At 37.2% G+C, this 115343-nt stretch carries 125 protein-coding genes, 2 pseudogenes and 1 riboswitch (1 of these 128 running past the window's edge); of the genes and pseudogenes, 110 read left to right on the top strand and 17 right to left on the bottom strand.

The window, feature by feature from the left end; all coding sequences use genetic code 11:
- Window positions 1-22 carry the 5' end (the start) of a hypothetical protein gene (locus M3627_RS12785; protein WP_251556006.1) on the bottom strand. 143 nt of this gene lie to the left of the window's left edge, so 22 of the gene's 165 nt are visible here — the first part of the coding sequence; it begins with the start codon at window positions 20-22; its stop codon lies off the left edge, out of view.
- A 70-nt stretch (window positions 23-92) separates the two neighbouring features.
- On the opposite strand from M3627_RS12785, the gene M3627_RS12780 reads away from it, so the two are divergent.
- The 4 genes from M3627_RS12780 (at window position 93) to M3627_RS12765 (ending at window position 2496) form a co-directional block, all read left to right on the top strand.
- Complete coding sequence (locus tag M3627_RS12780; RefSeq protein WP_251556004.1) at window positions 93-569, top strand: ArpU family phage packaging/lysis transcriptional regulator; 477 nt, start codon at window positions 93-95, stop codon at window positions 567-569.
- 562 nt (window positions 570-1131) lie between these two features.
- Window positions 1132-1425: a hypothetical protein gene (locus tag M3627_RS12775; protein WP_251556002.1), complete on the top strand. Its 294-nt coding sequence runs from the start codon at window positions 1132-1134 to the stop codon at window positions 1423-1425.
- A complete protein-coding gene (locus M3627_RS12770) occupies window positions 1422-1691 on the top strand; it encodes a phage holin (protein ID WP_251556000.1) in 270 nt (89 codons plus the stop codon). The genes M3627_RS12775 and M3627_RS12770 overlap by 4 nt, the downstream gene beginning before the upstream one ends.
- A 115-nt stretch (window positions 1692-1806) precedes the next feature.
- Complete coding sequence (locus M3627_RS12765) at window positions 1807-2496, top strand: N-acetylmuramoyl-L-alanine amidase family protein (protein ID WP_169360795.1); 690 nt, start codon at window positions 1807-1809, stop codon at window positions 2494-2496.
- Window positions 2497-2550: 54 nt separating this feature from the next.
- Here the strand turns inward: M3627_RS12765 and M3627_RS12760 are convergent, their stop codons facing one another.
- Entirely contained in the window at window positions 2551-3234 is a 684-nt protein-coding gene (locus M3627_RS12760; protein WP_251555997.1) for an Rv1352/Rv1906c domain-containing protein, read from the bottom strand.
- Window positions 3235-3560: 326 nt separating this feature from the next.
- Here M3627_RS12760 and M3627_RS12755 point away from each other — a divergent pair, with 326 nt between their 5' ends.
- A complete protein-coding gene (locus tag M3627_RS12755; RefSeq protein ID WP_251555996.1) occupies window positions 3561-3797 on the top strand; it encodes a hypothetical protein in 237 nt (78 codons plus the stop codon).
- Between the two features lie 84 nt (window positions 3798-3881).
- Here the strand turns inward: M3627_RS12755 and M3627_RS12750 are convergent, their stop codons facing one another.
- The 4 genes from M3627_RS12750 to lexA all read right to left on the bottom strand — a co-directional run bounded on the left by M3627_RS12750 (window position 3882) and on the right by lexA (window position 7079).
- Complete coding sequence (locus M3627_RS12750) at window positions 3882-4478, bottom strand: hypothetical protein (RefSeq protein ID WP_251555993.1); 597 nt, start codon at window positions 4476-4478, stop codon at window positions 3882-3884.
- A 516-nt stretch (window positions 4479-4994) separates the two neighbouring features.
- Window positions 4995-5582, bottom strand: coding sequence for a hypothetical protein (locus tag M3627_RS12745; protein WP_169360799.1), 588 nt, complete (start codon window positions 5580-5582; stop codon window positions 4995-4997).
- A gap of 174 nt (window positions 5583-5756) precedes the next feature.
- A complete protein-coding gene (locus M3627_RS12740; protein WP_251555990.1) occupies window positions 5757-6206 on the bottom strand; it encodes a DinB family protein in 450 nt (149 codons plus the stop codon).
- A 252-nt stretch (window positions 6207-6458) separates the two neighbouring features.
- Entirely contained in the window at window positions 6459-7079 is a 621-nt protein-coding gene (lexA, locus tag M3627_RS12735; protein ID WP_169360801.1) for a transcriptional repressor LexA, read from the bottom strand.
- Between the two features lie 173 nt (window positions 7080-7252).
- On the opposite strand from lexA, the gene yneA reads away from it, so the two are divergent.
- From yneA to M3627_RS12705, 6 genes are all read left to right on the top strand, one after another.
- Window positions 7253-7564: a cell division suppressor protein YneA gene (gene yneA, locus M3627_RS12730; protein WP_251555985.1), complete on the top strand. Its 312-nt coding sequence runs from the start codon at window positions 7253-7255 to the stop codon at window positions 7562-7564.
- Window positions 7561-8208, top strand: a complete 648-nt coding sequence (locus tag M3627_RS12725) for a YneB family resolvase-like protein (protein WP_169360803.1) — start codon at window positions 7561-7563, stop codon at window positions 8206-8208. The genes yneA and M3627_RS12725 overlap by 4 nt, the downstream gene beginning before the upstream one ends.
- 65 nt (window positions 8209-8273) lie before the next feature.
- A complete protein-coding gene (locus M3627_RS12720; protein ID WP_169360804.1) occupies window positions 8274-8507 on the top strand; it encodes a DUF896 domain-containing protein in 234 nt (77 codons plus the stop codon).
- Between the two features lie 86 nt (window positions 8508-8593).
- Window positions 8594-10594: a transketolase gene (tkt, locus tag M3627_RS12715; protein ID WP_169360805.1), complete on the top strand. Its 2001-nt coding sequence runs from the start codon at window positions 8594-8596 to the stop codon at window positions 10592-10594.
- Between the two features lie 149 nt (window positions 10595-10743).
- The gene (locus M3627_RS12710) at window positions 10744-10965 is read left to right on the top strand and encodes a YneF family protein (protein ID WP_144537029.1); all 222 of its coding nucleotides are present in this window, start codon (window positions 10744-10746) and stop codon (window positions 10963-10965) included.
- A 204-nt stretch (window positions 10966-11169) separates the two neighbouring features.
- On the top strand, window positions 11170-11703 hold the full coding sequence (locus M3627_RS12705) for a hypothetical protein (RefSeq protein ID WP_169360806.1): 534 nt from the start codon (window positions 11170-11172) through the stop codon (window positions 11701-11703).
- Window positions 11704-11849: 146 nt separating this feature from the next.
- Here M3627_RS12705 and M3627_RS21065 read toward each other — a convergent pair whose 3' ends face one another.
- The 3 genes from M3627_RS21065 to M3627_RS12695 all read right to left on the bottom strand — a co-directional run bounded on the left by M3627_RS21065 (window position 11850) and on the right by M3627_RS12695 (window position 14061).
- Window positions 11850-11969 (bottom strand): NUDIX hydrolase N-terminal domain-containing protein, encoded by a 120-nt coding sequence (locus M3627_RS21065; RefSeq protein ID WP_169360807.1) that lies wholly within the window; start codon window positions 11967-11969, stop codon window positions 11850-11852.
- Between the two features lie 226 nt (window positions 11970-12195).
- Window positions 12196-13155: an alpha/beta hydrolase gene (locus M3627_RS12700; protein WP_169360808.1), complete on the bottom strand. Its 960-nt coding sequence runs from the start codon at window positions 13153-13155 to the stop codon at window positions 12196-12198.
- 9 nt (window positions 13156-13164) lie between these two features.
- Window positions 13165-14061: a hydroxymethylglutaryl-CoA lyase gene (locus tag M3627_RS12695; RefSeq protein WP_251555982.1), complete on the bottom strand. Its 897-nt coding sequence runs from the start codon at window positions 14059-14061 to the stop codon at window positions 13165-13167.
- Between the two features lie 110 nt (window positions 14062-14171).
- On the opposite strand from M3627_RS12695, the gene M3627_RS12690 reads away from it, so the two are divergent.
- The 15 genes from M3627_RS12690 (at window position 14172) to M3627_RS12620 (ending at window position 30607) form a co-directional block, all read left to right on the top strand.
- The gene (locus M3627_RS12690) at window positions 14172-15356 is read left to right on the top strand and encodes an acetyl-CoA C-acetyltransferase (RefSeq protein WP_353056466.1); all 1185 of its coding nucleotides are present in this window, start codon (window positions 14172-14174) and stop codon (window positions 15354-15356) included.
- 15 nt (window positions 15357-15371) lie between these two features.
- Window positions 15372-15635 (top strand): YqkE family protein, encoded by a 264-nt coding sequence (locus tag M3627_RS12685; protein WP_169360811.1) that lies wholly within the window; start codon window positions 15372-15374, stop codon window positions 15633-15635.
- Between the two features lie 187 nt (window positions 15636-15822).
- A complete protein-coding gene (locus M3627_RS12680) occupies window positions 15823-16029 on the top strand; it encodes a helix-turn-helix transcriptional regulator (RefSeq protein ID WP_251555979.1) in 207 nt (68 codons plus the stop codon).
- A complete protein-coding gene (locus M3627_RS12675) occupies window positions 16026-16508 on the top strand; it encodes a hypothetical protein (RefSeq protein ID WP_169360813.1) in 483 nt (160 codons plus the stop codon). The genes M3627_RS12680 and M3627_RS12675 overlap by 4 nt, the downstream gene beginning before the upstream one ends.
- A 465-nt stretch (window positions 16509-16973) precedes the next feature.
- Window positions 16974-18644 carry a polysaccharide deacetylase family protein gene (locus M3627_RS12670; RefSeq protein WP_251555978.1) on the top strand — a complete coding sequence of 557 codons (1671 nt, stop codon included), beginning with the start codon at window positions 16974-16976 and terminating at the stop codon, window positions 18642-18644.
- 18 nt (window positions 18645-18662) lie between these two features.
- The gene (locus tag M3627_RS12665) at window positions 18663-19898 is read left to right on the top strand and encodes a DegT/DnrJ/EryC1/StrS family aminotransferase (RefSeq protein WP_251555977.1); all 1236 of its coding nucleotides are present in this window, start codon (window positions 18663-18665) and stop codon (window positions 19896-19898) included.
- A 12-nt stretch (window positions 19899-19910) separates the two neighbouring features.
- Complete coding sequence (locus M3627_RS12660; protein ID WP_251555975.1) at window positions 19911-21710, top strand: hypothetical protein; 1800 nt, start codon at window positions 19911-19913, stop codon at window positions 21708-21710.
- 12 nt (window positions 21711-21722) lie between these two features.
- Complete coding sequence (locus M3627_RS12655; protein ID WP_251555973.1) at window positions 21723-22784, top strand: alpha/beta hydrolase; 1062 nt, start codon at window positions 21723-21725, stop codon at window positions 22782-22784.
- 76 nt (window positions 22785-22860) lie between these two features.
- Window positions 22861-24267 (top strand): extracellular solute-binding protein, encoded by a 1407-nt coding sequence (locus M3627_RS12650; protein ID WP_251555970.1) that lies wholly within the window; start codon window positions 22861-22863, stop codon window positions 24265-24267.
- A 201-nt stretch (window positions 24268-24468) separates the two neighbouring features.
- On the top strand, window positions 24469-25110 hold the full coding sequence (locus M3627_RS12645) for a YesL family protein (protein ID WP_169360819.1): 642 nt from the start codon (window positions 24469-24471) through the stop codon (window positions 25108-25110).
- 205 nt (window positions 25111-25315) lie between these two features.
- Window positions 25316-26212 carry an ABC transporter permease gene (locus M3627_RS12640; RefSeq protein ID WP_169360831.1) on the top strand — a complete coding sequence of 299 codons (897 nt, stop codon included), beginning with the start codon at window positions 25316-25318 and terminating at the stop codon, window positions 26210-26212.
- A 72-nt stretch (window positions 26213-26284) separates the two neighbouring features.
- A complete protein-coding gene (locus M3627_RS12635; RefSeq protein WP_169360820.1) occupies window positions 26285-27157 on the top strand; it encodes a carbohydrate ABC transporter permease in 873 nt (290 codons plus the stop codon).
- Between the two features lie 65 nt (window positions 27158-27222).
- Complete coding sequence (locus tag M3627_RS12630) at window positions 27223-28848, top strand: extracellular solute-binding protein (protein ID WP_251555969.1); 1626 nt, start codon at window positions 27223-27225, stop codon at window positions 28846-28848.
- Between the two features lie 581 nt (window positions 28849-29429).
- On the top strand, window positions 29430-29987 hold the full coding sequence (locus M3627_RS12625; RefSeq protein ID WP_169360821.1) for a hypothetical protein: 558 nt from the start codon (window positions 29430-29432) through the stop codon (window positions 29985-29987).
- 74 nt (window positions 29988-30061) lie between these two features.
- Window positions 30062-30607, top strand: a complete 546-nt coding sequence (locus M3627_RS12620) for an ATP-binding protein (protein WP_446740150.1) — start codon at window positions 30062-30064, stop codon at window positions 30605-30607.
- Window positions 30608-30770: 163 nt separating this feature from the next.
- Here M3627_RS12620 and M3627_RS12615 read toward each other — a convergent pair whose 3' ends face one another.
- Window positions 30771-31667 carry an aldo/keto reductase gene (locus M3627_RS12615; protein ID WP_169360823.1) on the bottom strand — a complete coding sequence of 299 codons (897 nt, stop codon included), beginning with the start codon at window positions 31665-31667 and terminating at the stop codon, window positions 30771-30773.
- A gap of 68 nt (window positions 31668-31735) precedes the next feature.
- On the opposite strand from M3627_RS12615, the gene M3627_RS12610 reads away from it, so the two are divergent.
- The 13 genes from M3627_RS12610 (at window position 31736) to M3627_RS12550 (ending at window position 43247) form a co-directional block, all read left to right on the top strand.
- Window positions 31736-32278 carry an NUDIX hydrolase gene (locus M3627_RS12610; protein WP_169360824.1) on the top strand — a complete coding sequence of 181 codons (543 nt, stop codon included), beginning with the start codon at window positions 31736-31738 and terminating at the stop codon, window positions 32276-32278.
- Between the two features lie 55 nt (window positions 32279-32333).
- Entirely contained in the window at window positions 32334-32801 is a 468-nt protein-coding gene (locus M3627_RS12605) for a hypothetical protein (RefSeq protein ID WP_169360825.1), read from the top strand.
- Window positions 32802-32886: 85 nt separating this feature from the next.
- Window positions 32887-33327, top strand: coding sequence for a ferric iron uptake transcriptional regulator (gene fur / locus M3627_RS12600; RefSeq protein WP_169360826.1), 441 nt, complete (start codon window positions 32887-32889; stop codon window positions 33325-33327).
- A 68-nt stretch (window positions 33328-33395) separates the two neighbouring features.
- Window positions 33396-34295, top strand: a complete 900-nt coding sequence (gene xerD / locus M3627_RS12595) for a site-specific tyrosine recombinase XerD (RefSeq protein WP_169360827.1) — start codon at window positions 33396-33398, stop codon at window positions 34293-34295.
- A gap of 72 nt (window positions 34296-34367) precedes the next feature.
- The gene (gene deoB, locus M3627_RS12590; RefSeq protein WP_251555962.1) at window positions 34368-35546 is read left to right on the top strand and encodes a phosphopentomutase; all 1179 of its coding nucleotides are present in this window, start codon (window positions 34368-34370) and stop codon (window positions 35544-35546) included.
- Between the two features lie 15 nt (window positions 35547-35561).
- Window positions 35562-36866, top strand: a complete 1305-nt coding sequence (locus M3627_RS12585; RefSeq protein WP_251555958.1) for a pyrimidine-nucleoside phosphorylase — start codon at window positions 35562-35564, stop codon at window positions 36864-36866.
- Between the two features lie 293 nt (window positions 36867-37159).
- Entirely contained in the window at window positions 37160-37459 is a 300-nt protein-coding gene (locus M3627_RS12580; RefSeq protein WP_353056467.1) for a VOC family protein, read from the top strand.
- An 849-nt stretch (window positions 37460-38308) separates the two neighbouring features.
- Window positions 38309-38665 (top strand): STAS domain-containing protein, encoded by a 357-nt coding sequence (locus M3627_RS12575; RefSeq protein WP_169361316.1) that lies wholly within the window; start codon window positions 38309-38311, stop codon window positions 38663-38665.
- Window positions 38655-39101, top strand: coding sequence for an anti-sigma F factor (gene spoIIAB, locus M3627_RS12570; RefSeq protein WP_169361315.1), 447 nt, complete (start codon window positions 38655-38657; stop codon window positions 39099-39101). Before M3627_RS12575 ends, spoIIAB begins: the two co-directional genes overlap by 11 nt.
- Window positions 39101-39886 carry a SigF/SigG family RNA polymerase sporulation sigma factor gene (locus M3627_RS12565; protein ID WP_169361314.1) on the top strand — a complete coding sequence of 262 codons (786 nt, stop codon included), beginning with the start codon at window positions 39101-39103 and terminating at the stop codon, window positions 39884-39886. The genes spoIIAB and M3627_RS12565 overlap by 1 nt, the downstream gene beginning before the upstream one ends.
- 2 nt (window positions 39887-39888) lie before the next feature.
- Complete coding sequence (locus M3627_RS12560; protein ID WP_251556024.1) at window positions 39889-41334, top strand: spore germination protein; 1446 nt, start codon at window positions 39889-39891, stop codon at window positions 41332-41334.
- A gap of 66 nt (window positions 41335-41400) precedes the next feature.
- Complete coding sequence (gene lysA / locus M3627_RS12555; RefSeq protein ID WP_251555955.1) at window positions 41401-42723, top strand: diaminopimelate decarboxylase; 1323 nt, start codon at window positions 41401-41403, stop codon at window positions 42721-42723.
- A gap of 164 nt (window positions 42724-42887) precedes the next feature.
- Window positions 42888-43247 carry a GNAT family N-acetyltransferase gene (locus tag M3627_RS12550; protein WP_251555954.1) on the top strand — a complete coding sequence of 120 codons (360 nt, stop codon included), beginning with the start codon at window positions 42888-42890 and terminating at the stop codon, window positions 43245-43247.
- Window positions 43248-43249: 2 nt separating this feature from the next.
- Here the strand turns inward: M3627_RS12550 and M3627_RS12545 are convergent, their stop codons facing one another.
- Entirely contained in the window at window positions 43250-43753 is a 504-nt protein-coding gene (locus M3627_RS12545) for a DUF309 domain-containing protein (protein WP_251555953.1), read from the bottom strand.
- A gap of 54 nt (window positions 43754-43807) precedes the next feature.
- Between M3627_RS12545 and M3627_RS12540 the strand changes: the two genes are divergently transcribed.
- The 12 genes and pseudogenes from M3627_RS12540 to M3627_RS12485 all read left to right on the top strand — a co-directional run bounded on the left by M3627_RS12540 (window position 43808) and on the right by M3627_RS12485 (window position 56724).
- Window positions 43808-44578 carry a segregation/condensation protein A gene (locus M3627_RS12540; RefSeq protein ID WP_251555952.1) on the top strand — a complete coding sequence of 257 codons (771 nt, stop codon included), beginning with the start codon at window positions 43808-43810 and terminating at the stop codon, window positions 44576-44578.
- On the top strand, window positions 44559-45137 hold the full coding sequence (gene scpB, locus M3627_RS12535; protein WP_169361309.1) for an SMC-Scp complex subunit ScpB: 579 nt from the start codon (window positions 44559-44561) through the stop codon (window positions 45135-45137). Before M3627_RS12540 ends, scpB begins: the two co-directional genes overlap by 20 nt.
- A 53-nt stretch (window positions 45138-45190) precedes the next feature.
- Window positions 45191-46153 carry a D-alanyl-D-alanine carboxypeptidase family protein gene (locus M3627_RS12530; protein WP_169361308.1) on the top strand — a complete coding sequence of 321 codons (963 nt, stop codon included), beginning with the start codon at window positions 45191-45193 and terminating at the stop codon, window positions 46151-46153.
- A gap of 99 nt (window positions 46154-46252) precedes the next feature.
- Window positions 46253-46987, top strand: a complete 735-nt coding sequence (locus M3627_RS12525; protein ID WP_169361307.1) for a pseudouridine synthase — start codon at window positions 46253-46255, stop codon at window positions 46985-46987.
- A 98-nt stretch (window positions 46988-47085) separates the two neighbouring features.
- Complete coding sequence (resA, locus tag M3627_RS12520) at window positions 47086-47622, top strand: thiol-disulfide oxidoreductase ResA (protein WP_169361306.1); 537 nt, start codon at window positions 47086-47088, stop codon at window positions 47620-47622.
- Between the two features lie 13 nt (window positions 47623-47635).
- On the top strand, window positions 47636-49297 hold the full coding sequence (gene resB / locus M3627_RS12515; RefSeq protein ID WP_251555949.1) for a cytochrome c biogenesis protein ResB: 1662 nt from the start codon (window positions 47636-47638) through the stop codon (window positions 49295-49297).
- A gap of 1 nt (window position 49298) precedes the next feature.
- On the top strand, window positions 49299-50483 hold the full coding sequence (ccsB, locus tag M3627_RS12510) for a c-type cytochrome biogenesis protein CcsB (protein ID WP_169361304.1): 1185 nt from the start codon (window positions 49299-49301) through the stop codon (window positions 50481-50483).
- 115 nt (window positions 50484-50598) lie between these two features.
- Window positions 50599-51315, top strand: coding sequence for a response regulator transcription factor (locus M3627_RS12505; RefSeq protein ID WP_169361303.1), 717 nt, complete (start codon window positions 50599-50601; stop codon window positions 51313-51315).
- The gene (locus M3627_RS12500; protein WP_169361302.1) at window positions 51308-53086 is read left to right on the top strand and encodes an ATP-binding protein; all 1779 of its coding nucleotides are present in this window, start codon (window positions 51308-51310) and stop codon (window positions 53084-53086) included. Before M3627_RS12505 ends, M3627_RS12500 begins: the two co-directional genes overlap by 8 nt.
- 49 nt (window positions 53087-53135) lie before the next feature.
- A pseudogene (sigX, locus tag M3627_RS12495) lies at window positions 53136-53678 on the top strand (RNA polymerase sigma factor SigX); the annotation flags it as partial.
- Entirely contained in the window at window positions 53671-54927 is a 1257-nt protein-coding gene (locus M3627_RS12490; protein WP_251555947.1) for a hypothetical protein, read from the top strand. The pseudogene sigX and the gene M3627_RS12490, both read left to right, overlap by 8 nt.
- Window positions 54928-55839: 912 nt before the next feature.
- Window positions 55840-55974, top strand: a riboswitch (FMN riboswitch).
- A 156-nt stretch (window positions 55975-56130) separates the two neighbouring features.
- Window positions 56131-56724: an ECF transporter S component gene (locus M3627_RS12485; protein ID WP_251555945.1), complete on the top strand. Its 594-nt coding sequence runs from the start codon at window positions 56131-56133 to the stop codon at window positions 56722-56724.
- Between the two features lie 94 nt (window positions 56725-56818).
- Here M3627_RS12485 and M3627_RS12480 read toward each other — a convergent pair whose 3' ends face one another.
- Window positions 56819-57067, bottom strand: coding sequence for a ferredoxin (locus M3627_RS12480; protein WP_169359599.1), 249 nt, complete (start codon window positions 57065-57067; stop codon window positions 56819-56821).
- A 171-nt stretch (window positions 57068-57238) separates the two neighbouring features.
- Here M3627_RS12480 and M3627_RS12475 point away from each other — a divergent pair, with 171 nt between their 5' ends.
- From M3627_RS12475 to M3627_RS12450, 6 genes are all read left to right on the top strand, one after another.
- The gene (locus tag M3627_RS12475; RefSeq protein ID WP_251555941.1) at window positions 57239-58207 is read left to right on the top strand and encodes a YpbB family protein; all 969 of its coding nucleotides are present in this window, start codon (window positions 57239-57241) and stop codon (window positions 58205-58207) included.
- 2 nt (window positions 58208-58209) lie between these two features.
- Window positions 58210-59616, top strand: a complete 1407-nt coding sequence (locus tag M3627_RS12470) for a RecQ family ATP-dependent DNA helicase (protein ID WP_251555937.1) — start codon at window positions 58210-58212, stop codon at window positions 59614-59616.
- A gap of 76 nt (window positions 59617-59692) precedes the next feature.
- Window positions 59693-60319 (top strand): LysM peptidoglycan-binding domain-containing protein, encoded by a 627-nt coding sequence (locus tag M3627_RS12465; RefSeq protein ID WP_169359596.1) that lies wholly within the window; start codon window positions 59693-59695, stop codon window positions 60317-60319.
- A 73-nt stretch (window positions 60320-60392) separates the two neighbouring features.
- On the top strand, window positions 60393-61025 hold the full coding sequence (locus tag M3627_RS12460; RefSeq protein ID WP_169359595.1) for a CBS domain-containing protein: 633 nt from the start codon (window positions 60393-60395) through the stop codon (window positions 61023-61025).
- A gap of 199 nt (window positions 61026-61224) precedes the next feature.
- Complete coding sequence (locus tag M3627_RS12455; RefSeq protein WP_251555933.1) at window positions 61225-61992, top strand: metallophosphoesterase; 768 nt, start codon at window positions 61225-61227, stop codon at window positions 61990-61992.
- A gap of 28 nt (window positions 61993-62020) precedes the next feature.
- Complete coding sequence (locus tag M3627_RS12450) at window positions 62021-62995, top strand: YpdA family putative bacillithiol disulfide reductase (RefSeq protein WP_251555930.1); 975 nt, start codon at window positions 62021-62023, stop codon at window positions 62993-62995.
- Window positions 62996-63198: 203 nt separating this feature from the next.
- Here the strand turns inward: M3627_RS12450 and M3627_RS12445 are convergent, their stop codons facing one another.
- The gene (locus M3627_RS12445; protein WP_251555927.1) at window positions 63199-64170 is read right to left on the bottom strand and encodes an asparaginase; all 972 of its coding nucleotides are present in this window, start codon (window positions 64168-64170) and stop codon (window positions 63199-63201) included.
- Window positions 64171-64249: 79 nt separating this feature from the next.
- Here M3627_RS12445 and prsW point away from each other — a divergent pair, with 79 nt between their 5' ends.
- From prsW to ndk, 19 genes are all read left to right on the top strand, one after another.
- Complete coding sequence (gene prsW / locus M3627_RS12440) at window positions 64250-64945, top strand: glutamic-type intramembrane protease PrsW (protein WP_169359591.1); 696 nt, start codon at window positions 64250-64252, stop codon at window positions 64943-64945.
- A gap of 482 nt (window positions 64946-65427) precedes the next feature.
- Entirely contained in the window at window positions 65428-66162 is a 735-nt protein-coding gene (sleB, locus tag M3627_RS12435) for a spore cortex-lytic enzyme (RefSeq protein WP_240949706.1), read from the top strand.
- 9 nt (window positions 66163-66171) lie between these two features.
- A complete protein-coding gene (locus M3627_RS12430) occupies window positions 66172-67455 on the top strand; it encodes a PepSY1/2 domain-containing protein (protein WP_169359589.1) in 1284 nt (427 codons plus the stop codon).
- A gap of 71 nt (window positions 67456-67526) precedes the next feature.
- Complete coding sequence (locus tag M3627_RS12425) at window positions 67527-68174, top strand: flagellar brake protein (protein WP_169359588.1); 648 nt, start codon at window positions 67527-67529, stop codon at window positions 68172-68174.
- A 74-nt stretch (window positions 68175-68248) separates the two neighbouring features.
- Window positions 68249-68923 carry a (d)CMP kinase gene (cmk, locus tag M3627_RS12420; protein WP_205964054.1) on the top strand — a complete coding sequence of 225 codons (675 nt, stop codon included), beginning with the start codon at window positions 68249-68251 and terminating at the stop codon, window positions 68921-68923.
- On the top strand, window positions 68924-69511 hold the full coding sequence (locus M3627_RS12415; RefSeq protein WP_169359587.1) for a lysophospholipid acyltransferase family protein: 588 nt from the start codon (window positions 68924-68926) through the stop codon (window positions 69509-69511).
- Window positions 69512-69785: 274 nt separating this feature from the next.
- On the top strand, window positions 69786-70928 hold the full coding sequence (gene rpsA, locus M3627_RS12410) for a 30S ribosomal protein S1 (protein ID WP_169359586.1): 1143 nt from the start codon (window positions 69786-69788) through the stop codon (window positions 70926-70928).
- A 120-nt stretch (window positions 70929-71048) separates the two neighbouring features.
- Window positions 71049-72359, top strand: coding sequence for a ribosome biogenesis GTPase Der (der, locus tag M3627_RS12405; protein ID WP_169359585.1), 1311 nt, complete (start codon window positions 71049-71051; stop codon window positions 72357-72359).
- A gap of 20 nt (window positions 72360-72379) precedes the next feature.
- A complete protein-coding gene (locus M3627_RS12400; protein WP_169359584.1) occupies window positions 72380-73399 on the top strand; it encodes an NAD(P)H-dependent glycerol-3-phosphate dehydrogenase in 1020 nt (339 codons plus the stop codon).
- A gap of 101 nt (window positions 73400-73500) precedes the next feature.
- The gene (locus M3627_RS12395) at window positions 73501-73689 is read left to right on the top strand and encodes a DUF2768 family protein (RefSeq protein WP_169359605.1); all 189 of its coding nucleotides are present in this window, start codon (window positions 73501-73503) and stop codon (window positions 73687-73689) included.
- A 13-nt stretch (window positions 73690-73702) separates the two neighbouring features.
- Window positions 73703-74410, top strand: a complete 708-nt coding sequence (locus tag M3627_RS12390) for a hypothetical protein (RefSeq protein ID WP_169359583.1) — start codon at window positions 73703-73705, stop codon at window positions 74408-74410.
- An 80-nt stretch (window positions 74411-74490) separates the two neighbouring features.
- On the top strand, window positions 74491-75969 hold the full coding sequence (spoIVA, locus tag M3627_RS12385; RefSeq protein WP_169359582.1) for a stage IV sporulation protein A: 1479 nt from the start codon (window positions 74491-74493) through the stop codon (window positions 75967-75969).
- A 174-nt stretch (window positions 75970-76143) separates the two neighbouring features.
- Window positions 76144-76416, top strand: a complete 273-nt coding sequence (locus M3627_RS12380; RefSeq protein ID WP_169359581.1) for an HU family DNA-binding protein — start codon at window positions 76144-76146, stop codon at window positions 76414-76416.
- Between the two features lie 173 nt (window positions 76417-76589).
- Window positions 76590-77159, top strand: a complete 570-nt coding sequence (folE, locus tag M3627_RS12375; protein WP_169359580.1) for a GTP cyclohydrolase I FolE — start codon at window positions 76590-76592, stop codon at window positions 77157-77159.
- A 67-nt stretch (window positions 77160-77226) separates the two neighbouring features.
- The gene (gene mtrB / locus M3627_RS12370; protein ID WP_169359579.1) at window positions 77227-77448 is read left to right on the top strand and encodes a trp RNA-binding attenuation protein MtrB; all 222 of its coding nucleotides are present in this window, start codon (window positions 77227-77229) and stop codon (window positions 77446-77448) included.
- Between the two features lie 88 nt (window positions 77449-77536).
- On the top strand, window positions 77537-78286 hold the full coding sequence (locus tag M3627_RS12365; protein ID WP_169359578.1) for a heptaprenyl diphosphate synthase component 1: 750 nt from the start codon (window positions 77537-77539) through the stop codon (window positions 78284-78286).
- A 15-nt stretch (window positions 78287-78301) separates the two neighbouring features.
- On the top strand, window positions 78302-79006 hold the full coding sequence (locus M3627_RS12360; RefSeq protein ID WP_169359577.1) for a demethylmenaquinone methyltransferase: 705 nt from the start codon (window positions 78302-78304) through the stop codon (window positions 79004-79006).
- A 29-nt stretch (window positions 79007-79035) separates the two neighbouring features.
- Complete coding sequence (gene hepT / locus M3627_RS12355) at window positions 79036-80001, top strand: heptaprenyl diphosphate synthase component II (RefSeq protein WP_285841705.1); 966 nt, start codon at window positions 79036-79038, stop codon at window positions 79999-80001.
- Between the two features lie 80 nt (window positions 80002-80081).
- On the top strand, window positions 80082-80528 hold the full coding sequence (gene ndk / locus M3627_RS12350; protein ID WP_169359576.1) for a nucleoside-diphosphate kinase: 447 nt from the start codon (window positions 80082-80084) through the stop codon (window positions 80526-80528).
- A gap of 256 nt (window positions 80529-80784) precedes the next feature.
- Here the strand turns inward: ndk and M3627_RS12345 are convergent, their stop codons facing one another.
- Window positions 80785-81033: a hypothetical protein gene (locus M3627_RS12345; protein WP_251555925.1), complete on the bottom strand. Its 249-nt coding sequence runs from the start codon at window positions 81031-81033 to the stop codon at window positions 80785-80787.
- Window positions 81034-81495: 462 nt separating this feature from the next.
- Here M3627_RS12345 and M3627_RS12340 point away from each other — a divergent pair, with 462 nt between their 5' ends.
- The 16 genes from M3627_RS12340 (at window position 81496) to M3627_RS20840 (ending at window position 94803) form a co-directional block, all read left to right on the top strand.
- Window positions 81496-82266: a CheR family methyltransferase gene (locus M3627_RS12340; protein ID WP_251555924.1), complete on the top strand. Its 771-nt coding sequence runs from the start codon at window positions 81496-81498 to the stop codon at window positions 82264-82266.
- 147 nt (window positions 82267-82413) lie between these two features.
- Window positions 82414-83595 carry a chorismate synthase gene (gene aroC, locus M3627_RS12335; RefSeq protein ID WP_169359573.1) on the top strand — a complete coding sequence of 394 codons (1182 nt, stop codon included), beginning with the start codon at window positions 82414-82416 and terminating at the stop codon, window positions 83593-83595.
- A gap of 3 nt (window positions 83596-83598) precedes the next feature.
- The gene (gene aroB, locus M3627_RS12330; protein WP_251555922.1) at window positions 83599-84687 is read left to right on the top strand and encodes a 3-dehydroquinate synthase; all 1089 of its coding nucleotides are present in this window, start codon (window positions 83599-83601) and stop codon (window positions 84685-84687) included.
- Window positions 84688-85056, top strand: coding sequence for a chorismate mutase (gene aroH, locus M3627_RS12325; RefSeq protein WP_169359571.1), 369 nt, complete (start codon window positions 84688-84690; stop codon window positions 85054-85056).
- Window positions 85057-85075: 19 nt separating this feature from the next.
- A complete protein-coding gene (gene hisC, locus M3627_RS12320) occupies window positions 85076-86176 on the top strand; it encodes a histidinol-phosphate transaminase (protein ID WP_169359570.1) in 1101 nt (366 codons plus the stop codon).
- The gene (locus M3627_RS12315; protein ID WP_169359569.1) at window positions 86177-87274 is read left to right on the top strand and encodes a prephenate dehydrogenase; all 1098 of its coding nucleotides are present in this window, start codon (window positions 86177-86179) and stop codon (window positions 87272-87274) included.
- Window positions 87275-87287: 13 nt separating this feature from the next.
- Window positions 87288-88577: a 3-phosphoshikimate 1-carboxyvinyltransferase gene (gene aroA / locus M3627_RS12310; protein WP_251555921.1), complete on the top strand. Its 1290-nt coding sequence runs from the start codon at window positions 87288-87290 to the stop codon at window positions 88575-88577.
- Between the two features lie 98 nt (window positions 88578-88675).
- Window positions 88676-89920, top strand: coding sequence for a tetratricopeptide repeat protein (locus M3627_RS12305; RefSeq protein WP_251555917.1), 1245 nt, complete (start codon window positions 88676-88678; stop codon window positions 89918-89920).
- A 20-nt stretch (window positions 89921-89940) separates the two neighbouring features.
- Window positions 89941-90492, top strand: coding sequence for a ReoY family proteolytic degradation factor (locus tag M3627_RS12300; RefSeq protein ID WP_169359567.1), 552 nt, complete (start codon window positions 89941-89943; stop codon window positions 90490-90492).
- Window positions 90493-90502: 10 nt separating this feature from the next.
- A complete protein-coding gene (locus M3627_RS12295) occupies window positions 90503-90949 on the top strand; it encodes a DUF2487 family protein (RefSeq protein ID WP_169359566.1) in 447 nt (148 codons plus the stop codon).
- A gap of 157 nt (window positions 90950-91106) precedes the next feature.
- On the top strand, window positions 91107-91610 hold the full coding sequence (locus M3627_RS12290; RefSeq protein WP_251555915.1) for a QcrA and Rieske domain-containing protein: 504 nt from the start codon (window positions 91107-91109) through the stop codon (window positions 91608-91610).
- A 20-nt stretch (window positions 91611-91630) separates the two neighbouring features.
- On the top strand, window positions 91631-92305 hold the full coding sequence (gene qcrB / locus M3627_RS12285; RefSeq protein WP_144536871.1) for a menaquinol-cytochrome c reductase cytochrome b subunit: 675 nt from the start codon (window positions 91631-91633) through the stop codon (window positions 92303-92305).
- Window positions 92306-92346: 41 nt separating this feature from the next.
- Window positions 92347-93126, top strand: a complete 780-nt coding sequence (locus tag M3627_RS12280) for a menaquinol-cytochrome c reductase cytochrome b/c subunit (RefSeq protein ID WP_251555914.1) — start codon at window positions 92347-92349, stop codon at window positions 93124-93126.
- Between the two features lie 135 nt (window positions 93127-93261).
- On the top strand, window positions 93262-93846 hold the full coding sequence (gene lhaT, locus M3627_RS12275) for a lipoprotein heptaprenylglyceryl N-acetyltransferase LhaT (RefSeq protein WP_483315289.1): 585 nt from the start codon (window positions 93262-93264) through the stop codon (window positions 93844-93846).
- A 62-nt stretch (window positions 93847-93908) separates the two neighbouring features.
- Window positions 93909-94583, top strand: a complete 675-nt coding sequence (locus M3627_RS12270; protein ID WP_251556021.1) for a zinc metallopeptidase — start codon at window positions 93909-93911, stop codon at window positions 94581-94583.
- A 91-nt stretch (window positions 94584-94674) separates the two neighbouring features.
- Window positions 94675-94803 (top strand): hypothetical protein, encoded by a 129-nt coding sequence (locus tag M3627_RS20840; RefSeq protein WP_285841704.1) that lies wholly within the window; start codon window positions 94675-94677, stop codon window positions 94801-94803.
- 563 nt (window positions 94804-95366) lie between these two features.
- Here the strand turns inward: M3627_RS20840 and M3627_RS12265 are convergent.
- A complete protein-coding gene (locus M3627_RS12265; RefSeq protein ID WP_169359562.1) occupies window positions 95367-96236 on the bottom strand; it encodes a YitT family protein in 870 nt (289 codons plus the stop codon).
- 102 nt (window positions 96237-96338) lie between these two features.
- Between M3627_RS12265 and M3627_RS12260 the strand changes: the two genes are divergently transcribed.
- The 17 genes and pseudogenes from M3627_RS12260 to M3627_RS12180 form a co-directional block, all read left to right on the top strand.
- Entirely contained in the window at window positions 96339-96671 is a 333-nt protein-coding gene (locus M3627_RS12260; RefSeq protein ID WP_251555909.1) for a nucleotide pyrophosphohydrolase, read from the top strand.
- Window positions 96672-96673: 2 nt separating this feature from the next.
- Window positions 96674-97450 carry a 4-hydroxy-tetrahydrodipicolinate reductase gene (gene dapB, locus M3627_RS12255; protein WP_251555905.1) on the top strand — a complete coding sequence of 259 codons (777 nt, stop codon included), beginning with the start codon at window positions 96674-96676 and terminating at the stop codon, window positions 97448-97450.
- Window positions 97451-97462: 12 nt separating this feature from the next.
- On the top strand, window positions 97463-97870 hold the full coding sequence (gene mgsA / locus M3627_RS12250; RefSeq protein WP_169359559.1) for a methylglyoxal synthase: 408 nt from the start codon (window positions 97463-97465) through the stop codon (window positions 97868-97870).
- A gap of 18 nt (window positions 97871-97888) precedes the next feature.
- On the top strand, window positions 97889-99019 hold the full coding sequence (bshA, locus tag M3627_RS12245) for an N-acetyl-alpha-D-glucosaminyl L-malate synthase BshA (RefSeq protein WP_251555902.1): 1131 nt from the start codon (window positions 97889-97891) through the stop codon (window positions 99017-99019).
- Window positions 99020-100201: a CCA tRNA nucleotidyltransferase gene (locus M3627_RS12240; RefSeq protein WP_251555897.1), complete on the top strand. Its 1182-nt coding sequence runs from the start codon at window positions 99020-99022 to the stop codon at window positions 100199-100201. It abuts the gene before it with no gap.
- A complete protein-coding gene (locus M3627_RS12235; RefSeq protein WP_251555894.1) occupies window positions 100185-101171 on the top strand; it encodes a biotin--[acetyl-CoA-carboxylase] ligase in 987 nt (328 codons plus the stop codon). The genes M3627_RS12240 and M3627_RS12235 overlap by 17 nt, the downstream gene beginning before the upstream one ends.
- Before the next feature lie 263 nt (window positions 101172-101434).
- Window positions 101435-102295 (top strand): 3-methyl-2-oxobutanoate hydroxymethyltransferase, encoded by an 861-nt coding sequence (gene panB / locus M3627_RS12230; RefSeq protein ID WP_251555886.1) that lies wholly within the window; start codon window positions 101435-101437, stop codon window positions 102293-102295.
- A complete protein-coding gene (panC, locus tag M3627_RS12225; protein ID WP_169359554.1) occupies window positions 102273-103121 on the top strand; it encodes a pantoate--beta-alanine ligase in 849 nt (282 codons plus the stop codon). The genes panB and panC overlap by 23 nt, the downstream gene beginning before the upstream one ends.
- Window positions 103122-103123: 2 nt before the next feature.
- Entirely contained in the window at window positions 103124-103507 is a 384-nt protein-coding gene (gene panD, locus M3627_RS12220) for an aspartate 1-decarboxylase (RefSeq protein ID WP_169359553.1), read from the top strand.
- A 323-nt stretch (window positions 103508-103830) separates the two neighbouring features.
- A complete protein-coding gene (gene dinG / locus M3627_RS12215; RefSeq protein WP_251555885.1) occupies window positions 103831-106584 on the top strand; it encodes an ATP-dependent DNA helicase DinG in 2754 nt (917 codons plus the stop codon).
- Between the two features lie 28 nt (window positions 106585-106612).
- Window positions 106613-106783: a YpmA family protein gene (locus M3627_RS12210; RefSeq protein WP_144536843.1), complete on the top strand. Its 171-nt coding sequence runs from the start codon at window positions 106613-106615 to the stop codon at window positions 106781-106783.
- Between the two features lie 2 nt (window positions 106784-106785).
- The gene (locus tag M3627_RS12205; RefSeq protein WP_251555882.1) at window positions 106786-107274 is read left to right on the top strand and encodes a cell wall elongation regulator TseB-like domain-containing protein; all 489 of its coding nucleotides are present in this window, start codon (window positions 106786-106788) and stop codon (window positions 107272-107274) included.
- Window positions 107275-107302: 28 nt separating this feature from the next.
- Window positions 107303-108598 (top strand): asparagine--tRNA ligase, encoded by a 1296-nt coding sequence (gene asnS / locus M3627_RS12200; RefSeq protein WP_169359550.1) that lies wholly within the window; start codon window positions 107303-107305, stop codon window positions 108596-108598.
- 73 nt (window positions 108599-108671) lie between these two features.
- Window positions 108672-109382: a DnaD domain-containing protein gene (locus M3627_RS12195; RefSeq protein ID WP_251555881.1), complete on the top strand. Its 711-nt coding sequence runs from the start codon at window positions 108672-108674 to the stop codon at window positions 109380-109382.
- A 10-nt stretch (window positions 109383-109392) separates the two neighbouring features.
- Window positions 109393-110049 (top strand): endonuclease III, encoded by a 657-nt coding sequence (gene nth, locus M3627_RS12190; protein ID WP_169359601.1) that lies wholly within the window; start codon window positions 109393-109395, stop codon window positions 110047-110049.
- The gene (locus M3627_RS12185; protein WP_251555877.1) at window positions 110036-110344 is read left to right on the top strand and encodes a YpoC family protein; all 309 of its coding nucleotides are present in this window, start codon (window positions 110036-110038) and stop codon (window positions 110342-110344) included. Before nth ends, M3627_RS12185 begins: the two co-directional genes overlap by 14 nt.
- A gap of 417 nt (window positions 110345-110761) precedes the next feature.
- Window positions 110762-110964, top strand: a pseudogene (locus M3627_RS12180) (IS5/IS1182 family transposase); the annotation flags it as partial.
- Between the two features lie 281 nt (window positions 110965-111245).
- Here the strand turns inward: M3627_RS12180 and M3627_RS12175 are convergent.
- Window positions 111246-113897 carry a PBP1A family penicillin-binding protein gene (locus M3627_RS12175; protein ID WP_251555875.1) on the bottom strand — a complete coding sequence of 884 codons (2652 nt, stop codon included), beginning with the start codon at window positions 113895-113897 and terminating at the stop codon, window positions 111246-111248.
- 21 nt (window positions 113898-113918) lie between these two features.
- Window positions 113919-114518, bottom strand: a complete 600-nt coding sequence (gene recU, locus M3627_RS12170; protein ID WP_251555874.1) for a Holliday junction resolvase RecU — start codon at window positions 114516-114518, stop codon at window positions 113919-113921.
- Between the two features lie 317 nt (window positions 114519-114835).
- Between recU and M3627_RS12165 the strand changes: the two genes are divergently transcribed.
- Window positions 114836-115343, top strand: a 508-nt coding sequence (locus tag M3627_RS12165) for a transposase (RefSeq protein WP_483315288.1), incomplete at its 3' end; no start/stop codon positions are given.

Here is a 115343-nt window from a genome sequence, read left to right as displayed (position 1 = left end):
TTGCGCTTTTCTTGATTAGCATGATTTCTTTTTTTAGACGAGTCCAGCAGAAAAATGATAATGATTTTACTATTTTAAAGGAGGTATTTAATATGAACTCACTAATAGATTCTAAAAAGACCAAAAAGGCAGTAGAACGTTCTATTGCAGAATTCAGGATGTATTTGCTTCAATCTTCTCTTGATAAAATGCCTACTATCACAACTCAATATTCTCTCGTCCCTCCCTCAGGGGGTTTTAATGGATCATCCACAGAAAAATCTGCTTTGAAAAATGTTGATTATGCAAGAAAAAGAGAAAAAGTGATGGAGAAAATAATAAGTGCGGTTAATAGATTATCCTATAAAGAAAGATCAATTATCACGATGAAATATTTTGGTAAGGAAGAGGTGTATGATTATGAAGTTTACACCGAACTGCATCTGTCTCATCGTCAGTATTACCGTATTAAAGCATCTGCCTTTCAGAATCTTGCAATAGCTATGGACATAGTTGTCTGGAAAGAAAAGAGGGAGAGTTTAAATAATGAGTTGCGTCTTTTAAGCAGTGAAATAGAATGGCACTTTTAAGGCACACTATTTTGTTTGAAGTATGATTTAATATAACCTATAGAATGTTTGATACTTTGGGGGGATGATAGATTTTTAGAAATAATTATCTTGTTGAATTTTGACTAAAAATTTAGCTTTTATCATGACCGTAACCAGTACAAAGGTACAATTCAAATGTGATCAGAGTAAGCTATTCTTTTCTTTTTATGTAAGATAATTTTATAAATGGATTCTATGAATGAAGCTTGCGTTCCCCATTTATTGATTGGAGCGACAGACGGCGACTCCTGTGGGATGAGTGAGACAGTTAAAACATCACATCCGCGCGCGTAAGCGACGGGTGATGGCTTAACGCTCACCCCCCGGGAAAGCGTCCGGCTGGCGCGGAAATCAATTCTGCTTTCTGATATAGAAATTTTTTTGAAATCCTTCCACAAAAGATGGCACATTGATGGCACAAATTTTCGATATTAATATGTTTTAATATAAACTAGGAAGAGATAAAAAAAATAACGGAGAAACAAAAAGGACGTTCCTATTTTGGGAACGTTCTTTTTCTTTCCCCAAAAGGAGTGAGGGAATGGAATTATTTATCGGGATGGGATGTACAGTATTAGGTTTTTTTGTAGGATTGCTCACTTATAGCCGCAACAGAGACAAGGATGTGAAGGCGGAGGCAGCTAGAACTGCGGTAATTGAAACAAAGCTCGATACGATCAGCAGGGGAGTGGAGGTAATTCAAAGAGAAATAAAGGCGCTGGAAAAGCAACGGGAGATTTTATCGGAAAGATTAACTCGAATGGAAGAAGGTACTAAACTAGCGAACAAACGGATTGAAGAATTGTCCCTCATACAGGAGGTGGCAAATGTATGAACATTAACTGGAAGGTTCGTTTGCAAAATAAGATTTGGGTCATGGGCTTCCTTTCCCAATTGTTTATTTTAACAGAACTTTTGCTTATAGCTTTCAAACATCTAAAGATTACAGAATATACTTTATCTCATGAACTAGAGACGTGGGTGCTAGCGGTTGTAAATGTAGTGTTTGGTCTGTTTTCTATGATTGGGTTGGTACAAGATCCTACGACACAGCATTTATCTGATAGTAAAAGAGCATTAACATATAGAAAACCAAATTGAGCTGCCCTCTATGGGTGGCTCTTTTTATTGAAAGGGGTGATTCCATTGGTGTAGTAAAAGGTAAGAAAAAATGTCTTTGATAAAAAAACAAAAAAATTAGAAGAGGTGATTGATTATGGTAAAAATTTTTATTGATCCAGGTCATGGAGGAACAGATCCAGGAGCAGTGGGGAATGGCTTACAGGAGAAAAATTTAACGCTGCAAATTGCGACACGTGTAAAAAATATCCTTTTGGCAGAATACAACAATGTAAGTATTTTGATGAGTCGGACGGGAGACTCATTTTTGTCTTTACAGGAGCGCACGAACCAAGCAAATGCTTGGGGAGCAGATTATTTCGTTTCAATTCATATTAATGCTGGAGGTGGGACAGGCTATGAGGATTATATATATCCAGGTAGCGGCTCTCCTACTACTACGTATCAAACGAATATTCACTCTGAAATATTGAAGCTTGTTAATTTTTCGGATAGAGGAAAGAAAACAGCTAATTTCCATGTCCTACGTGAATCGAATATGCCTTCGATTCTTACAGAAAACGGGTTTATTGATAATGCCAACGATGCAGCTAAGCTCAAGACTTCCTCTTTCATTGAATCTTTAGCTAGAGGTCATGTAAATGGTATCGTAAAGTCCTTTGGGCTTCCTAAAAAGGCTACAGCTGTTTATCACACGGTTGTAAGCGGAGACACTGTCTATGGACTTAGCCAAAGATACGGTAGTACAGTTCTGCAGATAAAAGATTGGAATGGTCTTGACTCCAATTATACGATTTATGTTGGTCAAGTATTAAGAGTAAAATAAAAAGGATGCATCAAATAGAAAAAGCGTGGGTATTTACTCCACGCTTTTCTTCATCTACTTTGTATTTATGATGACTCCTTGCAGCTTCAAATACTGACCATCTGAAACAGTTAGATAAGTATCAGCTTGTACATTTTCATTCGTTACGATATCTTCCAGCTGATGAGAGCTGCTCTTAGATACTTCGTAATAACCTAATTCAGCATCAGTACCTAATGTGATTTTATATTCTCCGGCAGGGAGATCTTTTCCAATCTTATACATACCATCCGTGTAGACACCATCTTCTGGAATAACTGAAGGTGCCTGGTCCACCGCATACATTTCTCCATCCTGGAATTTAAAATATTCTCCATCTTTAAGAGTCACATAGGAATTTGCACCCTTACTTAAGTTATCGTTAAAAATAATACTTTCCAATGCTCCGGAGCTATCTTTAGAGCTCTCGATATACGTGTAGCCTTTTGCAAACACTATATATTCTCCAGCTGGAATATCGGTCCCAACCTTGTAAGTCCCCGATTTAATCTTCCCGTCATCATTCTTTTTGGTTTCCACTTTTTCCTCTGTAGGTTTGTCAGAGGTAGTAGTATCATCCGTTTTGTTTGTAGTTTGATCAGTTGCGGTATCATTTGTAGCGTCTTCATCTCCGCCACCTGTAGTTAATACAATGATTATAATAATGACAATTACCCAGAACCACCATTTTTTATAAAAAGGCTTTTTTGACTTTCCCATATATTTCTCCACCAATCATAAGAAAAGATTTGTTTAAACATTAAGAGGTTGCCCAATAATGTTATTTTTTATGAGTTATGACAGAGATTTAATTACTAAAAAAGGAAAGATAAAGGAGTTCATTGTTAGAAAGGAGAATAGTGTATGAAGACGTGGCGAGAATAAAATTATTTTGGTGATTTTCTAACAGGGGATATATGAAGTGTCTACTTCTATAGATTAGGGGGAGAAAGATACATTCCACAAAAAATATTATGCGTAAATAAATATCGTAGCAGGTGGTGTAAAAGGTTCATCAGGAATGGTACAAGTGAAGAGGTGTATTGATGTTTAAAAAAATAAGAGTAACCTTGTTGGTATGTGCAATTGTTTTTGGTGTTTTAGATTTACTAACCGAACTGAATTTATTACCGTTTATGGCGTTGTTCATAGGTGCAAATTGTTTTCTATTAGGGTTAAACGATTTAAAAAAAGAGAACAAAGCATTTATGGGTTATACATTTATGATGATCTCTTTGATACTAGTTTTAATGGCTATAATCAGTTTATTTAAACCTTATTAAAATAAGTTTGTACTATATTAAAAAATGAGCTTGGCAAAATGTTTACCAGCCCATTTTTTATGTTCTTTCTTTGTTATAGCTATATTAATCTATTCCATATTCCTTGATGAGTGTCTCCATTTTTCTGCCGAACTCACGATCCAATTTTCGTACTTCATTTAAAATTTCATTTGCTTTTGTGATTTTATCGGGATCGTTGGCATCCATACCGGCTGCAACCTCACTAAATGCAATGTGCTGCTTGCTAATGGCATCTATTAGTAACTCATGGGTAGCTGCAATATCATCATTAGGGGGAATGATTGCTTCTATGTTTTCTAGTACAAACATATTTTGGGGCAGTATTTCTTCATAAATGGCAGTAGCAAATGTATAGCTATCGATTTCACCATTTGATGCACCCATTCTAAGTTCATCCCACTGTACCGCTAAGTCAGATACCTGCATATAAGCGTCTCGTACATCATCGACATAATACTGTATCAATTCCTTGTCAGCTGTCACAACTTCTGTTTTCTCTTCTTCCTTCGTAACTTCTTTTTCTACTTTAGTTTCAGGCTCTTCTTCCTTTTTGACGACTTCCACCGATTCTTTCTCGGGCTTTGCTTCCTTTGAAGATGGAGAACAGGCAGTCACTCCTAGAATAAGGGAAAGTAACCCTATCATGAACCATTTCTTCATTTTATTAACCCCTTCCTGTAATTGGAAAGTACTATATTTTTAGTACACGGATCTTTCATACATCTATTAAACGGGCTAACAAATGCGATGCCAGGGAAGGACATACTGCGACCTTCCTAAGCTGATTTCTTTTTATTTTCGATGAATAAAAAATCACTTACTTAATATATTCAGATGAAAAAATGAAGTCACTGCTATTTGGTTAATGATCGCTTGTAAAATAGCTTTTGTGCGTTGGTAATAGGATGTTTTAAGGGGATATAAAAATATATAGATGAGTATTTTCTTAAATAGCAAAATCCTGATTAAACGCTAACATTTACAAATAAGTGATTGTAGCGGCAGGTCACGACATCAGGATGATGGCTTAACCTGAACAACTGAAAGCGTCTGTCAGAAATATATTCACTAAGATGTTATGAAAAAGGGAAGGAGGTTCTTTGGAAACAAAAAAAGATGGACATGAATATATCATGCCATCTTAATGTCTTTTGGTGTATGTGATTTTTTTACGAATCAATCTATATTATATTCAAGTAGTAAATTCTCCATCTCTCTTCCAAATTCGCGATCAAGTTTTCTTACCTCACTCAAAATTTCGTTCGCCTTGGTCATTTTATTGGAATCGTATGTGTCCATAGCAGTAGCAACCTCACTAAATGCTATATGCTGTTTATTGATTGCGTCTATGAAAAGTTCATGGGTACGAGCAATTTCATCATTCGGAGGGACTATTGCTTCAATTACTTCAATAATAGCCATGTTTTGGGGTAACAAATCTGTTCTAATTACTTCAGCGAATTCTGGAGGAGTTACCTCTCCTGTGGAGGAGCCTATTCTTAAAGCATCCCACTGAGCTCCTAAATTAGTAGTCTCCATATAAATTTCCCTAACTTCCGTGACATACGTTTCAACGGCTTCTCGATCTTTAAAATTTTCAGGTACTTTAGTAGATACCATTTCTGCCTCTGTTTTACTAGCTTTAAGTTCTATTGGTCGTTTTTCCTTGTCAGCTATTGGGGGAGTAACCTCTTCATTTGAATTACAGGCAACTAAGTAAATAGTGCACGAAAGTAAAAATAATAATTTTAGTCCTTTCCTCATATTTTCTCTCCTTTTCTTATTTGGGTTATAACACACATGGATGGAAGGTTTTTCTTGAACTATAAAACTTTACCCTTCACCTTAAGAAGAAAAACCAAAAAAGGAGAAAATTGTATAAAATAAATGAAAAATAGAGTATTTAATATTTTTCATTAGAAATGTATGTAATAGTTGTTAGAATAATGGTTTTTCAAATTGGTTCAGATGGGCAATCACAGCTAGTTGACCAATATGGTAGGCCTCATGACCATACACATGCTGAAATACCCAACGAATTGTCGGAACTGATGGAGGGATCCACCCATCTGAAAATGATGGCACGTCTATAAGTTGCTCAAATTGTAAAACATCCAAAGAGTTAAGAATAAAATCAGTTTCCATTCTGATTTCCTCGTAAGCTGTTAAGATTTCTCGAGGTGGTGAATAAGCATCAACAGTAACTTTAGGTTTCTTTTTAAAAGCTATTTCATTGATCCAGAAATCCTCACTTGTGGCTATATGAGATACTACCCAGGCTACATTATTAGAGTAATTAGGGTGAACTTTCACCCAATTTTCTTCAGACAAATTTTTAAGGTAAGGTATTAAGGTTTTTCGAAAATCGTTACGATAAGGAAATTGCAATTTGAATCTTCCTTTCCACGGTTAGTAGATTATGATTCTCTTTTGTTAAGTTCTTTCATAAAAAGACGAGGGGGAAGTGTAGACTTAAGGTGTAAAAGCAAGATAAGAAATTATTAGTAAAAACAAAACCCCCTCACATATAAATGTGAAGGGGTTTTTCGATGATCTAAACAGAAATGTCCACTTTCTAGTTTAGATATGATATCGGCTCTACGTAATCATACTATGATACGGAAATAAGTCAAGAGATTATTAGTGGATATGTCGGTAAACTCCAACTACTTTTCCTAAAATCGAAACTTGGTTCACAATAATAGGGTCCATAGTCGAGTTTTCTGGTTGTAATCTAAAATATGTTTTTTCTTTAAAGAACCGTTTCACAGTAGCTTCGTCGTCCTCAGTCATTGCAACTACAATATCCCCATTATTAGCAGATTGTTGTTGTTTAACCACAACATAATCTCCATTCAAGATTCCAGCTTCAATCATACTGTCACCCATAATTTCTAACATGAATAGATGGTCGTCCGATGTACCAAACGTTTCAGGTAAAGGAAAGAATTCTTCAACATTTTCAATAGCTGTTATAGGCATACCGGCAGTAACTTTACCAACCAAAGGTACATGCACAACACCCTGTCTTTCCACAGAAACTTCCAAACCGTCCAATATTTCAATAGCGCGTGGTTTTGTAGGATCTCTCCGAATTAACCCTTTACTCTCTAATCTTGCTAAGTGACCATGCACTGTAGAGCTTGAGGCAAGTCCAACAGCCTCGCCAATTTCACGTACGGAAGGTGGATAGCCTTTTTTACGAACCTCTTCTTTTATAAAAGCTAAAATATCTTCCTGTCTTTTCGACGCTTTCTTCAATGAGTTCACCTCTTTTAGTAATAAATTACCTACTATATTAATACTTGTTAATAGTATAACAGTGTCCTATACAATATGCAAACATAGGTTCTAAAATATGTTGACAAAAACAAATGTTCGCATTAGTATTAAATTATAGATACGAACAAACATTCTTATTTGGAGGTTTTAACATGAATTGGGTAAAAAACAATTATTTTTTAGCGTTATTTTTAGGACTTAATCTAATTTTCATAACAACTATGGCTATTACACATACAATCTCGGCAGAAAAAGATTACGAAATTCATATAGAACAAGGAGATTCCCTTTGGGGACTTGCTAGTAAATATGGAATAAAAGATTCAAAAGAAGACTGGATAAGTAAAGTTATCGAAATGAATAATTTATATGATACCTCTATTAAACCAGGAGATGTTATAATAATTCCAAAGGTAAGTGAGAACTATCACTTAAATTATGGAACAGAGGTAGCAGGAGAATGAAATCAGTTATTTATTGTCGGGTAAGTACAGACAAGTCTACTCAAGAAACTTCACTAGAGAGACAAGAAGAAGAGTTAGTAGATTTTGCAACAAAACAAGGTTATGAGGTTTCTCAAGTATTCTTAGACCAGCATAGTGGGTACGATGTGGAGAGAGATGGCCTACTAGAAATGCTTAATTATGTGAAGGAAAATGATATTAAAGCTGTATTTGTCCAAGATGAAACTAGAATCGGCAGAGGAAATGGGAGAATGGCAGTCCTTCATATGCTGCAGAAAACGAATACTACAGTATTTACATTGCAAGATAAAGGGATATTAAACCTTAATGAAATGGATTCTATGCTTTTAGAAATTCTTGCCCTAGTTGAGGAGTATCAACGCAAAATTCACAACGCCAAAATTAAACGTGGGATGAAACGAGCAATCTCGCAAGGTTATAAGCCAGAAAAAAATTTAAAAACTCGAGGGAATCCTGAAGGAAGAGATCGTATAGATATACCAGTTGATGAAATAGTCCGGTTAAGAAATGCAGGACTAACTTATGAGGAAATTACATCCACTCTCAAAGGGTTAGGATTTCATATAAGTAAAGCTACCGTACATAGAAGATATATTGAATATAAAGAAGCACACGAAGAGTAAAGACTTGCACTTCGTGTGTTTTTTTCATACCTTTATATAAGAGATAGCTGAAAGGATGAAATTAAATGTTAAGTAAAGAAAAATTAGCACGTATAAACGAGCTGTCAAAGAAATCTAAGTCTAGTGGATTATCTATTGAAGAGGCAAAAGAACAAAGTGCACTACGCAAAGAATATTTGGAAACGTTTAGAGCGACGATGAGAGATACAATTGAACATGTGAAAGTTATTGACCCTTCTGGAAATGATGTAACGCCAGAAAAGGTTCAGCAAGCAAAAAAGGGTAAATTTCTGAATTAACTAATCATTTTAGAAACCTTGATAATACAGAGATTGTTGTCTACACTAATAATATAGAAAAAAATTTGTTCGAGAGGATGTCATTCATGTCATTACAATCAGATTTATTAGCAATTACGACTATACGTACTCTTTCTATCGATGCAATCGATAAAGCAAACTCTGGTCACCCTGGTCTTCCAATGGGGGCTGCACCAATGGCTTATACGTTATGGACAAAACATTTACGCCACAACCCGAGCAACCCTAATTGGTTTAACCGCGACCGCTTTGTTTTATCTGCTGGTCATGGCTCTATGCTGTTATACAGCTTGCTACATCTTGGTGGATATGATCTTCCAATGGAAGAGATTAAAAACTTCAGACAGTGGAACTCTAAAACTCCCGGACATCCAGAATTCCGCCACACTGCTGGGGTAGAAGCAACTACTGGTCCATTAGGACAAGGAATTGGTATGGCTGTAGGTATGGCAATGGCCGAGGCTCATTTAGCTGCCACTTATAATAAAGAAGGACACTCTGTTGTTGATCACTATACGTACGCGTTATGTGGCGATGGGGATTTAATGGAAGGTGTAGCTGCTGAAGCTATTTCACTAGCAGGCCACTTGAAGTTAGATAAATTAATCGTATTGTATGATAGTAATGATATTTCATTAGATGGAGATTTACATAAATCTTTCTCTGAAAATATAGCTAAGCGTTTTGAATCTTATGGATGGAATCATATATACGTAGAAGATGGAAATGACATCGAAGCTATTTCTGCTGCTATCGATAAAGCTAAATCACAAAATGATAAACCAACAATCATCGAAGTTAAAACAGTAATTGGTTTTGGTTCTCCAAACCGATCTGGTAAAGCAGATGCACATGGTATGCCACTTGGAAAAGAAGAATCTCTTTTAGCTAAAGCAGAATATAAATGGTTATTCGAGGAAGATTTCTATGTTCCAGAGGAAGTATACGAGACTTTCAAGGAAGCTGCAGAACGTCAAGGCGTTCAAGAAGAAGCATCTTGGAATGATAAATTTGCAGCATATGAAAAAGAATTCCCAGAATTAGCAGCAACTTTAAATCAAGCGATTAAAGGAGAAATGCCTGCAAACTTTGCAGATGCTCTTAAATCATATGAAGAAGGTTCTTCACAGGCAAGTCGTGCTGCTTCAGGAGAAGCAATTAACGCAATTGCTCAGAATCTACCTTCTTTCTTTGGAGGAAGTGCTGACTTAGCTGGTTCTAACAAAACTACTATTAAAAATGCTGGCGATTTCTCTGCTGAAAACTATGCAGGCAAAAACATCTGGTTTGGAGTACGTGAATTTGCAATGGGAGCTGCACTTAACGGTATGGCATTACATGGTGGTCTTCATGTATTTGGCGGTACATTCTTCGTATTTAGTGATTATGTTCGACCAGCAATTCGTCTATCTGCCTTAATGGGATTACCAGTTACTTATGTATTTACACATGACAGTATTGCAGTAGGAGAAGATGGTCCAACTCATGAGCCAGTTGAGCACTTAGCATCACTAAGAGCGATGCCAGGTCTATCAGTTATACGACCAGCTGATTCGAACGAAACTGCTGAAGCATGGAAGCTAGCTGTTTCTTCTAAAGATCAACCGACTGTATTAGTTCTATCACGTCAAAATCTACCAACACTAAAAGGTTCTGTGGAACAAGCAAGTGAGGGAGTTGCAAAAGGTGCTTATGTCGTTTCTCCAGCAGAAAATGCAGAAGGTATCTTACTTGCAACAGGTTCAGAGGTTGGACTAGCAGTAGAAGCTCAAAAAGCTTTAGCGGCAGAAGGAATTCAAGTTTCTGTAGTTTCTATGCCTTCATGGGATAGATTTGAAAAACAAGATGCGGCATATAAAAATGCAGTACTACCTTCTAATTTAACAAAACGTCTTGCGATTGAGATGGGATCTTCTCTTGGTTGGCATCGTTATGTTGGATTCGAAGGGGACGTAATTGCAATCGATACATTCGGTGCAAGTGCTCCTGGTGAAATCGTTATGAAAGAATACGGATTTAATGTAGAAAATGTTGTTTCTAAAATGAAAAACTTACTACAAAAATAATATTCTTATGTGCAATTCGAATACTTGGTCTTAAAAGTATTCGAATTGCTATTTTTTAAAAGAAATTATATAGAATGCCTAGCCAATTTATAGTATAATTTCAATTGGTGTCTTGTACACGTAGAGAAGTTGGTAAAGGAGGAAAAACATTGGATACTTGGATATGGGTTGTTATAGTAATTGTTGCTTTAATCGGTGGTGTTGTAATTGGATTTTTTGCAGCACGTCAATATATGATGAAATATTTGAAAGAAAATCCACCAATCAACGAACAAATGCTACGTATGATGATGGCACAGATGGGTCGTAAACCATCCGAAAAACAAGTGAAACAAATGATGAACCAAATGAATAAAATGCAAAATAAATAATAAAGACACTTAGCAAAGTGCTTTCTGACTATAGACAACTCATTTATATTTGAGTTGTCTATAGTCTTTTTTTATGAACAATCGGGCCAAATTATAGAATATTGTAGTTGAAACTTAATATTGCTTAAATCGTAATAAGTATTAGAGTGAGGGATATAAAAAATGTATAACTATGAATAAGCCACTGAGAAAGGTGAGATACAAATGAAACAATATCAATTCACTGATGTGTTATACATGAAAAAAAAGAATGTTATTCAAGTGGAAAACAGGGAGAAAGAAAGTGTTGGAACCATTGAAGAAGCAGATATTTTAAGATGTGAAAAGGGAAGTGTAGTGTCATTTACTGCTCACAAGGGATCCGAAGTTAAGATCGGGATTAAAAAACGAAATATCAAAAACTTTCTAGTTGCTACATACATCATTGAAACAGAAGAGAAGACCTATTTTTTGAAAGATAAGCAAGGGAATAGCCTACTCTACTTTTGTGTTATAGGAAATATTGATGAACAAGACATACGAATTGAGGAAAATTGGAGCAACGAGATAGAAGTGAAAATAAATCAAATTCATATCGCTACTATTAAACCAAATGAATTCACGCTTAAAACAACTATACTCACTGAGGACCACATTTGCGAATCATCTTTACTTTTTGCTGTTATTATTTTGATGTACTTTATGTATAAAATTTATATGAATGAATCCGAATCCTTTGAAAATATATTTTTTGATTAATACGGGTACATCTAGGTACTCAAGTATAATCTTAAACTCTTAATATAGAAGCATTCAATTGGGTTCATTGTAGTAAAGGTGTTACTCTGCGTATCGAGTAATGTCGAACGTTATTTACAAATCCAATAATGCTTTTCTTAATTTCGCTAATTCAAAGTACTCTGCATCATTTCATACCTTTCAATATCATACGGATTATGTGTATATTCTATCCCGAACTGAGCTGTCGAGCGAACATGTTCTAATAACTTTAATTTATTTTCCATATATAATCCTCGTCTTATTAATGCAAAATCCCCAATTGATATAACTCCTTTTATTACATTGTTAAAATAGAATATTTTTCTTATACTATCTAAAAACCAAATGGAAATGATTTCAAAGCTTCTAGCGGACGTTTTCCATGAAATGAGCGTTAAGATCCAGCTACATTAAAAGAAGATGACCCAAGTATTAAAGGTCATCTTCTTTATCTGTTAGAAATATTTAGAATCAGTTATTCGTAAAAGTTTGTATCGGATTCTCTTCTCCTAGCAGGTCATATTGCTTTAAGAAATCTGAGACGATTTCCTCATATTCCTTGCTGTTCTCATTAAACGATTTAGCATGAGCCCCAATATCAAATAGCTTTAACATCTTTGGACCTCTTTTCTTTTCATATAAGTCCTCAGTCATTTTCGGTAGTATAAAATCGTCCTCCAGGCTATGAATAAATAGGACAGGCTTTTCAATTTTGTCTACTACATCAATGGGGGATACCAAATTCAGGGTGTACCCATCTCGAAACTTTAAGAAAAAATTTGCAAATCGGATTGCTAAGCTTGAACGAAGAGGGGTTGTTTGAGTCATAATGTGATACACTTGCTCTTCAAAGTTGGAAAATGCACAATCGGAGATATAGAAATCTGCATCATCCACAATGGAACCAGCATAGAGAAGGGTGGTGGCTGCGCCCATGGATTCTCCATGTATACCAATAACTGCATTTTCACCTGCCCTTTCTCTAACGGCTTCCACAATAGCCTGTAAATCCATTTTTTCATAGTAACCGAAGCTTGTCGTTTTTCCACCAGAATCCCCATGTCTACGGTGGTCATATACAACACTATTAAATCCCAGTCGTTCAAACATCCTAACAAATCTAAGTGAATTGATCTTGTTCTCTGTAACGCCATGACAAATAATAACGTAGTTACTCGTTTCTAATGGCTCGATGAAAATCGCTTTAAGTGAGTATCCGTTTTTCGAGGGGATCCATCGCTCTAATTTATTTACTGCTGTATACCAAGCTTCATCAAATCGTTTGGATGTAAGCTCCCGGTTATAAATAAAATCATCTTCTTTTTTCTTCATATACATAAGTTTGTTTGTAAGAAAAAAGCCGAATATAGTAGCAACAGCAGAAATAATACTTGTAAAAATACTCGTCCAAACAATTACTCTTTTTCTCAAGGTCAACACCTACTTGCTTTTAAATAGTTTATACATACCTGTTTCAATTGGTCTGGACACATAAGGAGAAATTATGTCGACAGCGTTTAATAATTCATCTATGTCGATATTGGTGGTAATATCCATTTTATGTAGCATATTCACGACATCCTCAGTTGCTACATTGCCTGTTGCACCCGGCGCAAAAGGACAACCTCCTAAACCACCAGCCGAAGTATCAAATCGAGATACACCTGCTTGTAACGCTGCAAATATATTGGCAATACCCATTTTGCGAGTATCATGAAAATGGGCAGTAATTAATGTATGAGGAAACTCATTTATTAACGTATGGAAAAGTGCGTAGCTTTCTTTTGGATTCGCCATTCCAATAGTGTCCGCCACGCTAAGCTCTTGTACACCCCATGACACAAATTCCTTACATAGTTCAGTTACTTTTTCCGGATCGACTGCACCCTCAAAAGGACAATAAAAAGCAGTGGAAATACATGCACGGACAAAATATCCGTCTTCTATTAATTTTTCTACAAGAGGCTTTAATTCATTCATACTTTCTCTAGTAGTTTTGTTAATATTTTTTTTATTAAAGCTATCTGAAACGCCTACAAAAACAGCGACACTTTTAGCTCCATTTTCCAATGCTAGGTCTATTCCTTTTTTGTTTGGTGTTAGTACAAATTGTCTACCCACTTTTTTCACATTTGTAACAATTTCTTTTGCATCAGTCATTTGTGGTACCCATTTAGGTGACACAAAGGAGCTTAGTTCCATTTCCTCTACACCGGCTTTTTGAAGTTGCTCGATAAATAACAGCTTTACGTCAGTTGGTACTACATTTTTTTCATTTTGTAGACCATCCCGTGGACCTACCTCGATAATTGTCACTTTTTTTGGTAAACTATACATATTCATCCCTCCCTCTTTTATTGTAAAGAAAGGTTGGTTGAACAAGCAAATTTTAAAATTTTTGTTTCATAGTTTTATTGAAAATAGGGGATATGAAGGAGGAAATTCACGTGACAAATGAAGTTGTAATTGTAAGTGCAGTTAGAACTGCTATTGGTTCTTTTCAAGGTGCACTAAAGGATGTTCCGGCAACAAAGCTTGGAGCAATTGTAATTGATAAGGCTTTAGAAAAAGCTGGAGTTTCTAAGGAATCAGTGGATGAAGTAATCATGGGGAATGTGCTTCAGGCTGGTCTTGGACAAAACCCTGCTAGACAGGCTTCTATACAAGCAGGTTTACCACAATCCGTTTCGGCTTTAACTATAAATAAAGTATGTGGTTCAGGTCTTAAAGCAATACATTTGGCAACACAAGCGATTATTGCTGGAGATGCAGATATAGTTGTTGCTGGTGGTATGGAGAATATGAGTCAAGCTCCATATCTATTAAAAAATGCTAGAGAAGGGTTCCGAATGGGCGATCAAAAAGTAGTAGACAGTATGGTTTCTGATGGTTTATGGTGTGCTTTTAACGATTACCATATGGGAATAACGGCAGAAAATCTTTGTGACCGCTATGACATTTCACGTGAGGAGCAGGACAAATTTTCTGCTCGGTCTCAAGCAAGAGCAGCAGAAGCTGTAGAGACTGGCAAGTTTAAGGATGAAATAGTTCCTGTTGAGATTCCTCAAAGAAAAGGCGAGCCTGTTATCTTTGATAAGGATGAATATCCGAAAAAAGGGTCAACAGAGGAAAAGCTAGCTGGTTTGCGTCCTGCTTTTAAAAAGGACGGTTCAGTTACGGCTGGAAATGCTTCGGGTATTAACGACGGCGCAGCAGCTGTTGTCGTAATGTCCAAACAAAAGGCTGAAGAACTAGGCTTAAAACCATTAGCTACAATTCTTGCTAATGCATCTGCTGGAGTAGATCCAAGCGTGATGGGAATTGGACCTGTGGAAGCAGTGAAAAAAGTGTTGAATAAATCAAAACTATCCTTAAGTGATATCGAGCTAATTGAAGCAAATGAAGCTTTTGCTGCTCAATCTATAGCAGTAGATAGAGAGCTTGCCTTCAATCATGATATACTAAATGTAAATGGTGGAGCAATTGCTTTAGGTCATCCAATCGGTGCGAGTGGTGCTCGAATTTTCGTTACTTTACTTCATGAAATGGAGAAAAGAGATGCTAAAACGGGGCTTGCGACACTTTGCATAGGTGGAGGACAAGGAGTAGCCACTATTGTGAAACGCTCATAAAGTAGGTGAATAATATTGGCTAAGAAGAAACAAAAAAGACAGCAACAGCCTAACTTTAAATCTTCAGCTGTAAAAGAAGATGGGAATTCTCTTTCAGATCAGCTTTCTATGGATGTGCTTGCTAAGTTAAAAGAAACTAAGAAGCAATTAGTAACAGCTGAGCAAGAGAAGGAAGAAGAAAGACAGGCACAGCTTGCTTTTGAAAAGAAACAAAAAGAAAAAAACAAATCCTTCGAAGAATTGCTCGATGAGTATGGCTTTGGTGGTTCTAAGTTCTAAAAAAAATGAATGGCCCCTAGAATTTTGCAGACAGCAAAATTTTAGGGGCCATTTTTGAATCATAATGAGTGAAAATTTATAACGATACTGACCCTTATATTTATCTCCACTTTAATGTAAGAAATACTTTACTTTATGTCTGGTTTACTTTACATTAAAGGTAATTAAAAAACAGTGGAGGGAATAAATGGAGATAAAGAATCGTTTAAAAGAACTGAGAGCAAGGTCTAATCTTACACAAAAGGACTTATCAGAAAAAGTAGGTGTAACGCGTCAGACTATTGTCTCGCTTGAGAAAGGAACCTATGTGCCATCGCTGTTACTCGCGATGAATATAGCGGAAGTGTTTCAGGAGCCAATTGAAAAAATCTTTTTCAAGGGGGATGACAAATGAAGATTGTTCTATTTGAAAGTATCAGCAAAATCATTATTATAGGGGTGCTTGCATTTGCAATGGGATTTGCTTATGAAAACATCTGGTTGATGGATGAATTTGATAGAGGGTTGTCAAACGGTGAAGTTATAAACGTGGATGTAAAATTTAGTTGGTGGCCATTTATCCTCAGTATTTTATTAATGATACTTCAATCAATTCTGTCTCTAAGATTGAAGTCAAAAAAACGGGCAGACATACTTTTGAAGTTTGGAGAATTTCAAGATGGAGATGAACGGGAGCTGAGCATCACCAATAAAGCATCCAGAGCTTCTCATGTTGCTTTTACATTGAGTGCAATTACTGCAATGTTGATTATGGTTCTTTCTACAAATTACATTTATTTACATCCTGCATTTCCTATCTATTTATTTGCAGGAACAATAGCAACTTCAAGCATTGCTTATGCTATAGCATGGTGCGTTGAATATTATAAGTGAATGAGGTTGAGAGAAAGATAAATTAAAGAACCGTGAAATCTGTAGCTTGATTTCACGGTTTATTTGTTTAAGAAGCCAGCTGATTCTTGTAAGACAATCTTTTTGTTCGTAGAGAAGGTTGCGACTCCTAGCGCGTGGGAGAGACTACAGGCTAAGGCCACGTGCCCCCAGGAAAGCGTCCACCGTAGTGGAGAACTACTGGGTTCGAATTTCTTCTCTATTATGAACTTTCAATTAAGCAAAAAATACAGCATTAAAATCTATTAAGCTTGGAGATATATTTCTAAGCTCTTTTTTCTGTTCCTTTTTAAAACCATCTGTAGCTAACATCATCCTAAGACTTTAAAAGTTTATAAAATTTTCAAATAACTAATTGATAAAAATACCCAGTTATACTATGATTATCATAACAATATAATAGACAGGTAATATACATGTCTTTTTTTATAGAGGAGTGACCGTTAAATGAGGATGGCAAAAGTGGGGATTCTTTTAGATAGAGAGGAAACCGAAAAACAGTGGAAGAAAGGGGAAAATGTATTTGACCGCTATTTGGAAGAGATTCTTGATCATGTAAGACTGCCTTATAAAAAAATAGATTCAATCGAGGAGCTTGACTCCTTTGATTTACTGATTGTGGCTTGTTGCCCTAATACAGAAGCTGCTCAAACAAAAATTTTAGATTATGTAGAAAATGGAGGTACAGTAATTTCATATGGCGATCTTCATTGTCTAAAAGAAAGGTTAGGCTTCAGTTCCCATTCTATTCCTGCTATAGGCTATGCAGAGCTTTCTTCTTTTCTTAACCAGTCAACGTCTCTTCGTTATTTACACGCGGATCCATGGGTCTATTTTGGAGATCAGTTAGAGATCCAACAATTTGGAGCGTTACTAGAGGGCAATGGAGATGCCCTGCTTCAAATTAAGTATGGAAAAGGGACCATTGAGCGATGGGCCGTCTCTATTCCCCAAACAATTGTAGGCTTACAGCAAGGTACTGCTCCTATAACAGAAGACGGAGTTCCTGCTCCCGACGGAAGTGCTAACTTGGATGAGGAGATATTAAAGGCGGACGACGGCTTTATGCTCGATTGGGACCTAGACCGAACGGTTACTGAAACAGGTATGCCTTATTTTCCCCATCCGTATGCTGATTTGTGGAGAGAAGCGTTAATAGAGCATTTAGTAAAGTGTGCTCTCGATAAAAATCTTACGCTTCCTTTCATTGATTATTGGCCAGCAGGAGTAGAACATGTTGCTTTAATCTCTCATGATAGTGACTTGAACGTGGACGAATCAGCACAAATAACGTTAGATACCCTAAAGGAAGAAGGCGTGCAATCGACTTGGTGTATGATTGTGCCTGGATATAATCCTTCTATTTACAATCAAATCAAAGCAGATGGGCATGAGCTAGCTCTACACTATAATGCATTAGAATCAGATAATGGAATTTGGTCAGAAAATGCTTTTCATGCCCAACTTACTTGGTTACAACAGACAGTAGGAATTGAACAAGTAACATCCAATAAAAATCACTATACGAGGTTTGAAGGCTGGGGAGAATTTTTTACTTGGTGTGAGAAATATGGAATACAGGCGGATCAATCGAGAGGTCCTAGTAAGAGAGGAAACATCGGCTTCTTATTCGGCACGTGTCAGCCTTATTTCCCTATCGCCTGGGCCGATGAAAAAAATCGAATGTATAATGTGCTAGAAATTGGTTTTCTGACCCAAGACTTGAACCATAATACGTTAGCGGATGCGACGGTTATCGAACCATTTTTGGAAGGGGTCAAAAGAGTGAATGGAGTTGCTCATTTCCTATTTCATCAAATACACATCTATCAGCAACCGCCAGTACGCGAAGCGATTATTCAACTAATCCGTATGGCAAGGCAGCAAGGCTTCTCGTTTTGGACTAGTAAGCAAATTAATGATTGGGAGAGAGCGAGACGCCAGGTTAAAATTATAGATGTATCTGAAGAGAATGGTGTGGTACTTAATGAAAATTCGATTGACGATAAGCTCGTTATTCTAATGCCTGTTACAGAAGAAGGTGCACAAACGGTCAAACGTTTTGGGCTGAACTGTAAGATGGTTTCTGTTACGAATCACCTTTTAAAGGAAGCGTAAAGTTGGAGGGTCTAAAAAATGATAAACAATACTTTAGCGATTTTAGGTGGGCAAAAGGTTAAAACGACTCCATTCGGAACTGGGAAACGCTTTGGTGCAGAGGAAGCAACGGAGCTACTAGGGGCACTAGAGCAAAATACACTCTTTTATCATTTCGGTAGCAAGGTTAAGAAGTTTTTAGCAGATTTTAATGATTTATATAATGTGAAGTATAGTGTGGCTACCTCATCAGGAACTGCTGCGCTGCATGTTGCTCTAGGAGCAGCGGGTGTTACAGTCGGTGACGAGGTCATAACTAGCCCAATTACAGACCAGGGTACTGTAATAGGTATCTTATATCAGAACGCCATTCCTATATTTGCCGATTTAGAGCCAAATAGCTATAACATGACTGCTGAAGCCATTGAAAAGGTAATCTCACCTAAAACAAAGGCGATTATTGTTGTTCATCTTGCTGGAAACCCATGCGACATGGATTCCATAATGGAACTGGCTAGAAAATACAATGTAAAAGTGATAGAGGATTGTGCCCAAAGCTATCTCACTACTTACAAAGGGCACTTAACTGGCACAATTGGTGATTATGGATGCTTTAGTACAAACGACTTTAAGCATATATCAACAGGCGATGGCGGGATTGTTACTGTAAATTCTGGGGATGAGGAAGATTACTTTACCACTCATGCATTTGCAGATAAAAACTATAAAAGACATGACAAGGAAGTTGTAAAAGATATTCTCTATCTGGCACCTAACTATCGCATGACAGAACTTCAAGGTGCTGTTGGTATTGCTCAGTTAAAAAAACTGGAATGGATATGCACGCGAAGAAATGAGCTTGGAGAACGATTGAGTAGTGGATTACAGAACGCTAAGGGTATACGGCCAATGAAAATAACAGCTGGCGGATGGTGCAGCTACTGGTTTTATATGCTAACGCTCGATTTAGATGTGTTAAGCTGCACCCGTGAAGAGTTCTCAGATGCACTTACAGCAGAGGGTATTCCTAATTCACCAGGGTACATTTCACAAGTGTTATATGCACAAAGCCTATTCCAACAAAAACAGGCATACTTAAATAGCGAATATCCATTTAGTCTAGGCGAATATAGTTATGAAGCTGGTAGCTGTCCAAATGCAGAAGAAATTTTGAAGACAGCGATAAGGTTAGATATAAATGAGTTTTTTAGTGATCATGATATAGAGGATATGATTACTGCTTTAAATAAGGTAGCTGCCCATTATTGCGTCTAAAGGAGAGCCTGTATGTATAACAAACTTATAGATCATGGAACTCCGGTTGTCGCGGAGGAGGAGCGAACAGCTGCTATATGTACGAAGGAAGAAGAGAGTAGATTTGTAATTGCAGCCAAGGGATTTGTGTTAATAGTCGATTTAGAAAAGGGAACAAGCAAGCAAGTTTTCTTTCCACTAGCAAATAAGGAATACCCTTTTGCCTCTTTTAGTAGTGGAGGCTTATTTTATACGGGGGCAGGTAAGATGCTGCTCGTGTTAGACCCTTTCAAAGAGTGCTTTGTGGATTATCAAGTAATAGAGAACGGTGAGGAAATAGTCGGTTTTAGCTTTGCAGAGGACAGTGAGGGAATGATTTATTTCACTACATACCCTCACTGTCACTTGCTTTCCTATGATAGCAAATCGCAGCATGTTGCAGATTACGGCTCTATGCATGCCGAGGAAAAATATCCAGGAACAGTAGCTCTTGATACGCACGGATGGGCTTATATGGGAATTGGAACTGAGAAAAGAGATATAATAGCCTACCATTTAATAACTGGCCAGAAAAAGAGTTTGCTTTCCTCTCATCAAAGGCAGAAGGGAGCAGGCTATTTATATCTTGGAACCGATGGTACTGTCTATGGACACATAGAGGCATCCGACTTGAAGAATGTGTTAACGGCCTCTCAGTGGCTAAAGTTTTCTCAGGGAGAATGTAATCCAGCAGCGGACGTTGCACCTTCTAGTTTTGTAGGAACAGGATTTCAAAAAGTCCACATTCCAGATGAATCAAATTATCAGATTGAGCACTACAGCTTATCTGAAGGGCTTGTTCAAATTAGTCATAAGGATAGTGGGATACAGAAAACGATTCATTTAATATACCATTCGGAGGGAGCGGAGCTTTCAAGTCTTTTTCTCGCTCCAGACGGATATATCTATGGTACGTCCATGCACCCTCTACAATTTTTTCGGTATGTTCCAACCAAAAACTCTCTTCAAAATTTTGGAGCACTAGAAAAGGGAGGGGGAGGAAATATTTGTGCCTATGCTTCCCATGAAAATCTGTTAGTGGGAGTGGCATACGCAGGTGGAAAGCTATATGTTCACGATTTAGATCAGCAATCTTCTATTCCTCGTTTAGTTTTAGAAGAGGATCAGATTCATCGACCTCGCTGTGCCCTTGCCTTGAGTGGAACGAAAGAAGTCATATGGGGTGGGTTTCCGGGCTATGGACTAGTTGGTGGTGCCTTGGCAATTTATAATATGGATACAGAAAAGCAGGTCGTAATACGCAATGAAGATATATTACCCTTTCACAGTACTATTTGTCTTAGTGAGCTCAGTAACGGAGATATTATAGGGGGCACAAGTGTAGAGGCACCTGGGGGAGCAGTATCAAAAGAACAGGATGCACGCTTATATGTGCTTGATCGAACAACCATGCAACTAAAATGCAGTTTCGTACCCTTTAAAGGGACACGAGAAATTATTGCTATTTATACAGATATGTATAATCGGGTGCATGGTGTTACTGGGCTAGGAATGTACTTTATATGGGATACTGAAATGAATACTATTCTTTCCGGAAAAGATCTATCCAGTTATGGGGAACCGATTCGTTCAGGCTTTGTTTATGACGAGCCTAATCACACGCTTTACTGTCTTATGTCAGACGCACTTATTGCGATTGATGTTAAGAAACCATGCCCCGAACCAATACTTAAAAAAGGGTTAGTAGCTAAAGCGAGCAGTGGTACTGTTCTATTTAATGGAAGAGTTTACTATGGCAGTGGTAGTCATTTGTATAGTGTAAGTATAGAATGATGGGGTGAAGAAATGTATGCATTGTCCACTTTACATCAACAGGGTGCGCCTTCTCTCTTACGATTAATTGAACGTAAAAGAGATTGGGAGAACAAAAGAGATGCAATCGAAAAAATTTGGCTACAATGTATTGGTGGGCTCCCACCTTTAGTACAAATAAATTTTGATATAATCTCTTGGGAGTCGTATGAGGACTACTATTTATTTAAGATAAAGTACGACACTGTTTTCGACGATACTGTTCCAGCAAACCTGCTAATACCGAAAGCAAGTAACAGCAAAAAAGTTTCTACTAAAGACGACGCCATAGGGGTTTTGAACTCTAGTCACAAACATTATCCCTCCGTTATTGCGCTTCATCCAACGAGCGACAACGGGAAGGATGATGTAAGTACAACAGAGGGACGGCAAAACAGACAATATGGACTTGAGCTTGCTAAGAGAGGCTATGTAGTACTTGCCCCGGATACGATAACAGCTGGAGAACGGGTGCGACAGGACGAAAAGCCTTTTCAGACAGCAAGCTTTGACGCCGCACATCCGAACTGGTCTGCAGTAGCCAAAATGATTGTGGATCATCAGCAAGGAATTAGTCTATTAGAGAGTTTAAGTTGTGTAGATAGCGATAAAATTGGAGTTATTGGACACTCGTTAGGAGGATACAATGGCTACTTTTTAGCTGGAGTGGATCGAAGGATAAAAGCAGTCGTCTGTAGTTGTGGATTTTCCACATTTGCAGGAGATCCGGAGTTACATCGTTGGGGAAAACGAGATTGGTTTAGTCATATCCCCCAGTTAAGTAACTACATAAATGATGATAAGGTTCCTTTTGAATTTACTGAAATAGCTGCATTAGTGGCACCTACACCTTTTTTTCTATGGATGGGGCAAAATGATTCTATTTTCCCGCATTGGAAACCAGCTGCTGAAGGACTTTTTGAACTAAATTCATTGTATAAGTGGATGGATTGTACAGAAAAAATCCAAACGTTAATAGGGAACTCGGGTCATGACTTCCCCTATGAAATTAGACAAGCAGCTTACTTATTTTTAGATAAATGGTTAATGAAATAAAACTACCAACCTTGCACATGTTATGATTGATTCATATCTTTATATAGCGCCAATTTTGGCAGGGGAGTTGTAAGCATTGATAAAACGACAAAGTGACTTTGAAAGTCGTTATAACAAGTTTATCCATGAGGTAAAACAAGAGATTATTACAGGGAAGATTAAACCTGGGGAATTTATATTGCCAGAAAATACATTAAGTAAAGAATATGCGCTTAGTCGAGTTTCCATAAGAAAAGCGTTAGCAGAGCTAGTGGAAGAAGGGCTTATAGAAAAAATAGCAGGAAAGGGAAACCGGGTAACCTTACCTGATGACACACAAAAGCAAACTTTAACGCTCGGTTGGTTTTCTAACTCCTATGAGATTGAGATTATTAATCTAATCATTCAGAGATTTGAACAATTGAATCCTTATATTAAGATAAATCTTGAAATTTTACCAAATGATCAGTACGTTTATAACCTTATGCAGTCATTTAAACACGGTTCTGGCCCGGACGTTTTTATAGTTTCAGACTATCATTATAGACAGCTGATGGAGAAGGATCACTTAGATCTTATAGAACCCTATTTACCAGCGCATATAGATCCGATGAAGGATAGTTATCACCAAGTTTTTCAAATGTTTTCAACGGAAAACAAAATGCATGTAACTCCGTTTGTTTTCTCGCCAGTAATGATTTGCTACAACAAACGGATATTTGAAAAAGCAGGCGTTCTAAACGATTTTCATATAAAAGATTGGAATGATCTGTTAGAGGTCTCCCGAAAAACAACAAATGATCTAAATGAGGATAATTTAGTGAATGAGTATGGTTTTTGTTTTTCGTCCTCGACTAACAGATGGCCAGTTTTTCTATTACAAAATAAAGGAAGCTTTAAGGATTCCACAGGAACTAAGCCGGTGATGAACAGTAAGGAAAATATAGAAGCGTTAGAGTTTTGTGTTGATTTAATGTACAAACATCAGGTATCCCCTATTTTTTCACATGGTAGCAACGACCTCGCTGAGAACCTGTTTATGCGAGAAGGGGCAGCGATGATCTTAACTACCTATTATTTTATGAATGAATTCAGAGACCATAAGATACAATGGGATGTAATTCCACCGCCTAAAAATAAAGATGCAGGCACACTTTTACTTGGAGGGGCACTTGGTGTCCATGTAGATAGTCCAAATAAGCCAGCCGCACATGCACTGATCGATTTTATGGTTAGTGAAGAGGCGCAAATATTGATAAAGAAAAATGGATGTACGATTCCAATGTTGCGAAAGGTTGCAGAAGACAATACACTCCTCCAGCCGGATATTCATCCAGAGCATTACAATGCCTTTATTGAAACGATGCCAGACGCTAAAACGATCAAGGATTTACACCTAACGATTGAAGAATTTGAGTTAATTGAACGAGAAATGCATTTTTTATGGGCAAATATGGAGAAACCAGAGGAAACATGCCAAAGAATACAACAGCTTTTAGAATAAGATTAAGTAATCATTTATTGGTACCAGAGGTGGAATTGAAACTTTCGAGCCACTAGCCTAAAAATATGAATTCTATTATATAAAAAGTATGATTCATAAAATGAATTCATAAAGTAATAAGAAATAAATAAGAGATTGTTGAAGATTTTAGATGGAGAAGATTGAATCTTTAAAAGGTTAGATAAACAAGAGGTGAATGGTATGGAGCTGACAGGCTGGAGAGGAACGCTATATCGATATATGGACTGGGGAATGCGGCTTGCCTATATAAACATCCTTTGGTTAGGCGGAATCATCTTAGGTCTAGGCGTTGTAGGTTTTTTCCCAGCTACAGTTGCTATGCTATCGGTTATACGCAAATGGAGCTATGGTGAAGAGGATATAAAAACCTTTCGTTACTTCAATGATATATATAGAAAAGAATTATTAAAATCTAATATCTATGGTTATATTTGGCTGATTATAGGCGTTATTCTTTTCGTAGATTTGCAGTTTTTTCGTAGCCTGCCAAATATAGCAGCCTTAATAGCATCATTTTTCTTCTTTATATTAGGTGTAATTTATTTGATCGCTTTATTGTATGCTTTTCCACTTTATGTCGGTTATCAGATGAAGCTTTCCCAGTATTTTAAGGATTGTATTTATATCGTTTTGGCCCATCCTTTGTTTGCGGTGTTCATGGTTTTAGGTTTTTATTTCCCCTATTATTTAGTCATGAAAATTCCTGGACTCATACCTTTTTATAGCGGAAGTTTAATAGGCGTTACTTTAATATTTCTATCCAATAAACTGTTTAAAATTATTGAATCAAAACAGCAAGAGCCCATTGAATATAAGAAATAAATAATTTTAGAAAAATATTGAATAAATGTAAAAATTAAACTAAAATTGGTAATATAAATACAGGTATTATACAGGTAAATAAATTGGCAAAAAGCTTCAAGGAAAGGGGAAATAAGTTATTGTTACTCAAAATAAAGACGCTGAGACAGTTGTTCCGACATTAGCTCACGTCAAGGAAAAACCAAAGCCCCCAAATAAAAATTCTATTAAGCAAAAACTGTGGCGGGATCGGTATCTATTGCTACTTCTTTTGCCAGGTGCCCTTTACTTTTTAATCTATCGATATATTCCGATGATTGGATTATTGTTAGCATTTAAAGATTATAGTCCATTCCAAGGATTTCTTAAGAGCCCTTGGGTTGGATTAAAACATTTTCAATCCATTTTTGAAGACTCGGAGGTTATACAAGTAATTTGGAATACACTTCAGATTTCCATGTTACAAATTATTTTTGCATTTCCTATTTCCATTATTTTAGCACTTATGCTGAATGAGTTAAGAAACCAAATGTATAAACGATTTCTGCAGTCTGTTGTATATATGCCTCATTTTCTTTCTTGGGTTGTGGTAGTTGGAATAACTGTTATCTTTCTACGAAGTGAAGGTTTAATAAATAACTTTCTTGGATCTTTTCTAGATATGAATCCTATACCTTTTCTAACGGATCCGGCACTGTTTAAACCGATTGTTGTATTGCAGGTCATCTGGAAGGAGTCTGGATGGGGTACTATATTGTTTCTAGCTGCCTTATCCGGCATCAGCCCTCATCTATATGAGGCAGCTGTCATGGATGGTGCGAGTCGCATGAGACAAATTTGGCATATAACATTGCCTGCATTAAAAAGTACGATTGTTATTTTATTAATCCTTCGTTTAGGAAACGTGATGGATAGTGGTTTTGAACAAATCTTTCTAATGCTAAATCCTTTTAATATGGAATCGGGTAATGTTCTCGATACGTATGTTTATTTTAAAGGAATACAGCAGGCGAATTTTAGTTTTGCAACCGCTGTTGGTCTATTTAAAGGAATAATTGGCTTGATTTTAGTGGTTCTTGCAAATAGGCTTGCTAAACGATTTGGTGAGGAAGGTCTATATTGACCATATGAAAGATTGAAAGATTCAAGATGACATGTCTTTATGGGAGACTCTCGTCTGGAAGGGGGTATGTTCATGTTTAGGTCTTCAGGGGAAAAAGTAATGGATTTTTTCAATGGTACAGTTCTCTTGATTATAGCAGCAGCCATGCTTTTTCCTTTTCTATATATTTTCTCGGTTTCGTTTTCTAGTGTTAGTGATGTATTAAATAGTGATTTCTTGTTATGGCCAAAGGAATGGGTGACTGATGCTTATACGTATATATTAGGCTCTGATCAATTTATTCGTTCGTTGTTCGTAACGGTCTATATTACTGTCGTTGGAACATTAGTAAATCTATTTTTTACTACGACGATGGCTTACTCGCTAACTAGAAATATTTTAGGGCAACGAACAATTCTTTTTCTAGTATTGTTTACGATGCTATTTTCAGCAGGGATGATCCCTACCTATATTATTGTAAAGGAAACGGGATTATTAAATTCCTTATGGGCTCTTATAATTCCTGTGGCGATTAGTCCATTTAATCTGATCATTATTACACAGTTTTTTAAAGGAATTCCAGAGGAACTGACAGAGGCGGCATTAATAGACGGTGCAAACGATATCCAAATATTTACTCGCATTATTTTACCTTTGTCGAAGCCAGCCTTGGCAGCATTCGGTTTATTTTACGCAGTAGGTCATTGGAACAGTTATTTCTCAGGGGTTCTATATTTAAATGATCCTGCAAAATGGCCGATTCAAGTAATTTTAAGGCAAATTGTAATAGTCAATGAGCCTAATGCGGCACTAGGGGGGCATGCAGCAATGCTGGAAAATCTTCCACCTCCTGAAACCGTTCAGATGGCTGCTATATTGTTAGCTACTTTACCGATTTTAATCGTCTATCCATTCTTACAAAAACACTTTGCTAAAGGAGTGATGCTTGGATCTGTTAAGGGGTGACTTTCTATCGCAATGGACATCGAGAATTTATTTACACCAGACAAAATAGTAATGGAGGGGTTAATGTGAGAAGTAAGCAGTGGTTTTATGGTTTTCTAATTCTTATCATTGGTCTAATTTTAGTAGCTTGTACCGATGAAAATGCCCAAACTGAACCAGCGAAAGAGCCGGAAAAAGAGACAAATAGTGCAGAACCAAACAAAGAGGAACCAGCAGTAGATCCGTTTGATCATACAGAAAAGTACACGATTACGGGAATGACATTTCGTTTCGGTGATCCACCACCACTGAAAAGCCCGGGTCTTGATATGATAAATGAACGCTTTAACGTGGACTATAAGCCGGAAATTATTCCTCAGGGGGACTATATTGAAAAGTCGTCTGCTATAGTTGCTTCTGGATCTATGCCAGACCTAATCGGATTTCCAGGAACAGACACTCGTTTTTATCAATGGGCAGAGCAGGGAGCATTCCTGCCTTTAGATGATTATCTTAAGCATTATGACACACTAGGGAAAATCCCAGAATACGTTTACAACTCTTTTAAAGTGAACGGGAAGATCTATGGTATTCCACGTTACTCTCAACCGTACCCTGTAACACCAGTTATTCGTAAGGATTGGTTAGATAAGCTTGGTTTAGAAGTTCCTACTTCTTATGAAGAACTGGAGAAGGTAGCGATAGCTTTTACGAAGGAAGATCCAGATGGTAATGGAAAAGATGATACTTACGGCGTTGCAATTGGGGAAAATATTAACCCGAATTTTAATATGGGAACTTACTGGGACTTTAACGCTTGGTATCACCAAGATAAAGAAGGAAATTACATCCCAGGAATTATTTCTGACGGTAGAAAAGACTTGATCCAATTTTTTGCTAACCTTTATAAAGAAGGAGCGATGACGAAGGATTTTGCAGTTCTTGATTGGGCTAGCACGAACACGGAGTTTTACTCTGGAAAAGCTGGAATCTTTGTTGGGGGAGTTTCAGGTATGTCTGAGGCCTATTTCGAAGGTCTTTTAGCAGCAAATCCAGATGCACATTTAATAGCAATACCTCCTTTTGAGGCTCCAGATAAATCCAAGGGCTTCACGATTGGATCTGGTTATTCAGGTATTTTAGCTTTAAATGCTAACATGGCTGGAGACGAAGGTAAGATTTTCCGTGCTTTAGAAATGGTTGACTTTGGTAAAACATATTACCCAAGGGATACAAAAAATCCGGATAACGCTGATTTTGATTTCTATTTAGGTGGAGAAGGAAAAGGGTATAACATGGAAAATGGGCAGGCAGTTCAATTGCCAAACTTCTCATCTGATGGACTTTCACCTTCGACTTACTTCTTAGACAATCGTGAGCAAGTACCAGAAGATGCAAATATCACATATGCAGATGATTACAAGATGCCAGAAATGAAGGAAATGGTTCAATCTCTTCAGGAAATGTTTGAATCTAACAAGCTTTATGTAGATCCTTCATACGGAGTAATGTCTCCAACAAATCAGGAGAAAGGCACTGATTTAACACAGTTCATCATGAACGAGCAAGCAAAAATGATTGCTGGCCAAAGACCAATCTCTGAATGGGATAGCTTGGTTGAGGAATACATGAAACGTGGAGGAGAACAAATTATTAAGGAAACAAACGAAGGAATTAAGGCAAAGGGCTACACAGAAAGAGAATGGAAATAATATAAAAAGAGAGCAGCTCCAAAAGTCATTTGAAGACTTTGGTGCTGCTTTTTTATTTTTGAGAAAGCTATGTAAAAGGGTATGGTTGATTAATGTTGCAAGGAATCTTTAAGTCAGAAAGTAGAATTGATTTTTCACACCAGCCGGACGCTTTTTCGCGGAGTGAGCGATAATCCATCACCCATCGCTTACGTGTGTGGCTGTGATGGCTTATGTGTCTCACTCATCCCTGCTTATGTCGCCGTCTGGTGCTCCAATCAATAAATGGAAACGGCTTTAATTCATCGATAAAGTGCTTATAAATTTACTTGCATAAACAAAATTTATGTTCTTAATAGTCATTTGAATGCACTTCTGTAATGTTTACAATCACTTTAAAAAAAGAAGTTTTAATCAAAATTAACCAATAACTTTAACAAAGCTTTAGAAATAAACAAATATTGACTTCGTTTAAGAAATTTAACTTTCTAATGCAGAACTCTCATTTATTTATTGAATATTTTGAAACTAAAATTTTAGATATACGTAAATTTATGACGAGAAAGTTATTATACTTTCATATAGCAAAGGGGGAATGATTAATGAAGAAAAAATTACTTTTGGTTTTTATAGTGTTACTGCTACAGACAGGCTGCTCATATACTTTTAGCATAAATAGTACGGAGGACTTTATAGAAAGCGTTCCACATCCAAATTCAACTGAGATATTGGATAAACTGCAAAAGGAAGATTATGAAGTTGTGTTTTATGAAGATGAAACAGGATTCCGTACTGGATATAAAAAGTCGGTTGATGAATATTGGACACATACTGGAAACGGTGAGATAGATCCTGGTGACGGTATGGACTGGGTAATGTTTAATAATCCAAAAGTACCTTTAACATTGTTTGGAGGAATTATCACAAATGATCAAATTACAACCGTGCTTGTGAAGCAAAAAACAATAGAGAAGGGAGCTACAATTGTTGAGATTTCTGAAGGATTAAGATGTTGGTTTGTTACCTTTGATGCTTTAGAAGAAGCAGATGCTGGGGAACCCGACCCATTGAAAATCGAAGCATTTGATAGTAATGGAAATGTTTTATGGAAAGAGGGTGTTTATGAAGGTGGGCATTTTAGTGGGAAAATAACTAATTAAATTCTACTTTCTCATCCAATTACTTATAGAACTAATTAAAGAGCCGTTATACGATGTTATGGGGGACAAAACTAGTGAAAATACATATATTTGGTGCTTCTGGATCTGGAACAACTACCTTAGCGAAAGCATTATCCGATGAAATTTGCTGGACCCATTTGGACACAGATGATTATTTTTGGTTAACAAAATATACAGAGATAAGAGAACTGGAAGAAAGAAAAGACCTCCTGGAAAGAGATTTAAACTCACATGGAAATTCAATCTTATCTGGAGCAGTATGTGGTTGGGGAGAAGATTTAAAAACTTATTTTGATGTGGTCATTTTTTTATGGATACCACCGAATATTAGATTAGAAAGACTTGAAAAAAGAGAGTTTCAAAGATACGGAAATGATATTTTAGCAGGTGGACCCAAGCACGAACAATACAAGGAGTTTATGGAGTGGGCTGGGCTATATGATCATGCAGGAATGGAAGTGAGAAGTAAAGCTTTACATGAAGAATGGTTGACGACATTGACATGTCCAGTTTTGCGGATAGAAGGAGATTATACTGTCCAAGAACGTGTAGATATGACAAAGAGCTTTTTGCAGCAAAAATATGGATTACTACAATAACCTTCTAGATTACTACAATGACCGAATGGATTACTACAATCAGAAGATACTTTACGACAATCAGTGAACATTTTACGACAATCAACCAATTATTTACGATAATCCTCCTTTTCATAAGAAAAGCTCCTTGATTTGAACAAATTCAAGGAGTCTATTGCTATTTTTATATTCGATGCTCTGTATAAGTAGATATTTTAGTTATTTCAGAAGCTTTTGCTAGTAATTCATCAGGTATCTTAGCTTGATACGCTTCAATTGTCTCCATTAATTGTTCAGATGAGCTTGCTCCAACGATTGCAGCACCACTTTGCAGGACATAGTGAAGAGCTATGCTAGTTAGTGATGCATCTAAAGACTTTAGTTCCCCTATCGTGTCTAGTAGCTCCTTGTTTGTATAAGAGAGGTAGTCGCCCGCTTTTTTAGCACGAATAAGCCCTTCATCTTCGGTCAGCATACCTTTTGCAAGCGAGCCTCTACTAAGCAGGGTAGTCCTGTTTTGTTCCAGTAAGTGTAACCACTCCTCTGGTCTTCTATCTAGCAAGCTATATTGCATCATAACCGATACTGCATTGCTTTTTTGTAGGAAGCGGTTAATAACATTCGGTCTGATAGAAGAGATGCCGTATTCTCTAATTAGGCCTTCCTTTTTTAAAGATTCCATCGTATCGATCACTTCATCCACATTGTCATCCATTGTCCCGCCGTGTAGCTGGTACACATCAATATAATCTGTTTGAAGGCGTTTTAGGGATTCATGTATCGCCGTTTGAATCCATTCTTTTGAGGCATCCCAATGCCAGCCATCACCATTTTCGTTTAGTCGATTACCGACCTTAGAGGCAATAACTATGTCCTGACGATGAGGTTTAAGAAGAGTACCTAGAATCTTTTCGTTTTCTCCACGGTCATACAAATCTGCCGTGTCATAATACGTAATACCATGTTCCATAGCCGTTTGAATAATCTTTTCGGCTTCTGTAATGTTTGTGGGTAGTGACATACAACCAAGTCCGATTTCTGAAATAGAGATTTCACTTTTTCCTAATTGTCTTTTTTCCAAGATTATCACTTCCTTTCCTACATGGTACAATGAGAATTAGATAGATTCAAATGAGAGGAAGAAAATTAATGAAAAAATTTGAAGAAAAAACAGTTACAACTGATTTAAAATATACTGGTCGAATTATTACATTACAGGTAGATGATGTTCTTTTACCGAATGGGAAGCAAGGTAAAAGAGAGATTGTGAAGCACCCGGGAGCAGTTGCAGTAATAGCTGTAACTGACGATAAAAAAATAATTTTAGTAGAACAGTATAGAAAAGCACTGGAACGCTCTATTATTGAAATACCGGCTGGTAAAATTGAGCCAAATGAGGCCCCAGAGCTTACAGCAATGCGAGAGCTTGAAGAGGAGACAGGCTATACTTGTAGTAATCTGAAGTATATACAATCTTTTGCAACCTCACCTGGATTTGCTGATGAGATTATACACCTTTACTTGGCTGAAAATATTGTGAAAATGGAGAATCCAGCTGATTTAGACGAGGATGAGTTCGTTGAATTATTGCATGTCAGTCTTGAAGATATGGAACAAATGGTAATCTCTCAACAGATCTTTGATGCAAAAACAGCTTTCGCGTATATTTGGTTAAAAGATTATTTAAAATAAGCATGTTTGAACCTAGTACAAGCATAAGATGAAAATAGATAGGGGGGATTCCAAGTTGAACCAGTCTTATACTATTTTCGTATCTTTTTGTGTACTAGTAGTTAGTTTTATAGGAGGATTAATACTTTTTGAACGTAGCTCACCAGAACAGCAGCAGTGGATTATCAACCTTTTGGATGCACGAGTCTTATTGGAAGGGCCACCTAGTTTCCTAGAGACGATTTTTCCTCACTTGATGATTGCGGTCGTTTTTTTCTTGTTTTATCAGCATCGCTACTTACAAAGATTCATCTTAGTCATTTGTGCATTCAAAATTACCTTTTATGGATTCTGTTCCAGTTTTTTGCTGCAAACTCAAGAAAGTACTTTTCCGTATGTATTTTGGTGGTTCCCATTTCAACTCGTCTACTGTATCCTATTACTTGCATTGGCAAGAAGAGTAAATCTCTTTACACTTGGCTTCTATATAATTACTATTATAATAGAGTTTATTCTTTTACCATTTATCGTATTTAATAATTAGTATTTATTAATAATTATTATTATGTGAATCTCTTGTAATGAGAAAACACTTCTTGTTATAATAGTGGTAGTTAAGGAGGCGTCATATGGAGAGCCGTATTGATCGTATTAAAAAACAATTATCTGGTGCGGGCTATAAACTGACGCCACAGCGTGAAGCGACAGTTCGAGTATTGCTTGAAAATGAAGAAGATCATTTGAGTGCGGAGGATGTTTTTCTACTAGTTAGAGAAAAATCACCTGATATAGGACTAGCGACTGTTTATCGAACATTAGAGTTATTAAATGAATTGAATGTAGTAGATAAAATTCAATTTGGAGATGGCGTATCACGCTATGACTTAAGACAAGAAGGCGCTGCACATTTTCATCATCATCTTGTATGTATCGAATGCGGAGCTGTGGATGAAATTCAAGAGGACTTGCTAGAGGATGTAGAGGCAATCGTGGAAAAAAGATGGAATTTTATTATAAAAGATCATCGTTTAACGTTCCATGGGATCTGCCATCGTTGCCAAGATAAATAACCAAAAAGGATAGCTAAAATATGCTATCCTTTTTTTAATTGCATAATTATTTAATAGGAGGTTTTTTGATGAAAGAGGGTCTGCTTCATTTAGAAGATTATTTGCATTTCCTCCGCATAGAACGACAGCTAGCAGAGAATACATTAGTTTCCTATAAAAATGATTTAACGGAATATTTAAAGTCTATATTTACCATACAGCAATTAAGTAGTTTATCAGTCGTTGAACGGCATCATATCATTTTACATTTAAGAGATTTAAAGGAACAAGGCAAATCAGCTCGAACAGTTTCTCGACATATTTCGTCTATCCGTTCCTTTCATCAGTTTTTGTTGCGGGATAAAGTGACAACAACCGACCCTACTATTCATTTAGAGCTTCCTCAACTAGAGCAGAAGCTACCGAACTTTTTGTCAGTTGAGGAGTTGAACACCCTTTTAGCGAGCATTGATGTGTCCAAGCCCCAGGGAGTGAGAGACCTCGCAATGTTTGAACTTATGTATGCAAGTGGTATGCGTATAAGTGAGTGTCTAAATTTAAATTTAGAGGATTTACATTTGTCGATGGGATTTGTCCGTGTGTTTGGTAAGGGAGGGAAGGAACGTATTATTCCACTTGGTGGAGCAGCATTGCGTGCCTGTAGCAATTATATCGAACATGCACGACCTGCACTACTCAAAAAAGAACGTACAGATGCTATTTTTATCAATCAAAGAGGGAAACGTTTAACAAGACAGGGAATATGGAAATTACTAAACAAGCATGTCCTTGCTGCTGGCATTAAAAAAGAAATTACACCACATATTTTACGGCATTCTTTTGCCACTCACTTGATTGAGAATGGGGCAGATCTAAGAGCTGTTCAGGAAATGTTAGGACATGCTGACATCTCTACGACACAGATTTACACCCACGTAAGTAAAAAGCGATTAAAAGAAGTTTACAAACAATACCATCCTCGTGCATAATGTCAGAGGTCTGACATTTATTTTCGGAGATTTTTTGGTACACTAATAAAGAACAAGTAGGAGGTAGAAATTATGGGAAAATTTAAACGTATACATGTCATTGTGATGGACTCTGTCGGAATTGGTGAAGCACCAGATGCTGCAGCCTTCGGTGACGTTGGCTCACATACACTTGGACACATTGCAGAAAAAATGAATGGATTGAAAATGCCAGAAATGCAAAAGCTAGGGCTAGGAAATATTGAAGCTATTAAAGGTATTGCTCCAGCAGATCAACCAACAGCTTATTACGGGAAGATGCAAGAAGCTTCTGTCGGTAAAGATACGATGACTGGCCACTGGGAGATTATGGGGTTAAATATCGACAAACCATTTAAAGTATATCCAAACGGATTTCCTGAAGAGCTTATCACTGCTTTAGAGGAGAAAACAGGGCGTAAGGTAATTGGTAACAAGCCAGCGAGTGGTACAGAGATTTTAGACGAGCTAGGGGAAGAGCATATGAAAACGGGAGCAATAATCGTTTATACTTCCGCTGATCCAGTTCTTCAAATTGCTGCACACGAAGAAGTGGTTCCATTAGAAGAATTATACCGAATTTGTGAAATCGCAAGAGAATTGACGTTGTCTCCTGAATTTTTAGTTGGTCGTATCATTGCACGTCCATTTATTGGAGAGCCAGGAAGCTTTGTTCGTACTTCAAATCGTCATGACTATGCTCTAAAACCGTTCGCTCGTACAGCAATGAATGAATTGCAAGATGCTGGTTTAGAAGTAATGGCGATTGGTAAAATTAATGACATTTTTAATGGGGAAGGTATTACTTCCACAGTTAGAACAAAAGATAACATGGATGGTATGGACAAATTTATCGAAACGTTGGATAAAGACTTTACAGGTATTAGTTTCTTAAACCTAGTAGACTTCGATGCTTTATATGGTCACCGCAGAGATCCAATTGGCTACGGTAAGGCTCTAGAAGAGTTCGATGCTCGCTTGAAGGAAGCGCTTCCTAAGCTAACAAGTGATGATTTATTAATCATTACAGCTGATCACGGAAACGACCCTACAATGCCAGGAACAGACCATACGCGTGAATTTGTTCCATTAACTGTTTATTCACCTAGATTTACAGAAATTAAAGAATTGCCTTTACGTATGACATTTGCAGATATAGGAGCAACAATTGCAGATAATTTTGATGTAAAGCCAACTGCATTTGGTGAAAGCTTCCTATCTTTATTAAAATAAAGGACGTGTATGAAAATGAGAATGAATGACATTATTGAAAAGAAAAGAGATGGCCATGCTCTAACAAAAGAGGAAATTAGTTTCTTTATTGATGGCTATACAAACGGTTCTATTCCTGATTATCAAGCTAGTGCATTACTAATGGCAATCTACTTCAAAGATATGAATGATGAGGAACGTGCCAACCTAACGATGGCTATGGTTAACTCAGGAGAACAAATTGACCTATCAGCGATCGAGGGTGTAAAAGTTGATAAGCATTCTACTGGTGGGGTAGGCGACACAACTACTTTAGTTTTAGGACCTCTAGTAGCTGCTTGTGGCGTTCCAGTAGCAAAAATGAGTGGACGCGGTTTAGGTCACACTGGTGGAACAATAGACAAGCTAGAAGCAATTGAAGGCTTCCACGTAGAATTATCTTCTGAGCAATTTGTAAAACAAGTAAATGAAATAAAAGTGGCTGTAATCGGTCAAAGCGGTAACTTGACTCCAGCAGATAAAAAACTGTATGCACTTAGAGATGTAACGTCAACAGTTAATAGCATTCCGCTTATTGCAAGCTCTATAATGAGTAAAAAAATTGCAGCAGGTGCTGGTGCAATTGTGCTTGACGTTAAAACTGGTGGTGGAGCATTCATGAAAACGGCTGAAGATGCTCGTAACCTAGCAAAAGCTATGGTGCAAATCGGTAATAGTGTTGGACGTCAAACAATGGCAATTATTTCTGACATGAGTCAACCACTAGGCCGAGCAATCGGAAACGCTCTAGAGGTACAGGAAGCGATTGATACGCTTAAAGGAAATGGCCCAGAGGATTTAACGGAACTGTGCTTAACTTTAGGTAGTCAAATGGTTGTCGTTGGAGAAAAAGCAGAGACGTTAGAAGAAGCTCGAGCAATGCTGAAAAAGGTAATCGACGATGGATCTGCTTTAGAAATCTTTAAGCAATTCATCAAATGGCAAGGCGGAAATGAAAATGTAGTCGATAACACTGATTTGCTACCTAAGGCTGCTTTTGTTACAGAATTAACTGCTAAGGAAGCAGGCTACGTAACTTATATGGAAGCGGATGAAATTGGTACTGCAGCTATGTTACTAGGAGCTGGCAGAGCAACGAAAGAGTCAGAAATCGATTTAGCAGTAGGAATTATCCTTAACAAAAAGGTAGGAGATCGTGTAGAAAAAGGCGAATCACTAGCTACCATCCATGCTAACTCTGAAGATATCCAAGATGTTGTCAATAAATTGCACAAAAACATCCAAATTGAAGCAGCACAAAAAGATGCACCGCCTTTAATTTATGAAGTAATCACAGAATAACAGTAAAATCTTTCTCGAAATTGATAAGACCCTGATAACTTTACTAACATAAGGTTTTCAGGGTCTTATTTGTCTAATATTACAATCCTTCGTGATTCATCGGTTGAACTACAGGAAATTGAAACTTTGATGTGCTCAGTTTCTACACTCAATAAAAAACATCATCACGATGTTTTTACTTTTCTTATTTCATTTAGGCGGTCTTCCAAGAAGGGATTAATACCCCTTTTGTTGAACCTATTTACTAAATGGACAGCTTAGTGGAAAAGGAACGAAAATAGAATGGGGGGGTAATTATAGCAAAGCGATGGGGATTTACATATATATTTTGTAACGACTTGGAGAAAATGAAGTGGTTTTACTCAGACATACTTCAGTTAATACTCATATGGGATGATAAAGGTTCCATAGGTTTTAAAATTGGTGAACACCAATTAAGTATTGATTACAATGAAGAATTTAACCCACCATCAAGCAAGTTTTCCATTCAACCAGGATGGAAAGGTGGAACAGAACCAAGGATAGGTTGGTCGTTAGAATGTGATAAAGATAATTATAAAAAAATTGTAAATTCTGTATTAAAAATGATATAACAAAATATTACAATAAGCCCATATGGAAGGGATATTGGAGTTTTCCTATTTTAGACCCTATGAATAATACAATAGAAATTACATGTACTGAAAAGATTATGAACTAAAAATTACGACATGAATTTTTTAACATAGCCATTTTCTTCTAGAGGATAATTTATGTGTTTACCTTGAATGGTCAAAAGTTAATTGTAAGTCACTCACCTTGAGCTCATTTAACCCTGAGCTTATTTTAGGAAGAAGAGAAATTTATTCATTCATTTATATTTTTTAGAATCACTTTCATAAATTAGTGATTTACCATTCCCATACAACATATTCTCCTGTTGATTGAAGCGGCAGGCGGCGACTCCAGCGGGAGGAGGGAGACAGATAAGACATCACAACCGCGCGCGTAAGCGACGGGTGATGGCTTATCGCTCCCCCCCGCGGAAAGCGTCCGAGATATGAGCGAAAATCAATTCTACTTTCCTCTTTAAAATGCAGACGATTTACATTTTTCTTTTTATTATTTCTGTTTTTCCTCGCTCCCCCCGCGAAAAAGCGTCCGACTAGAGCGGAAATCAATTCTACTTTATATGTTAATTGCTTAATATGTCCTTATTCAGTCCTGATATTTCTTTAAAAATAGCATAATAAAATTGATTCATATAAGCAGCAATCTAAGATTTAAAAATATCTTAAATTGCTGTCTTTTTATTGTTTAAAAAATGTTTAATTTACCCATACTTGATGTGTATAGACCTTTTGTCGAAAATCTTCTAAATTGCGATGATTTCTTCTACTTTTGTCAGTTGCAAAGGATTATAGAATTCTATGTGGAATTGCGTTTTATGAGGAGGCGATTTTATGAAACACGATGTTGAAAAAGTAGGAGACGAAATTGTTATTATTCGATTGAAAGGTGAGCTAGACCATCATAGCACGACAGAAATAAGAAATGAGATAGTACCAATGATTAAGAATGGCTCTATTAAGGTTCTTGTTTGGAATTTAAAAGATTTAAATTTCATGGATAGCTCAGGTATTGGACTCATTCTAGGTAGAATGCGAGAGTTAGCTCCAATTGATGGTCAAACCATCATCGTTAATCCATCACCAACTATGCGCAAAATTTTTCAGTTTGCAGGTTTAAGCCCATACATTTACAGCGAATCAGAAATTGAAATAATTTCAAAGTTAGGGGGAATAGTTTATGGACAATGAAATCACATTATCTTTTATTGCCAAAAGTGAGAATGAAGCATTAGCAAGAATGGTGATGTCCAGTTTTATATCTGCGATCGACCCAACAATTGAGGAGCTGTCAGAGTTTAAGACAGTTATCTCGGAAGCAGTAACTAATGCTATTGTGCACGGTTATGAAGAGGATGGCGTAGGAAAAATCGAAATACATGCACAACGTAGTGGAAGAGAGATAGTCGTTTCTATTGTAGATTATGGTCGTGGCATAAAAGATGTCACCCAGGCAAGAGAACCTTTATATACAACCAAGCCTGAGCAGGAACGTTCTGGTATGGGCTTTACTATAATGGAAAGCTTCAGTGATGATGTGGATATATACTCCATTCCTGATAGGGGGACAACCGTAACCATCACAAAGAAATTTGTACCAATTCAAGAATCAGTTAGGACCGTCTAATGATGAACAATAAGCCAACAATTTTACTGACCCAGGAGAAGATGAGAGAGCTAATAGCCCTGTCACAAGAGGGTGATAAGTTCGCCAGACAACAAATGATAGAAGGAAATACAAGATTGGTTTGGTCTATTGTTCAGCGTTTTGCTTCTAGGGGGGCGGACCTAGAGGACTTATTTCAAATTGGATGTATTGGTCTTATGAAATCGGTTGATAAATTTGACTTGTCCTATGAAGTGAAGTTTTCAACGTATGCTGTTCCTATGATTATTGGAGAAATTCAGAGATTTCTTCGAGATGATGGAATGGTCAAAATTAGTCGTTCCATTAGGGAGTTGAACTTTAAAATTCGTCACGCAACGGATGACTTTCTTAAAACGCATGAGCGGCAGCCAACCATTTTGGAGCTAGCAAGTATTTTAGAAGTTTCTAGAGAGGATATTGTCATGGCGACCGACGCTCTTAGAGATCCAGCTTCCTTGCAGGAGCAACTCTATGAAAATGACAGTGGAGATGCTTTGACTTTGATGGACCAAATGAAAGATGAACGTTCAGAAAAGTCATTCGATCATATCCCACTAAGAGAACTAGTAGAAAAATTAGAAAAACGAGAACAGATGATTATTTATCTGCGTTATTACCTAGACTGTACTCAAAGTGATATTGCCGAAAGGTTAGGGATATCCCAAGTTCAAGTGTCGAGACTAGAAAAGAAAATTTTGACACAGTTAAAGAGCTGGTTGGTACCTGTAGGCAGTACTGCTAATACAAAAGCTAGAGATAGGTGATTATTACGAAGACACTATTTAAGGATATGACCGAGGCAGAAGCGTATTTAAAAGAAAAGTTTGGGGAGAACGAGTCCTATGATTTTGGACTCCTTCATACCCACTTGTTTAAATTCCCGGTATTACTTGTTTACATTAATGGTCTCATTGATGGACCGACATTAACAGATTTAATGACGGGGACTATGAAGAATCCTCCAGAAGAGGATGTTTCTCAAAATGAAATCATGAATCACTATTTTCCTTACTACTCGATCACGCAATATGACTCAAAAGAAAAGTGGATTTCGGCACTACTAAGTGGCCAAGTGACGTTCATTTTGGAAAATGGATCAGTTTATACGGTAGATGTACGAAGTTACCCCGGTAGAACACCCGAGGAGCCAGACAATGAAAAAGTGGTACGTGGATCTCGGGATGGTTTTACGGAGAACATTGTTTTAAACACCGCACTTATTCGTAGACGAATAAGAGATACCAACCTCCGTTTCGAACTACATCAAATTTCCTCGATGAGTAAAATGGATATCGCGATTTCCTATATTAAAGGAGTGGCGAACGAAGAAAATCTAGAACTCATTCGGAAGCGTTTAAAAAAAATCAAGCATGATGGATTTACAATGAGTGATAAAGCACTAGAGGAATGGTTATTCGTGCAGGGCTTTCATCCAGTGCCTTTTGTTCGGTTTACCGAAAGGCCGGATATAGCAGCAGCTCATTTACTTGAAGGTCATATTTTGCTTGTTGTAGATACCTCTCCATCTGTTATTATTGTCCCTACAACCCTATTCCATCACTTACAACATGCTGAGGAATATAGACAAGCTCCAGCAATCGGAACCTTAGTAAGATCTATTCGTTTTTTTGGAGTTTTCTTCAGTTTATTTTTATTGCCATTTTGGTATTTAATGGCTAAAAATACCGATTATCTACCGAAAGCCTTAGATTTCTTAGGACCTAATGAAACAAGTGAGATACCACTTATACTCCAATTGATATTTGCCGATATTGGAATAGAGTTTTTAAGGCTAGCCGCCATACACACCCCTACTCCGTTATCCACTGCAATGGGAATTATAGCGGCTTTAGTCATCGGACAGATGGCTGTTGATGTAGGGCTATTCGTAGCAGAAGTTATTTTATATACAGCTATAACAGCCATATTTACGTTTGCTATTCCTTCCTATGAACTAAGTATTGCTACTAAAATATTTAGGATGTTCCTATTGCTGAGCGCAGCTGCTTTTGGTGCAAATGGACTGTTTATAGCAACAGTGTGTTTAGTATGGTATATATGTAGCTTAAAGCCATTAAATGTACCTTATTTGTGGCCATTAATACCTTTTTATCCGAGAGCGTTTGCTCGTATTATTATCCGTTTTCCAATGCCAACTAATGCGAAGAGACCTTTCATCACGCGATCACCTGTTCGAGATCGTTCCAAATAGCATTGCAATCCTCATATTTAATATGGTAAAGTTCATATAGAAAATGAGGAAAAGAGGCGAGGATACATGGTAATGGTATCAGAGCATAATGTGAACGAAAAGGGCCACCTGTTGATAGGTGGTATTGACACATTAGAACTTACTAAAACATATGGAACTCCGCTATTTGTATATGATTTGTCTCTTATCAGATCAAGAGCAAGAGCCTTTCTAGCTACATTCCAGGAAGAAAATATAGGTGCTCAGGTAGCTTATGCAAGTAAAGCTTTCTCTTGCATTGCAATGTATCAAGTAATGGAGCAAGAAGGCTTGTCTTTGGATGTTGTATCAGCAGGAGAACTATATACAGCAATACAAGCAGGATATCCTCCAGAACGAATACATTTTCATGGTAATAACAAAAGTGTTGATGAATTAATGTTGGCAATGGAGCATAAGATTGGCTGTATAGTCGTAGACAACTTTTACGAGATTGAATTGCTAAAAAGTTTAACTACAAAGCTAAACCAAAAAGTAAAAATATTACTAAGAGTTACTCCAGGAGTAGAGGCTCATACCCATGATTATATTACAACTGGTCAGCAGGACTCTAAATTTGGTTTTGACTTAATGAATGGACAAGCTGATCAAGCATTTCAACAAGTTTATAAAGAAGAATTTATAGAATTGTTAGGATTGCATTGTCATATTGGTTCTCAAATTTTTGAAACAGTTGGTTTTAAGCTGGCAGCAGAAAAGCTTATCACTAAAATGATTGAATGGGATAACGCGTTTGGCTATGCCTGCAAAGTATTAAATCTTGGTGGTGGCTTCGGCATTAAGTATACCGAGCAAGACACTCCACTGGAACCTTCTACTTATGTGAAGGAAATGATTAGTGCTGTCAAACAATTAGTAGCAAATGCTAACTTAGAGATGCCAGAAATTTGGATTGAGCCAGGTCGTTCACTAGTTGGTGATTCGGGAACCTCCCTTTATACCATTGGCTCTGAAAAAGAAGTACCGGAAATTCGGAACTATTTAGCAGTCGATGGGGGCATGTCGGATAATATTCGCCCAGCATTATATGGAGCAGAGTATGATGCGGCGATTGCCAACAAAATGGGAACACCTAAAAAGGTTGACTATACAATTGCTGGTAAATGCTGTGAGTCTGGGGATAAGCTTATTGAGCATATTTCATTACCGAAAGCTGAACCAGGTGATATTTTAGCAGTGTTCTGTACAGGAGCATATGGTTATTCAATGGCAAGTAATTACAATCGTATGGCAAAACCGGCAGTAGTATTCGTTGAGAATGGTCAGCACCAATTGGCTGTAAAACGAGAAACATTGGAAGACCTTATACGCCTCGACCTTCCTTATCATATAGAGAAAGGAAGAGACTAATTTGAAAAAGATAAATGTTATATTGTTTCTAATTTTATTTTTAACCGGAATAATTTGGGGAGTAGCATATTGGCTATTTATTGCCCCAAATGGTAATGTATAATTGGACAAATAATATAAAAAGTAGTAAAGTTCTTTAAAGAAATTAAAAGAGGGTCTTAAACATGTTATTTCGTTATAAAAAAGCTTATGAAAAAATTTCTATGGGTCTCTTATCTTTTATGCCCAATGAAAAAGATGTCAAAAAACTATTAGAAACGATTCATGAATACGAATCTAATCCTGATTGGCACTTATTCGTTTGGAAAAAGATGGAGGATGTCGTCGGCATTATTGGAGTTCGAATGGTGGAAACAGATGCAATCATCCAACATATTTCTGTTAATCCTTCTCACCGAGGAGAGGGAATCGGCAAAAATATGATTCTATCCCTATCTAATGTTTTACAAACGACTAATATTAGGTCAACGGAAGAAATCAAAGCTTTCTTTGTAAAATGTCATAAAGAAAAAGAAGAGAACTGACCCTATAGGTCATCTCTTCTTTTTTTCTTTTTTTCTCGTTCTTCAAGTATTTCAGAGCGGTCTCTAAGCATATGTTTATGAATAAGAAAATGTTGATCTATATCTTTTGATAAGGTTACCTCCTTGGTGAGGGTAAGCAGTGAATCATTTTGGATGCCAATTTGAAATGCTGTAAAAGGCTGATGAAGCTGAATAGATTGATAGGCTTGGGTGGCATCTTTTAGTAACTGTTCTGTATTTAAAGTTTCGAAGAAGGGAGATTGTATTGTTTCTTTCATACGTTTAATACTGCTTTTCATGGTCTTAGAAGCGCCTTGAAAGTTACCACGTCGCCAGTGGTACATAGAAGTGGAAAGTAGAATGAGTGCGGCTAAAGGATGTACCTTTTGTCGTGGGGAAACTTCCTTCCAATAGTCTTCTAATAGTTCGTGGCATTCAAAATAATCTTTAGTCTCGTTAAATTCTGTTATAAAATGAACAAATTTAGAATCGAATGTAGGGTGCATTCCAATCACCTTTCCTCTATAATTATGTTTAAAATCAATATTAGGTGGAGTTTTATGTCTTACGAAGTAAAAACAGAAGCATTCGAAGGTCCACTCGATTTATTATTACATTTAATAAATCGTTTGGAAATAGATATATACGATATCAAAATGGCTGAGATCACTACACAGTACATGGAACATATCCATGCAATGCGAGTTCTCGAGTTAAATGAAGCAAGTGAATACTTAGTGATGGCTGCTACGTTGCTGTCTATTAAAAGTAAAATGCTTCTTCCAATTCATCAGGACGATGATATGGAGGATGATTTTGATATTAATTTAGACGACCCGAGAGATGAGCTAGTATTAAAATTAATAGAGTATAAGAAATATAAGGAAGCCGCGAGTAATCTGCAGGAGTTAGAAGAAACTCGTAATCTATTTTATACGAGACCGCCGGCAGACTTAAGTGGTTACCAAAGTAATCAGCAGTTAGCTTTGTTTGAGCTCGATGTAAATGTTTACGATATGCTTGGAGCCTTTCAAAAAATGTTGAGAAGAAAGCAGCTTAATGCTCCTCTACATACTAAAGTGAGCAAGCAAGAGATCTCCATTAGGGAGTCTATGACTAACGTGATTACTACTTTAAAAAAGCATAATGGAAGACTATTATTTTATGAGCTCTTTCCAACAAGAGACAAAAACACTATTGTTACGACCTTTTTAGCGTTATTGGAGCTAATGAAGCGTCAGGCAGTTTTGGTTGAGCAAAAGAGTAATTTTGAAGATTTGTTTGTTCAATTAGGAAAGGAAATTGAAATATATGAAGAAATTAAAGAGTAAAATAGAAAGTCTACTATTTGTAAGTGGGGAGGACGGTTTAACTAAAAAGCAACTGTCATTCTTAACAGATACTGAAGAAAACCAAATAGCCGAGGCTTTAGATTTGTTGATGATGGAGTATGAGGATACAGAGGACAGAGGCATCCAGCTAAAGCAGCTCGCTGGAACATACCAACTCGTTACAAAGGAAGAAAATATAGATTGTATTCAAAAGCTAGTGGAAAATCCAACTGCCCAGTCTCTTTCTCAGGCATCGCTTGAGGTTTTGGCTATTATTGCATATAAGCAGCCAATTACTCGAGTAGAAATAGAGGATATCCGTGGTGTGAAATCAGAACGGCCAATACATACATTAGCTGCAAAAGGACTAGTTCAAGAAGTTGGACGTGCAGAAGGGACAGGTAGGGCTATCTTGTATGGAACTACACAGGAATTCCTTCAATACTTTGGATTAAAGGATATCAGTGCACTACCTCCATTACCTGAAGAAGTAGAGGTAGAAGACATGGAAGACACAGATTTATTTATGACCAAGTTCCAAGAAGCATTTGAAGGATAGAAATAAATGAAAAAGGAGTATTTTCCATTTATAAAAAAGCGCTTATACTAATTTTGTTTTTCCTGTTTGTTAATATTGGAAGTGCACAAGCCGTATCTTCATCTTATGCTGTGATTGATGCTAAGACAGGGAGATTGTTGCTAGGAAATAATGCAGAGGTAGAGCTTCCTATTGCTAGTCTTACAAAGGTATGGACAGCATTGACGGTGTTGGACAATGCAACTCTTGATGAAGAAATTACGATTTCTTCGGTAGCTGCGGCTCAAGAAGGATCCTCTCTCTATTTGCAACCAGGAGAGGTTTGGACTGTTAATTCCTTGCTGCATGGACTAATGCTTCAATCAGGCAATGATGCAGCTTATGCATTAGCAGAGCATACTGGAGGTTCGTTAGAAGGTTTTGTGAAACTGATGAACGAAAAGTTTCAATTAGCTGGTTTAGAAAACTCTCATTTTACGAATCCTTCGGGTCTTCATAATGATGAACACTATGCTTCGGCTCAAGACATGGCTAATATGTTCCGACTTGCTTTGCAAAATGAAGATTTTATGAAAATCGCATCTGCTAAGAACTTTGTTCCAAAGGAACGTTCTATCAAATGGAGAAATAAGCATAAACTTATGCATTTCAACGAATATACAGTTGCCGGTAAAACAGGTTATACGAAAAGAGCTGGAAGAACGCTTGTAACATACTTGAAAGACAAGGATAAAGAAGTAATTGTTGTAACATTGAATCATTCAAATGATTGGAACACTCATGTTTCTCTTGCAGAGCAAATATTCCAAAACTATTCAATGGTTCAAGTAGTTGAAAAAGGGAAATACGAGCTTTTTCAAAAAGATGTTATAGAGGTTAAAAAGGACTACTATTTACTTTTGAACAAGGAAGAAGAAGAGAAGCTAAATAATGTACTCATTATCCCGAGAAACAACAAGGAAAAGAAGCCTTTTCTTTGGAAGGTAATGATTGATAAGGATGTTGCGCTAGAATTTAACGTCAAGAAAGTCAAATAATTTGGAGAAGACAGTTTTTCTAAAAGACTGTCTTCTTTTATTTTCTGCAAAAGTGTGACATAATTCACTCATGTATGAAGAATGGACGAGGTGGATTACTTGGAAAGATTACAAAAAGTTTTAGCACACGCAGGTGTTGCTTCACGTAGAAAAGCAGAAGAGTTAATTTTAGAAGGAAAAGTAAAGGTCAATGGGAAAGTAATTAAGGAATTAGGTACTAAGGTCTCTGATTCAGATACAGTTGAAGTAGAAGGTGTCAAATTAGAGAAAGAACAAAAAAAATATTTCTTACTTTACAAGCCAAGAGGTGTTATCTCAGCCGTTAGCGATGACAAAGGTAGAAAGACTGTTACCGATTTACTCCCTCATGTAACGGAAAGATTATACCCAGTAGGTAGATTAGATTATGAAACTTCAGGTTTATTGCTCTTAACAAATGATGGAGATTTTTCTTATGCACTTACACATCCAAAGTTCAAGGTGGACAAGACTTATGTCGCGCGACTTAAAGGTATACCTTTACGCGAGCAACTAAGACCGCTTGAGAGAGGTGTCGTTTTAGAGGATGGTAAGACAGCTCCTGCAAAAGTTAAGCTTCTATCTTCTGAAAAGAAAGCAAATAAATCAATTGTTGAAATTACGATCCATGAGGGCAAAAACCGTCAAGTACGTCGTATGTTTGATGCAATTGGCTTCCCTGTACAAAAATTAAAAAGAGAACGATTTGGTTTCTTAACTCTACACGGTTTGAACGCAGGAGAGTGGAGAGAATTAACAACTCATGAGATTAAACAGCTTAGAGTACTGGCAGAAACAGGGAAAATAGGTAAATAGCAATGAAAAGTTCACAAAGCCTTCATATGTCCTTCTCAAATTGGACATTATATTTGGTATAATATTGTCGGCAATGCATGGAATGGAGGAAATAAAAGGTGGCTCAATCCAAACAAAAACGTTTTTACATAAGAGCAGTTATTTTGGTAGTACTTACACTAGCAATTGTTTTTACAATTTTCTCTAACGTGACGAAAGAAAAAAATGCAGTTCTCAAAGTCGGCGATAAAGCACCGAATTTCCAAGTAGTGGATATGAATGGAGAACAGCATAAACTGTCTGACTATGAAGGGCAGGGAATCTTCTTAAATTTCTGGGGAACTTGGTGTAAACCATGTGCTAAAGAAATGCCAGCTATGGACAACCAATTTAACATTTACAAAGAACAAGGTGTTCAAACCTTAGCCATTAATGTGGGAGAATCAGATTTGAAGGTAAACCGTTTTGCTAACCAATATGGTTTAACATTCCCAATTGCGATCGATCGTAATAAAAGCTTGTTGGATTCCTATAATATTGATCCACTACCAACGACCTTTTTGATTAGCCCGGAAGGTAAGATCGAAAAGATTATTAAAGGTGAGATGACCGAGCAAGATATTGCTGATTACATGGAACAAATCAAACCTTCCTAAAGGAGTCTTTTAGATGGACAAGATAGTTTGTAAATGTGGGCACGTCAACCCTGCAGGTACAGAGCTTTGTGAAAGCTGTGGACGACCGTTAAGTCAACATTCGAAAGATCAAAAGCTTGTTGATATGAGGTATGAAGGGTCTGCAAGACGTTCTCAAACCTATAACAAAACAATCATTGATAAAATTTGGAACTTCTTTTCTAGTGTGAAAGTAGGGATGTGGATAATAGTTGCTATCTTAGTCGCAGCAGCGATAGGAACAATTTTGCCACAGGTTTTCTATGTTCCTGCCACAAGAGAAGAAGATATTGCTGCCTACTATGAACGAGTTTATGGGTGGTTCGGCACACTCTACTATGAATTAGGTCTTTCTGATCTTTATAGCTCATGGTGGTTCCAAACATTAGTTGGAATGCTAGGGATTTCTCTAGTAATTGCAAGTTTAGACCGAGTAATTCCACTTTATAAATCTCTCAAAAGGCAAAAAACAAAAAGACATGTGAGCTTCTTAAAACGTCAACGTGTTTATGGTGAGGGAGAAGTTGAATCTCCTGTAGAATCGCTTGAGAAAGCGGAAGAGAAGCTAAAAGCATTAAAGTATAATGTGAAAAGAGAAGGAAATGCAATTCTGGCAGAAAAAGGCCGATTTTCTAGGTGGGGCCCGTATGTTAACCATTTAGGTCTAATCCTTTTCTTATTGGGTGTTATGATGCGTGCTATTCCAGGCTTCTATGTCGATGAAACAATGTGGATCAGAGAAGGAGAGACGCTCTATATCCCACAAACAGATGGATATTTCTTAGAAAGTAAGCAGTTCATATATGAGACTTATACAAAAGAAGAATCTGAGGAAGTTTTTGGAGAAGCCTTGGATAGGGTTGGTTCAATCGCGAAAAACTATCAAACAGATATTGCTTTGTATAAAGGTCCTGACGATGCAATTGCTGGACATCCGGAAGATTTAAAGCTAGTAAAGGAAGAATCCATTCAAGTTAATGAACCTTTGAAGTTTGATAATTTTTCTGTGTTCCAAATGGATTTCCGTCTTAATGAATTAAAGTCTATGACCTTCCATTTAGAGGATAAGGAAACTGGTACTAACCATGGTCAGTTTACGGTTGAATTATCAAATCCTCAAAGTATGTACGAGTTAAATGACGGGTACAAAGTAGAAATTGTGGATTATTACGCTAATTTCTCTGGATTTGTAGACGGAGAACCACAATCAGAGACGCCTGAACCAAAAAATCCAGCATTTTTAATGAAAATGTATAGCCCGGAATTTCCTAAGGGAGAATCTAGCTTTGTCATGATTCAAAATACATTAGAGCCTTTAGGTGAGACAGCTCATAAAGTTAAATTTGAAAGTGTAGAAACTAGAGATATGTCAGGTCTTACAATCCGAAAAGATTTAACACTTCCTATTCTTATGCTTGGTGGATTGATTTTCATGATTGGTGTTGCACAAGGGTCATACTGGAATCATCGCCGAATTTGGCTTCAGTATCTAGAGGATGGAAAAATGGTTGTTGCGGCTCATACAAACAAAAACTGGATGAGTGTGAAAAAGGATATCGATGAAATATCAAAGGTAACCAACATTCCACCATATGAGGACCAACAAGATCTAGATACAAAACTAGAAAAAGAGGAAATACAGGAAGGGGAAAAATAAGATGACAATGGTTTCTGTAAGTGAGACTTTATTGTTTGTTGCGTTTGTTGCTTATTTGGTTGCTACGTTCCTATTTGGTGGAGCAGTCAAATCTTCTGCCGCTTCAGCTAGAAAATCATATAAACGATGGGGTACTTTAGCAATCAGCGTGACAGTTATTGGTTTTGTAGCAAACTTAGGGTATTTTATTACTCGTTGGATTGCAGCAGGACATGCACCAGTAAGTAACTTATTTGAGTTTACAACTGCGTTTGGAATGCTCGTAGTAGGAGCATTTATATTAATTTACTTTATATACAAAACCCCTGCTCTTGGGTTGTTTGCACTTCCAATAGCAGTACTAATTATTGCTTATGCAAGTATGTTCCCAAAAGATATCACTCCTTTAATACCAGCGTTAAAAAGTCACTGGTTAACGATCCATGTTATTACGGCTGCTCTTGGAGAAGCTATTTTAGCAATTAGTGCAGTAGCAGGTTTGATCTTTTTATTGAAGAATATTGACCTAACAAAGCCATCTAAACAACGTTTTTGGATGGAAGCTACTATGTACGTTTTAGTACTAGTTTTAGGATTTGTTGTATCAACAGTTACCTTCTCTGTTGCAGATTATTCAGCAGAATATTCCTATATCGATAAGGAAGGTAATCCGCACGATATCGAGTATAACAAGCCTGCTTTATTTGGGATGAATGAATCCGAAGCAATTACTGATGGAGCGATGGAGCCATTGGTGGAAGTTCCTCCATTAGTTAACGGTAAAAAGTTGACTACAGTTGTATGGTCTCTTCTATTTGGTACAGTGCTATACGGACTGTTACGTTTAATATTACGCAAACGTATTTCTTTAGTTCTTCAGCCATTAACTAAAAAAGCGAATTCGCAGCTTATGGACGAAATTGGTTACCGTGCAGTATTAATCGGTTTCCCGGTATTTACATTAGGAGCACTAATCTTTGCGATGATCTGGGCACATGAAGCTTGGTCTCGTTTCTGGGGTTGGGATCCAAAAGAGGTTTGGGCACTTATTACTTGGTTATTCTATGCTGTTTTCTTACATTTAAGATTAACAAAAGGTTGGCAAGGCGAAAAATCTGCTTGGTTAGCTTTAATAGGATTTATCATCATTATGTTCAACCTAATTGCGGTAAACTTAATTATTGCTGGGCTTCACTCTTACGCGTAAGTCAAAAGTAGTGCTAAAAAGCTCTTCATTCAACAGAATGGAGAGCTTTTCTTTTCTTTTATGATAAGTAATTGTACAATATAAGATAGATGTTGATAGAAGGGTATGATATGTAATGTCAGAAATGATAAAACTTTTAGTAGTAGATGACGAAGAACGTATCCGTCGATTATTAAAAATGTATTTAGAAAGAGAAGGTTATGTAGTAGAAGAAGCAGAAAATGGACAAATTGCTCTTCAGCTCGCTTTAGAAAATGAATATAATTGTATACTATTAGATATTATGATGCCTGAAAAAGACGGAATCGAAGTGATTACAGAGCTTCGTGAACATAAAGATACGCCAGTTATTCTTCTTACTGCTAAAGGGGAAGAGGCCAACCGAGTAGAGGGATTTGAACTTGGAGCAGATGATTATATCGTAAAACCATTTAGTCCTAGAGAAGTGGTACTTCGTGTAAAAGCACTTTTAAAAAGATCTACTGCTTTTTCTCCTTCCCAATCTGTGTCGATATCCAAGGATGTAGTTGTTTTTCCACATCTAACAATTGACCACGATGCACATCGAGTGACTGCTGACGGGGAAGAAGTTAGTCTTACACCTAAAGAATATGAATTGCTATATTTCCTTGCCAAGGCTCCAGATAAGGTATTTGACCGAGAACAGCTTTTGAAGGAAGTTTGGCATTATGACTTCTTTGGAGATTTACGTACAGTTGATACGCATGTGAAGAGATTACGTGAAAAGCTAAATAGAGTATCCGAAAAAGCTGCAAAAATGATTGTTACTGTATGGGGAGTTGGCTACAAGTTCGAGGTAGGAAATGAATAGGATTTGGAATAGTGTTGTCGGGAAGCTATGGGGAACCATATTGCTTCTCGTCTTATTTGTGTTGTTTATAATTACTGTCCTTATGTTAGAGTTTTTAGAAGATTTCCATACAGAGCAAGCAGAAGAAACCTTGAGGCAGGAAGCTGCAACCATCGGAAAAATCGTAGAACAGCATGATAATGTAGAAGAATCCATTTCTATCATTAGTGATATATTAGGAACAGAAACAAATGCATTAATTGTAGACGATGCGCAATCTGTGTTCCTTTCCATTCATGATGGCTTAAACAAAGAGGTAATTAAAGATAAGATTTTAGACGATGACCAGCTTTCCCAAATTTATACTACTGATAAGACGATTATAAGAAAGATGCTAATGCCTTCCATGAGTGAAGATAACTTAATGGAAAATTATCTTATTCTAGCCTTTCCATTAGAGTCTGAAATACAAACACACGGCGCTGTTTTTATTTATCAAAGCTTAGAGGTAGTAAGTAAAACTTCAAACAACACGACAAGAATTGTGTTCTTATCTGGTTTTATTGCTTTACTGCTTACTACTCTTTTTACGTTTTTCCTTTCTTCAAGAATTACTTCTCCTTTACGTTCTATGCGTGAGGCTGCATTAGAGCTAGCTAAAGGGAACTTTGAAACGAAGGTACCCTATACACAGCGAGATGAGATAGGAGAGCTAGGATCTGCATTTAATCGGATGGGGAAACAGCTAAAGCACCATGTAGAGGTAATCAATCAAGAAAAAGAACAACTGGCTAGCATTTTAACGTCTATGACAGATGCTGTTATTACTATCAATAAGGATTTCCATGTACAAGTCAGCAATCCACAAGCAGAGCAACTTCTTACAAAATGGCAAGCTGAAAACAACCAATTGGATGATTCTGAGCTACCAAATGAGCTACGCCATCTTTTAGAACATGTATTAGATATAGAAGAAGAATTGGATGAGGAACTAGAAATTCGAGGAGAGTATTTCTCTGTCTCCATTAGTCTTCTATACAGCAACGAGTATGTTCGTGGAGCTGTGGTGGTGCTGCGTAATATGACTGAGCAACATCGTTTAGACAAAATGCGTTCTGACTTTATAGCAAATGTGTCCCATGAGCTGAGAACACCGATTTCAATGCTTCAAGGCTACAGTGAAGCCATTATTGATGAAATTGTAACTACTGAAGAAGATAAAAATGAAATGATACGAGTCATTTATGATGAATCGAAACGAATGGGAAGATTAGTAACAGAATTACTGGATTTAGCAAGATTAGAATCAGGGTATTTGAGTATATATAAGGAAAACGTAGAGATAGTTCCAACTATTGAAAGAATAACACAGAAATTTGATCAAGCTGCTAAAGAGAGTAACGTTCGTTTGAACTTTGAACAGCACATTCCATCAGGTCAACCGTTAGAGATAGAAATAGACGAGGATCGAATGGAGCAAGTGTTAACGAATCTTATCGACAATGCTTTAAGACACACACCAGAAGCAGGTTCTGTGACTGTTCATTTAAGTACTTTAGAAAACCAAATTATTATTAAGGTATCAGACACCGGAGTAGGAATTCCAGAAGAGGATCTTCCTTATATTTTTGAACGTTTTTATAAAGCCGATAAAGCTAGAACCAGAGGGAAGGCTGGAACAGGTTTGGGTCTTGCTATTGCCAAAAATATTGTAGAGAGACATGATGGTTACCTCTCTGCAGAGAGTACGGTTGGGGTAGGTACAACATTTATTGTTCGATTACCCTTTTAGTTAATGTAACAAAACGGGAGATGAAACGACTAATTGAAAGAACGGGGGGAGCCATATGAATGACTCCGTTTTCCACCGCTTGTATGATAGCTATCATCAAGACGTTTTTCAGTTTCTGATCTATTTAGTGAAAAATAGACAGACTGCGGAAGACTTGGTCCAAGAAGTGTACGTTCGTGTTCTAAGAGCCTATAGTAAATTTGAAGGTAAAAGCTCTGAAAAAACATGGTTATTTTCGATTGCTAAAAATGTGGCTATCGATCATTTTCGAAAGCACACAGTTAGAAAGAAAAAGATGTTTGATGCATTTGACTGGGAATCTACGCAGCTTGCGTCAAAGGATATGTTACCAGAGGATTTCGCTGTTTTAAATGATGAGATGAAGGCCCTCCTCTTGGCATTAGACACTTGCACAGGTGACCAGAAAATGGTGGTTATTATGCGATACTTCCAAGAGCTTTCTATCTCAGAAACTGCACAAATACTATCTTGGACCGAGGGAAAAGTGAAAACAACCCAGCATCGAGCGATTAAAGCGCTTCGAGAAAAATTATCTAGTCAAAAGAAGGAGGGTAATGTTCAACATGAGTAATAATGAAAAACAGAATGATGATTTAGAAAAGCTCTTAAGCAACATGCCCATCTTTACAGATAATCGCTCGAAGGATGAAGTGTATAATCGTGTTCAATCAGAAATGAAGTCTGCCAACATAGATGTTATCAAGCGTAACAACAAACCGTTTTCAAGATGGATGCCACTTGTAGTTTCTATTGCTGCTGTTTTATTGTTGACGCTCCTGGTCTCTTCTTACTTGGAGACGAGTAATGAAGAATCTGCTTCACAGCATAAAGCTGATGAACAAGCTGATACAATGAGAACGATGGATGTTAATCCAGCCTCTGAGTCGAAAATGGAGAAAGACATGAAAACGACGGAAGAAGCGGAAATAGAGAATAAGGATGAATCATTCAATTCTCTAGCTGTTGAAAGTGAATCATTACCTATTCAACCATTTAATAGTGCAAGGGCGGTATATGAGGATGATCTAAACGATGGCGTTGCATTTCATTTTTCATTAACAAAAGAGGCTTATGCATACCCAATTACAATCATTATTTCTAAAGGGAAAATCAATGAAGATTTTCCTGACGGATGGCCAAATAGTCTTCAGTTATATGAGCAGTATGCAAGTGCTATCGATGAAGTTGCTTTAGGATTCGACGATTATCTGCCTTTTCAAGGTCATTTTGTTTCTGTAGGAGATACACTACAACATTATTTACCTAAAGGTCATGGATATGACGAAGCTTCTGCTACTACAGCTGTTTATGATGATACAATCAGTTATATATTCAACGATTATACCTATTTGGAGCGATTAAATGAAGATGGAACACCTATTAATTGGGATCAGGTAGGCGTTATGGGTAAAGAGAACTTGGTAAACGGAAATAAAAAACAAGTATATTACAAGCAAACCATGAGCAACGGACTGACATTCCTTGTTCCTAAGGGTGTATCCACTGAAGCCCCTTTTACAGAAATGCAAAAATCAGTAAATGATTATTTTACAACTGTAGTGCCTAAAGGTGTTAATTACGAAGTAACAGAAGAAGGCAACACTGTGATCATAACCTTTGAAGAAACTTTAGATTTGGCAACACTGGAATTCGATGATTCTATTCTAATGATTGAAGCATTTACGTTAACTGCTGCAAGCTTCGATAAAACCGTTCGATTAGAAAATGTCGAGCAAAAAATATGGGATCGGTTTGATTTGACAAACACTTTACCAATTCCTATGGGGCCTAATGGTTACATGAGGAGCGATATTAAATAATATAGTCTGAGTCGACCTACTGGTAGGTCGATTTTTTTGTTGTGTAAGAGTAAGGGTATTTTGCGTACTTGGGTGTCAGGGGGAAGGATTACCTTTATTTAGCGTTTTACAAGCGGTTAGGGGGGTTATGGAGGGTATTAGGTGATACTTTTTAATCTTAGGTGCGTAGATGCTATTTAGGTGCCACTTCGTTTATTTTATGTAGCACAATTGGATGGTTTAGGTGCGCTTGGGAATGGATTAGGTGACACTTTTTGATAATAATGTGCGTAGATGCTATTTAGGAGACAATCGGTTGATTTTATGTAGCACATCTGCATGGTTTAGGTGCGCTGGGGAGTGTTTAAGGTGACACTTTTTGAATCTTAGGTGCGTAGACCCTATTTAGGTGACACTTGGTTGATTTTATGTAGCGCAACTGGATAGTTTAGGTGCGCTTGGGAGTGGTTTAGGTGATGCTTTTTGATATTAAGGTGCGTAAGCGTCATTTAGGTGACGGGTGGTTGATTTTATGTAGCACAACTGGATAGTTTAGGTGCGCTTGGGAATGGATTAGGTGACACTTTTTGAATCTTAGGTGCGTAAACGTCATTTAAGTGACAATTGCTTCTGTTTATGTAGCACAATTTGAGAAGAGTCAAAGAAAAATGCCTTTTATCACCGTTCACGAAGATTTATCACCGCTCGTGAGGCATTTATCACCGTTCCCGGAAAAATATCACCGGTAGCATGAATTCCAACGCACAAATACCTCTATTATATCCAGGTGACCCTTCCCAAACTCAATAATTGGTTCCCACTTTCCATGGCATCAATAATTTGCTTAAAGTAAAACAGTTGTATTGCATATATTAATATAGTTTGATAAAATGATTGTAATTCAAGATATTCTTGAATGACAACAAAATATTGATTCATCTTCGGGGCAGGGTGAAATTCCCGATCGGCGGTAGTAGAAGATTTTTTTCTTGAGCCCGCGAGCCGTTAATGGCAGGATTTGGTTAAATTCCAAAGCCGACAGTATAGTCTGGATGGGAGAAGGTGAAGGTGCAGCTGTTTTTCGTATGCTCTTATACGGATACGCTTATTTAAGTGTACCTTTTTCTCCTTTAAGCTAACGTAATGCTTAAGGGGTTTTTTGAGTATGGATAACAAGCTGAACCTTTCTTCTTGTGGAGTGAATCGCAAAAGGAGAGAGGATTTATGGCAAAAAGTAAGACGCGAATGCTTATTGCAATCGCCATGCTGAGTAGTATTTCTTTCGTATTAATGCTGCTTGCATTTCCGTTACCAGTTTTACCAGCTTATTTGAAAATTGACTTTAGTGATATTCCAGCTTTAATTGCTGCAATCACTATGGGACCAGTTGCAGGGGTACTTGTAGCCCTTATGAAAAACGTGTTGGATTGGTTGTTCTCAGGAAGTCCTACAGGCGTTCCAGTTGGTCATATGGCTAACTTTGCAACGAGTATCTTGTTTATAACACCTGTTTATATTATTTATCGTAAAGTATCATCTTCTAAAGGGATTGCTTACGGTTTAGGTGTTGGGACTATTTGTATGGCACTTGGTATGAGCTTGTTAAACTATTATGTTTTCTTACCAATGTATTCGTACTTCTTAAATTTCCCTGCTGAAACAGGAACAGCTTTATTTAATTCAATTATTTTAGGTATTTTACCGTTTAATCTTATAAAAGGTATTCTAGTGACTATCGTCATGATCGTTTTATTTAAACGAATGAAGCCATTGCTAGATAAGGTTAGTAAATCGTTTAAAGTACCAAAGACTATTTAATAAATTTTAGATTACGGAACCTTGCTTGTAATCTTGTCTATAAAAACAAAAAGGCCAAGAATATGAGTTACTCATATTCTTGGCCTTTACTGTACTATTCGAATTTAAGTGCGTCGCCTTCAAATGATTCTTCTGAAACTTTAATGGAATCTGTAGGACAGCCTTCAAATGCGTCTTCCATATCCTCCATCAATTCCTCTGGAACTTCTGTTGTCCCCGTGTTATCATCTAAAATAACAAAGGCGATACCTTCATCGTCATAGTCATATATATCTGGAGCAGCTGCTCCACAAGCTCCACATGCGATACATGTATCTTTATCTACTATAGTGTATTTTGCCATTAGTATATTCTCTCCTTTAATTCTACTTATACGAATTAGCTATCTTATTCATTCTAAAGCTGTTTTCATTACTTTTCAACAAAAATACTTTTAAACTGTGAGGTATTTAACTTGTATTTTAGCCAACTATTACTAAATATCATACAAAGTTTTAATGGAGAGCGGTCAGCAATGGCTTCTTTTTACTTATTAAAAGGAAAAAAATCAGGTCAAACGATACAAGATGTGACTTATTTTAGTTTGCATCAATATTTCTCTATTTACCCGAAACTCACAAAGGAAGAGTATGAAGAGGAGCTATCTAAGCTCTATGAATACAGCTGGATTGAGCAGCAGGATACTCTGATAAGGGTCAGTGACAAAGGGGAAGCTCAGCTAAAGGGTTATAAAAATCCGTTATTTAATGGATGGCTATTAAGAGGAAATGAAAAAGTTTTTTGGGGAAGATTAGAATTAGTCATGCAAACACTATCCCACTTTAAGAACAATGAATCAAGATTTATACCAAACCAGAAGGATTATTTTGTTCACCAATTCGTCAAAAGCTATTTAAGAGAAAGAGATTATAAATCCGACAAGTTTCAGCAAAGCTTTAAAAGTCAACTTGAACACCTGTTATTGCATCCAAGTCTAGGGGACATTCATCGGACGTTGCTTATCTATAGACTCAGTGGATATCAAATAAGTGGATTGACGTGGGATCAGCTGGCTACGGTATACGAGTCATCAGTTACAGACATGAAGCTTCAATTTGTAGAAGCACTACACATTATTTTAACTAACGTAAATGAAGTAGACCATCCTGATTTAACCCAATTAGCACAAGATATTTTTGTACATAATCCTTTGACCCAATCTGCCTTAAAGACAGAACAGCTCTTAACACAAGGCTATTCTTTACAAGAAATCGCCTCTATTAGATCTCTTAAAGTAAATACGATAGAAGATCATTTAATAGAAATCGCCTCTGCTAATAAAGGTATGTCTCTTTCAACTTTTATTTCAGAAGAGGATATACAGCGAGTTTTGATGATCTCAACTAAAAATAAAACGAAAAAATTGAAAATAATCCGAGATAGTTTACCAGAACTAAGTTATTTTCAAATTAGATTAGCTCTAGCTCTTGAAAGGAGTGTATGAAAATGGATCAGCTTCAGCACATACTTCAGACTCGATTCGGTTATGCAGAATTTCGAGAAGGGCAACGAGAAATTATAGAACGAGTACTGTCGGGAAACGACGTTGTAGCTATTTTGCCGACGGGAATGGGGAAATCATTATTATTCCAATTGCCCGCCTATTTAATGGATGGAGCAGTTCTAGTTATTTCCCCATTACTCTCCTTAATGCAGGACCAAGTGGAGCAGCTTAAAATGCTAGGTGAAAAACGAGTGGTGGCGATCAATTCCTTTTTATCCTTTGAACAAAGAGAAGAAGCATTATCTCGCTTACAAACATACAAATTTATATTTACTTCACCAGAAATGTTGCAAAACGAGTATTTTCAACAAAGGCTTTCTAGTATTTCAATTGCGTTTATAGTAGCAGACGAAGCGCATTGTATTTCTCAATGGGGGTTTGATTTTAGACCAGACTATTTAAGAATTTCTAAATCGCTTCAGGCATTCCGACATGTGAACGTGCTGGCTTTAACTGCTACTGCTACCAACGAAGTGATAAAGGACATTGAACATACATTATTAATGAAAGAGCCATTTGAATATATCCATTCATTAGATCGACCTTATATTGCCTATGAATCCTATCAGGTAGAAAACCAAAAAGAAAAGCTGGCCTGGATCATAAATAGAGTTACTAACACAACTGGTCCTGGGATTATCTATAGCCAGTCTAGAAAGAAAACACAATTTTATGCTCAGGAGCTTCAAAAAAAGGGAGTAAAGGTTGCTTATTATCACTCGAAAATGGATCAAGAGGATCGTATTCTTATCCAGCAGCAATTCCAGCAAGGACATCTAGATTGGATTTGCGCCACGAACGCATTTGGTATGGGAATACATAAGGATAACATTAGGCAAATTATTCATGATCATATACCAACCTCTATCGCTAACTATATGCAAGAGGTAGGGAGGGCTGCGAGGGACGGGAAACAGTCGATTGCGACGATTCTTTATATGCAGTCTGATGTAGAACAAGCCTATTTTGTAGCCATGCAAGAATTTCCAGAGGAACAGGATATTGAAATTGCTTATCGGAAAAGTAATCAGGTAGTTTTATCAGAAACGACACAAAGAATACTAGATTACTGGAAAAAGGAGCTATCCCAACAAGAAACCATTAATCTTTTTCAACGTATACGACAAAAAAAGTGGAGAGAAATACAAGATTTGTACACCCTTTTACAGAATGAGGTTTGTATAAGGGAACAATTATTAGCACATTTTGGTCAAAGGTTAACAAGGAAGCCCAAAAATTGTTGTTCAAAATGTACTCTAAATCTTCAGGAAATATTTCAGCTACACGAAAAAACCACTGTTAATACTACTAAACTTGACTGGAAAAGTAGATTAAATAGTCTCTTATAGCTCTTAACAACATTTACATTTTCAACAAAATTCGCCATAATAGTAGTAGATAAGTGGAAGAATGGAGTTTGAAAAAATGAGTAAAGATGATTATCAAAAAAAAATAGAAGAGCATAGACAATCCATTGGGGTAGAAAATGAATCATCAGAATTGAGAAGAAGCAGAAGAAATGCTACTGGTAAGAAGAAAAAGAAAAAGAACCTTCTTTTACCAACCTTATTTGCTATTTTTATATTATTGCCAGCAAGTTTTTTACTCTACGTCCAGTTTATCTATGTGCCTGATAAAGAAGAGACGACGACCGAAGAGGCTAGAATTGAAGTGGAAACAAAACCAATCTCTAATTCAAATGAGACAGATGAGAAAGATGAAGAGGTTACCGAACAACCAGTTCAAACAGAAAAAATAGAAGAAACAAAGCCAGAAGAGTCCACTGAGGTTGCTCAATCAACTCCTGCAGTAGCACCTGCACCTGTAGAAAAGGAAGAACCGAAAGCACCAGTGCAGGCAGAACCTAAGAAGGAAGAAAAAGTTGAAAAGCCTAAAACCGAGGCTAAAACGCATATTGTTAAAGGAAACGAGACTTTATACCGGATAGCAATGAACTACTATAAAAATCCAGAAGCAGTTGAAAAAATTAAAGCTGCAAATGGTCTAGCTTCGAATGAAATTTATGAAGGACAAAAATTAATCCTGCCATAATGTACAGATAGCAGGATAAATAACCTTTTTATAGAATATATAAGTATAGACCTATAGAGAAAGAGGTGTTTGCATGTTTGTAAAAAGTGTTATGATCCCGAAGGAAAAATGCTTAACGATTAGTGGAGAATCTTCCGTATTGGATGCTTTAAATGAACTGGAAGCTAAGGATATTGATGCCCTACCAATTATTGAGTCTGGAAAATACTTGGGGATGTTCAATAAGTATCTGTTATATAAGGCGTATTTTTACAGTGATACAGATAAAGAAACGTTTTTAAAACAGACAAAAGTGTCAGATGTAGTGACTAGGGAAGATACCTTTGTCAAAACAAGTGATGTATTCGAGCAAGCGTTTATGAAATTATATGATTTTCCAATCCTTGCAGTAGTAGAGGATGAGAAATTTTTAGGTCTTGTCACTCGATACGATACGATACATCAATTTAAGAGTGCCTTTGGAATGAATACGAAGGGAACACGAATTGCCTTTACTTCGGTGGAATCAGAAGGAAGAATTTTGAAAGTGTCTGATATTCTTCACAAGTATCATACTTCAGTAATATCCTTAGTTACTTTTGATGAAACTGACAAGCTTGTGCGTCGAATCGTTCTTAAGATTGATAACGAACAGAAATTAGATCGTATTATCCATGACCTAGAAAAGTCAGGCTTCCGGGTGTTACATATAGACAAGGATGAGTAATATAGATCGGTTCAAAGGCAGGGGTCATTCCCTGTCTTTTTGCTTGGAAGAGGATTAGGGAATAGTTTGGCTTTGCCTTGAACCTCGTGGTCAAATAGGAATATAGTAGCTTAAGGGCTACTCTACACTTTTGATATGATTTACGGGTAAGGTATAGGAGCTTTCGCTTTTCTTATTTGGTTTAGGGGGAATATAATAAGTGTTATCGATAGGAATCACCATTGTTATTGCAGGTATCATTCTCTTCCTTTACATGCTTTTTCTAGCATTTCAAACGAATGTAAAAGAACATCAGCTACTTGTGAAAGAAATGCCAAAAGCGACACAATTGAATATATTATTTATTTCTGATATACATCGCAGGAAAATAGATGATACATTAATCCATTCCATCATTGGAAAGGTAGATTTAGTAATAATAGGAGGGGACCTGACAGAAAAGGGTGTACCTTTGATGAGGACAAAGTTCAATTTAAAACAGTTAAAAAAGCTTGGTCCTGTTTATTATGTATTTGGAAATAATGATCGTGAAGTAGGCGAATCTAACTTAGTTTCTATATTTCAAGAGCTAGACATTCAAATATTAAATAACACTTCTGTCACGATCTCCGAAGGAAAGATACCTATTCGCTTAGTAGGGATAAATGATGGATTTGTAGGGAAAGTAAGTATTGCAGATGCATTTAATCTGGTGGAAGAAAAGGATATTATCATATTCGTTAGTCATGCACCGGCATTTTTCCATTCTGCTCTTAAGGTAAGTAAGCCTCGGCTAATGCTAGCTGGGCATTTACATGGCGGACAAATTCGTATAGGACCTATTGGTATATACGAAAAAGGCTCCTACCGATTAAAAGAAAATCGCGCAGAATTAATAAGTAATGGATTTGGTACTACCGGAGTGCCACTGCGCTTAGGGGCTAAATCTGAGTGTCATATCATAACCCTTCATAACATGGAGAGATAGACATATAGTAAGAAAGGAAGTTTTATACGTGGAACAAGTTTTAGATGTAGTGGTAATTGGAGGGGGTCCTTGTGGACTATCAGCAGCAATTTCTACTCAAGAAATGGGATTAGAAACGCTCGTTATTGAGAAAGGAAATGTGGTGAATGCTATCTTCAACTATCCTACTCATCAAACTTTTTTTAGTACGAGTGAAAAGCTCTCCATTGGAGATGTACCTTTTATCGTAGAAGAAAGAAAACCAAAAAGAAACCAGGCTTTGGTTTATTATCGTGAGGTAGTGAAACGTAAAGATATTCAAGTTAACAAATATGAGCAAGTGGAACGTGTTGAAAGGTCTACCGATTATTTTCAAGTAACTACCTCTAAGGGCTCTTACAAAGCTAAGAGCGTCATTGTAGCTACAGGTTATTACGACCATCCTAATTACATGGGAATACCCGGAGAGGATCTCCCGAAGGTATTTCACTACTTTAAAGAAGGACATCCATACTTCTCCCAAGATGTTTTAGTAATTGGAGGTAAAAACTCAGCAATCGATGCTGCTCTTGAGCTAAATAAAGCAGGAGCAAATGTTACAGTGGTATATCGCAGGGGACAATACTCTTCAAGCATTAAGCCATGGGTTTTACCAGAGTTCGAGGGATGTGTAAGAAATAACGAAATCCAAATGCACTTTAATACTGAGGTCTTATCTATTGAAGAAAACAAAGTAACATTAAAAGGAACAGAGGGCGAGTTTGACATTGAAAATGATTTTGTTTTTGCTATGACGGGCTATCATCCTGACCATTCTTTTTTAGAAAAAATGGGAGTAGCCATTGATAACGAAAGTGGAAGACCATCGCATAATCCAGAAACCATGGAAACAAATGTGGAGGGTATTTTTATTGCGGGAGTAATAGCAGCAGGAAATAATGCTAACGAAATTTTTATAGAAAACGGTCGCTTCCATGGTGAGCTGATAGCTAAAGAAATTAAAAGAAAAGAAGAAAGCGTATAGACTTTTCTTCTTTTCAAATGAAAGTGAATTAATTTCTTTACTATAGCTTACCAATTTACAGGACTATTTTTTTTAATACCTCAAGAGAAAAATCTCTCGAGGTATTTGTTTTTTTGAGAGCTTTTATTAGCTCTGTTCACGGGGGTACATAGCTCCAGCGCTTATTAAGCTTGTACCTATTGAATTATCACAGACTTTTTATCTTACCTAGTAAATATACTAAGGAGGGCTTGTTTTGGATCTGGATGATTTAAGGCGATTAGTAAAGCTAGTCTAGCTTTTTGACCGTTTAAACCTTGAGCAAAAATGACTCCTATCTCCTTTAAACCTTTCCCGCCACCCATATAACCGTAAACGTCTTGGGCAATTCCATTAAAGCACCTCGATACAAGAACAATAGGGATGTCCTTACTCAATAAATCCTGAATTGCTGGTACTAGGCTAGGTGGTACATTGCCTTGGCCCAATCCTTCTAAAACTATCCCATCATATCCAACATTTACTGCTGCTTCTAGGAGATCTGCTTCCATCCCTGCATAGACTTTAAACAAAGCAACCTTCTTGTTAATCTGTTGAATTGGAAAAACAGGCTGATGATTAGGTGTGTGATGAAAATATACAATAGACTTAGAGATAAATCCGATAGGACCATATTGCGGACTTTGAAATGTGCTAACGTTGCTGGCATGTGTTTTCGTAACATTTACCGCAGTATGTATTTCATCATTTAATACAACTAAAACACCTTTTCCAACTGCATCATCAGATGAAGCGACTTGGATAGCTGACACTAAATTATATAAGCCATCTGATCCTATTTCATTAGCAGATCTCATTGCCCCAGTAAGCACGATAGGAATGGCTGGTCCAATCGTTAAATCTAAAAAATATGCAGTTTCCTCTAAAGTATCTGTACCGTGAGTGATTACCACTCCATCAATTTCACCTTTAACGATATATTGATCAATTAATTCTTTTATACGGAACATCTCAAAGGGAGTTATATGTGGGGAAGGAAGATTGAATATTTCCAGCTCAATAATATGTGCTAGGCTATTTAATTTCTCTGCTTCTACCAGTAATGGATTGCTATCTGAAGGTACTACTGCACCAGTTTCTGCATTTACCTGCATTGAAATAGTTCCGCCGGTATGGATAAGTAAGATATTTTTCATTGATATAACCTCCAGAAATTTAACAAAATGAGAAGAAATTAATGTATAATATAAATAGTAAAATGGAAGGAGTAAGATCATGTTCGTACTACTTTCCTGTGCGATTGCACCGGCTCTTGCGCTTTTAAGTTATTTCTATCTTCGTAGAGAAATTGCCGAAGAACCTTCAAGGCTTTTGTTACATACATTTATTTATGGTGCTATATTAACATTCCCAATTATGTTTATCCAGCACGTATTAAACGAGGAGCATTTGTTTACTTCTCTTTTTTTTCGGAATGTCCTCGTGACAAGTACATTAGAGGAATTTTTTAAATGGCTAATAATAATAGTGGCCTTATATAAGCATGTTGAGTTTGATGACCCATATGATGGAATTCTCTATGGTGCGAGTGTTTCTTTAGGATTTGCAACCGTAGAAAATATCTTATATCTTTTGAACTACGGAATGGGAGAGGCTTTTTTAAGAGCTTTGTTACCTGTTTCGAGTCATGCATTATTTGGTGTAGTTATGGGATATTATATAGGTAGAGCTAAGTTTACCTCTATAAAAAAAATAAGGCTTGAACTTTTCTTTGCTTTAATTGCGCCGCTCTTTCTTCACATTATCTATAATAGCATACTGACTTTCACGGGGTTAGAGATATTGCTGATGGTTCCGTTTATGTTATTCTTATGGGTTTTTGGCTTGTCGAAAGTAAAGCAAACTCATATTTTATCTCGTAGAACGAGATTTGAAAAACACGAATATTTTATTAGGGAAGATCCTAACTAACTTTAAAAAGGTAAGAGTCATGACTAAATAGGTCATGACTTTTTTATATGGAATTTTACTTTGGCAATTTCAAAAGGAAGGGTTGATTTATAATGCAAAGAAATCTTTAAATCAGAGAGTAGAATTGATTACAGCCCCAGCTGGACTCTTTTTCGCGAGGTGAGCGATAAGCCCTCACCCCGCTGAAGTCGTCTGGTGCTCCAATCAATAAATGGGAACAGCTTTAGCATCTATAAATCGAAACAATATACTCGCATAAACAAAATGTTCCTTTTTTAATGTTTACATTCACTATTAAAAAGAATTGTTAGTCAAAATCAACCAATAACTTTAACAAAGTTTTTACTTTTTAATTTCTGTTTTCATGAAAGTTATCATGTATAAATCACTCCTGTTTAACCAAGCTAGTTAAAAAGGAGAGATGACTTATGAAACAGCTAAAATATGTTCTTATTGGCGTAATCTTTTTTACAGCTAGCTATATGTTCTTAACTCAAGAGCAAACTACTCAAGCGTTCTCCGAGCAAACTGTTCAGCGTGGAGCATTTGGAGACGATGTAATTGAATTACAAGCCAGATTACAATACATAGGCTATTACACCGGGGAAATTGACGGTAAATTTGGTTATGGCACGTATTGGGCTCTTCGAAACTTCCAAGAAGCATTTGGTTTGCCAGTGGATGGTCTTTTAGGACAAGGAACTAAGGACAAGCTAGTGAAGGCTACAAAGTTTGACAAAGAATATGTACATGATCAAATCAATAAGGGTAATCGTTTCTCAGTACATGGAAATACAAACCAGAACCAACAAGCGAATAATAAAAAACCTGAAAGTACAAATATGCAGCTACCACCGAAGTATAGTGAAAAAGATTTAAAGCTGATTGCTAACGCAGTTTATGGAGAATCACGAGGGGAGCCGTATGAAGGGCAAGTAGCCGTTGCAGCGGTAATCCTTAATCGAGTAGAACACCCGGACTTTCCAAATACTATTAGTGAAGTGATCTTCCAACCTTTAGCATTCACTGCAGTAGCTGATGGACAAATTTGGCTAGAGCCGAACGAGCGAGCTAAAGAAGCAGTACTAGACGCATTAAATGGATGGGATCCTTCAGAAAACGCAATTTACTATTTCAATCCTGAAACTGCTACTAGTAAGTGGATCTGGTCAAGACCACATATCAAAAAAATTGGACAGCATATTTTTTGCTCATAAGGAGACTATATGAAAAAATTTGGATGGGTAATCGCTATAGCTGCTCTTGCCGTATTTGTTGTTTATCATTTTTCAGTACAAGAACAAAACACCAACCTTAAGAATGCTTTAGCAAGTCAATATTCGAATGAATTAAATTCTGCCTCCGAAAAACTGACTGAATTAAGTGATTCCATTGATGAAACATTGATATTTAAAGATAAAGAGTCATTAGATCGTCCGCTGGAGGATGTATGGAGACTGTCTTCAGATATTCGAGCATCTATTTCAGGGCTACCTATAGATCAGGAAACTTCCTCAAGCTGGTTGAACTATTTAACGAGAATAGGTAATGGAGCTACTCAAGTTAGAACAGGAAAAGTACCAATCGAAGAGTGGCAAGGAAATATGGTAAGTGCACGTGAAAATTTAAGGAGCTTAGCCGACCAATGGGCATTCACAAATAGAAACGATGGAAACAAAGATTACATTGTTAGTTCCTTTGTACAAAATAAAGTTAATAAAGAAAACGAAAAGAATTGGAAATCCCTTGGAGCATCTGTAAAAGCGTATACGGAAAGCGATTTTCCAATGACAGCAAGTGAAACCGATCAACAGAAGAAAAAAGACTTACAACATATTTCGGATAAACCAGTAAGCGTAGAGGATGTAAAAGCAAAGTTTGCAAAGATTTTTCCAGAACTAGCGGATGCCAAAATTTATGTTACAGAAAGTGGAAAGGATGCTCCATATCCCTTCTACCATATTGAATTTCATAAAGACATTCGTATTGGTTACGCTGATTTTACAAAAAAGGGAGGCCATTTATTATCCTTTCTAATGGAAAGACCTTTTGATAAAAATACTATTGATACGGAAAGCATGAAGAAAAATGCTTTGGATTATATGAAAAAGTTAGGGTATACAGATACGGAGCTTATAGAATTCCGTGAAAACCACATTGGGTGGCATTTAGCGTTTGCTCGGAAGGACGCAGAAAATGATGCAATCGTTTATGCAGATGGATTACAATTAAAAATTGCAAAAGACAATGGAGAATTACTAGGCTTAAATGCAATGGAGTACATTCAAGAGGAAAAAATAGCTAAACAAAAAGTAATTCCTTTAGATTATAAAACCATATTCGCTGATAATTTAAAAATAGAAGAAGCAAAAATGGCTTACGTTGAGAATGATCAATTACAGCAGCGTCTAGCATATGAGTTACTAACTCGAAGCGAAGACATTGGAACATATAGAGTGTATATTGATACAGAATCACATGAGATTCTGCATTCAGAAAAATTACCTTAAAATAATATATAGAATTCTCCCTCTTTAAATGTCATAATGAAATTAATATGACATTTAAGAGGGTAAAAATTATGCAAATTAAACTAGGGACAAATTTAATACTTGAGCCAACTTTCACAGAGAAGGCTGAGAAATATCGTTGTAAAGTAGTAGATATGGATGATCATTTTATATATGTAGATTATCCTATAGATACTATTACCAACAAAACCGTTGTCATGATGGAAGGTACTCAGTTACGTGCCACGTTTATAGAAGAAACGAAATCTGTCTTTGCTTTTCCAACAGAAGTGTTAGGAAGAAAGTTAGGACAAATTCCAATGATAAGACTGTCTTATCCTGACACGGAAGACTTTATGAAAATACAGCGTCGTAATTTTGTAAGAGTTGTATCACCAATTGATATTGCTATTCAATTTGGAGATGAAAAATATCAATCGGTAACTGATGACATAAGTGCGGGTGGGGTAGCCATCATTCTAAATGAGGAAGTGAAATTTAGTGGTGGAGATGAGGTATCTTTAATTATTCCATTATCTTTTAATAATGGAGAAATGAGATATGTATTTACTACTGCTTTAGTCATACGCATCTGGGAGAGAGAATCGTTAAAAATTGCGTCTTTACAATTTACGAATACAGATGATTTGGACAGGCAACAAATCGTTCGTTTTTGCTTTGAAAGACAGTTGCTTATGCGAAAAAAAGGACTAAGTTAAAAGTCTGTATTTACAGGCTTTTTTTTTTCGTATTATTCTGTGATAAAATATAGGCGAATAGAGTGGAGGATAAAATGATGAAACAAATTCAAATAGCGATTGACGGTCCAGCAGCGGCGGGTAAAAGTACGATAGCGAAGCAGACGGCTGAATTATTAGGTTATACATATGTGGATACAGGAGCAATGTACCGAGCAATTACGTATAAAGCACTTCAACTTAACATAAATTTGCAAGATGGAAGCAAACTAACTGAGCTTCTAAAAGATACCTCTATTGAGCTTAAGCCATCTTCTAAAGGACAACTTGTGTTTTTAGATAACGTGGAAGTAACGGACCAAATACGTTCAAAAGAAGTCACTTCGAACGTATCAGTTGTAGCAGCACATGCTGATTTAAGAGAAGAAATGGTGAAAAGACAGATTGAGATGGGTAAATCTGGCGGAGTGGTAATGGATGGACGAGATATTGGAACACACGTCCTTACAAATGCTGAACTTAAAATATTTATGTCTGCAAGTGTTGAAGAAAGAGCAAACAGAAGATTTCTAGAAAACGAAAAAAGAGGAATTCATACAAGCTTAGAAGAATTAATTCATGATATAGCATTAAGAGATAAACTGGATAGCGAGAGAGAAGCATCTCCTCTCATCAAAGCAAAAGACGCTATTTTTATTGATACCACGTCTCTTACGATTCATGAAGTTTCTAATAAGATTATGCAGTTGGCAAAAGAAAGGATGGTTTAATTGGAACTGTATTCCTTTGCGAAAACAATTGTTTTTGCAGCGTTAAAACCAATATATAGATTTGAAGTAATAGGGGCTGAAAATTTCCCGAAAGAGGGAGGGATTTTACTATGCTCAAACCATATAGAAAATTTAGATCCTCCTGTCGTTGGGATTAACGCACCACGACCTGTTAACTTCATGGCAAAGGAAGAGCTTTTTAGAATACCTGTATTAAAAAGTTTACTACCGGGCGTAAGAGCATTCCCAGTAAAAAGAGGAATGAGCGACCGTGATGCGCTTCGAAAAGCGTTAAAGCTTTTAAAAGAAGGAGAGGTTGTAGGTCTTTTTCCAGAAGGAACAAGAAGTAAGGATGGAAAGCTAGGAAAAGGTTTTAGCGGTGCTGGTTTTTTTGCCCTTAGAGGAAATGCAAACGTAGTGCCATGTGCAATTATTGGGCCATATAAACCTTTTAGACGTTTAAAAATAGTTTTTGGAGAAGTTATAGATATGGAGCCGTACAGAGAAAGAAGAGCTTCTGCAGATGAAGTTACAGAAGTTATTATGGAACACATCGGTAAAATACTAGACCAATATAAAACTAAATGATTTTAAATACTTTAACCTGTTCTTAACACATCTTTAATGGCTACAGTGTGGCGGGCTCTCAATCATCCTACGGAGAGAGAAAATCAACTATTTTCATAAACTAGCATATATATCACTAGCTTAATATTCTCTTGTTTTTATCCAGTTTTTTAGTTTGATAGCGAAGCAAAATGATTAATTGGATGGAAATTTCTATTTCAAAAGTGCTTCTTTTTGTATTTCTGAGAAAGTTCGCATAAAATAGAGAAGAGACGTTGTGAAGGAGGAATATCATATGTCAGAAGAAATGAACTTAAACACGCAAGAGTTTAAAGAAGGAGATCTGGTTAAAGCGACGGTTGCACAAGTAGATGAGAAATCAATAATTGTATCAATTGAAGGTGCACCTTTCGATGGTATAGTTCCAATTAGCGAGCTTTCTAGCCTGCATATTGAAAAAGCATCCGACTCCGTTTCCATCGGCGATGAACTTGAACTCATGATTACTAAGGTAGAAGAATCTAACTACGTTCTTTCCAAACGAAAAGTCGATGCTGAAAAAGCATGGGAAACGTTAGAAAAACAGTTTCAATCTGGGGAAGTTATTGAAACAGAAGTTAAAGAGGTTGTTAAAGGCGGACTAGTTGTAGATTTGGGTGTCCGTGGATTCATACCTGCTTCTTTAATAGAAGATTATTTTGTAGAATCATTTGAAGATTATAAAGGGCGAGTTTTGACTTTTAAAATCGTTGAATTAGAAAAAGACAAAAACCGATTAATTCTTTCTCATAAAGCAGTAGTTGAGGATGAAAAATCAGTAAATAAAAACAAAACGTTAGATAACATTAAACCTGGGGACATTGTTCCAGGAACTGTCCAAAGACTAGCTTCTTTTGGTGCTTTTGTAGATATTGGAGGCGTGGATGGACTTGTTCATATTTCTCAAGTATCCCACGAGCACTTAGATAACATATCTGATGTGTTAAAAGAGGGACAAGAGGTTAAGGTAAAGGTATTGTCTATTGATCGAGATGCAGAAAGAATTTCTTTATCTATTAAAGATACGTTACCTGGACCATGGTCTGATCTGGAAGACAAGGCTACAAAAGGATCTGTTCTAACTGGGAAAGTTAGACGACTAGTATCTTACGGTGCCTTTGTTGAAGTTTTCCCTGGGGTTGAAGGCTTAGTTCACATATCTCAAATTGCTCATCAGCATATCGGGACTCCTCAGGAAGTACTGAAAGAAGGTCAAGAGGTAGAGGTAAAAGTTTTAGATGTAAACAGTAAAGAAAAACGTTTATCTCTAAGTATTAAAGAGCTAGTGAAGAACGAAGATGAGTTCAATTTAGCTGATTATCAAATGCCTGAAGAATCCAAAGGTTTTTCTATTAGCGATGTTCTAGGCGATCGTTTAAAAGACTTTACTAACAAATAATAATAGCTAATTTCGTCATAATCTTAACTTATTCAAGCAGGTGACTTCAATAAAGTCGCCTGCTTTTATTGTTTTGTTGTATAATACAGTTTAGACGAAGTTTGGAAGGATGTAATATTAATGACAAAACCAGTAGTAGCAATTGTTGGTAGACCTAATGTAGGTAAATCGACTATATTTAATCGAATTGTAGGAGAACGTGTATCCATTGTGGAAGATATCCCAGGTGTAACGCGTGATCGTATATATAGCTCAGCAGATTGGCTTACACATGAATTCAACATCATTGATACAGGTGGAATTGAATTGAGCGACGAGCCATTTCTAGAGCAAATCAAACAACAGGCTGAAATCGCTATGGATGAGGCAGATGTAATCATCTTCCTAACAAATGGTCGTGAGGGTGTGACAGCAGCAGATGAATACGTTGCTAAAATACTTTATAAAACAAAGAAGCCGGTTGTATTGGCGGTCAATAAAATTGATAATCCAGATATGCGCGAAATGATTTTCGACTTTTATGCCCTAGGATTAGGCGAACCATACCCTATTTCAGGTTCACATGGTCTAGGTCTAGGAGATTTGCTCGATGAAGTCGCTAAAAACTTCCCAGATATGGATGAACAGGAATACGGTGAAGAGGTTATTAAGTTTTCTCTTATCGGACGTCCAAATGTAGGGAAATCATCTTTAATCAATGCATTCTTAGGGCACGAGCGAGTCATCGTAAGTGAAATTGCGGGAACTACAAGAGATGCTATCGATACAGAGTACTCATTCGATGATCAAGATTATGTAATGATTGATACTGCTGGTATGCGTAAAAAGGGTAAAGTGTATGAGACAACTGAAAAGTATTCTGTACTTCGTGCATTAAAGGCAATTGAACGCTCAGACGTTGTTTTAGTTGTTCTAAATGCAGAAGAAGGCATTCAAGAGCAGGATAAGAAAATCGCTGGTTACGCTCATGAAGGCGGTAAAGCAGTTATTATTGTGATGAATAAATGGGATGCCATTGAAAAAAATGATAAGACGATGAGTGAAATGACTAAAAAGATTCGTGAGCATTTCCAATTTTTAGATTATGCACCAATCGTATTTGTATCAGCAAAAACAAAACAACGTGTAAATTCTTTATTCCCAGTTATCAATCAAGTAAGTGAAAACCATGCAATGCGCGTTACATCTTCCGTTCTAAACGAGGTAGTAGAAGATGCAGTAGCAAGAAACCCTGCTCCAACAGATAAAGGGAAAAGATTGCGTATTTACTATGCTACTCAAGTGGCCATTAAACCGCCTACTTTTGTTGTATTTGTTAATGAACCGGAATTAATGCACTTCTCTTATGAGAGATTTTTAGAAAATCGCATTCGTGAATCATTCGATTTTGAAGGCACGCCTATAAGAATTATTACTCGTGCTAGAACATAATTAGCAAAGGGGGCTTAAAGATGACAAATGTAACCGTTCTTGGAGCAGGTAGTTGGGGAACAGCTTTAGCGATGGTTCTTGCGCATAATTCTCATGATTGCCTTCTCTGGTCACACAGAGAAACTCAAACCGAGGAAATAAACCAGAATCATACCAATAAAAAATACTTGCCGGATACGATACTGCCTGAAAATCTTAAAGCTACAAGCGATTTAACTCAAGCAATAGAGCATGCATCTATTATTGTTTTAGCAGTACCTACAAAGGCAATTAGAGAAGTTTGTCAGGATATTGTAAAGCTGATGGAAAACAAAAAGCTTTTAGTGCATGTTTCGAAAGGAATCGAACCTGATTCCTTAAAGCGAATATCAGAGATGATTGCTGAGGAAGTTCCTGAATCTATGGTAGAGGGTATTGTAGTATTATCTGGCCCTAGCCACGCCGAGGAAGTAGTTTTACAGCATCCAACTACGATTACGGTGGCTAGTGATAATATGATGGCTGCAGAAAAAGTACAAGATCTATTTATGAATAATTACTTCCGTGTCTATACTAATGATGATGTCATTGGAGTAGAAATAGGGGCTGCCTTAAAAAATGTCATCGCATTAGCCGCAGGTATTGTAGATGGGCTTGGTTATGGTGATAATGCTAAAGCTGCACTTATAACTAGAGGTTTAGCTGAAATCTCAAGACTTGGTATAAGTTTAGGTGCCAAGCCGTACACGTTCTCTGGTCTGACAGGAATGGGTGATTTAATAGCAACATGTACAAGTGTACATTCCCGTAACTGGAGAGCCGGTAACCTACTCGGTAAAGGCTCTAGCTTAGATGAGGTGCTAGAAGAAGTAGGTATGATAGTGGAAGGCGTTAGGACGACAAAAGCAGCGTTTCAGCTTGCACAGAAGCAATCTATTGATATGCCTATTACCGCTGCATTACATTCTGTTCTGTTTGAGCAGGTACATCCAAAACAAGCAGTTGATTCCCTAATGCATCGTACAAAGAAGAATGAACTGGAAGATTATAAGACGTTTTAAAAATTGTCATAAAAAAAGAGTTGTATAAAAAAGCAACTCTTTTTTCATGTGATATACTATTTTCATGAAAGGTGGGGGAACAGTTGCTATTAGTCTCTTCAATGGACAAAATGTGGATATCCTTTGGTTCTATGGGATGCATGTTTATGGCCATGTTACTTATGTTTTTTGTAAAAACAAAAATCCAAAACAGATTCATAAAGTTTATATTTGGTCTGGTTGCATACATATTGCTTTTCATTGGTTTTATCACAATGGTTTATATCATTTTCAATCCAACAAAAGCCTAGTAAGGAGATTCGAATGAAAAAACTATTACTAACTGCTATTTCTATAACAACACTCGTCTTAGGTGGTTGTGGTTTTAAAGGCGGCTATGAGCCAGAAAACCTATTACCTTATGAAGATCAGCTTAATTCCGTACAAACTGCAGTTGAAAGCTTCCAAGAAGCCTCAGGTGGCTTGCTGCCTATCAAAACACGTGAGCAAGAAACAGATCAATATATAAAATATCCGATAGATTTTAAGAAAATTGTTCCGAACTATCTTGGGAAAGCTCCTGCTAACTCGTATGAAACAGGTGGGATTTATCAATATGTCTTAATGGACGTAGAGGAAAACCCAACTGTAAAGTTGGTAGACTTACGAATTGCAGATACTTTGCGAGATATTAACTATCGCAAAGGGATAAACGGCTATGGTCCTATCGCTGAGACGATTGTAGAAGGTGTTTATAAGCTAGATTTTAAAAAGATGGGTTATAAAGACGAAATTACCGTTCAAAGCCCTTATTCAGACACTCTGCTTCCTCTAGTAGCGACGGGCGATGGAAAAGTATATGTGGACTATTCTATTGAGCTTTATCGTTTGCTTCAAGAGACAGAGGTTGACGTCAAGCCAGGTGATGATATTCGTTTTTTAATAACGGATAACTTTGCGATCGTCCCTGCGTATTCATTGCCTTATACGGTTGATGAAAATAACGAACCTATTTTTATGATAAACAAATAACTTATAAGAAACGTTTCATGCTCTATGCATGAAACGTTTTTTTCGTGCATATATTAAATTGCGAAGAAAGGAGAATACCGATGTCTAGCAAACTGTATGAACAAATAGCAGAAAGAACAAATGGTGATGTGTACCTTGGTGTAGTAGGTCCAGTTAGGGTAGGTAAATCTACGTTTGTAAAAAGAGTAATGGAGCTAGTTGTATTACCGAATATTGTTGACGAATCAGAAAGATTAAGAGCACAAGACGAACTTCCACAAAGCTCTCCTGGAAACGTCATTATGACAGCAGAACCTAAATTTGTTCCTGCTCATGGTACGAATGTATACTTGGGTGACGAGCAGCTTCGATTACAAATTAGATTAGTAGATTGCGTAGGGTACATGATTGATGGCATTAAAACCCATTCTGGAGAAGAAGGGCAGAAGCTGGTCCATACTCCTTGGCATACGGAAGCAATTCCGTTTGAGGAAGCTGCAAGAATTGGAACTGATAAGGTTATTCGGGATCATTCTACTATTGGCATTGTGATTACAACGGATGGTTCTGTCAATAATATTCCTAGGGTAGCAGCAGAAAAAGCAGAAGATGAAATTATAGGTCAGTTAAAGGAAATTGGAAAGCCATTTGTTATTGTCGTTAACAGCAAAACGCCAGGTCATTTAGAAACTCTTCATTTGTGCGAAGAACTTCAAAAAACTCATGAAGTACCTGTAATTCCGGTTGCTGTGGATAGAATGACAGCAGAGGAAATTCAGTACATACTACAACAGGCGCTATATGAATTTCCGATAACGGACATTGAATTGATGAAGCCTGATTGGACAGATGTACTTGAGCCAGATCATTTTGTTAACAATCAAATTACTACTTCCTTACAAGAATGGCTGCAAATTGTCTCCAAAATGAGAGACGTGAAGGAGCTTGCAGAAAAATTTAAGGAAGTCCCATTTATCAAGTCTGCAGAGGTTATAGAGGCAGATCCTGGTAGAGGGTCTGCTTGTATTCAAATAGATTTAAAACCTGAAGTATTTCAAGAGGTTTGTGATGAATGGCTTGATGAGCCAATTACTTCTAAAAAAGACTGGTTATTGTTTGTTAAGGAAGCGTCTACAGCTAAAAAGACATATCATCGGTTTGCGGATGCGCTAGAAGCAGCAAATACGACAGGATATGGTGTGTCACTTCCATCCATTCAGGATTTCCAACCTACTGCACCAGAAATTATTAAACAAAATAATTTCTTTGGAGTCAGCTTAAAAGCTAAGGCTTCTTCGCTTCATATCATTCGAGTGGATATGGAAGCAGAATTTGCTCCGCTTTTAGGGTCAGAATTCCACAGTCAGCAGCTTTTAAAAGACTTAAAGCATGGATTCTTACATGATAGAGATGCACTTTGGTCAACGCAGGTTTTTGGAACGTCTCTGTTAGAGGTTATGAAGGAAAGTATACGGTATAAAACGGAAAGTGTAAGTCAGGTTGCTAAGAAAAGAATGCGCCAAACAATTGAAAGAATGGTAAATGAGGGAGACCGTGGAATGGTTACCTTTATTCTATAAAATACGGATTTGGACTTTTTGTGCCTATGCAAAAAGTCCTTTTCTTTGTTTTTTTTACGTTCTTTTTAAGGAAAGTTGCCTAAACACGGATAAATAGTGTTGCGAAGGCATTTCTGTTGTGATACTCTTTTTACAGGATTGATGCTTATCTTCCTTTGAGAGGAGGTGAATAGTATGAATAAAACAGAATTAGTGAACTCTGTTGCAGAGGCTGCAGAATTATCGAAAAAAGACGCAACTAAAGCAGTTGAGGCTGTATTTGAATCAATTCAAACTGCTCTTGCAGATGGTGAAAAAGTTCAATTGATCGGTTTTGGTAACTTTGAGGTTCGTGAACGTGCTGCACGTAAAGGACGTAATCCACAAACAGGTAAAGAAATCGATATCGCTGCTAGCAAGGTGCCTGCTTTCAAACCAGGTAAAGCACTTAAAGATGCTGTAAAATAATGGTGTCGTAGTACATAGAACGGTTACTGTGAAGCTTGCTTCATAGTAGCCGTTCTTTTCAATTTATTATATAATAAAAATTTGTTGCCTGAAGTGAAATTAATTTCCTATATTCATTTCATATGCTAAGATACATACGACATATTATGCAGTTTTTTCTGGGGGGTCAGCAGATGACGAAGGTCGATCTGAAAAAAATAGAAAATGCAGTAACAATGATTTTAGAAGCGGTAGGAGAAGATCCTAATCGAGAAGGGTTATTGGATACTCCAAAAAGAGTTTCTAAAATGTATGCTGAGATGTTTGAAGGACTACACCAAGATCCAAAAGAACATTTCAAGACAGTTTTTCATGAAGAGCATGAGGAATTAGTTTTAGTAAAAGATATACCTTTTTTCTCCATGTGCGAACATCACCTTGTTCCTTTTTATGGTAAGGCACATGTTGCATACATACCTAGAGATGGCGTTGTAACCGGCCTAAGTAAACTCGCTAGAGCCGTGGAAGTTACAGCAAGAAAGCCACAGCTTCAAGAAAGAATCACTTCCACGATTGCTAATGATATTATGGAAATGATTAACCCTCATGGAGTCTATGTCGTGATAGAGGCAGAGCATATGTGCATGACCATGCGCGGGATTAAAAAGCCTGGAGCCAAGACCGTTACTTCTGTAGCAAGAGGTATCTATGAGACAGACGATATAAAGCGCTCAGAGGTTTTATCATTTATCCAAATGAAATAACTCCTTTTGAGGTTCGATGAGAATATGGTATGATGAATTTAGATTATGAACAAAGGAGACTATTGTAATGTCTAGTTCAGATTTTATCGTTATAAAGGCAGAGGAAGACGGAGTACAAGTGATCGGTTTAACCCGAGGTACGGATACAAAATTCCATCATTCTGAAAAGCTTGATACAGGTGAAGTGATGATTGCTCAATTTACAGAGCATACATCTGCTATGAAGATAAGAGGCAAAGCTTCCATTCATACAGACAACGGTATTATTAAAAGTGAATCTAAGAAATAAATAATTTAAAAGGCCAATAATCGCGAGTTAAATTATATATGTCGTGACAGACTAATGCTAACTGCGATTGGGAAATGGAGTAAAGTGTATGAATGAATCTTTGATAAAACATCATTTAGAAAAATACAAAAGAGATATTCTCATGCAAATACAACATAATACTCTGTTAAAATATGCAGGAATGCCTGTTATCGACGAAGAACGTTTGTTCTTTACGCTTTTACCCATGCTAAATGGAGAACAGTGGGATGACTCAAATAATCAAGCGACCATTGCTGTCTCATTGATTTTTGCAGCTCTTGCAGCTCACGATTTAGTCAAGGAGCAAAATGCGACCACCAAAGAGCAACAATTACAAGTATTGGCGGGAGATTATTACAGTGGAAAATATTATCAGCTGCTGGCGAAGGGAAAGCAGCTAGAGCTGATTCAAATTTTTTCTGCTGGAGTCTCATCTATCACAGAGCACAAAACAAAATTTTATGACCACCTAGCTTATCCTTTCGAAGACCTTATTCAGTCTATACAGCTGATAGAAAGTAAGCCAATCGAGCAATTCATGGAATACTTTTCGTATCATGAATATATCTTTATCATGAAGGAAGCATTACTCCTTATAGCCTTAAGAAGAGAGTTACATGCCTTTGAAAACAGGGAAGAAACATTCTATATCCGAAATTCCTTCCTGTTGCAGACAAAGATCGATTTGCTTCGTGAGGAAATAGAAACGGTAGAAAATAATTTGGTGCGGGAAGTGCGATACTCCACTATATTAAAAGAAAACGTAAAGCATGCTATTTTAGAGCGAGTAACCGAACAAGCTATAAAGAGCAGTTGAGAGAAGGTTTAACAGATGGGAAAAACAAAAGAACAACATGTCCACGAGGTTTTTGAGAAGATTTCCACGAACTATGATTCTATGAATTCTGTCATAAGCTTTCAGCAACATAAAAGCTGGCGGGGCGACACGATGAAAGCTATGCAGGTCAAAGAAGGAAGCAGTGCATTAGACGTTTGTTGTGGCACGGCTGACTGGACGATCGCTTTAGCAAAGGCTGCTGGTCCTACTGGTACAGTTAAAGGATTAGACTTCAGTCAAAATATGTTAAATGTAGGAAAAGAAAAAGTGAAAGATATACCACAAATTGAATTGATTCATGGTAATGCAATGGAGCTGCCTTTTGAGGATAATACATTCGACTATGTAACAATTGGATTTGGCTTGCGAAATGTTCCCGACTATAAACAAGTGCTACAGGAGATGAACCGAGTAGCTAAACCGGGTGGCATGATTGTTTGTTTAGAAACCTCTCAGCCAGATTCCAAGCTCTTTAATGCAGGATTCCGCTTTTACTTTAGATACATTATGCCAGTTTTCGGAAAGCTTTTTGCTAAGAGTTATAAAGAATATTCTTGGTTACAAGAGTCCGCAAAAGAATTTCCAAATAGAGCTGAGCTAACTCAGTTATTTGAAACAGTAGGAATGGTTAACGTGAGTAGTAAACCATACAGTGGTGGTGCAGCTGCCCGACATATTGGCTATAAGAAAGATTTCTAAGTAGGGGAAGGTTTGTTTCTGTGGATAAGATGAGATTAAAAATGCTTTATTCCGATCTAAAATCGGATTTAGAAGTCATTGAAAATGAATTAGCAGCAGCTGTGAATTCTTCCTCCCACTTATTGAATGAGGCCTCGCTTCATTTGTTGCTCGCAGGGGGAAAAAGAATCCGCCCTGTATTTGTACTGCTTTCCGCTAAATTTGGCGACTATTCTATAGAGTCTATTAAGCAGGTTGCTGTTTCTGTCGAGTTGATACACATGGCTTCCTTGGTCCATGATGATGTGATCGATGATGCTGAAACTAGAAGAGGCCGAGAAACTGTTAAGTCTCAATGGAACAATCGAGTAGCTATGTATACAGGGGACTTTCTTTTCGCTAAGGCTATCGAATACATAACAGCAGTAAAAAATACATATGCTCATGAGGTTCTCTCTAATACGATGGTCGAGCTTTGTATTGGGGAGATAATACAAATTGAGGACAAGGGATTTGTTGATCAGACGGTCCGGGACTATTTAAGAAGAATTAAAAGAAAGACAGCAATCCTCATCTCAGCCAGCTGTGAACTGGGTGCAATTTCTTCAGGTGCCGATGAAAAGACTATTAAGCATCTTAAGAGATTTGGTTACTATGTAGGAATGTCTTTCCAGATTATCGATGATATCCTCGATTTCACTTCCACTGAGGAGGAGTTAGGTAAACCAGCTGGAGGAGACTTACTTCAAGGTAATATTACTTTACCAGTGATATACTCAAAAAATGATCCAGCTATCTATCCGTTATTGAAAAGGGTTTTCGATGGTGATATCGAAGAGAAAGATATGGAATTGCTGCTTAAAGAGATTCGACAATCGGAAGGTATTAAACGAGCAAAACAAGTAAGTAATATGTATTTGCAAAAGGCTTTACATGAGGTGAAGCAGCTTCCGTCAAATTCTGCAAAGAAATCCTTGCAAAATGTCGCATTATTTATGAGTAAACGTAACTTTTAATTGAAATTAACTGGCTGTAATGATAGTATTTTTAACGGTGGAGAAATAAAATCCATTTTATATTTGAAGGAGTGTTCATAATGGAAAAAACATTTTTAATGGTAAAACCTGACGGCGTACAACGTAACCTAATCGGTGAAATCGTTAGTCGTTTCGAGAAAAAAGGATTCCAATTAGTTGGAGCAAAATTAATGCAAATTCCTACTGAATTAGCAGAACAACATTATGGTGAGCACAAAGAGCGTCCGTTCTTCGGAGAACTTGTAGAATTCATCACTTCTGGACCAGTTTTTGCAATGGTTTGGGAAGGGGAAAATGTTATCTCTACAGCTCGTTTAATGATGGGTGCTACTAACCCTAAAGAGTCTGCTCCAGGAACAATTCGTGGAGATTTCGCAGTAACTGTTGGTAAAAACATTATCCACGGTTCGGATTCATCTGAAAGCGCTGAACGTGAAATCGGCTTATTCTTCAAACAAGAAGAATTAGTTTCTTACGCTAAAGATGCTAACAACTGGATTAACTAATTAAAAAAACAAAGCTATTCTCTGCTAAGGAGATGGCTTAGACTGTAGATAAACTTAATTTAAGTTTATCTACAGTCTTTTTTTTAGGCTAAATTAACTCATTGGAGAATGATAGGGGTAGATTTAACAATTTACAAAAAAGGAGCTAGAAAATGCAACTTCTAGCTCCTTGTAGTTTTATTTAAAATCCCCTCTCTTTTAAATAACGGACAGCTTTAATTCAAATAATTAAATACTTCATTAAAGTAAAGACCTCTTATTTGTTAAGGAAGCTTAGTACAGGAGGGAAGAGTAACAGAATAATGGCAGTTAAAATCAGTATGATATAAATCAATTTCGGTAGTTTTTCTCCATCTTTTCCTCTATTCCTGCTATTAAATAGTAACTTACCTCTAGTAAACACCAGAAGTAGAATAAGAATAGAGACATAAGGTGTCCAACCATACTTTTCAATATCAATGTTCATCTCTTCATAGATACCACCCCAAAAAATTACCCAATTCAAACTAATGAAAAGGAGTATTACAAAAATTAGGGTTGAATTTAAAAGGCTTTTCATTGAATTCTCCTAACTAATATCTATTTTTTCATTTTTATCCTTTATTTCAAAAAGCTGATTCATTATTTTAAGTTTAGCATTTCACAACAAAAAACACTCCAAGAAAATTCACTCCTCTTATGAAAGAACTCGATTTTCCAGAGAGGTTTTTATGTTTTATAGCGTATGGATAGACATTTTTTAATATTTGTTCTCTGATAAAGCGTTTACTTCCTGCAGCAGGTTGTCTGTGCCTATAGTCCTCATGCGGTTATTCCTTAGGTGACTCACGCTTTGCTTTGGATTATTTGTAATACATATATAAAGTATATGCGTAAATGTTCACATTTCTCTGTTTTTTTGCTGTATTCGAAATGACTATATTGCGATATACTTTATAGATAGGCTGGTGGAAGGGAACGATATTATTTGCAAGATTACATAAAGTTTGTAGAGTCTATTAAAAAGAAAACTGGCATCGATTTAGCTCTGTATAAAGAAGCTCAAATGAAACGACGCCTGACATCTTTATATGAAAAGAAGGGATATAAAAATTTTGTTTCTTTCTTTGAGGCGATTGACACGGACCGAGATCTTCTAAATGAATTCCTCGACCGAATGACAATCAATGTGTCTGAGTTTTATCGAAATAGCAAGAGGTGGGAAGTATTACAACAAAAAATTTTTCCAAAGCTACTAGCTGATAACAAGAGGCTTAAAATATGGAGTGCAGCATGTTCTACAGGTGAAGAACCATATACTACAGCAATGGTATTGTCTAATCATCTACCGATTAGCCAAATTTCTATTCTAGCAACGGATATTGACGAAAATGCTATTCAAAGAGCAAAGGTAGGAATCTATCCGGAACGATCGTTAGCAGAGGTTCCCTTAGATATGAAAAATAAATATTTTGAGAAGCAAGCGCCTTTTTATAAAATTGACGACACCATTAAAAGAACTGTTTCTTTTAAAAAGCATAATCTTTTATTGGATACATACGAGAGAAATCTCGATTTAATCATTTGCCGTAACGTAATGATTTATTTTACAGAAGAAGCTAAGGATCAGATTTATCAAAACTTTAGCAAGTCGCTACGTCCTGGCGGAATCCTTTTTGTTGGAAGCACAGAACAAATTTTTAATCCTACCAAGTACGATTTTGTAACAGAGGATACGTTTTTCTACCGGAAAATGTAGAACGAATTTGATTGGTAAGTGATTTTAATTTGTCGATTTTTAATGAGGAACTGTCCGCTAAAAAACGGACAGTTTTTCTTCTATACTCTAAGTAAATATGATATAGTTGAAAACAAATACTTTAGCGAGTTGAAGGGGGAAAGCGTTATGCGTTATTTAACAGCAGGTGAATCACATGGTCCACAGCTTACTGCAATCATTGAAGGGTTACCAGCACAATTAGATATCACAAGTGAAAAGATAAATAAAGAACTAAAAAGACGTCAAGGTGGACATGGTCGAGGAAGACGCATGCAAATAGAAAAAGACACAGTAGCAATTACAGCGGGAGTGCGACATGGTAAATCATTAGGATCTCCAGTTTGTCTAGTAGTAAATAATGATGATTGGAAACATTGGACTCATATTATGGGAATAGAGCCACTAGATGAGGACATGAATCCAGATGAAATAAAAAGAAAGATAACACGACCTCGTCCAGGACATGCCGATCTCGTTGGAGGTATGAAATATGGACATCGTGACCTACGAAACGTATTGGAGCGATCCTCTGCGAGGGAAACTACGGTCCGAGTGGCTGTGGGAGCTGTTGCAAAGCAACTATTAAACGAACTAGGCATTTCTATCGTTGCTCATGTAACGAAAATAGGTGGCATTGAAGCTAACCTGAATTTAGCTGAAGGTATGACAATAGATGATATACGTGAAAAAGTGGAGAACGACCCTGTCTACTGTTTAGATTCTGAAGCGTCATTGAAAATGGTAGAAGCTATTGACCAAGCTAAAAAAGCTGGTGACACGATAGGCGGAGTGGTAGAGGTCATCATTACGGGAATGCCTGCCGGTGTGGGAAGCTACGTTCACTATGACCGTAAGCTAGACGGAAAGCTTGCAATGGCAATGCTTAGCATCAATGCATTTAAGGGTGTTGAGGTTGGCTTAGGGTTTGAAATGGCTAACTTATTTGGCAGCCAAGTGCATGACCAAATTTCTTGGAATGAAGAAGATGGTTACATTCGAGATACGAATAGGCTCGGTGGTATCGAAGGTGGTATGTCTACTGGTATGCCGATTGTAATTAGAGGGGTTATGAAGCCTATCCCAACCTTATATAAACCTTTACAAAGTGTAGATATTGATACCAAAGAACCTTTTAAAGCTAGTATTGAACGTTCCGATAGCTGTGCAGTACCCGCAGCATCTGTTGTGGCAGAAAATGTTATTGCATGGGAGATAGCTTCTGCAATATTAGATACGTTTAAAGCAGATCAAATGGAAGTACTGAAATCAGATATTCAGAAACATAGAGCGTATACAAAGGGGTTTTAAGCCATGATTATCCCAGTAAAAACGAATGCATCTAATTATGAGGTTCATTTAGGTGAGAACATTTTGGAGGATTTCTCTAAAAGAAACAAAAAGACACTCGAAAATTATGATCAGTTAATCATGATTAGTGATGAAAATGTATGGAATCTGCATGAAAGTTATGTAAGAAAAAACTTTACTGCGCCATTTAACCTGTTCCTTGTTCCATCTGGTGAGTCATGTAAAACATTTGAATCCTATTTTAATGTACAATCCTTTCTATTACAGAACGGTGCATCCCGAAATTCAGCTATATTTGCCTTAGGGGGAGGGGCTGTAGGCGATTTGACCGGATTTGTTGCGGCTACGTTTATGAGGGGAATAGACTTTTATCAAATACCAACTACTATTTTAGCTCATGATAGCTCGGTTGGTGGTAAAACCGCTATTAATCACCCTCTAGGAAAGAACATGATAGGGGCTTTCTATCAGCCACAGGAAGTTATTTATGATGTTCATTTTTTGAAATCTCTACCTCTTTCAGAAGTTAAATCGGGAATGGCTGAAGTGATTAAGCATTCCCTCATTAGCGACAGTGAGTGGGTTGAAGAATTTTTCCAAATCACTTCATTAAGCAATTTGGAAAAAGACCAATTATTACAGTGGATAAATAAAGGCATCCGTGTGAAAGCAAAAATTGTGGAAATGGATGAAAAAGAAAGCAACTTTCGCAAATATTTAAATTTTGGACATACATATGGTCACGCAGTTGAAGCTGCAATTGGGTATGGAAAGATCTCTCATGGAGAAGCTGTCATGATTGGCATGATTCCTGCTCTATTGCTTAGTGAGAAGTATGGGCAACTCCCTAAAGGCTTTGCTAAAAGGTTTTATTCATTAGCTAATAGGTTGGAATATAATTTTGAGCAGATTTTAGATTGTCCGTTTGAGCAATTGGCAGCCTACATGCAAAAAGATAAAAAAACTATAAATAAGCAATTGCATTTTGCATTGCTTGAAACTATAGGCAAGCCATTTATACAGGTAGTACCGGTAGATGCAGTAAGACTGTGTGATGAAGAATTACGACAATGGATTAGGGAGGGGAAATAAGTGATAAGAGGCATTAGAGGAGCAACAACAGTCAATGCAGATTCTAATGAAGAGGTTCTTCAGGAAACGTCCCGTCTTGCTTTAGAAATGGCGAAGGCAAACGATATTGAACCAGAGTCGATTGCTTCTGTCATTATAAGTACTACATCGGATATTACATCTGCATTTCCAGCAAGAGCAGTTCGAGAAATAAGTGGGTGGGCATACGTCCCTGTTATGTGTACGCACGAAATGAATGTTCCAGGTGCGCTTGAGAAATGTATACGGCTAATGATACACGTTAACACCGTTAAATCACAAAAGGAAATACAGCACATATATTTAAACAAGGCAGTTCAATTGAGACCAGATTTATTAAAAAGATCATAATAGAATTGGGGTAAATAGGATGAAATTTAAAAAACAAATTGCTGGATTGCAAGCATACCAACCTGGAAAAACAATGGATGAAGTGAAGAAGGCATTTAATCTAGAAACAGTTACAAAGCTAGCCTCTAATGAAAATCCATATGGTGCTTCACCAAAAGTAAAGGAATTTCTCACAAATGCTTCTATAGATTTTGCTTTATACCCAGATGGATATGCTTCTAGACTTCGTACAGCAGTTGCTAATCATTTGAATGTTTCGGAGAAGCAGTTGTTATTTGGTAATGGCTCAGATGAGAATATTTTAATTGTTTCTAGAGCTATGCTTGAGCCTGGCTTAAATACTATTATGGCAGATTTAACTTTTGGTCAATACAAACACAATGCTATAGTTGAAGGCGCTGAAACTAGAACTGTTCCATTGACTGTGGATGGAGAACATGATTTAGAGCAGATGCTAGCAGCTATCGATGAAAATACAGCTATTGTATGGATTTGTAATCCGAATAATCCTACAGGGACATTAACTCCAAGTGATAAAATTAAGGCATTTGTGGAGCAAGCCCCAAGAGACGTGTTAATCGTCTTAGATGAGGCATACACCGAATATATTACGGACCCCAACTATGAAGATTCTATTTCGTTAATAGAAAATCATCCGAATGTCTTAGTAATGCGTACTTTCTCTAAAGCGTATGGGCTAGCTAGCTTCCGCGTTGGTTATGCTGTTGGATCCGAGGAAGTAATTAGCCAGTTAGAGCCGACAAGAGAGCCATTCAACAATACAGTTATATCACAGGAAGCAGCCATTCTTGGATTGAGCGATCAGCAATTTATTGCAGAATGTAAGAAGAAAAACAACGATGGAAAGTCTCAGTTTGAAGCATATTGTAATGAGCGTAATCTTCATTTTTATCCATCTCAAACAAACTTCATCATGATGGAAGTCAAAGCAGACAGCGACGAAGTTTTTCAAGGGCTCATGCAACGTGGATATATCGTTCGCAGTGGTAATGCTTTAGGTAAACCAGGATACCTGCGTATTACAATTGGGACGAAGGAACAAAACGAGGGGCTACTTCAAAAACTTGATGAAGTGTTGACTGAGTTAGGAGTAGTTTAAATGAATAAGAACATCCTGATAATAGGGCTTGGTCTTATTGGGGGCTCTCTTGCACTTGGGTTAAAGAGGAGAGACGATTTAACAATTGTAGGCTATGATTCTAATGCCAAATCTCTTGAAACCGCGAAAAAGCTAGGGGTTATAGATGAGATTGCTTCTAATATGGAGGAAGCTGCGAAGCATGCGGATATCATTATATTCGCTACTCCAGTAAGCATCACGATAGAGCTTATGAAACTCCTTCCAGACTGGGAACTAAAAAACAATGTGATTATAACCGACACAGGCAGCACCAAAAATGAAATAATGAATGCCGCTCTAAACTTGAAGCACCATGGAATCACTTTTATCGGAGGACACCCGATGGCTGGCTCCCACAAGAGTGGAGTAGGAGCGGCACGGGCCTACTTGTTTGAGAACGCTTATTATTTGTTAACTCCCTTTGTTGATGAACCAATAGAGAACGTTAATAGATTAAAAGAGTTATTACTAGTAACGAAGGCGAAGATAATCGAGATAAGTGCACATGAGCACGATCATATGACTGCTACTGTAAGTCACTTTCCTCATTTAATTGCAGCCTCTTTAGTTCATCAATTATCGGCAGAGAATAAGAGCTATCCTTTTACGAGACAGCTCGCAGCTGGAGGATTTCGCGATATCACAAGAATTGCCTCTTCCAATCCCGTCATGTGGCGAGATATAACGATGCAAAATCGTGAAGAAATCAGTAAGCAGCTTCAGCAATGGACCGAGGAAATGCTTCGTTTAAAGCATCTAATAGATGGGGCCGATGAAACAGAAATTGAAGCTTATTTTGCTCAGGCTAAACAAGTCCGAGACGAACTCCCAGTAGCGCAAGGTGCTTTATATACAGTGTATGACCTGTATGTGGATATCCCTGACTATGCGGGGGTTATCGCCGAAGTTATTGGTTATTTAGCGAAAGAGCATATAAGCATTACAAACTTGCGCATTGTCGAAACTAGAGAAGATGTGTTTGGTATTTTGGTTATTAGTTTTCAAACAATGGAGGACCGAGCACAGGCAGTTCGATGTATTGCTGCACATACATCATTTGAGACTTATATTGCGTAGGGAGGAATTAACTATGACAGTTAAACTTTTAAACTTTGGTAAGCCTTCCTTACAAGGAAGCATTAAAATACCAGGAGATAAATCAGTCTCCCACCGTTCGATTATGTTTGGGGCTATTGCGGAAGGAACAACAACGGTAGAGGGGTTTCTACAAAGTGACGATTGCCTAAGTACGATTGATTGTTTCGGCAAGCTTGGTGTAGATATTAAGGTAGACGGTGAGCATGTGCAAATCGATAGCCAGGGGATTTCTACTTGGAAGGAACCTGATGAAATTTTATATACAGGGAATTCAGGTACAACGACTCGTCTAATGCTTGGGATTCTAGCAGGCTCTAGTATTTCTTCTGTGTTAATAGGCGACGAGTCTATTCAAAAACGACCAATGAAGCGAGTCACAGAGCCGCTCAAGCAAATGGGGGCCAAGCTAATAGGTCGAGCGAATGGACAATACACCCCTATTGCCGTAGAGGGGACAACCCTAAAAGCGATTCATTATAAAATGCCTGTAGCCAGTGCTCAAGTGAAATCTGCTATATTGCTAGCTGCTCTAAATTCAGAAGGAGAGACTGTTGTAGAAGAGCTAGAAACCACTCGAGATCATACAGAAAAGATGCTCAAGCATTTCGGAGCAGAAATTTCAGTAAAAGACAATGTAATTAGCCTTCAGGGTGGACAAAAGCTAACAGGAGCACACGTTGTAGTCCCTGGTGATATTTCTTCTGCAGCATTTTTCTTAGTTGCTGGGGCTATCGCTTTAGATAGTAAGCTTGTGCTAACTAATGTTGGGTTGAACGAAACCCGTACAGGAATTATAGATGTGCTAAAAGCAATGGGTGCCACATTAACTATTGAGACACAAAATAATGCAAGTCACGAGCCAATCGGTACGTTGACGATAGAAACTTCTAATTTAGTAGGAACTGAAATTGGCGGAGATCTCATTCCAAGGTTAATAGATGAGATACCAGTAATAGCACTTCTTGCCACACAAGCTAAAGGTAAAACAATTATTAAAAACGCGGAGGAGTTAAAGGTAAAAGAAACTAATCGTATTGATGCCGTGGTCAATGAACTGAGAAAGCTTGGAGCGAATATTAATCCAACAGAAGATGGAATGGTCATTGAGGGGCCAACTCCATTGCATGGTGGCGAACTTTCTACATACGGAGATCATCGTATTGGAATGATGGCAGCTATTGCTGCGTTAGTAACCGATGGTATAGTTTCAATTGATAATCAGGAATGTATAGCCGTTTCCTATCCAAATTTCTTTGAACACTTAGAAAATGTCATAAAATAAATAAATTTCCCATACTCTCCTGATCAAGGAGAGTCTTTTTCTTGTTCAACCTTCAAAGTTCTTGTACGATTAAATAGTAGAGAAGGAATGGTGATGTTATGGAAAAAATGATTCCCTTTATCCGAGTTATGGAGGATGGAGATATAGAAAAGCTTGATGGCATGGTAGATGCTTTCTTACTAGAGGAAAATCCTGACGAGCAGTATGGATTAGCAGACTTATTAACAGAATATGGTTTTATACAAGAGGCAATAAAAACGTTAGAGCATTTAAACTTTTTATTTCCAGAGGAAGACCAACTGAAAATAGACCTCGCACAATTATTTTTAGAATTGAATAAAGAGGACGATGCTTTGGAAATGCTAAGTAATATAGAGAAGAACAGCGAGTCCTATCCACAGGCCTTACTTACATTAGCTGATTATTATCAAATGATTGGTTTATATGAGGTTGCCGAACATAAAATAGAAGAAGCAATCGCTCTATTACCGGGAGAGCCACTTTTGCAATATGCAAAAGGAGAACTTTTATTTGAAACTGGACGGTATTTAGAGGCTGCGAGACTTATGGAAGATCTTTTAGCTTCTAAAAGTGAGCTGCAAGGAGTGGATCTTTCATTAAAAATAGCTGAAATCTATAGTGCTGGAGCAGCGTATGAAGAGGCTATCCCTTATTATACAGAGGCCCTTCAAAAGGAAGCTGCACCAGAGGTTCTTTTTCAGGCAGGATATGCATTTTTCCAAGTTAGACAGTATGAAACGGCTGCAAAACATTTAAATCATCTTTTAGAAATAGACCCAGATTTCTTCTCTGGCTATATGCTTTTAGCGGAAACATACGCTATGCTTGAAAAGAATGAGGAAGCACTGAGTGCTATTACAGATGGAATCGCTAGAGATGAATTTGAAAAAGAATATTATTTATTTGCAGGTAAAATTTCTCTAAAATTGGGTAGAGTGAAAGAAGCAGAAGGTTTTCTTCAGGAAGCAATCGCATTAGACCCTGAGTACATGGATGCTATTTACATACTTTCTTCCTTGTTCTCCCAGGAGGAAATGGATGAGGAGTTAATTGACCTCTATGAAACCTTAAAGCAAGAGCAATTTGAGATGTCTTCTATGTATCCCCTTTTAGCCTCAGCATATGAGCGGTTAGAAATGTATGAAAAAGCATACGAATTTTATAAGCTTGCATATACTGAACATAAAGAGGATGCAGCATTTTTGGAAAAGTACTTATACTTCCTTTTAGAAGATGGTAAACGTGAAGAAGCAAGAGAAATTATTTTGATATTACAAGAGCTTCAGCCAGAAAACAGTGAATGGTTTGACATGATGGAATAATGATAGGAAGGAGAGGTTATGTGACTGCTTCTGTTTCAGTTGGTGAGAAAAAAGAATTTGTCCGTTGGTTTCTGAAAAAGTATCAAATGAAGAGAAGAGAATGTGTGTGGATTTTAAATTACTTAATAAGCCACGAAACAATGTTGAACAATGTACACTTTGTGGAGGAAGCCCATTATTGTCCAAGAGCTATGATTATGTCTGTTACTACATCCTCCGGAATACCTTTTAGATTTTATAAAGGTAGTATCATGACAGCAGATGCTGAAAAATCTTTTCACGATCTTCGCTTAAACCCAGATGAAGAGATGTATATACAATTGAACTTTCAAACACTGCCCCCAAGTCCCGAGTATTTAGCAGTATTAGAAGAAAACCCGTATATGCCCAAATATCTGCATATTAGTGAAAAAGATAAGCTAATTGCAGAGGATATTTTAACCGAAAGCTTGCAATCTTTTCAGGCCGAACAACTAAAAAAACAGATTGATCAAGCAATTGATGATAATAATAAAGAAAAGTTTCTCGAACTTTCCGCACTATGGAAAAATCTACCGTATAGAGAAAAATAGGAGAGATAACATGCATTGGAACGGAAAAGATAGCACAGTTTTTCAAGCACAAAAAGAATATATTGACACAGCGATAGTCCCACTTATATTAATAGATGGTTCAGAGCATGGATTTCCATTTGCTGCCTCAGCTGCAGATTTTACTTTGTCGCTAGCAAATACAATTGAAAATCAGTTCAAAGGAAGGATCGTTTTATTTCCTTCCTTCTCTTATACAGGATCTCAGGACAAGCTATCATTATTGGAGGCTTGGAATGAAGAATTTAAAAAAGCTGGATTTAAACATATCTTTTACGTTACTTCTGACAGAGAGTGGAGTACAATGGGAGAGGAACAAAATGTCCTGTGGTTCCCATCAATACCACTTGATTCCATGGATCAAAAAATGAAATTATCCGTATTGGAGGATCAATTAAGACAATTAATCCCTCGTTTTGCGAATAAGTGGGCGAATTAGTGACAATATGTTTCATTATTTGTTCACAAAGTTCATAATTCGTAGCAGGAATTATTGACCTTCCTTTTTTATTGATATATCATTGAAATGTCCTAGTATTATTAATTCAAGCAAGTATGTCCATTGGACTGACCTTTAAGTTAGAGGGGGGAAAAGGATGAGTAACAATAAAGTATCAAGACGCCAATTTTTAAGTTATACATTAACAGGTGTTGGCGGATTCATGGCAGCAGGTATGCTTATGCCAATGGTACGTTTTGCAGTTGATCCTGTATTGCAAAAATCAGAAGGTGGAGATTTCGTACTGACTGAGAAGAAGATTGCAGACCTTACTGAGGTTCCTGAACGAGTAGACTTTACTTTCGAGCAGGTAGATGCCTGGTACAAGTCTGATGTAACTAGCGCTGCATGGGTTTACAAAGAAGGAGATAGCATTATTGCATTGTCTCCAGTATGTAAGCACTTAGGATGCACAGTTAACTGGGAAGGTGACCCAGCACACAAAAATCAATTTTTCTGTCCATGTCACGCAGGCCGTTACGAGAAAAACGGACAGAATGTTGCAAAAACACCACCTCTAGGTCCGTTGGATCAATTTGAAGTACGTGAAAATAACGGTTTCTTAGAAATTGGAAAAGCTATAACTAACACATTAGTTTAATGTAAGGGGGTACGACATCAGTGCTTAATAAAATCTATGATTGGGTGGATGAACGTCTTGATATTACACCTATATGGCGTGATATTGCAGACCATGAAGTACCAGAACACGTAAACCCTGCACATCATTTCTCAGCATTTGTTTATTGTTTCGGGGGATTAACGTTCTTCATTACAGTTATTCAAATTCTATCTGGTATGTTCTTAACAATGTATTATGTACCGGATATCGAGAATGCATGGGAATCAGTTTACTACCTTCAAAATGAAGTAGCATTCGGTGAAATCGTGCGTGGAATGCATCACTGGGGAGCATCTCTTGTAATTGTTATGATGTTCTTACATACTTTACGTGTATTCTTTACTGGTTCTTACAAAAAACCTCGTGAACTAAACTGGATGGTCGGAGTATTAATCTTCGCTGTTATGTTAGGTTTAGGATTTACAGGTTACCTACTTCCTTGGGACATGAAAGCATTGTTCGCTACAAAAGTAGGTATTGAAATTGCCGCATCTGTACCGGTTATCGGTGGCATGATCAAAACATTATTAGCTGGTGATGAGACAATCATCGGTGCACAAACATTAACAAGATTCTTCGCGATTCATGTATTCTTCTTGCCGGCTGCTCTTTTTGCTTTACTTGCAGCTCACTTTATCATGATTCGTCGTCAAGGTATTTCTGGACCACTATAATGGGTAAGTGGAACAGATAATTCTTAAAAGGAGGGGACAATATGCATCGCGGAAAAGGTTTGAAATTTGTTGGAGATTCTCGTGTAACGGATCCTTCTAGCCGTAAAAAGAAAACTCCTAAAGACTATTCTGAGTATCCAGGTAAAACAGAAGCTTTCTGGCCTGACTTCTTGCTAAAAGAATGGTTAGTCGGAGCAGTATTTTTAGTCGGTTATTTAGTATTGACAGTTGCACATCCATCGCCGTTAGAGCGACCAGCTGATCCAACGGACACAGCTTATATTCCTTTACCTGACTGGTATTTCCTATTTTTATATCAATTATTAAAATACGAATTTGCTTCTGGACCATACAACATCATTGGAGCAATCGTTATGCCAGGTCTTGCTTTCGGAGCACTTTTACTAGTACCATTCTTAGATACAAGCAAGGAAAGAAGCCCATGGAAACGTCCATTACCAACTGGTTTCATGCTTTTAGCTATCGCTTCAATTATTTTCTTAACTTGGGAATCTGTAGCTAACCACGACTGGGAAGCTGCTAAAGCACAAGGTGAAATTAGAGAAGAAGTGGCTGTAGAAATTGATGAAACTGCTCCTGGATTTGAAATATATCAGGGCTCATCATGTATAGGTTGTCACGGTAATGCTTTTGAAGGCGGTATAGGTAAACCACTTATTGGTTTAGAATATACAGCTGAAGAAATCGTTGAAATTGCTCATGAAGGGATTGGAACTATGCCAGGTGGCACATTCCAAGGAACGGAAGAGGAATTACAACAGCTTGCTGAGTTTATCACAACTTTACAACCAGCAGAATAATCCAAAAAAAGAGAGTCAGGTAACTGACTCTCTTTTTTTAGCAATTATTCCTTTAATGAAATTTTACAAATTCTTCACAAAAAATTATAGTTATTCTAGTTATAATAAAATAGGGGAGTATGGGAAATATATATGATGACGCATATAAAATTGTTGCTCTACAATAAATCATTCATGTGGTTGTTATTTTACGTAAACCTAATCGGAACAATTTATGGATATTATTGGTATAATGGCCAATTATCTGTTACTGAAACAAAATTTCTAATATTTGTACCGGATAGTCCAACGGCGAGTCTATTTTTTACACTTGCTCTTTTAGGTTGGCTAATGAATAAAAACTGGAAACTAATAGAAGCTTTAGCGCTTATTACACTTGTGAAATACGGACTATGGGCTGTTGTTATGAATTTATGGACGTTAGTAGAAACTGGAGATATAGGCTGGATGGGCTGGATGCTAGTAGGCTCACATTTTGCTATGGCACTTCAAGCTATTCTATATATTCCTTTTTACCGATTTAAATTTGTCCATATTGTGATCGCAGCCATTTGGACGCTCCACAATGATGTGATAGACTATGTATTTGGTCAAATGCCTACGTATAGAAGCCTAAGTGAGTACGCTAGTAATATAGGCTATTTTACCTTCTGGTTATCGATTGCGTGTATTCTCTTATCGTATGTCGTATATCAGAAAAGGACAAATCGTATCAGTTGATTGCAAGGTAAATAGCATATAAAATATTAATTAGATATCGAGAGGGGGAATTTCTGTTGGGAATGTATATCGTTTATTTTGCGATAATTTTATTGTTGCCACTATACGCACAAATGAAAGTAAAAAGTACCTATAAGAAATATTCCAAAGTCCGCTCCACTTCAGGAATGACTGGTGCAGAAGTAGCTAGACGAATATTAGATGAGAATGGTTTATATGAAGTTAAGGTAGTGGAAAGTAGCGGGTTTTTGAGTGATCATTATAACCCAATGACGAAAATAGTAGCTTTATCTAGCCATAACTACCATGAGGCTTCTGTAGCTGGAGCTGCAATAGCTGCCCATGAAGTTGGTCATGCGATTCAACATAAAGAGGCATACTCTTTCTTAACATTACGACACAAGTTAGTACCAGTAGCTAATATTTCTTCCAATGCCTCATGGGTATTTATCATGATTGGTATCTTTGCTACTTCTACTAATATGCTGTTATTAGGTATCATTCTTCTTGCTATGGGGGTTGTATTCCAAATCGTTACACTTCCTGTAGAGTTTAATGCTTCTAGTCGTGCTATGAACCAAATGGTTTCATTAGGAGTAATTAGAAACGAAGAAGAGCGTCACGCTAAAAAAGTATTAAGTGCAGCAGCATTAACATACGTTGCAGCAGCAGCAGTTGCCGTATTAGAATTATTACGTTTAGTATTAATCTATACAGGAATGTCAAGAAGCGAATAAACAAGAAAAGCGCAAGCGCCTGTCTCTGCCCCGACAGGCAAATGGAGAATAGCGAGGAGGCAGTTCCTCAGCCACCGGAGCTATTATCCATTTGACCCCGAGGGGTAAGGCGCTGAAGCTAGACATCAAGAAAAGCGCAAGCGCCTATGTCTGCCCCGACAGGCAAATGGAGAAAAGCGAGGAGGCAGTTCCTCAGCCACCGGAGCTTTTTTCCATTTGACCCCGAGGGGCAAGGCGATAAACTCAATTTATCCATAGCTTCAGAATTTTATAAAACAAAGGAGACTATCTTAGCTTGTTGAGATAGTCTCTTTTAATGAATAGCTTTGTTAAAGTTATTGGTTGATTTTGACTAACAATTCTTTTTTATAGTGACTGTAAACATAAACAATTGAACTTTCAAATGGCTATTATGAACATAAATAGATGATGAAAATGGGGTTGGTGACAGTTTTTTAGCTTTGTTTATGCGAGTAAATTTATTAGTTCTTTATCAATGCTAAAGCTGTTCCCATTTATTGATTGGAGCGACAGACGGCGACTCCAGTGGGATGAGTGAGACAGATAAGACATCACAACCGCGCGCGTTAGCGACGGGTGATGGCTTATCGCTCACCCCACGGAAAGCGTCCGGCTGGGGCGGAAATCAATTCTACTCTCTGATCTAAGATTTCTTTGGATTATAAATCAACCCTACCCTTTAACATAGCCTAATGAATAACAACAATTCTTAACAAAAGAGCATGCTTACACTGTAAAAGTGTGAGCATGCTCTTTCATAATTTAAAGCAACGGTTTTTTTTGTTCATCTAACGTAAAGCCTTCGCCCATGACATCGTTCATTTCTGTTACCGAAACAAAGGCATGCGGATCAACAGAAGATATAATCGTTTTTAAACGGATAATTTCATTTTTAGAAATGACACAATACAATACTTCACGATCTTTTTTCGTATAATGTCCGTATCCTTTTAAGACGGTAACCCCGCGATCCATTTCATTTGTAATCCTATTTGCAATAGCATCTTGATGGTCAGAAATTATAAATGCTCCACGAGCAGCATATGCACCTTCTTGAACAAAGTCAATTACACGTGCGCCTACAAATACTGCTACAAGCGTATACATCATAGAACGAATATCTAAGAAGGTTAACCAAGAAACCATGATTACCACGGCATCAAACATAAACATGGTTTTACCCATACTCCAACCAAGATACTTTTGGGCTAGTCTAGCAATAATGTCAACGCCACCAGTCGTTCCGCCAGCTCGGAAGATAATACCTAAACCAACACCTATAAACACACCAGCAAAAAGTGAGGCTAAAAATAAATCATCATTAATTCCTAGCTGAATTTCGTAGATTTGGGAAATTTTCAGGAATACGGAAACAGAAAAGGTTCCGATTAATGTATAATAGAACACTCTCCTACCTAAAAGCTTCCAACCTAAAATAAACATAGGTATATTTAATACTAAATTCATAACAGATACATCTAAATGAAAGACAAAGTACAAAATTAATGTTATTCCGGAAAAGCCGCCTTCCCCTAGTTCGTTTTGCATATTAAAGTGTACAAAGCCGAAACTAAATATTGCAGAACCTAAAATAATCATTAATATATTCTTTAATTTTAAACCAATCCCCATTGTACCACCTCATTTTATAGTCCATACTAAATCTATATTATTTTTTTGCTTTTGACAACACCCTTATATTTTTATTACGATGAATGAAGGAGAGTGAGATTAATGAAAGAAACAAAATCATTAAATATGCTTCAACAAGAAGTTGATACATACATAAACCAATTTAAAGAAGGTTATTTTCCTCCTATGGAGCTTCTAGCAAGATTAACAGAGGAGCTAGGTGAGCTTTCGAGAGAGGTACAACATAAGTATGGTACTAAGAAAAAGAAGCATACGGAAGTACAAAAAGAATTAGCTGATGAAATGGGAGACTTCTTCTTTGTGTTGATCTGTCTGGCTAACTCTGAGGGCATAGATTTAGAAGATGCCTTACAAAAAGTTTTACATAAATATAACACTCGAGATAAAGATCGCTGGACTAAAAAGGAGGACTAACTATGGTGATTAAAGTAGCTATAGCAGGACCAAGAGGGAAAATGGGAAGAGAAGCAGTTAGTACTGTTATTAAAAATGCAGAATTTTTATTGGTTGGACTACTAGATTCTAAAAAACAGGAAGAAACTCTAGGAGATAATATACCTATCTTTACATCCCTAACTGAATTAATTGAAGAAACTGCTCCAGATGTTTTAGTGGATTTGACAGTTCCGTCTGCTGTATATGACCATACAATAACAGCATTAGAATATGGTGTTAGACCTGTAGTTGGAACGACTGGATTTTCTGATGCACAACTTGATAGTATTAGGAATTTAGTGGAAGAAAAACAAATTGGCTGTATCATTGCACCTAACTTTTCTATTGGTGCAGTATTAATGATGAAATTTGCTCAAACTGCTGCAAAGTATTTACCGAACGTAGAAATTATTGAAATGCATCATGACGAAAAAATAGATGCACCTTCGGGCACTGCTATTAAAACTGCTCAAATGATACAAAACACTAGAAAAGAAGCAACGCAAGGACATCCACAGGAGGAAGAAATCCTTCCTGGAGCAAGAGGGGCGAATTTTGAAGGTATGAGAATTCATAGTGTTCGTTTGCCAGGCTTAATCGCTCACCAACAGGTGTTATTAGGTGGAGACGGTCAACTATTAACATTGAGACATGACTCATTCAATAGAGGCTCTTTTATGTCTGGTGTGGTATTGTCTATTAAAGAAGTAATGTGTCAAAATAAATTAATATATGGATTAGAAGAGATTATTTTATAGGAGGAAAACGTGATGAGAATCGCATTGGTGGCTCACGATAAGAAAAAAGAGGATTTAATACAATTTGTAACAGCATATAAGCCTATTCTTGAAGAGCATGAGTTATTTGCTACTGGTACAACAGGTACACGGATTATAAATGAGGTCGGTCTCTCTGTTTTTAGGTATAAATCAGGTCCACTAGGCGGAGACCAACAAATTGGTTCTGCTATCGCTAATAATGAAATGGATATGGTTATTTTCTTTCGTGATCCCCTTACAGCGCAGCCTCACGAGCCGGATGTTACTGCTTTAATCCGCCTTTGTGACGTTTATCAAATCCCATTGGCAACTAATATGGGTACTGCGGAAATTCTCCTTAAAGGAATCGAAGAGGGGTTTCTAGACTGGCGTCTTCTAGAAGAACGTCGGGGTAGATAAAGAAAAGAGGACATATACATGCGTAAACTAAAAATAGGTATCACTTGCTATCCTACTGTTGGTGGTTCCGGAGTTATAGCTACTGAGCTAGGAAAAATGCTTGCTGAAAAAGGGCATGAGATCCATTTCATCACATCTAGTGTTCCCTTTCGTTTAAACAAAATTTATCCAACTATTACGTTCCACCAGGTGGAGGTAAATAGTTACTCTGTATTCCAGTATGCTCCTTATGATATTGCTTTGGCTAATAAAATGGCTGAAGTAATTCAAGATGAGGGCTTAGATGTTCTCCATGTCCACTATGCAATACCACATGCGGTTTGCGCAATCCTTGCTAAGGATATGGCTAATTCTGATATTGGAATTGTTACTACTTTGCATGGGACAGACATTACAGTTCTAGGTTATGATTCATCGTTGACGGGAGCCATTCAGTATGGAATTGAAAAGTCGGATGTCGTTACAGCCGTCTCTACATCGTTAGTGAAACAAACTAGAGAGCTAATTACGACCAAAAAAGATATTGAGACGATATATAATTTTGTGGATGAAAGAGAGTATCACAAAAAGGATGCAAACAACCTAAAAGAATTATTAGGCATTAAAGAGAATGAAAAGGTTGTCATCCATGTATCCAATTTTAGGAAAGTCAAGCACGTTCCGGATGTTGTAAAAAGCTTCGAATTAATGCATAAAGAAGTCCCAGCAAAACTCCTATTAGTAGGGGATGGTCCAGAAAAGCATCCAGTGATGGAATATGTGAAGGGTAAGCCAATTGAGAAAGACGTTCTCTTTCTTGGAAAACAAGAAAATGTTTCAGAGCTATATTCTATTTCAGATCTGATGCTACTGTTATCTGAAAAAGAGTCATTTGGTTTAGTATTACTGGAGGCAATGGCTTGTGAGGTTCCATGTATTGGAACTGCCGTCGGTGGTATACCTGAAGTAATATTACCTGGTGAAAATGGATATTTGGTACCTCTTGGAGATATAGACAGTGTTGCCGAATATGGTCTGAAAATATTGAAGGATCCTCATTTACATAACCAGTTAAAGAAAAGGGCAGTCCAAATCGTAAAGGAACGTTTTAGCTCCTCGCAAATAGTAGAGCAATATGAAAAGATGTATGAAAGAGTGGCGAAAAAATAAATGAAAAATCGATGGCCAGATGCTTATAAAGTAATCTCCGTACTTGAAAATGCTGGCTTCGAAGCATACGTGGTTGGTGGAGCAGTAAGAGACTTCGTGAGAGGTGTGCAAGCTAACGATGTAGACATAACAACTAATGCTTTACCACAACAAGTAAAAGAATTATTTGAACATACCATTGATGTGGGAATTGAACATGGAACTGTTCTTGTTGTTTTATCAGAACCAATTGAAGTTACAACCTTTCGATCGGAGACTACGTATAGTGACCATAGAAGACCGGACGAAGTTAAATTTGTTCACACGCTTAAAGAAGACTTAAAGAGACGTGATTTCACGATTAACTCGATGGCTCTAACTAAAGAAGATAAGTTAATCGACTTCTTCGGAGGAAGTTCCGATTTAGAAAAAGGTACGATCAAGGCAGTAGGGAATCCAAAGGAACGGTTTTCCGAGGATGCCCTTAGGATGCTACGAGCTATACGTTTTTCAGCACAATTAAATTTCACCTTAGATAGCTCGACACAAGCTGCCATCAAAGAGCTTCATTCTTTAATCAGTCATATCTCTATAGAGAGAGTAAAAGTAGAGCTAGAGAAAATTTGGGTTAGTAATTACCCCTCAAAAGGAATGGATTTGTTTGTTTCGACTGGAATATCTCAACATTTCGTAGGGAATTGGGGAGACTCGACCTTTAAATGGAACGAGTTTGAGAGCTTTGGATTGAAAGAGAATGGTTGGGCATTTTTCATTTTAATGAATAAAGATTCGAGCTATACGGAGCTACTTTCCGCTTTTAAGTGTTCTAATTTAGAGAAAAGACACGTCAAGGAAGTGCTCCGTGCTGTGGAATCTTTGAATAATGGGAGCTGGGATTCTGTGGAGCTGTTTCAGTTTTCGGATGATGTATTGATTGCAGCAGCAAGCTATGGAAGGATCCTATTTAATATCGAGCATTCATATACCCCAGAGATCTTGAGAGAAGAAAAAAAGAAGTTAGCTATTTCTTCTAAGCGAGATGTAGTAGTTAGTGGGAATGATTTAATGGAATGGAAGCAGGAAAAAAGAGGCCCTTGGATTAAAGAAGCTTTAGATAAGCTAACGATAATGATTTTGAACGAAGAACTAAAAAACGACAGAGCACAGATAAAGGAATGGTTTTTTCGTGAGTATATCAATTAAAGAAAGAATTATTTCTAGACTCCAGGCTGCAAAGGGAGACCCAATTTCTGGTCAAGCACTCGCAGAAGAACTAGAGATTTCTAGAACGATGGTATGGAAGTATCTTAAAGGACTTGGAGAAGAGGGTTACGAAATTGAAGCTATAAAGAAAAAAGGCTATATTCTTAAACAGATGCCTGATACTTTAGCTAGTGAACGTATTTCACTTCATCTCGAAACAAAAGAACTAGGTAAAAATATTATATATTATCCGGTTTGTGATTCTACTCAGACGATTGCTACAAACAAAGCGAGAGAGGGTGTGGCTCATGGAACGTTAGTAGTATCAGAGGAGCAGACTGCTGGTCGTGGTAGACTAGACCGTTCTTGGGAATCTTCAGCTGGAAAGGGGATCTGGATGAGTCTCATACTCCGACCTAATATTAGTCCTCAATTTGCTGCACAGTTTACGCTAGTAGCTGCTGTAGCAATCGCCAGAGCAATAGAAGATACTACAACCTGTGTGCCAAGCATTAAATGGCCTAATGATCTGCTCATTAATGGGAAGAAAGTGACTGGCATCCTTACCGAGCTTCAGTCAGATATGGACCGTGTACAAGCTATTATTATTGGAATGGGTATCAATGTAAATCAGACATCAGAATCCTTTGAAGGACCTTTGGAATCTATTGCCACTTCTTTAAAGTTGGAAACTGGAGAACATGTAGACAGAGCTCTCCTAGCTGCCAAAGTTCTATTTTATCTAGAAAAATATAGTGATATGTACATCACTCTAGGTTTTGAACCTATTAAACTCATTTGGGAGAGCTATAACTGTACTATTGGCAATAGGATTAGAGCTACTACTCTTAGGGATACAATTGAGGGACTGGCTATTGGCATTACTAATGATGGAGCTTTGCAGCTTCAATTAGATAATGGAGAAATAAAAGGTATTTATTCGGCTGATATTGATTTACTCAAAATTTAATTTGGACGTTTTCGTCTAATTCTGTTATTCTGTATGCGAAGGGTAGTATCTTTTTAGAACTACACCGGTAAGTTACTTTTTTAAATTAAATAGTCTGCCTTGATCTATGAATGACAGGGACGGAGAAAACCGATGAATTTAAATTTTCTGCCCTTCTGTCCAAGTTAGGATTGAAGGGCTTTATATTTGGTTTTCTCTTCTATTTTACCAAAGGTAAGCTTATGTGCTAGACCGAGGTAATAATTTTATAAGGAGGGAAATGGATGAAAACAACGAGTGATTTTTTGAAAATGAAAAGTAATGAAGAAAAGATTTCTATGATCACAGCTTATGACTTCCCAACAGCCAAATTTGCTGAAGAAGCTAATGTCGATATGATTTTAGTAGGGGATTCAGTTGGGATGGTAGTGCTAGGGTACGATTCTACGGTATCAGTTACGATGAATGATATGATTCATCATGGTAAAGCTGCTAGAAGAGGAGCACCGAATACATTTTTAGTTGTGGATATGCCATTTGGAACATATCACGGAAATATCGATCAGTCGCTCTCTAACGCAGTTCGTTTAATGCAGGAGACGGGTGCACAGGCTGTAAAGCTAGAGGGAGCAGGAGCAATTATACCTGTAATTGAAAAGCTGACATTTGCTGGTATACCGGTAGTCGCTCATTTAGGATTGTTACCTCAATCTGCAGGAGTTCTGGGTGGATATAAAGTGCAAGGGAAAACTGCGGAAGCTGCGCAAAAACTAATTGAAGATGCCAAAAAATGTGAGCAGGCGGGAGCTTGTGCTGTCGTGTTGGAGTGTATCCCTTATCAGCTAACAGAGCAAATATCGAGTGCTCTCATGGTACCAACGATAGGAATAGGAGCTGGTTCGACTGCGGACGGCCAAGTATTAGTATTCCATGACTTGGTTAAGTATGGATCTCATCATATACCGAAGTTCGTAAAAGAATATGCGAATGTGGGGGAACCTATTTTAAGCGGTATTAAGCAGTATGTAGAAGAAGTTAAAAATGGTGCATTCCCTGCTACAGAGCATTCTTTCACCATGAAGGATGATCAACTAAACCAACTATACGGAGGTAATCCTAGCCATGCAAACAGTACAAAAGATTGATGAACTTAAAGCAATTATTGCAAAACATAAACAACACTCTATTGGTTTTGTACCAACGATGGGGTATCTACACGAAGGCCACCAAGCACTACTTACTAAAGCTCGAGCAGAAAACGAGTTCGTAGTTGCTAGTATCTTTGTAAATCCAGCACAGTTTGGACCAAATGAAGATTTAGATAGATATCCAAGAGATATTGAACGAGATACAAAGATTGCTGTAGAATCTGGAGTAGATTTACTATTTGTTCCAACGCCGGATGAAATGTATCCTTTTGAAAGTGGGATTACGATACATGCCGGTGATATTTCTACCAAGCTATGTGGTTCCACACGTCCAGGTCATTTCGATGGTGTACTGAAAGTAGTATCTAAGCTATTTCATTTAGTTCAACCTACAAAGGCATATTTTGGACAAAAGGACGCTCAGCAGCTTGCGATTATTAAGCTGTTTGTTGAAGCATATAATTTCCCGCTAGAAATAGTTGCTGTTCCAACTATACGTGAAGAAGATGGATTGGCTAAAAGTTCGCGAAATGTATTTCTTAGCGCGCAAGAACGTGAAGTTGCCCCTCATATTTACAAGGCGCTTACGCTGGCAAAAGAGAACGTGCATCGCACGGGGGATGTACAAAAGGCTATTGCTGAAGCTAAACAATATATAATTGAAAACACATCTGGTAAAATAGATTACCTGGAGGCTTTGGCTTATCCAACACTACAACCTGTAAACGAGTACACAGAAGAAGTCTTATTTGCAGCTGCCGTATTTTTTGAAAAAGCAAGATTAATTGATAATATAATAGTTAATATGAAGGAAGTGCAGTAATAATGTTAAGAATGATGTTAAACAGTAAAATTCACCGAGCAGTAGTCACTGAGGCGGATTTAAACTATGTAGGCAGTATTACAATTGACCAAAATATCTTGGATGCAGTAGGAATGCTGCCAAATGAAAAGGTTCATATTGTCAATAACAATAATGGGGCACGCTTTGAAACATATATTATCGCAGGAGAACGTGGAAGCGGTGTAATTTGTGTAAATGGAGCTGCAGCACGCCTTGTTCAACGTGGAGATATAGTAATTATCTTGTCTTATGCTTACGTAATGAATGAAGAAGCAAAAAACCATCGTCCAACAGTAGGAATTATGAACTCAGATAATACGATTAACCAAATTATCAACTACGAGCCAGAAGCAACAGTCATGTAATAATTGCACATGGAGGTGGCTGGAGAAAAAAGCCCCTGGATTTCAAAAGTCCCCGGAAATTTTACCAATCGTAAAATTTCGGGGGCTTTGTTTTTTATTGTTACTGCAACTTTCTCTCTAACAAGCTAGATCTGCACATTTTTTCGTCTAAATAGGATTTGAATTGTTTATTTGAGAATGAAAGAAGTAGGGATAATAATTTTAATTTTTTTTAAGTCCTACATATATTTCGTTTCTAATAAAGTAATGTGGTACAATTTTTAAAAAGCAGTGCTCGAGCGCTTGTTAGAATGCTTTTAATTTTAATGATGGTGAGATGAAGTGTGTTGGAAAATCATAAATATGCAGTTGTCGATATTGAAACAACAGGCCATTCATCTGCCAATGGTGACCGAATTATTCAGCTTGCAATTGTTTTTATAGAAAATAATAAAATAACGGGCTCCTTTAATACGTTTGTAAATCCGCAAAAACAAATTCCTCTATTTATTCAGGATCTAACTAACATCAAGGAAGAAGATGTCAAGGATGCTCCTAGATTTGAAGAGATTGCCCCAAAAGTGTTGGAAATGTTGCAAGATCATATTTTTGTTGCTCATAATACGAACTTTGACTTAACGTTTCTTCAGCAGGAGCTAAAACGTGTAGGATTACCTAAATTAGTTTGTAAATCGATTGATACAGTGGAATTTGCAAAGCTGATGTTTCCTAATATTTATAGTTATAAACTTCAGGATATAGCAAATGAGCTACATATAGAGCTTGAATCTGCCCACCGAGCAGATGACGATGCGAAGGCTACAGCTTATTTACTGCTGAAATGTTTTGATCAGCTACAAACGCTGCCAATGAAAACAATAGAACTTTTACATAAGAGATCCTTTCAATTAAAATCCAATCTAGCTCTTATATTTTTTGAAGTGCTGACGATGAAAAGAAAAATGTATGACTCAAAGGATTATTTAGAATATCGAGGGATCCCTTTACAATATGAAAGAGATGAGCCTCTTCCAACGCAAAGTGAGCTAGTTTACCCAAGCTCTTTCGACGAAAAGAAGCAGTTATTCCAACAAGGAAGTTTAAAGCTGGAGGAAAGAGCTGGCCAATTTGAGCTTATGGATAGAATTCACCTAGCGCTGTCCGAATCTAGAGAAATAGTATGTGAGGCCGAGACTGGGATAGGTAAAACATTAGGGTATTTAATCCCTGCTGCTATTTATGGAATAGAGCAAGGAAAGCCAATTATTATTAGTACCTACACTACTCATCTTATTGATCAACTAATAAATGAGGAAATACCGAAGCTTCATGACATTTTGAATATAAATCTTCGAGTAGCTAAACTAAAAGGGATTAACCACTATATTGACCTTTATCGTTTTTGGGAGCATCTTCAGCAAGATGACGAGTCATATGATGAAACCTTCACTATCATGCAGATTTTAGTTTGGCTTACTATGACAGAGGAGGGTGATCTTTCTGAACTTAATGTCTCTGGAGGTGGTTTACTCTTTGTTGATAAAATAAGAAGAACCTCTGAGAAGATGATAAACGACGTAAAAGGAATTGACTTTTATGAGAGAGCACTTCTTCGGAGTAAGGATTGCGATATACTTGTGACGAATCATTCCATGATCATAGCAGACAAGGATAGAGAAGTTAAACTTTTAGAGAATGGCTGTGCAACTATCATTGATGAAGCACATCAAATGATCCATGCTAGTATTTCTCGAAAAGAACGTATTTTTTCCTATACTAATTGGAAGTATATTTTAGGTCAATTTGGAACGTTAGATACCGATCATCTACTTTACAAACTGTCGCTTATAAACGTCTCTTTATCCGTACGACTCCGCATAGAGAAGCTTTTTGTAAATGTTGTAGAGTCGTTTGATCTCGCTATGTCTCACATCATTTCTTCTATACAAAGCTTCCCTCATAAATCTAAAAGTACGAAACGTACGAATACGATGGAAGAGTTAGAACTAGATAAATCATATTTTATCAAAGTAGCTAAAAATCTGCAGACGTTTATATATTCCACAAAGCCATATGTTGGCTCGTCCAAGAAAAACCTATTGGACCCTCAATTAATAGTTATCGTAAATGAGTGGGAATATTGGCTACGGGAGCTAGAGATTAAAGTAAGTGAGTGGGATGAAATATTTCTTCAGCATGGTGAAGAAGAAGCAAAATGGCTCGAACTAGATAATAGAAGTGTGCCAGGGAGCCTTACTATCATCAAAAGACCATTAGATTATCAAGAGGATATAAAAGAAGCAATGGCTCCGTTAAGAGATAGTGGAGGTATTATTTGGACGTCGGGGACTTTGACCGTACCATCTAACAAATACTTTATCACTTCACAGCTAGGGCTTAGTTCGAGTGTGCCGATTCATCAATTTAAAGTAGAATCTAATTTTTATAATGGGGCAGAGCTCTTAATTATTGAAGATATGCCGGATATTCAGCAAGTTTCACAATCTGACTATATTGAGTCAGTGGCAGAAGCAATTGTTCAGACAGTGCTAGTAACTGGCGGAAGATGCTTTGTATTATTCACCTCACAAGATATGCTTCGAAAAACGGTTGAGTTAATACAAGAGACTAACCTGCTCGAAGATTATATGCTGTTTGCCCAAGGGATTACAACTGGCAGTAGAATGCGTCTATTAAAATCCTTTCAACGCTTCTCGAAATCTGTACTTTTCGGCACCAATAGCTTTTGGGAGGGCGTAGATGTGCCAGGGGAGGCACTGTCTGTCGTGATCATGGTGCGTTTACCTTTTTCATCACCAGATGACCCATTATTTAAAAAACGTGCAGAATTAATGAGCAGAAACGGGCTTAACCCATTTTCATCCTACTCTTTACCAGAAGCAGTTCTAAGATTTAGACAAGGATTTGGTCGTTTAATTCGTTCCTCCGCTGATAAGGGAGTATTTATCGTATTAGATAGAAGAATTGAGACTAAGTCGTATGGGGCTGATTTTTTACAGGCGATTCCTAACATACCTGTAAAGAAAGTATCACTAGAAAATATAGTCTTAGAGCTAGAAAATTGGTATACTAATTAAGGATGAGTATTAGAAAGCGGGTAGAAATATGGAAAACAAAATCGAAGTCATCTCCACAGTCACCGTACAATACCAATCAGATCTATACAAAATAGTAGATGCATTGAACCGTTCTTTGAAGGAAAAGGATTTAATGTTTGGATTGGCATTAGATAAAGAAGACCAAGAAAAAGCAGTCTTTACCATTTACAGGACCTAAATATGGCACTTAAAAGATGGCTATTATTTATCGTTATTTTTACAATTAGCCTAACCGCAATCCTTAGCATTCTAATATATACTCAGGCTCGGGAGCCATTTAAGGAAGCCTTAACGTCTGCAGAATCTTATACACTAAAGAATAACTTATTGGAGACAATTGATGAATCCTATGTGTATAATAGTACCGACTCTTATCAGACGATTATAGGTAACACAAAAGATGGCGCCAAAAAAGCATTTTTTATCCCTCTGAAGGCAAATGAAGAGCCTATCATGGAGGTAAGCTTTGAAGAGGGTATATCAAAAGAAGAAGCCATCTCCATCGTTTTGGATGGAGAGCAAGAAAGTAAGGTGCTCCACGCTAAGTTAGGTGTGGAAGAGGTTGGCCCTGTATGGGAGATTACCTTTGTCAATTCAAAGGATAATCTAAACTACGTTTATCTATTATTTGATAACGGCGACTGGTGGAAGAGAATATCCAATTTGTAAAATTTATTTATGACTAATGGAGGACAACATGAAAAAAATTATGATTAAAGATATGGCCAACCATGTCGGAGAAACAATAAAACTTGGGGCTTGGCTTGCGAACAAGCGCTCAAGCGGAAAAATTGCCTTTTTACAGCTACGTGATGGCTCCGGCTTTGTACAAGGAGTAGTAGTAAAGGAAGTTGTTGGAGAAGAAATTTTCCAAACAGCAAAAGGGTTAACTCAAGAAACTTCTATGTATATCACTGGAGAAGTAACTAAAGATGAACGCTCATCTTTTGGATATGAGCTACAAGTAAAAGAAATCGAAGTAATTCACGCTGCGGTTGATTATCCTATTACACCAAAAGAGCATGGAACTGAATTTCTTATGGACAACCGTCATTTATGGCTGCGTTCTAGAAAACAACACGCAATTATGAAAATTCGTAATGAAATAATTCGTGCTACATATGAATTCTTTAATGAAAATGGATTTGTAAAAATGGATCCACCAATTTTAACTGGATCTTCTCCTGAAGGAACTTCAGAGCTTTTCCATACAAAGTATTTTGATGAGGATGCATATTTATCTCAATCTGGACAACTATACATGGAAGCTGCAGCAATGGCATTAGGAAAAGTATTCTCCTTTGGACCAACATTCCGTGCAGAAAAATCTAAAACACGACGTCACTTAATTGAATTTTGGATGATCGAGCCAGAGATGGCGTTTGTAGAATTCGATGAGAATCTAGAAGTACAAGAGCAATACGTGGCATATATTGTCCAATCTGTTCTTAAAAACTGTCAATTAGAATTAGAACGTTTAGGACGCGACACTTCTAAATTAGAAAAAATTCAAGCACCATTCCCACGTATCACGTATGATGATGCAATTAAGTTTTTACACGAGAAAGGCTTTGATGATATTGAATGGGGAGATGATTTCGGATCACCGCATGAAACAGCTATCGCAGAAAGCTATGATATGCCAGTATTCATCACGCATTATCCTATAGGCATTAAACCATTCTACATGCAGCCTCATCCAGACAGAGACGATGTTGTATTATGTGCGGACTTAATCGCTCCTGAAGGATATGGTGAGATTATCGGTGGATCAGAACGTATTCATGATTATGATTTACTAAAACAACGTCTTGCAGAGCATAAATTAGATGAATCGGCTTATGCATGGTATTTAGAGCTACGTAAACAAGGGTCTGTTCCTCACTCAGGGTTTGGGCTTGGATTAGAACGTACAGTAGCTTGGTTAAGTGGAGCAGAACACGTACGTGAATCTATCCCATTCCCAAGACTATTAAACCGTTTATATCCATAATAAGAATCAGAAAGAAAGAACATTTACGTTAATAAACTTTTACAGCGTATTATATAAGAAAGGGAGTGCGAGTATGCAAAAGCGAAATCGGCTCCGAATCTGGACAGAGCAGGGAAATGTAACCATTTCCCAGCTTTTTTTTAGCCATTACAAGGCCATTAATGTCAAGGACGAGGAAGCTATTCTGCTATTACATCTTATCGCTTTTGGAGAAGCGGGTAACCACTTTCCAACCCCTCAAAACTTAGTGGAACGTACACATTTTAACGAACATAAAGTAGTGACGATTTTACAACGTCTTGTCCAAAAGGGATTAATCCAAATTGAACAGCATATGGACGAAAATGGAGTTCATTATGAATACTATGATTTTAATCATTTATGGGAGCTTTTGGTCGATTGCGTAGAGCAACAAAACCTTAATAAAGAAGACGAAGAAGTGAAGGGCGAAGAAGGCGAAATTTACAAATTATTTGAAGCTGAATTCGGTAGATTGTTATCTCCAATGGAATATGAAACAATTGGAATGTGGTTTGACCAGGACAAGCATTCTGCCTCTTTAATAAGGCTAGCTTTGAAAGAGGCTGTCTTATCTCAAAAGCTAAGCCTGCGCTATATAGACCGCATATTATTCGAGTGGAAAAAGAAAAATATAAAAACAGTAGAAGCTGCAGAAAATCAGTCGGCTCAGTTTAGACAGCATATACCAATGCAAAGACCAAAGGAGCAATCCTTAGATGCGGCGAAAGTTCCTTTTTACAATTGGTTAGAAGAAAGAGAGTAGGTGGAGAACGTTGCTTACAAAGGCCCAATGGCATTTTTGTTTAGAGGAAATGGAAAGGATGTTTCCGGATGCTCATTGTGAGTTAGTCCACGATAATCCTTTTGAATTATTAGTAGCTACACTTTTATCAGCGCAATGCACGGATGTGCTTGTAAATAAAGTAACTAAAAATTTGTTCCAAAAATATAAAAAGCCCGAAGACTATTTAGCAGTTTCAATCGAAGAGCTACAAAACGACATACGTTCAATCGGCCTATATCGTAATAAGGCAAAAAATATTCAAGCGCTTAGTAAGCAACTAATAGAGCTTTATAATGGAGAAGTACCGGAAGACAGAGATCTACTTACTACTTTTCCAGGAGTAGGGCGCAAAACTGCTAACGTAGTTGTTTCAGTTGCTTTTGACATTCCTGCCATTGCCGTCGATACTCATGTCGAAAGAGTATCGAAGCGATTAGGACTATGTCGATGGAAGGACTCTGTCCTACAGGTCGAGGAAACGTTAATGAAAAAGACTCCGATTGAATCCTGGTCCAAGGCACATCACCAGCTTATATTTTTTGGCCGCTACCATTGCAAGGCACAAAATCCCAATTGCCCACAATGTCCGTTACTGCCTGTGTGCAGAGAGGGTAAAAAAAGGATGAGTAAAGTTGTCCAAGCTTAAAAAAGAAGACTTTGTCGGACTTTTTGCAAAGTGGTCAAAGATGCGAGATGAGATACAAGCTCATTATAAAAAAAGAAATAACGGGTCTATTGATTTAATGGAAAAAGGAATTGATCTGTTAAACGAGTTAATCGACCTTGCAGATGGCACTTGTCCATTAAACTATCAGGAACGTTTTACTTTTATAAAACAGAACTATAAAACTTTTGCGGCGTTTCGACAGCTGGATGAATTATTTAAAGAAACGGAAAAGAAGCTTGCTCTTCGCTTTATTATGGAATCAAGAAAACCTTAATTATTCAACAATGCCCCATATGTACTGCCTACTAAAAGTTAGATACTAAACTAACTTAGAGAGGGAGTCCATATGGGGCATTTTTAGATTAGGGCAGTTTAAATATAAAAAAATATGGCTATGTTAAAGGCGAGTGCACTGAAAAAGTACTTTTAAACTCTTAGAGGTAGAGTATGAATAAAGGCTCCTATTTCCTGAGACCGTGTCTTTCCGTTCCGAGCGGATGCTTTCCTGGGGGCGGCCCGGCAAGCCTTCTCCCTCGCTGCGCTCAGTCCGGGTGCTCGCCGTGGCCGCTAATCCCCTAGGAGTCACCGCTCTGCACTCCAATCCACTATAGAATTTATTAAAAATGTACTCAGGCAAAAAAATTCTTTTATTGCTATACTAAAGAAAAGTAAATGCAGGGGTGCGCACAATGATAAATATAATTTTGAGGTGGAAAAATGTAAAATATGCCCTTTCAGAGTTGGGTGTTACAAAGAAGGATAAAGAGTGGATACGGCTACGATACAGCGATTAGCACGAGTCTTTTTGGCATGGAAATACAAGGAGCCACAACCATATTTGCGGTCAACCTGAAGCGAATCCTAAAGTTACTTAACGAAGGAGAGCAAGAATAAGGCAATGAAAAAGGATGTTTTCTGTTCAATTTGAACAAAAAGTACCCTTTTTTAATTTTCAAAACAAATTTATTATAAAAACGTAAGTATTTCAGTGCCCTCTTTAAAGGGTAGGGTTGGTATTTCGTGAAACGAGTTCGTTTGTGAAATGTTACACTTAAACTAAAGTAAGCAATAAAAAATCACTTTATAAATTCAAGAAACAATTAAAAAACGAGGAAAGGGTTATAATCCCATTTCCTCGTTCTTTTTTTAATCATTTTAAGTAATAATCGGATAGTTTAAGGTGTAGATCCGGTTTCTGTGCCGTCTTCAGGGGTTTCCTCAGGATTTTCTCCATCGGTGCCTCCATCTTCTTGACCACCATCATTATTACCACCATTACCGTTGTTGTTACCATTGCCATTATTACCACTATTACCGTCATTACCGTTTCCATTATTACCATTGTTACCGTTATTACCATTACCATTACCGTTGTTACCATTGTTACCATTGTTACCATTGTTACCAGGTTGGTTTTCATTCTCGCCCTCGGTATCTTCTGGTTTTTCTTCCTCCGAGTCAGGAGACTCGAGATCTTCTTCTTCGATACCTTCGAGTACTAGCTCTACACTAGCTGATTCACTTCGAACATCCTCAGCTATTGCTGTAACGGTAAATAAATATTTACTACCAGGGATTAGAGCTTGAACAATTAACCCTGTTTTATCTGTTGTTTGTAAAATTTCGCTTGGACCGTTGTCAATAGAGACCGCTACCTCAAACTGAACGTTAACATCTTCTTCGCCTTCAGGTCCTTCGAAGTCCCAATCTAATGTTGCTGATGATGTTATTTCATCATATTGCACAGATAGGTTAGAAGGGGCATTTAGTTCTAGCTGGTCATATTCCTCAGATACTTGTTTAGGCTCTGTCCCTTTAACAAATAACTCTGTTAGCTTCATATTTTCAGGTGTATACTCACTAGCTAATTTTAATGGATTAGAACCTCTTTCAACTGTTACTTCTACGACTGAATTAGGCTTTTTAAATCTTTCTGTTTTCTGTCCTTCTGAAATACTTCCCATAATTTCTTTAAAGATTCGTTGTGGAAGACTTCGTTCTTCGGCAGTTGTAATAGCAGAGTTGTCATCATAACCTGACCAAACAGTTACTGAATAGTTAGTTGTGTACCCTGCAAACCATACATCTGGAACACCTTTTTTATCTCCGCTGAAATTGGACGTACCAGATTTTCCTGCTACATCTAATCCGCTGATTGCTGCAGCCTTACCAGTTCCTTTTGTTAAAACATCACGTAAAACGTCTGTAATAATGTAAGCTGTTGAATCCTTCATAACTGTCTTGGATTCAGGCTTGTAATTTTTCTCTGTTTTGCCATCTCTGTATACAATTTTGTTAATAGCATATGGTTCTGTATGATTCCCGTTATTACCAAACGCAGCGTATGCTCCTGCTAGTTGAATAGGGGACATAAATTTTGAAATACCACCAATTGCATAGGCTTCATTTACTGTGCCGATATCTACTCCAAATCGACTAATAAATTCTCTTGCGTTCTTAGTACCTACTTCTTTTAATGTTTTGACTGCTGTAGTATTGCGAGATTTATATAATGCTTCACGCATAGTCATAGCACCTAGATATTTATTATCGGCATTACGTATTACTTGATCAGTACCTGTATACTTAATATCTTCATCTACGATGGTTTGAGCAGGTGACCAGTCTAAAAATTCTACAGCTGGACCATAGTCTATTAAAGGCTTAATAGTCGAACCAGGTGAGCGTTCTTTCATATCATGCGCATGATTATATCCTCGATCTACTCCGTAATTTCTTCCTCCACCAGCAGCGACAACTGCTCCAGTCTTAGTATCAATTACTGCAACACCAGCTTGTATATCTTCAGTAGGGAAGATGTCTGAGTTTAAGGTTTCTTCTACTTTCTCTTGAGCTTTCGGTTGAAGTGTAGTATGGATAGTTATACCTTCGGAAATAGCATCTGCATCTCCATTTTCTTCAAGTTCTTCTAATACTATATCGATAAATGCATCGTATTTAGAATCTTGGTTCGCTACTCTTTGATCTTCGGGTAGAAGGGAGTCAGCAACTGGAATAGCTTGGGCTGCTTTCATTTCCTCATCTGTTATTTTGCCATGAAGATTCATTAAGTAAAGAACTGTATTTCTTCTCTTTTCAGCAAGTTCTGGATTTTTAAAAGGGTTATAGTTATTAGGACTTTGAGGCATTCCCGCTAATACAGCCATTTCATGTAATTCAAGATCCTTTAGTTCTTTCCCATAAAAATATTTAGAAGCAGTACCAAAGCCATAAATACGTCCTGACATTAAAATTTTGTTGAAATACATTTCAAAAATTTCTTCTTTTTTATATTCACGCTCTAATTGTAGAGCTAAATGGGCTTCTTGAGCTTTACGTTTTATTGTTTTTTCATTTGTAAAGAAAGAGTTTTTGACAACTTGTTGAGTAATTGTACTTGCACCCTGTGCACCAAATCCATCCTTCAGGTTGGCTAAAACGGCTTTACCTAAACGTAAGACATCTACTCCCATGTGATCGTAGAAACGAACATCCTCTGTTGCCAAAATGGCATCTTCCATTTGTTGAGGAATTTCCTCATAGGATATATATTCTCGGCTTTCACTTCCGACGGTTGCAAACTCTTCACCGTTTGCGTCTAATAGTTTAGGACTGATCGGGTCTTTTAGTAATTCCTCATCTAAATCTGGTGCTGTGCTTGCATAATATGCATAAACGGACCCACCAGTTATTAATCCTACTAATCCAATAGCTAAAATTGCTATCATGATACGTTTTAGCCATGTTTTTGCAGGTTTTGTTTGTTTTTTCTTTTGTTCAAGTTGTTGTTTTCTTCTTTGTCCACGAGTAGATTTTTGCTCACTCATAAACGTCTCCTCACTTTCCCTTTATACATACAAGTCATTAACTATCTTTAAATAATTGACCCTTGGTGCATATTTTGGAGTTATTTCAATCCCATATTCCTCAAATTCCCCGAGAGTGATTGATTTTCTTCCTCCAGATCGCATTCTATCCCAAAAAAATTTTAAATGCTCGTAAGACAAATAAAAATATCGATCCGTTGTTGAAAAACGAACCAATAGAAAGCTAATACCGAGTTGCTGAACAACTCTTCCCATATGTTCTACTTGATGAAGATGAACGTTTTTTAAAGGAAATGAAGTCTTATTTTCCGTTTCTTTTGCTTCAAAGTCAATATATTTCCCTTTGTATACCCCGTTAAAGTCAGTAGTGGATGGTGTCCTGTAATAAGCTTCTTTTATAACCGCCGAGCTTCTACTTGGGTAATCTACCTTAACGACCTGAATAGGTATTGGTTTTTTATAGATGACAGCAATGTCATGAGCTAGATAGTACTCATTGGCATCATTTATCTCATCTTCTAACGTCTTACCCCTATTACTGAAAGAATAATCCTTTTGCTTTGGGGTTTTTGTTTTCTTGGTAGGTGTATATACCTTCCCATTAGGGTATTGGATAGCCAAGACAATCACCTCTTTTATGATATTAGTTTATCACAAGTTAGTTAGACGAACGAGTAATCAATTTAGTTTCATTTGGCTATGTTAAGGGTTGGGTTGATTTATGATGCAAAGAAATCTTAAATCAGAGAGTAGAATTGATTTTTCGCCCCAGCCGGACGCTTTCCTCGGGGTGAGCGATAAGCCATCACCCATCGCTTACGCGCGTGGTTGTGATGTCTTATCTGTCTCACTCATCCCGTAGCATAGCTATCAAGTTAAGAAGTTTATAAAAACCCTCGAGGTTGGTATAGAAAACTAACCAACAGGAGGTGCTTCACATGAAAAAAACAGATTTAGACGAATGGAAACTCTTAATGGAACAATTGTATAAACTATTTTCCCCAGATAAGTTGGATTGTTGGGCCAAAGAATCAGGATGGATCAAACGAAAACGAAAGCTTGATGCGTATTCATTTCTCCACATCCTTCTTTATCATTGCGGAAACCTGGCCGGCAGTTCGCTACGCGAGCTCAGCCTGTCATTAGAAGAAACCTGTCATATTTCTATGACTCCAGAGGCAATAAACCAACGTTTAAATAAAGAATTAATCGTATTTCTAAAAAAGTGTTTGGAACATTTTATACAAGTGGAGTTAAATTATCAGTTGCCGATCAGTGACGAACTACGAAAATTTTGTGAGAGGATCCGTATAATAGACGCGACCATCCATTCCCTTCCTTCGGATTTGAAGGAGACTTTTCCTGGCGTCTATCGAGCCGAATTAAAATGCCAACTGGAGTATGAATTCCTGACAGGACAGTTCATATTGGCTGACTGGATGAACG

Source organism: Psychrobacillus sp. MER TA 171 (assembly GCF_023713305.1).
Classification (GTDB): Bacteria; Bacillota; Bacilli; order Bacillales_A; family Planococcaceae; genus Psychrobacillus.
This window is presented reverse-complemented; position numbering and strand designations above follow the sequence as displayed.

Excerpts from the sequence above, each read along its gene's own strand:
- M3627_RS12780 (WP_251556004.1), top strand. The coding sequence starts at position 93 with ATGAACTCACTAATAGATTCTAAAAAGACCAAAAAGGCAGTAGAACGT.
- M3627_RS12775 (WP_251556002.1), top strand. The coding sequence starts at position 1,132 with ATGGAATTATTTATCGGGATGGGATGTACAGTATTAGGTTTTTTTGTA.
- M3627_RS12770 (WP_251556000.1), top strand. The coding sequence starts at position 1,422 with ATGAACATTAACTGGAAGGTTCGTTTGCAAAATAAGATTTGGGTCATG.
- M3627_RS12765 (WP_169360795.1), top strand. The coding sequence starts at position 1,807 with ATGGTAAAAATTTTTATTGATCCAGGTCATGGAGGAACAGATCCAGGA.
- M3627_RS12760 (WP_251555997.1), bottom strand. The coding sequence starts at position 3,234 with ATGGGAAAGTCAAAAAAGCCTTTTTATAAAAAATGGTGGTTCTGGGTA.
- M3627_RS12755 (WP_251555996.1), top strand. The coding sequence starts at position 3,561 with ATGTTTAAAAAAATAAGAGTAACCTTGTTGGTATGTGCAATTGTTTTT.
- M3627_RS12750 (WP_251555993.1), bottom strand. The coding sequence starts at position 4,478 with ATGAAGAAATGGTTCATGATAGGGTTACTTTCCCTTATTCTAGGAGTG.
- M3627_RS12745 (WP_169360799.1), bottom strand. The coding sequence starts at position 5,582 with ATGAGGAAAGGACTAAAATTATTATTTTTACTTTCGTGCACTATTTAC.
- yneA (WP_251555985.1), top strand. The coding sequence starts at position 7,253 with ATGAATTGGGTAAAAAACAATTATTTTTTAGCGTTATTTTTAGGACTT.
- M3627_RS12725 (WP_169360803.1), top strand. The coding sequence starts at position 7,561 with ATGAAATCAGTTATTTATTGTCGGGTAAGTACAGACAAGTCTACTCAA.
- M3627_RS12720 (WP_169360804.1), top strand. The coding sequence starts at position 8,274 with ATGTTAAGTAAAGAAAAATTAGCACGTATAAACGAGCTGTCAAAGAAA.
- tkt (WP_169360805.1), top strand. The coding sequence starts at position 8,594 with ATGTCATTACAATCAGATTTATTAGCAATTACGACTATACGTACTCTT.
- M3627_RS12705 (WP_169360806.1), top strand. The coding sequence starts at position 11,170 with ATGAAACAATATCAATTCACTGATGTGTTATACATGAAAAAAAAGAAT.
- M3627_RS21065 (WP_169360807.1), bottom strand. The coding sequence starts at position 11,969 with ATGGAAAATAAATTAAAGTTATTAGAACATGTTCGCTCGACAGCTCAG.
- M3627_RS12695 (WP_251555982.1), bottom strand. The coding sequence starts at position 14,061 with ATGTATAGTTTACCAAAAAAAGTGACAATTATCGAGGTAGGTCCACGG.
- M3627_RS12680 (WP_251555979.1), top strand. The coding sequence starts at position 15,823 with ATGGAGATAAAGAATCGTTTAAAAGAACTGAGAGCAAGGTCTAATCTT.
- M3627_RS12675 (WP_169360813.1), top strand. The coding sequence starts at position 16,026 with ATGAAGATTGTTCTATTTGAAAGTATCAGCAAAATCATTATTATAGGG.
- M3627_RS12670 (WP_251555978.1), top strand. The coding sequence starts at position 16,974 with ATGAGGATGGCAAAAGTGGGGATTCTTTTAGATAGAGAGGAAACCGAA.
- M3627_RS12665 (WP_251555977.1), top strand. The coding sequence starts at position 18,663 with ATGATAAACAATACTTTAGCGATTTTAGGTGGGCAAAAGGTTAAAACG.
- M3627_RS12660 (WP_251555975.1), top strand. The coding sequence starts at position 19,911 with ATGTATAACAAACTTATAGATCATGGAACTCCGGTTGTCGCGGAGGAG.
- M3627_RS12655 (WP_251555973.1), top strand. The coding sequence starts at position 21,723 with ATGTATGCATTGTCCACTTTACATCAACAGGGTGCGCCTTCTCTCTTA.
- M3627_RS12645 (WP_169360819.1), top strand. The coding sequence starts at position 24,469 with ATGGAGCTGACAGGCTGGAGAGGAACGCTATATCGATATATGGACTGG.
- M3627_RS12635 (WP_169360820.1), top strand. The coding sequence starts at position 26,285 with ATGTTTAGGTCTTCAGGGGAAAAAGTAATGGATTTTTTCAATGGTACA.
- M3627_RS12625 (WP_169360821.1), top strand. The coding sequence starts at position 29,430 with ATGAAGAAAAAATTACTTTTGGTTTTTATAGTGTTACTGCTACAGACA.
- M3627_RS12610 (WP_169360824.1), top strand. The coding sequence starts at position 31,736 with ATGAAAAAATTTGAAGAAAAAACAGTTACAACTGATTTAAAATATACT.
- fur (WP_169360826.1), top strand. The coding sequence starts at position 32,887 with ATGGAGAGCCGTATTGATCGTATTAAAAAACAATTATCTGGTGCGGGC.
- xerD (WP_169360827.1), top strand. The coding sequence starts at position 33,396 with ATGAAAGAGGGTCTGCTTCATTTAGAAGATTATTTGCATTTCCTCCGC.
- deoB (WP_251555962.1), top strand. The coding sequence starts at position 34,368 with ATGGGAAAATTTAAACGTATACATGTCATTGTGATGGACTCTGTCGGA.
- M3627_RS12585 (WP_251555958.1), top strand. The coding sequence starts at position 35,562 with ATGAGAATGAATGACATTATTGAAAAGAAAAGAGATGGCCATGCTCTA.
- M3627_RS12575 (WP_169361316.1), top strand. The coding sequence starts at position 38,309 with ATGAAACACGATGTTGAAAAAGTAGGAGACGAAATTGTTATTATTCGA.
- spoIIAB (WP_169361315.1), top strand. The coding sequence starts at position 38,655 with ATGGACAATGAAATCACATTATCTTTTATTGCCAAAAGTGAGAATGAA.
- M3627_RS12565 (WP_169361314.1), top strand. The coding sequence starts at position 39,101 with ATGATGAACAATAAGCCAACAATTTTACTGACCCAGGAGAAGATGAGA.
- lysA (WP_251555955.1), top strand. The coding sequence starts at position 41,401 with ATGGTAATGGTATCAGAGCATAATGTGAACGAAAAGGGCCACCTGTTG.
- M3627_RS12550 (WP_251555954.1), top strand. The coding sequence starts at position 42,888 with ATGTTATTTCGTTATAAAAAAGCTTATGAAAAAATTTCTATGGGTCTC.
- M3627_RS12545 (WP_251555953.1), bottom strand. The coding sequence starts at position 43,753 with ATGCACCCTACATTCGATTCTAAATTTGTTCATTTTATAACAGAATTT.
- M3627_RS12540 (WP_251555952.1), top strand. The coding sequence starts at position 43,808 with ATGTCTTACGAAGTAAAAACAGAAGCATTCGAAGGTCCACTCGATTTA.
- scpB (WP_169361309.1), top strand. The coding sequence starts at position 44,559 with ATGAAGAAATTAAAGAGTAAAATAGAAAGTCTACTATTTGTAAGTGGG.
- resB (WP_251555949.1), top strand. The coding sequence starts at position 47,636 with ATGGACAAGATAGTTTGTAAATGTGGGCACGTCAACCCTGCAGGTACA.
- ccsB (WP_169361304.1), top strand. The coding sequence starts at position 49,299 with ATGACAATGGTTTCTGTAAGTGAGACTTTATTGTTTGTTGCGTTTGTT.
- M3627_RS12505 (WP_169361303.1), top strand. The coding sequence starts at position 50,599 with ATGTCAGAAATGATAAAACTTTTAGTAGTAGATGACGAAGAACGTATC.
- M3627_RS12500 (WP_169361302.1), top strand. The coding sequence starts at position 51,308 with ATGAATAGGATTTGGAATAGTGTTGTCGGGAAGCTATGGGGAACCATA.
- M3627_RS12490 (WP_251555947.1), top strand. The coding sequence starts at position 53,671 with ATGAGTAATAATGAAAAACAGAATGATGATTTAGAAAAGCTCTTAAGC.
- M3627_RS12485 (WP_251555945.1), top strand. The coding sequence starts at position 56,131 with ATGGCAAAAAGTAAGACGCGAATGCTTATTGCAATCGCCATGCTGAGT.
- M3627_RS12480 (WP_169359599.1), bottom strand. The coding sequence starts at position 57,067 with ATGGCAAAATACACTATAGTAGATAAAGATACATGTATCGCATGTGGA.
- M3627_RS12475 (WP_251555941.1), top strand. The coding sequence starts at position 57,239 with ATGGCTTCTTTTTACTTATTAAAAGGAAAAAAATCAGGTCAAACGATA.
- M3627_RS12470 (WP_251555937.1), top strand. The coding sequence starts at position 58,210 with ATGGATCAGCTTCAGCACATACTTCAGACTCGATTCGGTTATGCAGAA.
- M3627_RS12465 (WP_169359596.1), top strand. The coding sequence starts at position 59,693 with ATGAGTAAAGATGATTATCAAAAAAAAATAGAAGAGCATAGACAATCC.
- M3627_RS12460 (WP_169359595.1), top strand. The coding sequence starts at position 60,393 with ATGTTTGTAAAAAGTGTTATGATCCCGAAGGAAAAATGCTTAACGATT.
- M3627_RS12445 (WP_251555927.1), bottom strand. The coding sequence starts at position 64,170 with ATGAAAAATATCTTACTTATCCATACCGGCGGAACTATTTCAATGCAG.
- prsW (WP_169359591.1), top strand. The coding sequence starts at position 64,250 with ATGTTCGTACTACTTTCCTGTGCGATTGCACCGGCTCTTGCGCTTTTA.
- sleB (WP_240949706.1), top strand. The coding sequence starts at position 65,428 with ATGTTCTTAACTCAAGAGCAAACTACTCAAGCGTTCTCCGAGCAAACT.
- M3627_RS12430 (WP_169359589.1), top strand. The coding sequence starts at position 66,172 with ATGAAAAAATTTGGATGGGTAATCGCTATAGCTGCTCTTGCCGTATTT.
- M3627_RS12425 (WP_169359588.1), top strand. The coding sequence starts at position 67,527 with ATGCAAATTAAACTAGGGACAAATTTAATACTTGAGCCAACTTTCACA.
- cmk (WP_205964054.1), top strand. The coding sequence starts at position 68,249 with ATGATGAAACAAATTCAAATAGCGATTGACGGTCCAGCAGCGGCGGGT.
- rpsA (WP_169359586.1), top strand. The coding sequence starts at position 69,786 with ATGTCAGAAGAAATGAACTTAAACACGCAAGAGTTTAAAGAAGGAGAT.
- der (WP_169359585.1), top strand. The coding sequence starts at position 71,049 with ATGACAAAACCAGTAGTAGCAATTGTTGGTAGACCTAATGTAGGTAAA.
- M3627_RS12400 (WP_169359584.1), top strand. The coding sequence starts at position 72,380 with ATGACAAATGTAACCGTTCTTGGAGCAGGTAGTTGGGGAACAGCTTTA.
- M3627_RS12395 (WP_169359605.1), top strand. The coding sequence starts at position 73,501 with ATGGACAAAATGTGGATATCCTTTGGTTCTATGGGATGCATGTTTATG.
- M3627_RS12390 (WP_169359583.1), top strand. The coding sequence starts at position 73,703 with ATGAAAAAACTATTACTAACTGCTATTTCTATAACAACACTCGTCTTA.
- spoIVA (WP_169359582.1), top strand. The coding sequence starts at position 74,491 with ATGTCTAGCAAACTGTATGAACAAATAGCAGAAAGAACAAATGGTGAT.
- M3627_RS12380 (WP_169359581.1), top strand. The coding sequence starts at position 76,144 with ATGAATAAAACAGAATTAGTGAACTCTGTTGCAGAGGCTGCAGAATTA.
- folE (WP_169359580.1), top strand. The coding sequence starts at position 76,590 with ATGACGAAGGTCGATCTGAAAAAAATAGAAAATGCAGTAACAATGATT.
- mtrB (WP_169359579.1), top strand. The coding sequence starts at position 77,227 with ATGTCTAGTTCAGATTTTATCGTTATAAAGGCAGAGGAAGACGGAGTA.
- M3627_RS12365 (WP_169359578.1), top strand. The coding sequence starts at position 77,537 with ATGAATGAATCTTTGATAAAACATCATTTAGAAAAATACAAAAGAGAT.
- M3627_RS12360 (WP_169359577.1), top strand. The coding sequence starts at position 78,302 with ATGGGAAAAACAAAAGAACAACATGTCCACGAGGTTTTTGAGAAGATT.
- hepT (WP_285841705.1), top strand. The coding sequence starts at position 79,036 with ATGAGATTAAAAATGCTTTATTCCGATCTAAAATCGGATTTAGAAGTC.
- ndk (WP_169359576.1), top strand. The coding sequence starts at position 80,082 with ATGGAAAAAACATTTTTAATGGTAAAACCTGACGGCGTACAACGTAAC.
- aroC (WP_169359573.1), top strand. The coding sequence starts at position 82,414 with ATGCGTTATTTAACAGCAGGTGAATCACATGGTCCACAGCTTACTGCA.
- aroB (WP_251555922.1), top strand. The coding sequence starts at position 83,599 with ATGATTATCCCAGTAAAAACGAATGCATCTAATTATGAGGTTCATTTA.
- hisC (WP_169359570.1), top strand. The coding sequence starts at position 85,076 with ATGAAATTTAAAAAACAAATTGCTGGATTGCAAGCATACCAACCTGGA.
- M3627_RS12315 (WP_169359569.1), top strand. The coding sequence starts at position 86,177 with ATGAATAAGAACATCCTGATAATAGGGCTTGGTCTTATTGGGGGCTCT.
- aroA (WP_251555921.1), top strand. The coding sequence starts at position 87,288 with ATGACAGTTAAACTTTTAAACTTTGGTAAGCCTTCCTTACAAGGAAGC.
- M3627_RS12305 (WP_251555917.1), top strand. The coding sequence starts at position 88,676 with ATGGAAAAAATGATTCCCTTTATCCGAGTTATGGAGGATGGAGATATA.
- M3627_RS12295 (WP_169359566.1), top strand. The coding sequence starts at position 90,503 with ATGCATTGGAACGGAAAAGATAGCACAGTTTTTCAAGCACAAAAAGAA.
- M3627_RS12290 (WP_251555915.1), top strand. The coding sequence starts at position 91,107 with ATGAGTAACAATAAAGTATCAAGACGCCAATTTTTAAGTTATACATTA.
- M3627_RS12280 (WP_251555914.1), top strand. The coding sequence starts at position 92,347 with ATGCATCGCGGAAAAGGTTTGAAATTTGTTGGAGATTCTCGTGTAACG.
- lhaT (WP_483315289.1), top strand. The coding sequence starts at position 93,262 with ATGACGCATATAAAATTGTTGCTCTACAATAAATCATTCATGTGGTTG.
- M3627_RS12270 (WP_251556021.1), top strand. The coding sequence starts at position 93,909 with ATGTATATCGTTTATTTTGCGATAATTTTATTGTTGCCACTATACGCA.
- M3627_RS12265 (WP_169359562.1), bottom strand. The coding sequence starts at position 96,236 with ATGGGGATTGGTTTAAAATTAAAGAATATATTAATGATTATTTTAGGT.
- M3627_RS12260 (WP_251555909.1), top strand. The coding sequence starts at position 96,339 with ATGAAAGAAACAAAATCATTAAATATGCTTCAACAAGAAGTTGATACA.
- dapB (WP_251555905.1), top strand. The coding sequence starts at position 96,674 with ATGGTGATTAAAGTAGCTATAGCAGGACCAAGAGGGAAAATGGGAAGA.
- mgsA (WP_169359559.1), top strand. The coding sequence starts at position 97,463 with ATGAGAATCGCATTGGTGGCTCACGATAAGAAAAAAGAGGATTTAATA.
- bshA (WP_251555902.1), top strand. The coding sequence starts at position 97,889 with ATGCGTAAACTAAAAATAGGTATCACTTGCTATCCTACTGTTGGTGGT.
- M3627_RS12240 (WP_251555897.1), top strand. The coding sequence starts at position 99,020 with ATGAAAAATCGATGGCCAGATGCTTATAAAGTAATCTCCGTACTTGAA.
- panB (WP_251555886.1), top strand. The coding sequence starts at position 101,435 with ATGAAAACAACGAGTGATTTTTTGAAAATGAAAAGTAATGAAGAAAAG.
- panC (WP_169359554.1), top strand. The coding sequence starts at position 102,273 with ATGCAAACAGTACAAAAGATTGATGAACTTAAAGCAATTATTGCAAAA.
- panD (WP_169359553.1), top strand. The coding sequence starts at position 103,124 with ATGTTAAGAATGATGTTAAACAGTAAAATTCACCGAGCAGTAGTCACT.
- M3627_RS12210 (WP_144536843.1), top strand. The coding sequence starts at position 106,613 with ATGGAAAACAAAATCGAAGTCATCTCCACAGTCACCGTACAATACCAA.
- M3627_RS12205 (WP_251555882.1), top strand. The coding sequence starts at position 106,786 with ATGGCACTTAAAAGATGGCTATTATTTATCGTTATTTTTACAATTAGC.
- asnS (WP_169359550.1), top strand. The coding sequence starts at position 107,303 with ATGAAAAAAATTATGATTAAAGATATGGCCAACCATGTCGGAGAAACA.
- M3627_RS12195 (WP_251555881.1), top strand. The coding sequence starts at position 108,672 with ATGCAAAAGCGAAATCGGCTCCGAATCTGGACAGAGCAGGGAAATGTA.
- M3627_RS12175 (WP_251555875.1), bottom strand. The coding sequence starts at position 113,897 with ATGAGTGAGCAAAAATCTACTCGTGGACAAAGAAGAAAACAACAACTT.